The following is a 115,343-nucleotide window of genomic DNA, read 5'->3' as shown; positions in this document are numbered from 1 at the left end:
CCGCGATGCGTTAGCCGGCTTCAAGCGAACGTTCAAGGGCCACGTCACGGAGATCTATACCAAGCTCAACCAGCTGGACTTCTCCGTGGAGCTAGCGCGTATACGTTCCCTGGCTCCGGACGCGATCTATCAGCTCCATCCAGGTGGGGCCGGGATCAATTTCGCCAAGCAATATGGCAGTTCGGGCCTGAACAAGAGCGTCCCGATGTTGGTGCCCATCTTCTCCATGGACGAACGCATCCTCAGTGCCACCGGCAAAGTGGCCGAAGGCGTCAATATCGTCAGCGGCTGGAATCCGCAGTCGGACAATCCAGCCAACCAGGCGTTCGTCAAAGCCTTCAACGAGAAGTACAACCGCGCGCCGACGGTTTACGCCGCCCAAGCCTATGACACCGCCCGCTTGATCGGCTCCGCCCTCAAAGCGACGAATGGCAACCTGAAGGACCCCCAGGCCTTCCGGGCCGCCTTGTATGCAGCCCGGTTCGACTCCGTACGCGGCGAATTCCGATTCGGCAACAACCAGCACGCGGTGATCGACTGGCACCTGCTGCGCGTCGAAGCCGACGCCCAGGGCAAGCTGGTTGAGGTGCTGGTAAAGACCATCGCCAAAGCGCAAGTGGACAGCTACGCCGCCAAATGCGCCATGTGACCCTGCCCTAAGGCTCTGTACCTGTCGGGATCCGTCCCGGCAGGCGCTTCTATCAGGAATTTCGTCATGCTGCTCGAACAACTCCTCAATGGGCTGCAATACAGCGCCCTGCTCTTTCTGCTCGCCTCCGGCCTGACGCTGATCTTCGGCATCATGGGCGTGATCAATCTGGCCCATGGCGCGTTCTACATGGTCGGTGCCTTCTGCGCGGCCTATACGGCCATCGCCACGGGCTCCTTCTGGCTCGGCGGCCTCGCCGCCATCGCAGGTTCGGCACTGTATGGCCTGGTGATCGAAACCGGGATCATTCGTCGCCTCTACAACCGTGATCACCTCGACCAGGTGCTCGCGACACTGGCAGTTGTGTTCTTCACCAACGAGCTCATCACCTTACTGTTCGGCCGCAGCCCTCCGGCGATGCCGACACCAGACTGGTACAACACCTTCGTCGAGGTCTTTCCAGGCTTGATGTACCCGGTCAGCCGCCTGCTGTTCATCGCTGCCGGCCTGCTTGTGGCAATCGGCATGTGGTTGCTGATCAACCATACCCGCCTTGGGATGCTGATCCGCGCAGGTGCCGACGACCATGAAATGGTCAGCGCCCTGGGCGTCAATATCGCGCGCCTGTACACGCTGGTGTTTGTGTTCGGCTGCATGCTCTGTGGCCTGGCCGGTTTCATGGCGGCGCCCCTGTTGTCGGTCGAGATCGGCATGGGCGAGAAAGTCCTGATCACCACCTTTGTAGTCATTGTCGTCGGTGGCGTCGGCTCGGTGCGCGGCGCACTGGTGGGTGCCTTACTGATTGGCATGGTCGACAGCCAGAGCCGAGCTTATCTGCCCTTGTTGCTCGACCACTTGTTGCCGGCCGAAGTCAGCGGCGCGCTCAGTGCCGGGCTGATTTCGGCCAGCGCTTACATCGTCATGGCGCTGGTTCTGTTGGTGTGCCCGCGCGGCCTGCTGCCGGCACGAGCATGAAGGAGAGAAACATGTCCCGTCGAATCATTGTCGATCTGGCTTGCCTGGCGCTTTTCGCCTTACTGCCATTGCTGGCCGTGGTACTCAAGGAGCCTTTCCTGGTCAGCTTGTTCACACGCCTGGCGATCTATGGCCTGGCCGCCGCGAGCCTCGATCTACTGATCGGATATGGAGCAATGGTCAGTTTCGGCCACGCCGCGTTCTTCGGCCTGGGTGGCTATGTGGTCGGCATCATTGCCTTTCATACCTCGCAAGCGATGCCGCTGCTGGGTTGGGGCGGCAGTAACAGTGCGCTGCTGATCTGGCCGATGGCGCTATTTGTGTGCGCGCTGTTCGGCCTGGTGATGGGCTATCTATCGCTGCGCACCAGCGGTGTGCAGTTCATCATGATCACGCTGGCGTTCAGCCAGATGCTGTATTTCGTGCTCAGCTCGTTGTCAGTCTATGGGGGGGACGACGGCATCCTGATGATGGATCGCAACTCGTTGCCTGGCGTCGACTTGAACAACCCCCTGCATTTCTACTACCTGTGTCTGGGGCTGCTGGTGGCCTGGCTGCTGTTCTGTCGACGGCTGGTCGGCTCACGCTTCGGCTTTGTCCTGCGCAGCCTAAAGCAAAGCGAACGGCGCACCGTCAGCCTGGGCCTCAAACCACTGCGCTATCGCCTCACAGCCTTCGTCATAGCTGGTGTCGGGGCTGGCCTTGCCGGTGTGCTCTGGGCCAACTATGCCATGTTCGTCAGCCCTGACATGGGGTCCTGGCAAAAATCCGGCGAACTGATGGCGATGGTCATTTTAGGCGGCGTCGGCACGCTGCTAGGGCCGGTTCTTGGTGCTGCCGTCTACCTGGGGTTGGAGCAGGTGCTAAGCCTGTGGACCGAGCACTGGTTGCTGTTTTTCGGCCCCCTGCTCCTGGCGGTTGTCCTGTTCGGCAAGCGAGGGGTCTATGGGCTGTTACTCATCTCGCGCAAACCTGCTGCAAAGAAAACACCCATTGCTGCCGTTGAGGTGCACCCATGACCGCCCAACTGTTCATTCAAGGTCTGGAGAAGTCCTTCGGCGCCATTAAAGCTACCAATGGCGCGACACTTGAACTGGCAACTGGTGAGCTGCACGCCATCATCGGCCCCAATGGGGCAGGCAAGTCGACGCTGATCTCGCAGATCGCCGGGGAAATTCAACCGGACAAGGGACATATTTTCCTGGGTGGACGAGACATCACGCAGGTCCCGGCCCATGAACGCCCACATCTGGGGCTGGCACGCTCTTTTCAGGTCAGCCAGCTCTATCCCGACTTCACGCTGCTTGAGAATGTCGCCCTGGCCATTGCTGCGCGCGAAGGCAAAACCTTCGGCATGTGGCGCCCCCTGAGCCGCGACCAACGCTTGCTCGAACTTGCACGAAGTTACCTCGTACGCGCAGGTCTGAGCTCGCGAGCCGAGCACTGTGTGAGCGCGTTATCCCATGGCGAACGGCGGCAACTCGAAATTGCTCTGGCACTGGCCCAGGAAGCCAAAGTGCTGCTGCTCGATGAGCCCATGGCCGGTATGGGTGCCGAAGAGTCGGCCCGCATGACCACGCTGCTACACGAACTCAAGGGCCGTTACTCAATCCTGCTCGTGGAGCACGACATGGATGCCGTATTCGCCTTGGCCGATCGCATCACCGTGCTGGTGTACGGCCAAACCATCCTCACCGGCAGCGTCGATGAAATTCGTAACAACGCGCGCGTACGTGCCGCCTACTTAGGAGAAGAGCATGCTTGAAGTCAGTGGGTTGCAGGCCGGTTACGGCCTTAGTCAGGTGCTCTTCGACATGTACCTAAAGATCGAACAAGGTCAAGTGGTGTCGCTGATTGGCCGCAACGGCATGGGCAAGACCACCACGGTCAATTCAATCATGGGCCTACTTAAGCCCAGCGCCGGGAGCATTCGCATCCACGGCAAGGAGATGCGCGGCGCCAACCCATATCGCATCGCCCAGGCGGGCCTGGGCTTGGTTCCGGAAGGCCGTCGTGCCTTTGGCACGCTCAGTGTGCGCGAGAACCTGTTGGCCACTGCTAGCACTGGCAAGGCCGGCAAGTGGGACCTGGCGCGGATCTACGCGTTGTTCCCACGACTGGAAGAGCGCCAGAACCAACTCTCGAAAACCCTGTCAGGCGGCGAACAGCAAATGCTTGTGGTTGGCCGTGCGCTAATGACCAACCCGCAACTGCTCATTCTCGACGAGGCCACCGAGGGGCTCGCCCCCATCATCCGCGAAACCATCTGGCACTGCCTGGCCACGCTCAAGGCCGAAGGCGAAACCATTCTCGTCATCGACAAGAACCTCAGGGAAATGGCCCGGGTGGTCGATTGTCATCACATCATCGAGAAAGGCCGCCAAGTCTGGCAGGGCTCCCCCGAACAACTAGCCGCCGTGCCTGATCTTTCACAACGCTACTTAGGAGTCTGACCCCGTCCGCATCGTCAGGTTAGGCATGCATCCAGCAAGCGCCCAACTATTGATTGCGTTCGTTGCTGTGCCGCGTTCATCCCCGTCCGAAATTCTAAAAATGAGAAGACCCTGTGAAGAACATCCCTACAAACGCTCTCACTCTGACCATTGGCTACGGCATCCTCACGGCGTCCACCTCGGCCCTAGCTGCCGAGGGCTTCATCAATGGCTCCACCGCCACCCTGCAAGCGCGCAACTACTACTTCAACCGTGATTTCGCCGACATCGTGGGAGCGAACAAACAATCCAAGGCCGAGGAGTGGGGCCAGGGCTTTATCCTCAACTTCAAGTCTGGTTATACCCCTGGAACCGTGGGTTTTGGCGTGGACGCCATTGGGCTTCTTGGCCTCAAACTCGATAGCAGTCCGGACCGCACCAACAGCGGATTACTGCCGGTGCAGGCAGATGGCAGGGCACCCGACAATTACAGTCGCGCGGGCATCGCATTGAAAGCCAAGCTGTCTAACACCGAGCTGAAAATCGGCGAACTACAGCCTAATCTACCGGTCCTGACTTTCAGCGATATCCGCCTTCTGCCGCCGACGTACCAAGGTGTGAGCTTGGTTGCCAATGAAATCGATGGCCTGACGCTTCAGGCCGGGCAGTTGAACTCCATCAGTCAACGTAATGAATCTGGCGACGAAAAATTTCAAGCCGTTGTCGGCTCGGTACCCAAGCTCAAGGCCAGCGGCGATCATTTCAACTATGCCGGTGCCGATTATGCATTCAATAACAAGCGCACCAGCGTGGGTGTCTGGTATGCCCAGCTCGAAGACATCTATAACCAACGTTATTTCAGCTTCCAGCACAAGGAGCCTCTGGGTGACTGGACGCTGGGCTCCCTCATCGGTTACTACGACTCCAGAGCGGACGGCAAGCAACTCATCGGTGAAGTGGACAACCAGGCGTTACACACACGATTATCGGCCAAATTCGGTGGGCATACGTTCTCAATCGGTTACCAGGCGATGTTCGGCGATCAAGGTTTCACCAGGGTTTTTGCCAACTCCAGCCCGCTGAGCAATGAGTCTTACACCTACTTCTTCGACTCCGTCGACGAACGTTCCCGGCAGGCGCGCTACGACTACGACTTCGCCGCGCTCGGTGTGCCCGGCCTGACGACAATGGTTCGTTACACTAAAGGTGACAACGTGACGACCACCGGCAATTTCGAAGGTCGGGAGTGGGAGCGCGACCTGGATATTGGCTATGTCATCCAGAGCGGGCCGCTGAAAAACCTCGGCATGATCTCCCGCAACACTGCCGTACGCTCCAACTACCGCTCTGACGTCAACGAGCAACGCTTCATCCTCACCTACACCCTGGCCCTGTTCTAAGAGACTGCGCCGCGCCTTGCGAAACCCAAGGCGTGGCGCGTATTGGAGAATTCACATGAAGGACCCTACCTTGACAATTCCCTTGTTGTTGGCTTCGCTCGCAGCCATCGGGCTGCTTTTTTTAGGCAGCGATCTGCTCCACCAAACGCTAGCCAGTACCGTTCTGCTTTGTTGTGCTGGGGTGGTCATGCGCCTTTCGCGCAAACAACACCCCGAGCATGCGACTGTGCCACGCACGGTGCTGGAGGAGGTGCTCATTTCTCCTCCGGCGTCACCTGAACCGATCGTTGCACTGATTCCGATCGCCCCTCCCCCACCTGCCGTGGCCGTACCATTCGACCAGTTGCAGGCACTCCTGAGCGAACTGGCCAAAGCTATCGCGTTGAGCGAGGCAGATATGCAGGAGGCCAACACTCTCGCACGTCGTGCGGGGCAGAACCTAGTGCTGAGTACCGAGAGTATCGAGACGTCCACGACATCGATCAGCGAGCTGGCCGAGTACATGGTGCACATCAATGAAGTTTTCAACGATCTCAGCGACCAGTCGCTACGCATCGGGTCGATTGTCGGCAGCATTCAGGACATCGCTAAACAGACCAATCTACTGGCGCTCAATGCTGCCATCGAGGCGGCCAGGGCAGGCGAACAAGGCCGCGGCTTCGCCGTGGTGGCCGACGAAGTACGGCACCTTGCTCGACGCGCCAATGAGGCCAGCGAGCAGATCCGCCAAATCGTCGGCGGCCTGCAAAAGGCGGCCGTCGATGCCCGCTCCGGGCTAACGCAAGTGGAGGATTCGACCTGCATTGGCCGGGATAAATCGGCCATCGCCCTGCAGGCACTGTCCGAAATGCGCAATGTCGCGGGCGCCCGCCTGGCCATCGTAGAACGCATCATGGAGCGTCTGACCGACAAGCATCAGTTGACCGAGCTGATACGCAATCTGCTGCGTGAATGCTCCCATAACGCGGTGAGCATGAAGCCTGACAGCCGCTATTCTTCAGCACGTATTGCTACCGGAAAATTTAAAGACCTGGGTTAGAAAGCTCCGTTTTTTATCGATGCGATTAGCGCAATCGTGATTGTATTTCTACGTCGACCCAAGACCGAAACGGTTTCAGTAAAAAAATCAGAGTAAGGAGGCCAGATCTATTAGCGCGTTGTTAAACGCATAAGCGAACTGTGATTTCAACTGTGAATATCACCATGGGCTGTTCGTTGTACCACTTCTTCTATTACGTGGAGGCCTTGGTATGTGTGACGTTAATTGCTGCGAAATTGATGCCTGATTTGGGATGGCACTGGACTTGTTGAAGAAAATTTTTCGGGAGCTTCAGGGTACAGTCGCTGTGCACACTCGTAAATGCGTCGAGCAGGGTGACCGAGGACGAAACCTTCAATAATCAGGATACTGACTAAACTTGAGGGTAACTACTGTGCTTTTGTCACTGTTGCATGTGCCACGCACATATGAGGCAGTGGCTTTTTTATGCCTTGACCATAGCCATCTATTCGCCAAGGTCACCCGAGAGAATCGCAAATCGCATAGATGTGCAATGTGCAAGGGGGGCTTTGATCCCCTCAATTTTAATACGTAGAGTGCAGTAAATTAGGTTCTTAACCGATTACACAACCTCGCAAAGGCGGCTCTCTCTGACATGCAGCTTACGACCGATTTTGTTGAGCAAGTGGACTTTCAGCTCGCCTGAATTCCGGCGCAAGCACGTCACTGTACAACCAGCAAAACAAATCGCGGTCCAGGAAAATTGCCATGTCGTTTTTTTGGAAACGTCGAGTGATTGGGTACTTCAATATTCAAGGCTCAACCGGCAGAACCAACGATACGCCAAGTTCAAAATGGGCCTCTTCGCACAAGCGCCGCTCTGAGCGAATGCCGTAGCAACAGCCCAGGATCGATATGCCGATTATCCATTCAGGATCATTCGACGGACGCCCGATTGGACTGTAGAAATCGGAGAGGTGATGGCGCAGGTCACTCAGATCGAGATACTGATCAATACTGCGCAGAAGATGATTGGCTGGGATGTGATCTTCAAGGTTGAACGAGCAAATATTGGAGGTGGAGTATTGCAGTTGAAGCAGATATAAATCTGTTAGGAGTTACTGATCTAGCAACACACCGCTATTGGCCATAGACGCGTTCGCAAAAACCCGGATACTGAGAACGAAGATCAAGGCATAAAAAACCACTGCCTCATGTGTGCGTGGCACATGCGACAGTGGCAAAAGCACAGTACTTAGCCTAAATTTATTCAGCATACTGATTATTTAACGCTTCGCCCTTGGTCACCCTGCTCGACGCATTTACGAGTGTGCACCGCGACGGTACCCAGACGCTCGCGAAAAATTTTCTTCAACACGTCCAGTGCCATCCAGATACCCGTGCTTACGTAAATCAGGCATCAACATCGAAGCAATGAACGTCACACATACCAACGCAGCTACGTAATAGAAGAAGTAACTTTCAATCCCCATCGACTTAAGCATCAATGCCACGTACTCCGCGGTGCCGCCACACAATGCATTGCCAATCGCATAAGGCAGACCAACGCCCAACGCCCTGACCGAGGCTGGATAAAGATCCGCTTTAAGTACGCCAGTTACGGGGGTGTAGAAGGCCGCGATAAGGAGCCCTGACATGATAAGTGCAAAAGCCGCATAAGGGCTTGATACTGTCTTTAACGTGGTTAAGATCGGCACAACCAACACTGTTGCCAAACCACCAAATATCATCATGCTTCTTTTCACGCCAATACGGTCTGCCAGCATGCCGAAAAATGGCTGACAAATCATGAAGCACACCAAGGCAGACGTCATGATAAAACTTACTGTCCCCGCATCCATCCCCACCGACAGCACCAAGTATTTCTGCATATACGATGTGAACGTATAGTAGTACAGCGAACATCCCATGGTGATAGCCACAGTTAAAACAACCGCCCGCTTATGCTTTAACAATGCTCGAATAGAGCCGGCCTCCTTACTCTTCATTTCTTTTACTGAAGCCGTTTCGGTCATGGATCTACGTAAAAACACAACTACAATGGCGCTAATTGCTCCGATGAGAAATGGAATTCTCCAACCCCAGGCTTTCAACTCTTCCGGAAGCAATACGTGCTGAAGAACCGCAACCGTCAGCAGCGCAAGTAGCTGACCTGCAATAATTGTGGAATATTGGAAGGAACCGAAAAATGATCGGCGTCCGGCAGTCGACATTTCACTGATGTAAGTGGCACCTGTTCCGTACTCAGCGCCTACTGAAAGTCCCTGCATCAACCTGGCTACAACCAACAAAATGGGCGCCGCGACACCAATCGTCTCATAAGTGGGCATGATCGCGATCATCAAAGACCCACCGCACATCATGAAAATCGAAATGATCATTGATATTTTTCGACCGCGTGTATCCGCAATGTAACCAAATATCCAACCACCGAGGGGGCGCATGAAAAAGCCCACAGCAAAAATCCCCGCCGTTGCTAACAACTGGCTGCTTTGATCTCCCGCAGGAAAAAACAGCGAGGCAAAATAGATAGAGGTATAGGCATAAATGAAAAAGTCGTACCATTCAACCAAATTGCCCGAGCAAGCTCCGAGTATCGCTCGAACACGTGCTTTATTTGTAATGCGAGGACGCTTGACAGCACTGTTATCAGTATTGCTTATTATTATCATTTTAATCTCCACAAACGGATATAATCTGCTGACGCATTTATGCGCCCACCACCAACCTAATAACAGGACAATGCGGAGGCGAAAGCCTTTCGCACGGACTATCAACCTGACCATCTAATGAATTAAGTTAGTTGTGGGCAAGGACCATATCAATGTAAACGGCACCTCATTGACGTGGCTCATACAGCACTTTTTATTGCGGTTGAAAAATCAAAAACGTGCGCGCGCCTGCATCGACACTGCGCCGTCCGGCAAGCTGACCCATAACAGCAAGTCATCACCTTCATGCACGGCACTAAGAGATAGCTTCGCTCCCAGCATGGCGGGTTGAAGCCCACGATAATTAAAGTGTTTAACCGGCTTTCCGACGATACTTTCAGCATAACCAGCCAGCAGAGTCGCATTCAGCGGACCATGTATCACTTGACTCCCATAACCCTCAACGTCTCGGCAATAATCAGCATCGTAGTGAATGCGATGACCATTGAACGTCAGAGCTGAATAGCGGAACAAGGTGGTCGAGTCAGGCAAGAATTCACGGGAGTGAATGGCTTGCGGCATGGTGGTCAACGGCTTGCTTGAGCCGGGCTGAGTCGCTTCTTTGTAGACGATGTCGTGGTGCTCGGAGATGGCTACTTCCCCAGCGTGCAAGATCTCATGCAGCACAGTTACAAATACCAACTCGCCGCTGCGGCCTTGCTTGTGCTCGATCGAAACAATACTGGAACGTTTCTCGACGCTGCCATCCAGCGGCAATGCTTTCCTAAACTCCAGCTGTCCACCGGCCCACATGCGATTCGGCAGCGGCACGGGAGGCAAGAAGCCACCTCGCGCGGGGTGACCGTCACGCCCCAACTTTTCAGGCGGAAGCCCATCGAGAAAATACAGCCAGTGCCACAATGGCGGCAACGGATAATCCGAGACCAAATCGCCTTGTGGGATGCCCAGCGTTGCAGCCATCAAACGCGCATGGCGTGAAGACAGGACATCGTGGTCGACATGGGTCTTGCCGATCCATTGGCGAAGGTGTTGAAGATCAATAGTGCTCATGCAGGGACCTCCTCTTGTTTGTTCTGTGTTGCTGTCGTCTGGAATTCTTCGCGCAAGCGATCACTGTGTTCGCCCAGGAGCGGAGCTTTTTCGAATCGCTGTTCGTCCCAAGGAGCGCGTACCGGAGGAGCAATCATCTCGACTTCACCAGTCTCGACTGCCATAGGCCATTTACGAAGGCCTGGATGTTCTGCCATCTCGGCTACGGAACGCACCTGACCAAAAGCGGTATTGGCCTGACCCAGTTTGTGGATCGCCTGTTCGGCGCTCAGGGTGGAGAAGGACGCACTGATGAGCGCATCCAGCGCGTCTCGGTTACGGACGCGTTCTGTGTTGGAAGCAAAACGAGGATCAGTAGATGCGCCAGTACCTTCAAGGAACAGGTTAGAGAACTGCTGCCATTCGCGTTCGTTCTGAATACTGATCACGATGTCTCGCTGATCGCCAGTGGTATAAGCACCGTATGGAGCAATTGAAGGGTGGCGCAGCCCCTGGCGAGTCGGAGCTCCATTGCCATAAATTTCGTGCAGGTAGGGAATAGTCATCCAGTCCGCAGCACCATCGAACAACGAAACGGAAATCCCGGAGCCCTGCCCGGTTCGTTCTCGTAATTGCAGCGCCGAAAGCACGCCAATCGCAGCATTCAAACCTGCCCCGATATCGCATATCGACACGCCGATGCGGCCATAGCCCTCAGGTGAACCGCTGATGCCGGCCAGACCGCTTTCGCATTGGACCAACAGGTCATACGCCTTCAAACCACTGGCGGGCCCCTCAGTACCGTAACCACTGATGTCGCAAGTGATCAATTGTGGATTCATTGCCCGCAACTCTGCGCTGTCAAACCCTGCGCGAGTAAGGGCTCCGGGAGCCAGGTTTTGCACGAATACATCAGCGCTGGCGATGATCCGTTTCAATAGCATCGCGTCGTCGGCATTCTTGAAATCCAGTACCAGCGATTCCTTGCCTCGGTTGGTCCACAGGAAGTACGAAGAGTGACCTTTGGCGGCATCGTCATAGCCCCGCGCAAAATCCCCTTCTGCACGTTCGACCTTGATCACCCGCGCGCCCATCTCCGCCAAACGACAGGTACACAAAGGCGCCGCCAACGCCTGTTCGATGGAAACGACGGTAATGCCTTTTAAAGGTTTTGTAGTGGACATCAGGTTCTCCCATTGACGATTTGCATGCGCAAGTATGTGCATGGAACGGTCAAGGGAGCAGCGAGCTTTTACGAAGACAGCGTTTGTTAAATACAAACATATGGCGGAGTATAAGAAGTTAAATTAGACAAAACCCTCACGATTTTGCCGGAGACTAACGCAATGTTGTACGACTTGACCGACCTGAAGGTCTTTTTGGCCGTTGCGCAGGAAAGCAATCTGTCGCGGGGCGCCGAGCGGTGCAATCTAGCCCCCTCCTCTGTCAGTTTGCGCATAAAAGGGCTTGAAGCCAGCCTTGGTACACCCTTGCTCACGCGCCAGGCCAGGGGCGTGGGCCTGACCCCGGCGGGTCATGTGCTCGTCGAGCACGCAAGACGCTGCATGGCTCAGTTGGAGCAAATGACCACTGACCTGCAGCCGTTCGCCAACGGTTTGATCGGGCATGTGACCTTTTTTGCCAACAACAATGCCATCAGCTCATATTTACCGGATGACCTGGCGCGCTTTTTCTCCAAGTACCCCAATGTCCGTATCACACTTGAGGAGCGATTGAGCCATGACATTATTTCAGCCGTGTCCTCAGGCCGTGCCGACATCGGAGTCGTGGCCCTGGAGTCCGACCATCCGGATCTGGAGTTTCTACCCTACAGAGAGGACCAGTTAGTCTTGTTAGCACCGCTAAACGGGCGATTCGCCAACCTGCATTTGGTTAGTTTTTCCGAATGCCTGGGGCTCCCATTCATCAGCCTTCAATCGGGCGCGGCACTGCATACTTTTTTGATGAATCACGCCAGCGCCCTTGGGGGGCGATTAGATGTGCGCGTCCAGGTCTCCGGATTTCGGGCGATTGCCCGCCTGGTCTCATCGGGAGCGGGTATCGGCATCGCGCCACGCTCAGCGTTAGAGCCAGCAGACCTGGATCGCCTTCAAGTTATCGATCTTGTAGAGGGATGGGCCAAGCGTGATTTGCGAGTGTGCGTAAAACGCAATCCGCGTGAAAAGAACGCGTTGCGAGATAACCTGATAGAGATTCTTTGTCAGCCAGGAAATACTCGATAGTGCATGAAATCAGGTTTCCCGGTCCTTACATTTCAGCGGATTGGCCTGCGCGGGCCAGCACTCGGCGGGCTTGGCGAGCGACGGCCTCATCGACCATGACCCCGTTCACTTGCCCAACGCCCCGACAGTTTTCGATCAGAATGGCCCGAGCCTCATCGATTTCATCGGAGGTCGGTGAGAACACGAGATTGATAGCCGCCACCTGACTCGGGTGGATCGCTGCTTTACCGACAAACCCCATTTCGGCGGCCTGGAACGCCGCTCGCTCAAGCCCGGCCAAGTCGCGAATATCGAAAAAAGGAGAATCGATAGCGGCAATACCCACCGTCGCGCACGCGCTTACAAGCGATACACGGGCGAACGTGAGATTCGCTGCAAAGGGTCCACAGCCTAGATCCGCCGCCAGATCCGCCGCTCCGAACATGAGTGCGGCGAGCCGGGGCGTTGCATGAGCTATATCTGCCACCGCCTTGAGCCCGACCGCGCTTTCGATCAATCCGATCAAACGAGTGCTCAGGCCTTTTTCGCTGAGCAGACGGTCCACTATCTGCAAATGCGCAGCGGACTCCGTTTTGGGCAGAAGCAGAAATTCAGGCTGGGCCTGGCTTTCCAATAACTCAAGAACGTCACTAAGCCCGGCCGCGGTATCCAGCCCATTGATACGAATAATTGTAGGGAACGGCGTTTTTTCGGCGGCATTGAGTGTGGCGAACGCGGTTGCACGAGCAACTGTTTTGTCCTTGGGCGCTATGGCGTCCTCCAGATCAATGATCAAAAAATCGGCCCCGACCTCCTTGGCCTTGGAGAATCGTTCGGGATAGGTTGCTGGCGTAAAAAGTGCGCTGCGCATACGAAAGGTCATTTTGTATCCTTCGGTTCGTGAATGTATTGCCAGGGTTGCTGTGATCCTTGCCTTATTAACACCATAGCTAGACGAACTCCGATGGACTATTGTATGGCACTATCGATCTTCATATGTTTTACAAATATCTATGGAACTACGCCACATTCGCTACTTTCTGGCCGTCGCCCAAGAGCAAAACTTCACGCGCGCGGCTCAGAAAATCGGCATCGGACAACCTCCATTGAGCCTGCAGATTCGCGATTTGGAGCGTGAGGTGGGAACTCGGCTATTTCACCGAATTCCGCAAGGGGCTGAATTGACCGCCGCTGGGCAGGCGTTTCATGACTTGGTTCGAAACATACCGGCTCAAGTAGAGCGCGCAACGCATGCGGCTCAACGGGCGGCTCGGGGAGAGCTGGGGGCATTGCGTATAGGCTTCACGGCATCAGCTAGTTTCAATCCAGTAGTCGCGACGGCGATTCGCAATTTTCGGCGAGCCTTTCCTGATGTCGATTTGACCCTGGAAGAAAGCAATACCCTTCGATTAATGGCAGGCCTCAAAGAAGGTGATCTGGATGCGGTGTTTATTCGCCCAGGAATGGCTGAGTCTGGTCATTTGACGATGCGAGTTCTGTCCGAGGAACCTTTGCTCGCCGTGTTGCCCAAGGAACATGCAGCTGCAAGCCAGAAAAAGTTAAATTTGAAGGATTTGAGCAAAGACCCGTTCATTCTCTATCCTAGGGAAGTAGGACCTACCTTATTCGACATCATTATCGCCGCTTGCCGAGACTCGGGCTTCGAACCTATTTTGGGACAAAGCGCTCCGCAGCTGGCTTCGGTAGTGCATTTGGTCGCAGCGGAGCTGGGTGTTTCGCTTGTACCCGCCTCAATGCAGCAAGTGCAAGCCGCAGGGGTTGTTTTCAAAGAAATAGATGATATTTCGGCTATCGCCAGGCTTACGCTGGCTTGGCGACGTAGTGACAACTCGGCATTCCTTCAAAACTTTATAAACTGTGCCGTCGATCAATGACTCTAACGCCATGATGGTGCTGGTAGCGACACCGAACTGGAGCGCGATGTCTATGGGCGTGAAACCTACAAGGGGGCCGTGAATAGGGCCATCTCGCTAGGCCATCTAGTGAGCGGGACGCCTTGTTCGCCAGCGCAATCGCCGCGGGGTACCCCGTTCAGGGTTTGGATTCATTCAAAGCAGGATGTGTTTGCCGATCTGATCCTCAAAATACCCGGCTACATTCACAATCAAGAACGTGAATTGCATCTGGAGAATATCCGTTGCTCGCCCGTTTACGAAAGCATCTCCCTAGACGGAGACCACCCGCCCTTTTACAACCTGGTAATGTCTGCGACAACTGATCTCAACATGCGCGAGCTCGTCGCATGGATCAAAGGAATCGAGCACCTCCATGGTCGAAGGAGCGGGATGCAGCGGTTGATCACTCTCGATATTGATCTGCTCCTCTTTGACGGCCTGACTGGCGATATTGAAGGCATCCAGATGCCTGGAGCCGAAATTCTGACCCGCTCATTCGTGCTCTACCCTCTGCAACTACTTGCACCTAAGCTGCATCCGCCGGGGTGTGAAGTCTCCTTGGCAGAGCTATGGCTAAAGCTCAGACCTGGCCCAGAACTGATGCCTGTTCGCTACCCATTCGGCACTCCTCCCTTCCAGCTCGTCGGATCGACTCTTCCCGCTGGACACAGTAAATCAATACGGCTGCCTGCCAATCAGCTGGCCAGCTAAGCCTCTTACAAAGTAAATTTTAATGGAGTGCGGCATGGTTAGCTGCCGCATACACGCCCTACCCTACTTCGCCGACCCTACGATCTATTTCTCTCTCATCAGGCACGCTTCCGGGGCAATCCTTCTTGACTCAGGAAGACCGACATCGCAACGAGGTCGTTATGACCTCATGAGCGCTTGGCCTACAAAGCACCCTTAGCCGCTAGATGGCGAATCATATACCTCGTTCGCCGACCGATTACGATCCGCGCTGCGGCAGTTAGGGCCGGCAGAGCTGTCGTCAAATCTGCCTTTCGCTGGGGGCCTAAGGGCGCAGTCTCGTAGTAGAAGTACGCTCCGTTGTAACACCACCCCACCAGCTACACTCATTCGATACATTTCCACGCCGAGACTGCGACCATGGCGACCAAAACCGCAATCGTATTCGCTGGCGGCGGCAGCTTGGGTGCGGTCCAGGTGGGGATGTTGCGGGCCTTGGTCGAGGCCAATGTTCGATTCGACATGGTGGTTGGCGCTTCGGTAGGCGCAATCAACGGTGCCTACTTTGCCGCAAGGCCCGATTCCGATGGCGTCGAGGCGCTCGCCGGATTCTGGCGCGGGTTGAGTAAAACGGACATCTTTCCCCTCTCCTGGCTCGATACCTGTAGAGGACTACTCAAACGGCGTGGTTTTCTGTTACAGCCGGCGGCCTTGCACCGATTGCTGGGTCAGGCACTGCCCATTCATCGCATTGAGGATGCGGCGCTGCCCCTGCACATCGTCACCACCGACCTGCTCAGTGGCGCCGAGACGGTGCTGTCCAGTGGCGAACTTGAGCAGGCGTTACTGGCCAGCGCTGCCATCCCACTGGTGTTCCCCTGCGTACAAATCGCCGATCGGTTCCTGGTTGACGGCGGCGTGGCAAGTAATACACCTATTTCGACTGCCGTAGCCTTGGGAGCCACCAACGTCGTGGTCATCCCCACCGGGGTGAGTTGCGCCCTGACACAACCGCCCCGAGGCCTGGTCGCCTTGGCCTTGCACACCGTCAATCTGATGAGCATGCGCCAACTGGTGAGCGACATCGAACACTTCCGCACGCTCACCAGCCTGCACATCGTCCCGCCCTTGTGTCCTGTGGATGTCTCGGTGTTCAACTTCGACCAGACCGAGTCTTTGCTGCAGCGTGCCTATGAGCAGACCCTCCGGTGGCTGGAACATGGGGGGCTCGAACGCACCAAGGTACCGGGTGCCCTGACCATCCATTCACATGCTCATGAGCATTGAGAAAAAACATCGGGTGTCACTGGACGAGCAACTTCACCCGATGTAACGGTCGACGGTAATTAGCTACTTTGATGGCTCAACCCATTTCATTGATGCAGACCACTTTAGGCTGCGTCATGTCCTCATAGGCAAACCGGACACCTTCTCGCCCCAGACTTCCGTACTTGAAGCCACCGAAAGGCATGGCATCAAAACGATAATCGGAAGAGTCATTGATCATCACGCCACCGGCTTGAATTAGCCGCGCCAATTTCAAGGCCTTGGAAAGATCACGTGTGAAGAGTCCCGCATGTAAGCTGTACTCCGGAGCGTTGGCCAGAGCAACAGCATCATCCAACTGGTCAAAAGGCTCCAGGATGACAACCGGCGCGAAGACTTCCTGCTGCCAGATCCGACTGTTATGGCTTACACGCTCCAGCACGGTCGGTGCATAGCTGCCCACTTCGCGATGGTGCCCACACAGAAGAACGGCCCCCTCGGCCAGCGCTTCATTGACCAATTGTTCGGTACGACGGGCCGCCTGTTCCGTAATCATCGGGCCTACATCCGTTGCTCGCTGGTCAGGATCACCCACTACCAAGGCACGCGTTTGGCTGACAAAACGCTCACGGAAGTCCTCATAAATTGAACGATGTACAAGGATGCGTTGAGTGCCGATGCAATTCTGCCCTGCTGCCCAAAAGGCGCCAGACACGCAGGACTCCACGGTCGGTTCGATATCGCAATCTTCAAGCACGAGAACCGGGGCATTTCCTCCCAGATCCATCGCTAGCTTCTTCAACCCTGCACTACGAGCAATGGCCTCACCCGTGGCAAAACCGCCCGTAAAGGAAATCATCCGAACTTCACGAACCTCCACCAATGCTTTACCCAGATCGACGCCACCGGTCGCCGGGGTTACCACAGACGGAGGCAGACCCGCTTCCACCAGGCACTCAACCAGCTTGAGAGCAGACAACGGTGCGAGCTCTGAGGGCTTCAGGATCACAGCATTACCACCGGCGATGGCCGGGCCAAGTTTATGGGCAACCAGGTTCAGCGGATCGTTGTAGGGAGTGATCGCGACGATAAGCCCCAACGGTTCTCGAGTGAACCAGCCCTGGCGCGATTCGGAGCCTTCATATGCCTCAAATGGAATCACTTCCCCGGCGTTACGACGAGCCTCTTGCGCCGATAGCTTCAGCGTATTCACACAACGTTTTACTTCCTTCTCTGCTTGTCGCAGCGTCTTCCCCGCCTCTGCAACAATGAGTTTGGCAAACGCTTCAGCCTCAAGCTCTACACGCCGGGCCGCCTCCTCAAGGATGCGCGCACGCAGGTGACGAGGCATTGCTGCACTCTCACGCACGCCAATTCGCGCACGCTCCAGCAAGCCAGGAACGGCGGCGGCATCGAGGCAAGGGACGCTTCCCACCAGGCGACCATCGAATGGACTGAACACATCAATCTGTTTGGCATTAACAAGCTGGATACTGGCCATGCTGGATACGCTCATGACTATCTCCTTTATTTGCCGTGGGCGGTGTGGATGGCGACGATGTCCGACAGCAATGCGAAGGCTGTTTCGATGCGCCCTGCCCCAGGCCCGGACACTGTGACAGCTCCCAGCAGTTCGGTCTTGAATGACACTGCATTCGTAGCACCGCTGATTCCGGCAAGAGGATGTGAGTTCGACAGTAAGCGAGCTTCCACACTCGCTCGAACCGAGCCATCTGCTGCACGATCGGCTGAGCCAATCAGTTTCCAGCTCGCGCCATTGGCACTTGCCTGGGCAATATCTTGTGCGCTGATATTGCTGATACCCGAGCACGCTACATCGCTGACATTCAGTCGTGCGTTGAGCAGTTCGTTGGCCAGGATCACCACCTTGAGGCGTACGTCAAACCCTTCCACATCGGCGGTAGGATCTGCCTCGGCGTAGCCGAGTTGTTGCGCTTGTACGACGGCATCGTTGAACGCCAGGCCGTCTTTCATCCGGGTGAGCACGTAGTTGGAAGTGCCGTTCAGGATGCCTTCGAAGCCTTGCACGTTGGCACCCGCCAGGGCCTGCCGGGCCAGACGAATCACGGGGGTGCCACTCATCACCGCCCCCTCGTATTCGAAGGCGACCTGGTTGCGACGGGCCAACGCCTTGAGCTCGGCACCGTGCAGCGCAATAGGCCCCTTATTGGTGGTCACTACATGAATGCCGCTTTCCAAGGCCCAGCGGCAAAAGGTAGTGGCGGGCTCGCCATCCACCGGATTGGTGAAAGTGGCTTCAGCGATGATGTCTGCACCGGAATGCTTGATCACGGTTTCGTTGAAGGCCTCGGCATTGCCGCCGGGCAGTTGAGCGAATGCGCCCTTCTCAACCGGCAGCGCCACCAACTGCTTTGCATCCAGACCGTCTTTGGCAACGATTGAGCCGAGGAACAGATCGGTGACCCCGACAATTTTAATGGTGAAGCCAAGGGCCTCTTTCCACTCGGCATTACGATCGGCGACCAATTGGGCGAAGCCACGGTTCACGCCACCAAACCCTACCAAGGCAATTTTGTACTCAGTCATAAACGCTGTTCCTATATTGACGTTGTTCGATAGGAACATCCTAAGAGGCGGGCTTTGGCAGTTGAATATGGCAGAGTGCTGTATTAATTGAGCGTTTTGCCCAAGCACGAAGTTGTCAAAACACCGCAGAAAGGACGAACGATGTCACGGTGTTTTCCACCCCTGGCATGGCCGCGATTTCCTTCCACACGAGATGGACTCGTTCAGGTGTGGCGGCATTCACACGCAGCATTAAATCGAACTCACCACTGAGTACTTCACATTGCACGACTTCGGGAATGGAGCGCAGCGCAGCCAGTACTTCTTCGCCACGCATGCGGTCGTAGCGGTAGACAAAGATCACCGCGCTGATAAGCGACGTAGGCCGCCGCGACTCGCCGAGAAGTATCGTATAGCCCTGGATCGCACCGTCGCGCTCAAGACGCTCGATGCGCTGGCGCACCGCATTGCGTGACAAGTTGATCTTGGCACCCAGTTCGATATGGGCTATTCGCGCATTGGCGGTAAGTTCGGCCAGTATGCGTTCGTCCAACGGATCTAGAATGCGCTTCATGAAAGCCTCGACTGCACCAGGCGAAGAGCTTGGCACAGACCGTCCAGATCGCCCTTGGCCAGGTACGGTGGTTGCGCGCGCACCTCGACAGTGCTCGGAACGCTTGCTTGCCAGACGCCCAGTTCGGCCAACAGCGCCGCTGACTTGGCCGGCGCAATTTGCCCGAAGGTGACCATCGGCGCGCCCAGGCTGCGTCGATGAAGCCTGCCGGCCAGTACACCGACAGCGGTGTGAGGATCGATGGCCGAGCCTGTCTCTCGGAACAGTTCGACTACTTCATCGCGCACCTGGGATTCGTGTACGGCATAGGAATCGAAGAGTACTCGAGCACGTAGCCATTGCTGGTTACCGATGCTCATTTCTCCGCAACTTTCAAAATGCTCCATCAGTGTTTTTGTTGAGCAGCCATCGTGCTCGTAAATCTCCCAGATAAACCGCTCCAGGTTGGAAAACAACGAGAAGTCCATCGCCGGCGACACTGTTCGATTAGTCATCCGGGTGGAGTAGCGATTGCAATGAAAAAACTGGTGCAGGGCATCATTGCTGTTGGTGGAAATGATCACCTGATTGATCGGTAATCCCATTTTCTGGGCAATGTAACCAGCGTAGATTTCGGCCGAGCTGGCAGCTGGAACGCTAAAGCCAACGGGACGCGAGCCACCGCCCAGTTGCAAGGCTGCGTGGAAGTAAAAAACGATCTGGGCCAGGACGCCGATCCAATTGGTCGAGTTGAAACAGACCGGCAACACTCCATCCAACGGCCACTCACGCAAGAGTCGGGAGACCAGCGTCTGGCAATCATCGAAATTACCGTCAACCGGAAACAGCTGAACCCGCTGCGGGTCGGCTGCCTGCAAGGCACTGAGTTGCTCAGGTGCAAGCCCGTCGCGCGGATACAGTATCGCCATGCGGGCGGCCGGGCAGTTAGCAAAGGCTTCAAGCGCCGCGACGCCGGTATCACCGTTAGTTGCACCGACCACCAACGCTTCTTTACCGACCTCTTCCAGAAAATGCTCAACCAGGCGCGACTGCAATTGCGCGGCGAAATCCTTGGAAGAACCGGTCGGGCCATGAAACAGCTGGAGTATCCACTCGTTGTGCCCGATTTGCTCAAGCGGCGTAATAGCGCGGTGCTTGAATTGTTGATAGCTGTCACTGAGCAAGGCACGCAGGGTGCTTTCGTCTATGGAAGAGCCGACAAAAGGCGAAATCACTCGCCAAACCAACTCATCAAACGGCAGCCACGACCAGCCGGCAATCTGTTTCTCGGTAAAGACAGGCAAACTGGCTGGGACATAGAGACCACCATTTTCGGCGAGCCCCGACAGAACCACACTGCGAAAATCAGCACGCATGTCACCGCCGCGAGTGCTTACATAATCCATGGCAACTCCAAATCAGTTTTACAAAAGGCGATGGGCTTGCGCCACCAGCCAGGTAGAAAAATGTGCGGCATCAGGCGATAGCACTTCGTTCTGTTCGTGTACCAGATAAAAGGATTCGCTTGCCTCGATTCGGTAATTGAATGGCGCAACCAATTGCCCGTTCTTAAGCAAATCCTCGACCACGGAAGACCGTGCCAGCGCAACGCCCTGCCCCAATTCGGCCATGCGGATCGTGGAAATCAGCGTGTCAAACTGAAGGCCACGGGAGTAGTCGAAGTCGTCTGCTCCAACTCGCTTCAACCAGTAACCCCAACCTTCTTCGTACCCCAACACGTGAAGCAGTGAATGGTTCATCAAATCGCGAGGCTCATGTATGGGTGAACTGGCCATGAGCGTTGGGGAGCAAACAGGCTGAAGGATGTCCCAAGTCAATCGCTGAGCGTGCAAGCCCGACCACTCACCGCATCCCCAGCGAATCTCCAGGTCATCTTCGCCGTCCGGTTCTTTCACCCAAATATTGCTGATATATCGAATATCAATCTGGGGATACTCCCGACAAAAATCTGCGAGTCGGGGGGCCAACCAATAGTGAAGAAAGGAAAGGCTGCCACGCACCTTCAAATGTCTTCGATTGCGCTGGCCGAAAATCTCGTTTGTGCCGACTGCAAGGCGACTGATCGCGTCTTGTACGACAGGCAGGTACGACTGCCCTTCCTCGGTCAAGCCAAGCCCTCGAGGTAAGCGCTTGAACAGCGCCACACCGAGGTGACTTTCTAACTGACGGATCTGCTGACTCACGGCCCCTTGAGTCAAATGGAGTTCTTCCGCCGCGTGGGTAAAATTTAAACAACGCGCCGATACTTCGAATGCCCTCAACCAGTTCAAGGGTGGTAGTGACTTTTGACTCATCGGCGCAACCTCATCAGGGCTTTAACTATGCTCAATCATTGCCTGAGAAATTCACGCGGTGCCAGAGGAATGAACAGCTGCGGCTAAAGCCAACCGCTCTGCTCTCTTGTTTCGAGTGATCCAGTAAACGAAGTAACACCACGCGATAAAGGGAAGGCCGAAGTAAAGCGCCACTCGCTGCTCAGGATCAAAAGCGATACCCACACAGGCCAGCAAGCAACACAACAGTGCACCGATAGGCACCCATGGATAGCCGCGTACACGGAAATGCAGGTCTTCAACTCGTCCGCCATTAGCAACGTATTGACGACGGAACGCGATCTGGCTGGCAGCAATGCTCATCCACACGACCACGACCGCCAGACCGGAGATGGACACCAAGGCCAAGTAAACCGTATCAGGGGCAAACACACTGCTGAGCAGAGAAGCCACTGCACCCGCCATACTAAGAACGATGGCGTTCACCGGTGCACCCCGACTGGAGAGCCTGGCGTAGCGCTTAGGCATATGTCCTTGATCGCTCAATGTCCACAGCATTCGGGACGCTGCATACAGCCCCGAGTTAGCGGCGGAAATCAGTGCCGTGAGAATGACGAAGTTCATAATGTCGGCAGAGTATGGGATGCCAATCAGCTCAAACACCATCACGAACGGGCTTTCTACGAGCCCCGCTTGCTCTCGTGGCAGTAACGTCGCAAGGACGAAAATGGTCCCCACGAAGAACAGCGCCAAACGTACCACTGTCGTGCGGATTGCCTTGGGCACGCTAGTTTGTGGATCTTGCGCTTCACCTGCCGCAATCCCGATCAGCTCAGTTCCGGAAAATGCGAATGAAACAGCCAGGAGGGTCATTGCAATGGGTAAAAACCCAGTAGGAAAAAGCCCCTCACGTGTGAAGTTGGAAAGTCCCGCCCCCTGCAAACTCTGTACTTGAATAAGACCGAAAATTGCCGCTCCGCCAATCGCAATGAATGTGATAACGGTCAGCACCTTAATCAGCGAAAGCCAAAATTCAGTCTCCGCAAACCACCGAACAGAAACAACATTGCTTAAGAAAACGGCGATGGCAAACAGCGCACTCCAAATCCAGACTGGTGTGTCGGGAAACCACCGAACCATCAGTATGCCCGCGGCGGTAAATTCTGAACCGATGGCTACCGCCCAAGTGAGCCAGTAAAGCCAGGCCACTGTATAGCCTGTGCCTGGGCCCAGGTATCGCGTTGCATAACTACTGAAAGATCCGGTTTCTGGCATCTGTACAGCCAACTCACCGAGACAGACCATGACTAAATACACCATCACTGCCCCGATGATGTAAGCAATCACTGCACCGAGCGGCCCTGCCTGATTAACCGTGTAACCGGAGGTAAGGAATAACCCCGTACCGATCACACCGCCCAGTGCCAACATAACGATGTGGCGTGTTTGCATTTCCTTTTTGAAACGCGAGTTTGGGTCGGACTGATGATCTTCAATATGCGTGGACATAGTTTTATTCTCATGAAATGTTCGGACAAACGCCTTATAACTGGCTGTTGGGCAGTACAAATTTGTCGTCGCTGGATTTTATTATTTTCATTCTTCATGAAGGGCTTAAGATGAATCTCGAGCGTCCTGCCCGTATTCAGGTTTCTACCTCAATGAAACGTTGGGCACTATCAGCGTTAAAGCTCGTATCACCATGTTTACCTCGCACTAAAGCGAAAGCTTGTTTTAGGTCAGCCAATAAATCTGCTGAATCTTCAATACCTACGGATATTCGAACCAAACCTTCGGAGATTCCAAGTGCCTGACGTTCTTCCAAGGTATTTTCCACGTGACTGGTCGTCCGAGCCGGCCCATAGATGGTCTCGACAGCGCCCAAATTACCCGCCCGATGCGCATATCTGAGCAGCGGTAGCAAACGGGTCACTGCGTCCATACCTCCTTTCAGCACGAAGCTGACGATGGCGCCGAATCCGTTCATTTGCGAACGAGCGATGTCATGACCTGGATGTTGAGGCAACCCCGGATAGTTCACCGACTCAACCAGCGGTTCGGTACAGAGGTACTCGGCCAAAAGCATCGCGCTCGCCTGTTGCTGGCGAAGACGCAGAGCCAGAGTCTTGATGCCTCGGATGATTAGATACGCCGAAAAAGGATCCAGCGAGGCACCATTGATTTCGCGGTAATGGCGAACTTGAGACATCAAATGCTCGGCGCCGCAGACCACACCACCGAGGACATCACCATGACCGGACAGGAATTTGGTCGCGCTGTGCACAACCACATCAACGCCTAAAGCGAGAGGATTCTGATTCAGAGGCGTCGCGAATGTGTTGTCCGCAACAACCAAAGCGCCCACTCGCTTGGCCGCTGCCACAAGGCGCCGAATATCAACGATTTTCAGCGTTGGGTTCGTGGGTGTTTCCAGGTACAGGACGTTGCAGCCTTTAGCGATTTCCTGCTCAAGCGCCATAGTGTCGAGCGTATCGCAAAGGGTTACCTCCACACCCATGCGTGGAAGAAACTCCTCGAAAATCTTGTTCGTACCGCCGTAGCTGTCACGCGTAGATATCACACGCTGTCCATAGGACAGGAAGGTGTGTAGTACACCGCTGATTGCAGCCATTCCGGTACTGAAAGCTACAGCCGACTCTGCGTTTTCGAGCTCACAGAGTTTATTTTCCAAAACGCAGACAGTGGGATTGCTCATCCGGCTGTAAATGAAGCCTGGCTCTTTTCCCAATGCCACGTCATACCACTTATCGATATCGTCATAGCCATAGGCAGCACTGACCACGATGGGTGTCTGCGTGGAATTGTAGGGATGCTGAACCTGCTCTCCTCCCCATACGACTCGAGTCCCCATTCCAATGTCTGAAGCCTGGACGGCGCGTTTCTTATTTTCCATAAAGTTCTCTCGCATCAAGGGAAACACAGCCGTGTTCCAAGTGGGCTTGGGAGGACTATATGGAAAGCTCATGCTTGTGAAAAATCATGATATCCGGGAGTAAGGGGTACTTTTTTTAATGGCTGGGCCTACACGTGCTGCCATCTGCCATCAATCGAATAGCTTCCCTGACTGCCCGGCAGGCAGCATACAGAGCTGCTAGTGTTAATCCGCATGCCGTCAAAGTCCCTGCAGTCGGGTGGGTGTGAGCCGCCGTTTTGTTCGTGACCGAGTGCTACGCCTGCCGCTGCAGTTCGTTGGCAGTGGTGTAACCCAAATCTTCCTAATCCATCGAATGGCGCTTAATCCAGGAGAAAAATCATGGCGAAGGTACTGGTTCTCTATTACTCAATGTACGGTCACCTCGAAACGATGGCTGGCGCAGTGGCCGAAGGCGCACGATCCGTACCTGGCACCGACGTGACGCTCAAGCGTGTCGCTGAAACCATCCCGGCCGAACAGGCAGCAGCCATCGGCGTCAAACTTGACCAGAAGGCACCGGTGGCGACACCTGACGAGCTGGGCAATTACGATGCAATCATCTTTGGTACACCGACGCGCTTCGGCAATATGGCGGGACAGATGCGCACGTTTCTCGACCAGACCGGCGGACTGTGGATGAGCGGCGCGCTGGTCGGAAAAATCGGCAGTGTCTTTGCATCGACCGGCACCCAGCACGGTGGCCAGGAAACCACGATTACGTCGTTTCACAGCACACTCCTGCATCAAGGGATGGTCATCGTGGGTGTGCCTTACACCTGCGCAGGGCTGACCAACATGAGCGAGATCACCGGCGGTACGCCCTATGGCGCGACCACACTGGCAGGCGCTGACGGTAAACGGCAACCGTCACAGAATGAACTGGATATTGCGCGTTTCCAGGGTAAACACGTCGCTGAGCTTGCAATAAAGATCGCGGGTTAACGCAAGCACCTGAATGGGCGCGTGTTGCAGGACACGAGCTAGCCTGTGTAACGCCGGGGCGGATTTCACCACCGCGCCGCTGATAATCGCTGGTGGCTTGGCGATAAGAGAAAGCCTTCGCGTCGGGAGTCATTGAAGACGACGTAAGCGTTTTTGGATTCAGAGGAGCGACGTTCCAATGAGGTCGCTCCTCATTACCCATACCGCTCATACACCTCCAGCTCAAGCATCGCGCATACAACATTGCTGCAGCGCACCTGCGGGCTATCGATAGCATCTCGTAATACACCTCAATGATGAAAACCCGCCCCCACAGAGCCATCGCTCGCTACCGGAGCGGGCGTCAACAAACTGTTACTTTTTTGATACACCCCTCGAACCGCCGATCAGTTAGTCCGGTTTTTTGACACATCCCCGATATGCGGTCATAACTTTTGCACTCCGCTGGGTCAAAACACGGTGGTTGTCGATGGAATATTGGCATCTTCCGAGGTTTTGGCCGGATACGGAGATAAGCTCATGATTTTCAATGCACAAAATTTTGGCGCCAAAGGAGATGGCATCACTGACGACACAGCGGCGATACAAAGTGCAATTGATGCGGCGGCCGCCGCAGGCGGGGGGCAGGTGTATATGCCGACCGGAACTTACATCGTTTCGGGAGGTGTGGAACCTTCCGACGGTTGCCTGATGCTCAAGAGCAACGTCTATCTGTACGGCGACGGCATGGGCGCAACCACCATCAAGGTGGCTGACGGCTCCGACACCAAGATCACCGGAGTCATCCGCTCCGCCTATGGCGAGGAAACCCACGACTTCGGCGTCAGCAACCTCACCATCGACGGCAACCGTGACAACACTACGGGCAAAATCGACGGTTGGTTCAACGGCTACATTCCCGGGCAAGCAGGCTACGACTCCAACGTCACCCTCGACAGCGTCGAGATCAAGGATTGCTCCGGGTACGGTTTCGACCCCCACGAGCAAACCGTCAACATGGTCATCAAGAACAGCGTGTCCCACGGCAATGGCTTGGACGGTTTCGTAGCTGACTTCCTGAGCAACAGCACCTTCGAAAACAACGTCGCCTACGACAACGACCGACACGGTTTCAACGTCGTGACCAGCACCCACGACTTCACGCTCACCAATAACGTTGCCTACAGCAATGGCGGCAACGGCATCGTGGTGCAGCGCGGCAGCGAGAACATCCCCTCCCCCAGCAACATCACCATCACTGGTGGCCAGGTGTATGGCAACGGCGCCGAAGGGGTGCTGATCAAAATGTCCAGCGAGGTGACGGTCAGCGGCGTCGACATCCACGACAACACCAGCGCCGGGATCCGCATCTACGGCAGCAACCACGTCGAGATCATCGACAACACGCTCAACAGCAATTCCCTGGGCAACCCCGTACCGGAGATCATCATCCAGTCCTACAACGACACCCTGGGTGTGTCCGGCAAGTACTACAACGGCAGCGATAACATCATCCAGAGCAACATCATCACCGGCAGCAACCTGTCGACCTACGGCGTTGCGGAACGCAATGAAGACGGCACTGATCGCAACGCCATCATCGGCAACACCATCAGCCACACCAGCAACGGTGCGACGCTGGTCTATGGCGACGGCAGCTACGTCAGCGACACGGTACCGATGACCACCGTGCAAGGCACAGCTGGCAACGACACCCTGCTGGGCAGCGCCGGCAGCGAGATTTTCTATGGCGGTGCCGGCAACGACACCATCAATGGCGGGGCCGGTGACGACATTCTGGTGGGGGGTGCAGGCATCGACAAACTCACCGGTGGTACCGGTGCCGATACGTTCCGTTTCACCACTCAGTCCGACAGCTACCGCAACGCAACCGCAAGCTTCGATGACACCATCACCGACTTTGATGTCACCCAGGACAAAATCGACCTCGCCGGCCTCGGTTTCACCGGCCTGGGCAATGGCCATGGCAGTACCCTGCAAGTCAGCTACAGCGCCAGCACTAACCGCACCTACATCAAGGACTACGATGCCGACGCCAGCGGCAATCGCTTCGAATTGATACTCTCGGGCAACCTCGCCAGCACCTTGACCGCGAGCAATTTCATCTTCAATCGTGTGCTCACCGGCACCAACGGCAACGACTCGCTGCTGGGCAGTGATTCGGCCGACACCCTGCTCGGCCTGGCGGGTAACGACAGCCTCAATGGCGGCGCGGGCGACGACAGGCTCGACGGCGGTGCCGGTATGGACACCCTCACCGGTGGCGCCGGAGCGGACACCTTCGTGTTCTCCAATCGCCTGGACAGTTACCGCAACTACAACACCGGCGGTGCCAACCTTGGCGACCTGATCACCGATTTTGATATCACCGCCGACAAGATCGACCTCTCGGCCATGGGCTTCACCGGCCTGGGGGATGGCAAAAACAACACCGTGTACGTGGCGCTCAACAGTACCGGCACCAAGACTTACATCAAGTCCCTGACCGCCGACGCCGATGGCAACCGCTTCGAAGTGGCACTGAACGGTAACTACCTCGACAAGCTGACCAGCGCCAACTTCGTCTTCGCCACGTCGTCACCGACCAACCACGCGCCGGTTCTGGCCGCCCCGCTGCTGGATCAGAACGCCACCGAAAACGCCCCGTTCACCTACGTGGTGCCAGCCACCAGCTTCACCGATGCGGATAATGACAACCTCAGCTACACCGCCACCCTGGCCGATGGCAGCGCCCTGCCCGCGTGGCTGAGCTTCAATGCCACCAATCTGACCTTCACCGGCACGCCGACCAGCACCGCGTCCGGCAATTACGACGTGCTGGTCAAGGCCACAGACCCAGCCGGTGCATCGGCCAGCGATAGCTTCGCCTTGGGAGTGGCCAACACTGTCACCGGCACCAACAATGCCGAAACCCTCAACGGTACGGCGGGTGCAGACCTGATCCTCGGCCTCGGTGGCAACGACACGATCAAGGCCGGCACTGGCGCCGACATCGTCGACGGCGGCGGCGGACGCGACTCGCTGTATGGCGGCGACGGCGCCGACACCTTCCGCTATACCAACCTGCTCGACAGCTACCGCGACTACGACACGGGTGGTGTCACCGCCACCGACACGATTTATGACTTCACTGCGGGCGTCGACAAGATCGATGTGTCGGGCCTGGGCTTTGTTGGCCTTGGTGATGGCAGTAATGGCACGTTGTACGTGACCCTCAATGCGGCCGGCGACAAGACCTACATCAAGTCCGCCGAAGCGGATGCCGATGGCAATCGCTTTGAAATCGCCCTCAGTGGCAACTACCTCAACACCCTGACCGCCAGCGACTTCGTGTTCGGCACGCGCGCCCAACAGGACATCCTCTACCTGCCCACCCTCGGCCAATCCAATGCGCGCCTGCTGCGCATGACGGAGGACGACAATCAGTCCGGCACCTCGATGCTGGTCAACGACCTGGACCGCTACACCCCCTATGACGTGCGCAGTCAGTTCACCGATGCCGATGGCAACGGCATCGACATCGCGGTGGGCGGCAGCACGGTCACCGGCCTGTCGACGCTCAGCGCCGAAGAACTCAAATTGTGCTGGTGGCTGACCGACACCAACCAACCCGGGGCTGCGCTGTTGCGCGCCGTGACGCTGCTGAGCGACCAGCGCAGTGAACTGCAATCGATCAATAACGTCACCATGGGCATCATTTGGGGCCAGGGCGAGGAAGCCGCCCAGGAGATCGCCCGCGCCACGGACAAGGCAGCGGCAGCGGCGGCCTACAAGGCTGCGACCCTCAAGGTGTTTGATTACCTGCATGCCCAGCTCGGCAACTTCAACGTGTACATGATGGAAACCGGTCACTACGAGCAGGACGCGGCGCGTGCCCGTGGTTATTCGGAAGACAAGATTGCCGCCGTCGTCGAAGGGGTTGGTTATGTCCGCGCCGCCCAGGAAGCCATCGCCACCGAGCGCGCCGACGTCAAGCTGGCGGTGGACTACACCGATCTCCCCTTGCGCCACGAAGTCGATGCGCTGACGTATCCCGACGACGTCTGGCACCTGCACGAGGAATCGGCGGAAATCGTCGGCCAGCGCCTGGCCGATTACATCGCCAATGACCTTGGCTTCCAGGGCAACCCCAACGACAACAACAGCGTGCAGGACATTTTCGCCAACAACCGGACGATGATTTCCGGTACCGACCAGGCGGATACCCTGGTGGGCAGCTCGGGTAACGACACGCTGGATGGCGGCCTGGGCGCCGACACCATGACCGGTGGCGATGGTAACGACATTTATGTGGTCAACAACGTGCTCGACCGCGTGGTGGAAAGCAACACCTCGACCTCGCAGATCGATACGGTACAGGCCTCGGTCAGCTGGACCCTGGGCGCCAATCTCGAGAACCTGGTGCTCACCGGCGTGTCGAGCATCAACGGCACCGGCAATGAGCAGCACAACTTCATCACCGGCAATGCCGGCAATAATGTGCTCGATGGTGCCGCAGGGGCCGACAGCATGAGCGGCGGCGATGGCAGCGACACCTACTATGTCGACAACGCCGACGACGCCGTAATCGAGACCAACAGTGATGCGGCGTCCGGAGGGATCGACAGCGTACACAGCAGCCTGGCGGCCTATACCCTCGGCAACAACGTCGAGCGTCTGTATATCGATAGCCCTGGCGCCGCCAATGGCACGGGCAACGCGCTGGACAACACGCTGTTCGCCGGAGCCGGCAACAACGTGCTGGACGGGCGCGAAGGCAATGACACGGTGTCTTATGAACGCGCCGCGTCTGGCGTTACCGTCAGCCTCTCGACGTCAGTGCAACAAAATACCGTGGGCTCCGGGCTCGACACCGTGAAGCTCTTCGAAAACCTCACGGGAAGCGCCTACGCCGACACGCTGTCGGGCAACAGCGGCGCGAACGTTCTGAACGGTGGTGCGGGCAACGATACGTTGGTGGGCGGTTCGGGTGATGACCGGCTGATCGGCGGTGCCGGCACCGACAACCTTACCGGAGGCACTGGCGCGGATACCTACGTGTTTGATGCGCTGTCGGACATGGGCGCCGGCGCTTTACGGGATGTGATCAACGGTTTCAAGAGCACCGAGGGTGATCATCTGGACTTCACCGGCCTGGACGCCAACCCGCTGACCACCACTATCGACGCCTTCACTTTCATCGGCAGCAACGCCTTCGACTCTGCCGACGCCACCGGCCAACTGCGCTTTGCCGATGGCATTCTCTACGGCAGTGTCGATGCCGACGTCACCCCCGAGTTCGAAATCGCGCTGGTGGGCGTCCAGGAGTTGCACGTCAGCGACTTTACAGCCTGAGTTGCACTTTGCTCGCGACGGCGGCGGTACACTCAGAGGCATCTGAAACTTTGCTGGAAACACCTTGCAGGCGCCTCTGGGGGGCCATCACTAATGGCCCCCCAGACTTCTGCCGATACCGGCCTGGGCTATCGCCCGTCCACTTCTTGAATGCCCGATGAAAGGCACTGGTTTCCTGAAATCCGGTTAACTCGGCAATCTCGCCGATGCTCATTGGGCTTTTGCGCAACTGCTCGATGGCGACCGCACGACGTACTTCATCTTTGATCTCCTGATAGGAACAGCCTTCCCGCTCCAGCTTGCGGCGAAAAGTGCTTGGGCTCAGGTGTTGTTCCAAAGCAAAAGCCTGCAGGGTTGGCCACTGGCTGTAGTGAGTGTTGCGCAGCCGTTGGCGAACCTGTGCCCCCAGGCCATCGGCGTTGCGAAAGCGGATGACCAGCCATTGAGGTGCCGTGCGTAGAAACACTTTCAGTGAGGCCAGGTCCTGAACCACCGGCAGTTGCAGATAGCGGCTGGCAAATTCAATTTCGGTGCGCTCGGCCCCAAAGGTGAGGTTGCTGCCCCAGAGCAGACCGTCGTCGCTCAAAGGAACACGCACCTGTCGAAAATCCGCGCGGTCTATGGGGATGCGCCGCCCGCCCAGCCAGCACAGCAGACTGACAATCAGCACCAGAAATGTTTCTTCGCCGAAACGGCTGAAATTATCGTCCTGTGCGCAGGATTCAAGACTGATGACCGCTCGTTTGCCACGCACCGTCAGCGTGCCGCGAAAGTCGCGCAGGAACAGCGCGAAGTTGCTCAGGCACTGGCGCAAGGCTTTGTGCAGATCCGGCTCCTGGATCAACGCACGACAGATCAATGCGAAACTGCCGGGCGGCATTCCATGGGAATCGAGCCCGAAAAATTCGTCGCGCAGTTCACGGATTTGAATCAGCCACAGCGCGGCAAATGCCGTCGCTGGCACCCTTGCCGTGGGCTGCTGTATCAGCGCCGGGTCAATCCCCGACTCTTCAAGGACAGCCTGCAAGCGCTGCGGATTTTCCCCCAACCCATGGATCATAGCCTGCATGAAGTAGGCGGCCACCGAGTCCTTTTCCCGCATGTGAATGCTTCTCTCCCCTCATCCGCAATGGCAAAAAACACCAGCACCGTTGAACAGTTTCGGCATAGGACAACTGCCCCGCCAGCTCTAGACTCGCGGCCAATAATACGCCTTCGGCCGTTGCCACGGCCAAGGTATCGAGGGTTTGATCGGAAGGACGGTGACATGAATCTGCAAAACATTGGCGTGATCGGCGCAGGCACCATGGGCAATGGCATTGCACAGGTCTGCGCCCTGGCCGGCTTCAACGTGACCTTGCTCGACATCTGCGAGAACGCCCTTCAAAAAGCTGTCGCGACCGTCGATAAAAACCTCGATCGGCAGATCGCCAAGGGCACACTGACGCAGGCGCAAAAACTCGCTGCCCTCGACCGGATTCGCACCCATACCGATTACAGCAGTCTGCTGGACATGCAACTGGTGATCGAAGCCGCCACCGAAAACCTCGATCTGAAACTGCGCGTGCTGCAACAAATCGCCGCGCAGGTCAGTGCCGAGTGCGTGATCGCCTCCAACACATCGTCGCTGTCCATTACTCAACTGGCTGCCAGCGTGAGCCGGCCCGAGCGCTTCATCGGTCTGCATTTTTTCAACCCGGTGCCGGTGATGGGCCTGATCGAAGTGATTCGCGGCCTGCAAACCAGCGATGCCACCCACGACCTGGCGCTGGACATGGCAAAAACCCTCGGCAAGACCGCAATCACCGCGGGCAACCGTCCGGGTTTTGTGGTCAACCGGATTCTGGTGCCGATGATCAATGAAGCGATCCTGGTGCTTCAGGAAGGTCTGGCCAGCGCTGAAGATATCGACGCCGGTATGCGCCTGGGCTGCAATCAACCCATCGGCCCGCTGGCCCTGGCCGACCTGATCGGCCTGGACACCGTGCTGGCCATTCTTCAAGCCTTCTACGAAGGCTTCAACGACAGCAAATACCGCCCCGCTCCGCTACTCAAGGAAATGGTCGCCGCCGGCTACCTGGGGCGCAAAACGGGGCGCGGCTTCCATGCCTATGCCTGAGCGTTGCCCGCGCTTCGCCGAGTACCGGGACAAGGTGCTGGAGCTGTTCGCCAGCAAGGGTTTCGGACAGGTCGGCATGCGTGAGCTGGCGACCTGCCTGGGGCTCACTCCGGGCTCGTTGTATCACCATTACCCCAGCAAACAGCATTTGTTGCTCGACCTGATCGAGGAGTTCTACGAAGAGCTTCTGGCAACCCTGGGGCGCATCGAGCAACAGGCCCCGGCCAAACGGGACAAACCGGGTGCCCTGATTCAGGCGCACTTGAACTTGCATCACGAGATGCCTTGGCACTTTCGTTTGGTGGAGCGGGACACGGGCTGCCTGAATGAAGAGCAGCAACAACGGGTCCGACAGCTTCGTGAGCAGTACGAACGCCGATTGTTTTTGATGTTTAGTCCGTCTGCCAAACTCGTTGAGCCTGGCGCGTTGGCAGGAGTCATTGCCAATTTGCTCAACAGTGCACCCAGTTGGCTAGCGCATCACTCCATGAAGGACCAGGAGCGTGATGAACTGCTGCACAACCTTCTGGGTGGTGCCATAGATCGCTTGTTGGGAACAGGGCGCGATAAACGCAGTCCATAGTGCATGCCACCGCCAGGCGGTATGGCAAGTTCTGAGCACTGACTTACACTGCGATACACCCATGCGAACGAATGACTGTTCAATGCATCGACAAGTCCCACGGCGATCCGGGCGTCACGTAATGATTTGGCTGAAGCCAACATGAAAACGGTCACGGCCCTGTTCAACGGTCTACTCACTGCCAGCGTGTGCGCGGTGGCGAGCACCTGTGCAAATGCTGCGCCCCCTTCGCCGACCTTCAAGACCAGCTTCGACTGTGCCGAGGCAAAGGCGTCCGTCGAAAAGCTGATTTGTCGCGATCCGCAGCTGGCGCAGATGGACATCGAACTGACGCGCCTTTATCGCCTGGCGCTCACGGATGAACATTCGGTGCCGGGTCCGGACAAAGTCATGATCGACCAGCAGTTCTGGATCGACGCCCGCAATCAGTGTGCCTCCGAACCTGCGCCCAAGGCGTGCACGATCCGCAGTTATGCCGAGCGCGCGCACCAGCTGCGCCAAGGCTCGGCCATTGTGAGAACCAAGGATCCGGACAGGCTCACCGAAGGCCCTTTGGCCTTTCGTTGTACAGGGCTCAACCCGCTGGTTGCCGCCACCTTCTTTAGCACGCAGCCGGGTGTCGTGTACCTGAAATGGGCGAACAGCTCGATCATCCTGAACCATGAGCCGAGTGATTCGGGAACCCGATACACAGGCAAGGATTCCCAGGGGAATTACAGTTTCTGGCAAGACGGCGACGTGGTGTTTTTCCAGAAACCAGGCTCAGGGCCAATGAGTTGCAAGGCCGAGCCGCTCGGTTGATGTCTCTGGCGCAAGTACCGGCGCCCAGCTCCCAGCCCCAAAACCTGCACGCAAAAAAAAGCCCCGAAGCCAACTAAGGCACGGGGCAAAGAATTGGTTGGTTGCGGCCAACCAAAGGAGCATTTTTCAAAGCGGTTACGGGTTACAGGCATTCCTGCGCGGCACGTTCGAAACTCGAAGGCATGAAGTTCGACACCAGCAAGTGGCGCTCATACAAAAACACCTTGCCGCCGCTCGGGGCTTTGTAGGCTTCCAGAACATTGTCCGCGGCGACTTTGCTCGGCACCACGATCCGGTAGCTGCGCTGGGTTTGCGAAACCGTCGGGTTCAGAGCGCTACCCCGTAACTTCGGCACCACGCAATCGGCGTATTCGGCAGGCGTTTTTTTCGTCTGCAAGGTCAGCGTCGGATCGTTCGGCGCGGAGGCGCAACCGGCCAGCAGCAAAGTGGCCAAAGCCATCACAGGAACAAATAAAGGGCGCATCGGCGAAGTCCTGAAATAAAAAGTCTGTTTCGTTGAGCAACGGTGCGGCGTCACGGCCGCTGTCGTTGCGATAATGGTTTGGGTGTTTAGCCAGCGGTCACCAGGGCCTTGAGCGAGTCATCGAACTGCTTCAAGGCGCTGAGTTGCAGGTCCCGTTGCTGGTCGATCTGGGCGGCAATCTCAGCCGCGGCTTTACTGTGTACCCAGACCGAAGGCATCTGTTTCTCGACCGCGCCTTCGGCCTTGCCGATGTATTGCAGGTTGGCGTCGTAGAACCGCGCGGCGAAACGCGCCTCGACCTGACTGTTGTGTTGGGTCAGCAGACGGTTATGGGTATCGAGCATCACCACCACATCCGGATGGGCCTGCACCAGCGCATCGAGACTGTCGTAGACGGTCACCGACAGGAACCGCTGCTGCAACGAGCTCATCAGCCAGTCGATCGCCAGTTCCGGGTCGGAGCTGTTGACGAACGCGTCACGAATCCGCGCATCCAGCGCATCACGCGCGCCGTTCACCGCCACATCGTGGTAACGCTCAAGGTATTGCAGGTTGTCCAGGGTGTTTTCGCTGTAGAGCACACCGACGGTTTGCGAATACTGCAACCCGGTGCTGCTGCCGGCGATGGGCAGAAAATGGCACGACTGGGCGTCGTCTGCACGGGCTGTTGCAGCAGTTGCAATCCCGCCCATCAACAGGGCGACAACGGCCAGTCGGGTCAATGTCTTCATCGCGCAAATTCCTTGAGCTGCGTATTCGATGGAGGCGATTTTCCGCCTTTAGCCGACCAGACAGAACTTGCGTTTCTTGATTGTCACTATTACTTGAACCGATAGTTGCGCCGCGTGCCGATGATTCGCTCTTTACTCCAAGTGCCTCCTTGATCACGCGACACTCAGCTGATTTCTCCCCTGCGACTTTGCCGCATAAAGTGCGCGGTCTGCACGACCGATCAGTGCCTTTTCATCAGGGTCGCTGCCGTCGGCGACATAAGTGGCCACCCCCAGGCTGACGGTCACGATACCTAACGGGCTCGACAAATGCGCAAGTTGTTCGGCCGCAATACCCGACAGGATCGCCTCGGCAACCTTGCGCGCTCCTGATTCGTCCGTATTGGGCATCACCACGGCGATTTCTTCCCCGCCATAACGAGCCGCCATGTCACCCGGGCGACGTACACAGTGCTTGATCGCCTGACCGATGATCCGCAGACATTCGTCTCCAGCGAGATGGCCGTAGTGATCGTTGTAGCGTTTGAAAAAGTCCACATCGATCAGGATCAGTGACAACGGGCTTGCAAGTCGCTTGGCACGTTTGAATTCGACATCCAGAAACTGATCGAAATGCCGGCGGTTGGCGAGGCCGGTGAGTTTGTCCTCGCTGGCGAGAACTTCCAGCGTCTGGTTAAGCTCGATCAGTGCGGTTTGGGTGGCGAGCAATTTTTCCTCCGCCCGAATACGCCGGCTGATGTGGGAAATCAGCCGGCGCCCCAGTGCGACCAGGAGCCCCAACAACAGCAGCACCACAGCGACAGATTGCTTTGTCTGACTGAGCCACGCTTGCATTGCCTCGGCCTGCCCCACCGCGACCGTCGTGACGACAGGATATTGATCGTTTCTCTTGAACGCGTAGAGGCGATGGATGCCATCTACTTTTGACGCAAAGTCCACGGTGCCTGATGAGGTGTTGCGCAAGTATTCGGAGAATATGGGGGCGTGAGACAGGTCACGGCCGATGTCTTCCACTTGAAAGGGATACCTCACCAGCAGGCGCCCTTCGGATGAGGTCAGGCTGATCGCGCCGAATTGCCCCACGTGGATGCTTCGATAAAGTTTGAGGAAATGTTCAAGGCTGATGGTCGCAGCGATCACCCCGGCAAAACTTCCATCAGGGTGATCGATGCGTCGGCTGACGGAAATCACCCAGGTGCAAGTGACACGGCTGAGAATCGCCGGGCCGATATAGATACCGCGATCCGCGACGTCTCGGTGATGCTTGAAGAACGCCCGATCTGCGTTGTTGCTATTGGATGAGATCAGCATGTTGGTCGAAAATAGCCAGTCCCCTTGGGCGTCATATAGCACCACATTATTTAATTGCGGGAGCGCATCCATCTGCTGGGCAACCAACCTGCTCAGCCGTTCAAGTTGCTCCGGGCCGGTGCCGTCTTTCTCGATCCTTTCTGTCAGACCCAGCAACAGCACTTCACTTTGCTTGAAGGTGCCCTCGGTGTAAGTGTTGAGCGCCTGAGTCAGGTTCAATGTGTCGGTATTGATGTCGCTCAACGTGTTCTGTCGGGCCGTCCATGTCTGCCAGGCCGTCAGCAGCACCACGGAGACACACACCAGAAAGATCAGAAAAGTGGCAAGTCGAAGATCGCGTTTCAAGGAAGTACCGGGCTGTTGAGTACACTGGCGTCAAAGGCTGCGCATTATAGAAGGCTTTTAGCCATCACTGCTGATGCATATGGATAGGTCAGCCCTGTGCCGGGAATGCCTCCACCCTCAGTTTCTCCATCACCAGTTCAATGAAGGCCGATACCGCCAACGGCAGATGCTGCCGGCTCGGGTAAAGCACGTGCAGACCAAAGCCCGCGCGCTGGAAGTGTGGCAACACACGTACAAGTCGGCCCGCCTGAAGATCGAGCATGGCGAGCGTCGGCGGCAGCAGTGCAATGCCCAGGCCGGCCACCGTAGCCTTGCGCAGTGCCTGGGCCGTGTTACCGGAAAAACGGCTGGCGATTTGCACCTCTTCCTCCACGCCCTCTGGTCCGGTCAGATGCCAGGTGGTGAAGCCGCTGGGATGGGCGAAACTCACGCAGTCATGGTTCACCAGATCCTGCAGCGTACCGGGCATACCGCGAGCAGCGATGTAAGCCGGACTCGCCACCAAGCCCTCGCTGCCTGCACTGAAGAGCTGGCGCCCGACGTAACCTGAGTCTTGCAGCGGACCGCCGCGAAACGCGATGTCGATACGCTCGGCAATCAAGTCGGCGCGGGCATCACTGAGTACGAAATCAAGCCGCACCCGCGGATGCGCGGCAAGAAAGTCAGCCACCCATTCCATTGGGAAGAAGTCGAAGAAATCCGCCGTCGCGGCAATGCGCACCAGGCCGCTGGGTTCCTGGCTGCCCGTCATCAACTCGTGCCCCGCCTCGATCAGCCCGTCCACGGCGCCCACGCAGCGCTCGTGAAAAGCCTGCCCGGCATGGGTCAGCGTCAACTTGCGCGTGGAGCGTTGCAGCAGTCGTGTGTCGAGTTGTGCCTCGAGCTGCTGGACACGCCGGCTGACGGTGTTGGGCGGCATGCCCAGTCGCCGCGCCGCTTCGGCAAAGCTGCCGCTGCGGACCACTTGGACAAACAAGGCAATGTCATTCAAGTCGAGCATAAAGCGATAATTCCAGCAAAAAATGGACGGGCGCAATCCAATTGTGCCATCTAATCAATCAATCCGGGCACGCTTATCCTTCTTGCATCGCGGCAGTTAGCCCTCTAACTGCGTAAACCACAGGCAAGGACATCGTTTCCCATGACTCAAACTTCATCCCTCTCCCCTATTCAAAACCGCATCCTTTGGGGTGTTCGCATCTTTCTGGCCTTGGCGTTCGCTGCGGCCGGCATCGCCAAGCTGGCCAGCGCTCCGCAGATGGTTCAGGTGTTCGATGCCGTCGGCCTTGGGCAATGGTTCCGCTACCTCACCGGTGCCATTGAAGTGGCTGGCGCTGTGTTGCTGCTCATCCCGGTCACGAGCTTTTTCGCCGGGCTGCTGCTGACGGCGACCATGACCGGCGCAGTGGTCACGCATCTGTTCGTGATTGGCGGCAATCCCGCCCCTGCCCTGGTGCTGCTGGCGATGTCTGCCTTCGTGGCCTGGCGGCAGAAGCCCGCGGCCTTGCTCGGTGCAGCGCGCTGATCCATCCCAAGGCGATCGGCTCAAGACTTGAGGAAAACCTATGAACAGCATCATCGCAACACTAACGCGCGCCATCGTTCACCGCACATCCGGCAGCTCTCACGGGCCGATCACACGACTCATGAGCCCTGGCGACCTGGGCCAGTTGTTGAAGCCTTTTGTGTTTCTTGATCTCTTCGGCTTCAAGCCCCAAGGCGGGCAGAAAGGTTTCGGCATGCACCCGCATTCAGGGATCGCAACACTGACCTACATGATTGAGGGCAGCGTGGAGTACGAAGACACCACGGGCAAGACGGGCGTGCTGCCCACCGAAGGTGTGGAGTGGATGCGCGCCGGTAATGGCGTGTGGCACGACGCTAAACCAGTCGGCGACAGCTCAATATCGGGCTTCCAGCTCTGGGTCGCCCTGCCCGCTTCGCACGAAAACACACCGGCGGAAAGCCTCTACCTGGCGCCCTCGCAGATCCCGCAAGCAGGCCCGGCACGTGTGCTGCTCGGACGCTATGGCGCAGCGCAAAGTGCGATTGCGGCACCTTCGGACATGAACTACCTCGTCGTGCGCTTGAAAGACGGAGAACGCTGGCGCTACACACCTCCCACCGGCCACAACGTGGCGTGGCTGGCGGTCAATGCCGGTCGGCTGGACGTTGGTGGCCCGGTCAATACTGGCGAGTTGGCGGTGTTCGAGGAGTCAGACCAACCCATCGATTTCGTGGCGCACGGCGACACGTCTTTCGTGCTGGGCTCGGCGGTGAAGCACCCACATGATTTGGTGATGGGTCGTTATTCAGTACACACCAGCCGAGCGGCACTGGCGCAGGGCGAAGCTGAAATTCAGCGTATTGGCGCGCGTCTGTTTCATGAGGGACGGCTGGCCTAGCACTCGCTAATGCCATATCTGCATCACTTGGTAAAAACCTGATATGTTGTACGATGACAGATGAGTTGGCGTAATTCATCTGTCATCCTCGCATCTATAACAACAAGGAATTACCCATGAAAAAAATGAAACTGATTATCGGTTTTTTATGCCTGTTCAGTGGCTACGTGGCGGCCTCCCCCGCATCGAGCGAGAAGGATGTTGCCGCTGCGGTAGACCATCTGACTCAAGCGATGCTGACCAAAAACGTCCCACAACTGAATGCGCTCACCGCTGAAAACCTAACCTACGGGCATTCCAGCGGGAAAATCCAGGACAAGAAAGAATTCATCGCCGACATCGAAACCGGAAAAAGCGCTTTCAAGACGCTGGAGATGCAGAATCAGAAAATCACCGTTTCGGGTGATGTGGCGTTGGTCCGCCATCATTTTTCGGCGCAAGCCATCAAGGGCACCGAGATTGTTCCCACGGAAATCGAGAACTTTCAGATCTGGCAAAAGCAGCAAGGAAAATGGTTACTGGTAGGACGACAAGCGTTCCGGCTCTGACCTGGCGAGGGGTGTCAGGCAGTTGCAATGCTGGATGTGCCGGTCTCTTCGCGAGCAAGCCCGCTCCCACACTGGATTTTCTGTGAGCACAGTATTTGTGCACGCCAGCGATCACATGTGGGAGCGAGCCTGCTCGCGATGGCGTCCGTCGCTACCACTAAACAGCAGCCTTGAACCCCTCCTCCCGCTGCAACGCCCGAGCCTGGATCACATCCAGCACGGCACAGCCTTCACGCGTCAGCAGATGCACCGCCCGGGTGACGCGGGTCAGGTCGCAGTCGGAAATACCTTTGAGGTTGAGACTGGACAAGGTGTCCATCAGATCGCGAACCACGGTGAAGCGATGCATGGCGCAGGCGGCCAGGTCGCTGAGTTCTTTATGGGTATTGATGAAGAGCACCGGGGATTCGGCGTCGTAGGTGTCGATGGGGAGGTAACGCGGCATGACTTGGTCGGACATTGAGGTAGCTCCTGATTAATTGAGTTCTCCTGGGTTATCGACCGGCCAAGATCGTCGCGAATTTTGCCGCGAGCCGGAACTATAAGGGGCGTACTGGAGCGTAGCAACGAGAGACTCTGTCAGAAATTTCCGGAAAATTTGTGCGCCACGTTCCTACGCTTTGCCCGGGAGCGAATGCGGTATGTCAGGCAGACCGCGTCAGTCGGATACACGACTGCTTCGCAGCCGAACGCAGCCTTCGGCAGCTGCTACAGATCGCGCTGGGAGCCAGGTAATCAGCCGTCAATCATCCTCATGCAACTTGATCCCACGCTTATGCAGCAGATACGGCACCAGCAACACCAACAACGTCAACGCCAGCACCGACGCCGCAATCGGTTGCGTCACGAATATCATCCAATCGCCCTGGCTGATGGACAAGGCGTTGCGCAGCTGTTTTTCCGCCATCGGCCCCAGCAGCATGCCGACGATCACCGGGGCGACGGGAAAATCGAAACGCCGCATCAACACCCCCGCCCAGCCGATGCCCAGCATCAGGAACAAGTCGAAGGATGAGTGGCGCATGCCGTACACGCCGATGGTGGCGAACACCAGGATCCCGGCGTTCAGGTACGGCCGAGGGATTTGCAAGAGTTTGACCCACAGCCCCACCAGCGGCAGGTTCAGCACCAGCAGGATGACGTTGCCGATGTACAAGGAGGCCACGAGGGTCCAGACCAACTCGCCCGAGGTCTGGAACAGCAGCGGCCCCGGTTGCAGGTTGTAGTTCTGGAACGCCGCCAACAGAATCGCCGCCGTGGCGGAGGTCGGTATGCCCAGGGTCAGCAGCGGCACCAGTGAGCCGGTGGCGCTCGCGTTGTTCGCCGCCTCGGGACCTGCGACGCCTTCGATGGCGCCTACGCCCTTGCTGGCGGCGAATTCTTTCGGGTACTTGCTGAGTTTGCGTTCAGTGGAATAGGACAGGAACGTCGGGATTTCCGCGCCACCGGCCGGAATCGATCCGAAGGGAAAACCGATCAAGGTGCCCCGTAGCCACGCCGGGACCGAGCGTTTCCAGTCGGCGCGAGTCATCCACAACGAGGTCAGGCGGTGTCGGCCGGCCGTTTCTTCCTTTTGGTAAAGCACGCCGTACAAGGCCTCACCGACGGCAAACAACCCCACCGCGACCAGCACCACTTCGATGCCATCGACCAGTTCGGGAACTCCCAAGGTGTAGCGGGCAATGCCTGACGTCGAGTCGAGGCCGATCAATCCGATGGTCAGCCCGATGCCCAATGAAGCAAAGCCGCGCAGCATCGACGCGCCGAGCACTGCCGACACGGTGGTGAAGGCCAGCACCAGAATCGCGAAATACTCCGCCGGCCCGAATTTCAGCGCCAGCGTGGCCACGAGGGGCGCTAACAACGTCAGCAAGATAGTCGCAATGGTGCCGGCCACGAATGAACCGATGGCGGCCGTCGCCAGTGCCGGGCCTGCCCGACCGTTGCGGGCCATGAGGTTGCCTTCCAGGGCCGTGACCATCGAGGACGATTCCCCTGGGGTGTTGAGCAGGATCGAGGTGGTGGAGCCGCCGAACTGAGCACCGTAATAGATGCCGGCGAACATGATCAGCGCCCCGGTCGGATCGACCTTGGCGGTAATCGGCAGCAGCAAGGCAACGGTCAGCGCCGGGCCGATTCCCGGCAAAACACCAATCGCGGTACCCAGCAGGCAGCCGATAAAACCCCACATCAGATTGATCGGCGTCAGCGCGCCAGCGAAGCCGACGGCCAGATTCGAGAGAATATCCACCTTGTCGACCTCCTGCGGCCTGGATCAGATCCAGGCGTTGATCAAGGGCGGAAGGGAAACCCCTAGCCCGGCGGTGAAAAGCCAGTAGATCGGTAGCGTCAGGGCAATGCCGATGGCCAGGTCCCGCACCGGGCTGCGACTGCCGAAGCCCCGGGCCGAACAGACAAACAACAAGGCAGCGGCCAATACGAAACCGATGTAGGAGATGAGCAACGCGACACCCACCAGCCCTGCCGTGACCCAGGTCGCCCCGGACTTGCCGCCGGGCTCTGCCGTGGAGGTTTCATGATCATCGGCAAGGTTGCGAAAACCGCCGGTAAGCGCCTGATAGCACATCAGCAGGCCGACGGCGCCCAGAAATGCCGCAACGGCATAGGGGTAGACGTAGGCCGGCATGATGACGAACCCCATCTCGGCGGGAAACCGCGAGGCGCCGACCGCCAATACCGCACTGATGACGACAATACTGACGCCAATCGCCAGTTGGGCAGGCTTTACGCTCCAGCGCCCGGCCATCTCAAAGCAGCCCGACCTTGACCAGCATCGCGCGCAGGCGTCCGTGCTCCTCGTCGACGAATTTGCCGAAATCATCTCCGGTCAGAATGCTGGGTGACCACGCATTGGTTTTCACGTTTTCTTGCCAGACGGTGCTTTTGGTGGCGGTCAACACCGCTTCCGTCAGCTCTTTGCGCTGTTCAGGCGTGAGGCCCGCTGCGCCGTAAACACCCCGCCAGTTGCCGATCGTCACGTCGTAGCCAGACTCTTTGAGGGTCGGTGCATCGATGCCGTCAACACGGTTGGGCGCGCCGATGGCGAGCAAGCGGAACTGCTTGGACTGCACGTATTTGGCCAGCTCGGCGTAGCCCCCGGTGATCACCGTGATATGGCCGCCCAGCACCGCGGCGACGACTTCGCCGCCACCGGCGAAGGCGACGTAATTCACTTTGTTGACGGGCACATCCATTTTGCTCGCCAGTTCGGCGATACCGATGTGGTCGATCGACCCCTTGGAGCCACCGCCCCATTTGATGTTGGATGGGTTGGCCTTGAAGTCTTTGAGCAAGTCTTCCAGGGTTTTGTAGGGAGAGTCGTCGCGTACGGCGATTACGTTGTATTCGGTAAACAACCGGGCGATCGGCGTCACGTCCTTCAAGGTGATTTGCGGTTTGTTCTGCTCGATGGACGCCACCATGATCGCACCGACCACGATCAGCGCATTCGGGTCGCCCTTGGTGCCGTTGGCAAATTGTGCCAAGCCGAGGGTGCCACCGGCGCCCCCCTTGTTCTCGAAGGTGACGGCTTTGGCCGTTTTGGCCTCGACCATGGCTTTACCCAACACCCGTGCGGTCTGGTCATAACCACCACCGACCGAGCCCGGGGCCATGAACTTGACGGTGTCCAGCGCAAACACAGGGGATGCGAGCGCGGCGGCGGTAATGAAAGCGGCGAGGTTGCTGCTGAATCGACGGGCCAGTGCAAACATGAGACGTCTCCGGATAACCGTTCTTGTTGTTGTCGATCAGGGAATAGTCCCTGCTCGGTGAGCATGCGTCTGCAAATAAGCGTAGGTCATAGTTGTGTTTATTGACGGCCTTTACACGGTCTGCCGACCACCTTTGTGCTAATGCGCCTTGAATCAAAAACAGCACATCGACTCAATATCTGCGTCGAAATCTGCGCAACCATGGGCCTTGTGAACCAATCCACAATCCACTTGCAAGGACATCATCATGGCCATCGCAAAAGCAGCACCTGGCAAAACCCTGCTGAACCCGACCGACCACACCCTGATCATGATCGATCACCAATCGCAAATGTCCTTTGCGACCAAGTCGATCGATGCCGTCACCCTGCGCAATAACGCCGCACTGGTGGCCAAGGCAGCCCGGGGCTTCAAGGTGTCGACCATCCTCACCACCGTCGCCGAGAAGAGCTTCTCCGGCCCGATCTTCGACGAAATCAAATCGGTGTTCCCGGAACACAAAGTGATCGACCGTACCAGCATGAACACCTGGGAAGACGAGCGCATTGCCGTTGAAGTCAACGCCATCGGCAAACAGAAAATCGTCCTGGCCGGTCTGTGGACCTCCGTGTGCATCGTTGGCCCGGCACTGTCGGCCCTGGACCAAGGCTTCGAGGTTTACTTCATCGCCGATGCCTGTGGCGATGTCTCCATCGAAGCCCATGAAATGGCCGTGCAACGCATGATCCAGCTCGGTGCCCGCCCAATGACATCGCTGCAATACCTGCTTGAACTGCAGCGCGACTGGGCACGTAGCGAGACGTACGACGAGACGGTGAAAACCTCCATCGCCAACGGTGGTGCCTATGGTCTGGGCCTGATCTACGCCAAGACCATGTTCCACGCCTCTGAAGGCCATTGAGAATAAATAGCGACTCTTCGGAGTCGCTGTTTCAGGCGGGAGATTAATGATGTTTTCTTTACCAACCCTCCCGCGCATTTCCGGGCGGAAGGACGTACCCAGGGCGTCCTTCTGGCTCTTCGTATTTTTTGCCGGAACAGCCCTGGCGGATGAGGCACCGGATTCCGCGCAAGGATTTCTCGAAGGCGGGAAGCTTGAAGTGCTCAGTCGAAATTTCTTCCTCAACAGCGACTACCGCTCACCCCAGCCTTCGGGCAAGAACTACAAACAAGAGTGGGCTCAAGGCTTTATCGGCTCATTTGAATCTGGATTCACCCCCGGCACGCTAGGTTTCGGCGTCGACAGCCACGCTTTTATGGGGCTGAAGCTCGACGGCGGCAAAGGGCATTCGGGAACCGGGTTACTGCCGCTGGACAGTGACGGTCGCAGCGAAGACAACTATTCCAGTGCCGGTGGAGCACTGAAAATCAGGGCCTCCCGAACCACCCTGGCCTTCGGTGAAATGACCGTGGAAACCCCGGTGTTCGACACTGCCGACAAACGCCTGCAACCGGAATACGCCACAGGCTTTCTGTTGAACAGCAACGAAATCGACGACATGAAACTGGTGGCGGGTCATTTCACGGCGTTCAAGAATCAGGACAACACAACAAGCAAGGGCAACTTTTACGGCTACGGCGCCAACACCGAAGCCGGTGGCATCACGTTTCTGGGCACCGACCTGTTCACGCACAGTCCTGTCGGCGGCGCCTTATACGCCTCCGAGCTGAGCGACACCTGGCACCAGTATTACGCCAACCTGCACCTGAAACAGTCCGCCGTGTTCCTCGACGCCAACCTGTACCGCACGCAGGACACCGGCAAGGCGCTGGCCGGCGCCATCGACAACACCGCCTACAGCCTGTCGGGCAAATACACCCTTGATGCCCATGCCTTCACCCTGGCCTGGCAACGCATCAATGGCGACACACCGTTCGACTTCGTCGGTGGCGACTCCATTTACCTGGCCAACTCGATCAAGTACGCCGACTTCAACGGCGCCCATGAACGCTCCTGGCAGGCACGCTACGACCTCGACCTCGGCGCTTATGGCATCCCCGGCCTGAGTTTCATGACGCGTTATGTCAGGGGCAGCGACATCGACGGCACCCGTGCGCCCAAGGGTGGGGCCTACAACCCGTTCGACCCGACCATCGGCGAGTACGTACCCCAACAGGGCGATGGCGGGCGGCATTGGGAGCGCGACATCGACCTGCGCTACATCGTGCAGTCAGGCGCCGCCAAGGGGTTGTCAATGCAACTGTCCCATGTGTCTCATCGGGCCAACACCGCTCAGGCGGGCGATGACATCGACAGGGTTTACGTCGTCATCCAGTACCCACTGACCTTCGGGCATCTGTGATTCAACCTCACCGTGGAAATGGCGGAAGGCAGCCGGAGTCGAACCTGCCCGGGAACGGATGCCGTCCCCAACCGGGTTTGAAGCCCGGCCGCGCCACCGGGCGCGATTGCCTTCCTTGAACTCAGCCTGCCGCTTGTTGGGCCAGTGCATTGTCGAGCCGCAGGTGGCGCCGGTCGCCAAAGCGGCGGGTCAGGCCGATGCGGTCGAAGTATTCAAGAATCTGAATACTGCGCTTGCGCCCCAGGCCCACCGCATCGCGAAATGCGGCGACCTGAATCACCGGGTTATCGCTGGCCAGTTGCACCAGCATAGCCGCCAATCGGCGCAGCAGCGTGTCGGTGTAAAACAGGTCGCGAACGATTTGATGCAGCAGTCCCAACCGCGCCATCTTGCGCAGCAGCAGGCGCACGGCAGCTTCGTCATGGCCGGTGGCTTTAGCCAGATCACGCACCCACGGCGGATCGAAACCCGCCTGTTCGAACAGCGGCTGTAGCTGTTGCCACAGGCTTTCGTCGTCCTCGCTCAAACGCACTTGATGATCGGGCAAATGCAGCCACGGGCCGCTGGCCACGATGGCTCCGCTGGCCAGTAATTCGTCGAGCAGACTGATGAAAGTCGAGCGATCCAGTACCGTGCCGGCGAAGCGACGCAGGCGATCCCGGTCCGGTCCCATCTGGTCCGGTTCGAGTTGATGAAAACGTGCGAGGTGTTCCAGCAGCGGCGCTTTCAAGGCTTCCCAACGCACTGCGCTGAACAGCAATGGCCCCTGCCGTGTATCGATCATGCACACGTCATCGGGCAATTCCCAGGTCTGGCGCGGACGATTGAACTGGCGCTCCAGACGCTGCGGATCGAGCCCGTTGTCGCTGTTGGCCAACAGCGCCGGCAGTGCTTCTTCCAGGCGGTTGGTGGTGGCCAGCGCTTGCAGTTGTGCCAATCGTTCGAGGCTACGGCGCTGTCGGGCCGGGGCGAACGGGTCGAGCACCCGCCCACCACCGAGGGTGCGTTGGGCGCTTTGGTCGCGCAGGATCAAGCGGTCGCCCTTCACCGCCAGTACCGGCGCATTGACCAGCAGTTGCGCGAACATCTGCTCCCCCGGGGCCAGGCTCGCGCCCTCCAGCAAGGCCACTCGCCCCGTGATGTCCTGGGTGCCGAGATGCACATGCACCGGTTGAAAGTGTTCGAAGCTTCGCGCTTCGCTGGCTAACACCGTCATCTCGATATCCAGGCGCTGAGTGGGCGCATGCAGCCATTCGGCCAACAGCCAATGGCCACGATGAATCTGCTCCAGGGCCAAACGCTCGGCACTCAGGTTCAGCGCGACTCGCTGCCCGGCCATTGCGTTGTCAGCCGCCTGGTTCTGTGCATGCAGGCCACGCACCCGCACTGGTTTACCCAGCGGGCTCAACACCAGCGTATCGCCCACCGCCACCTGGCCGGACAACGCCGTACCGGTCACCACGATACCGGCACCAGCCACGCTGAAGGCCCGATCAATCGCCAAACGAAAACCGCCGCTGGCGCTGCGTTGAACAACCTCATGCTGCGCATCCAGCAAAGCCTGACGCAGAGTCTCGATACCCTCGCCAGTGACACTCGACAGCGGGATTTGCGGCGCGCCGGCATACGGTCCGGGCGCCAGTAATATTTCGATCTGCTCACGAACAGCCCGCACCCGAGCCGGGTCAACCCGGTCACACTTGCTGATTGCAATCAGCGCCCGAGGAATGCCCAGCAACTCGACAATCGCCAAATGTTCGCGAGTCTGGGGCATGACGCCGTCATCGGCCGCTACCACCAGCAACACCAGATCAATCCCTTGAGCGCCGGCCAACATGTTGTGGGTGAAGCGCTCATGGCCGGGCACGTCGATAAAACCGGTCAGGGCGGCGCCCGGTTCCAGCGCCGCATAGATATAGCCCAGGTCGATGGTCATGCCACGTTCGCGTTCTTCGCGGCGACGATCACCGGCCTGCCCGGTCAGTGCCTGGAGCAAGGAAGTCTTGCCGTGATCGATATGCCCCGCCGTGCCGACAATCACCCGTCCCGGCCCTCCTCCTGCAGTTGATCGAATTGCGCCAGCTGATTGAGCTGCGCCAGCCAGGCTGCTTCGTCGTCGAGTTGGCGCACGTCGAGCCACAAGGCGTCATCGTCGATACGCCCGAGCACGGGAATCGGTAACCGCCGGAACGCCGCCTCCAGCCCCAGCAAGCGTCGCCCCCGCAGCCGTTTTGAAACGTTGGGGCGCAGGCATAACGCCGCGCTTGGCAACCGGGCCACGGGTTGGCTGCCACTGCCGATCATGCCCAGTGCCGGCACCGGGCTGACGCTCCAGCCATCGCCCAACACCTGCGCCAATGACGGTTGCAAGCGTTCGGCCTGGGCGAGGATGTCGGCTTGGGGCCGGGTCAGCAAGCGCAGGCTCGGCAGGCGTTCGGCCAGACGATCGGGATCGCGGTACAGCGCCAACACCGCTTCGAGAGCGGCCAGGGTCAGTTTGTCGACCCGCAGTGCCCGCTTGAGCGGGTTCTTTTTGATCTTCGCGATCAACTCTTTGCGACCGACAATCAGCCCGGCCTGGGGGCCGCCAAGCAGTTTGTCGCCGCTGAAGGTGACGATATCCGCGCCGTCGAGCAGTGCCTGGCGCACCGTCGGTTCGGCGGGCAGGCCCCAGCGGGTCAGGTCCAGCAGGCTGCCGCTGCCGAGGTCTTCGAGCAAGGGCAGTCCGTGGCGGTGAGCCAGTTGCGCCAACTCCGCCGTCGGCACCTTTGCCGTGAAGCCTTCAATGCTGTAATTGCTGGCGTGTACCCGCATCAGCAGACCACTGCGCGGACCGATGGCCGCCTCGTAGTCCCGGGCATGGGTGCGGTTGGTGGTGCCCACTTCGTGCAGTTTGACCCCGGCTCGGGCCATGATGTCGGGTATGCGAAACGCGCCGCCGATTTCGATCAGCTCACCACGGGAAATAATGCCTTCCTTGTGTGCGCCCAGGCTGTTGAGGGCCAGCAACACCGCTGCGGCGTTGTTGTTGACCACGGTGACCGCTTCGGCGCCGGTCAGTTCGCGGATCAAGCCCTCGATCAAGTCGTCCCGGTCGCCGCGCTTGCCGCTACGCAGGTCGAACTCCAGATTGAGCGGATAACGGGCGGCCAGTTGCACGGCTTCAATGGCTTCCTCCGGCAACAATGCCCGCCCGAGGTTGGTATGCAGCACCGTACCGGTGAGGTTGAACACCCGCCGGACCTGGCTGCGATGCTGAATCGCCAGACGCTCGCCCGCCCTGCCCGCCAATACATCGGGGGCAATTTCAATGGCAGCCAGTTCACCGTTGTGCACCGGCTCGCGCAAGTCATCGAGCAATTGCCGCAGGCCGGCCAGCAGCGCATCGCGCCCGTAACGCTCGGCCAGCGGTTGGCAGGCGGGATGGCGCAGCAAGCTGTCGATGGAAGGCAGCCGCAAGGCGTGGCTGGCAGACGTTGCGCGCATCAGAGGCTCCCGGAAGCGATTGACCGTCGCGTCTGAGTGTAGCCCCTGAGCTGACAGGTATTAACTCAGTCGCCTCCGGGCGCGAGCATCAGGTTCGGCGCGGGCCGCTGGTAGCCTTCCTGCTCCAGACGCATGTCCAGCATCAGGCTGGACAGGTCCGCCGACAGGGCTTCGGCTTCGGCGTCGTTTTCCAGGTAGATCAGTTTCAGGTAGCTGTTGCAGCCGGGGCAGACCTCCGCCCGCAGCGGTGCCTGATTGGCGGCGTGCCGATCATCCTCGAAGCTGACGTATTCAAGCCCCTTGCTCTGTTCGCAATACACGCATTTGACCCGCACCACATGCCATTCGCAGGCGCACAGCGAGCACACCAGATAACGCAAACCGTTGTATTTGCCGCGATGACGAATCACCCCGGCCATCGCCGGCGAACCGCAGGCCGGGCATTGGCTGAGGCTGTCGCCATGCTGGCGCTGCAGATGGAGTTCAAGGTTGGGCGTGCGGAGCAGCCAATGGCTCCAGGCCGCTTGCAGCGCGGCACCGAGAAACGGCACCAGCGCTGCCGGTAGCAGGGAATACTGGCCGCTGACCAGGGCAATCGCCCAGGCTTTGCGTTGCCCGGCGTTGGCATTGCGCAAGGTCGCCAACGCGGTGCCAATCGCCGGTTGAGGCGGTGCCTGATAACGCTGCAGCAAGGCGTCGAGATACGGCAACCAAACGTCTTCACGCGCCAGGCTGTCGGCGGCGAACGGTGGCAAGCCGTGTTGCTGGCACAGCCGCAGGCGTTCGGGATCGGGGGAGGCCGTCACAGGCGGGTCGTCCATCAGCTGCTGCTGGACATGACACAACCCCGCGATCAACCGCAGGTAGTCCGCCATGGGATGGCCGTCCGCCAAACGTTCCAGGCGCAACGCGCGCAAGGTGAACAGGTTGTTCGGTGGCAGGTACAGAAACGGCGGTGAACTCGCCGCCGCTTCTATCTGCCCAGGCTCGAGGATCGTGGCCAAGGGGTTATCCTTTTTTGCTGATCGGTCGCTCAGGGGTTTCGTCACCGGTCACTTCCCGGTACCAGAGCTCATGGTGTTTTCTCGCCCAGGCGCGGCTGACCCGGCCACGCACCATGGCGTGGACCGAACCGCGAATCCAGATACCCGCATAGACGTGGACGATGATGCTCAGCACCAGGATGAACCCCGCCAACGCATGCAGCAGCATCGCCCAGCGAATGCTGGTAATGCCGAAGTACGCGCTGAACCAGGCACGCCAGATCACCAGCCCGCTGAACAGCAGCACCAGCATGCAGCTCAGCAATACCCAGAACAGCAGCTTCTGCCCCGGATTGTATTTGCCGATCGGCGGCACGCCCTCCTCCTCGTTACGGATCACATGCCCGACACGCCTGAGCCACAGCCGGTCGTTGGTGATGAAGTAGTTCGCCCGCCAGAAACTGCACACCAGGCCGAGGAACAGCACAAACATCGTCACGCCCAGGTACGGATGCAGAATGCGCGTCCACGAACCACCGCCAAACAGGTTGCTGAGCCAGAACAGCCCCGGATGGAACAAGGCCAGCCCCGACAGCGCCGCCATGAGAAACAGAATTGCCACCAGCCAGTGATTGGTGCGCTGGTTGACGGTATAGCGCAGGATCGGTTTGTCGTTCATGGCCTGTCCTCCCCGCCCGGTTTGCTCGGATCGAAGGTGTGCACCGACGGATCGAATTCATGCACGGCGGGGTCGACGGTGGTCGGATGTTCGTCCTCCTCGACCAGTTGTGGGCCGACGCGCACGTAGTGGAAGAACCCGGCCAGCACCGCCGCGCCCATGGCCAATAGCGCCAGGGGTTTGCTCAGGCCTTTCCACAGGTCCACCAGCGGACTGATCGCCGGGTGATCCGGCAAACCGGCATACAACCTGGGCGTGTCGGCATGGTGCAGCACATACATGACGTGGGTGCCGCCGACGCCCTCGGGGTCGTACAAACCGGCGTTGTCGAAGCCACGGCTCTTGAGGTCGACGATGCGTTCGGCGGCGTGTTCCTTCATGTCTTCCTTGGTGCCGAACACGATGGCCCCGGTCGGGCAGGTTTTCACACAGGCCGGCTCCAGCCCCACCGCCACCCGGTCCGAACACAGCGTGCATTTGTAGGCCTTGTGGTCCTTTTGCGAGATGCGCGGGATGTTGAACGGGCAACCGGTGATGCAATAACCGCAGCCGATGCAGTGGTCCTGATCGAAGTCGACGATACCGTTGGCGTGCTTGATGATCGCGCCGGGGCTCGGGCATGCCGCCAGGCAACCGGGTTCGGCGCAGTGCATGCAGCCGTCCTTGCGGATCAGCCATTCGAGGTTGCCGGCGTCGGTTTCATGCTCGGTGAAGCGCATCAGGGTCCAGGTGTCTGCGCTGAGGTCGTGGGGGTTGTCGTAGGTGCCGAGGTTGTGACCGACGTCGTCGCGTAGCTCGTTCCATTCCGAGCAGGCGACCTGGCAAGCCTTGCAGCCGATGCACTTGGTGGTGTCGATCAGCTTGGCCACTTCCTCCTGGGTGCGCACCGAGGGCGGCACGGTGGTGGTGGCCGAACGGGCGATGATGTCTTGGCTGGCCATTTAGACTTTCTCCACGTTGACCAGGAATGACTTGGATTCCGGGGTCTGAGTGTTGCCATCGCCGAGGAACGGCACCAGGGTGTTGGTCAGGTAACCGTGGCGGGTGGCGCCGGTGAAACCCCAGTGCAACGGGATACCGATCTGGTGCACCACCTGATTGTTGACCTGCAGCGGACGAATCCGCTTGGTCACCACTGCCACCGCTTCGATATGCCCGCGCTTGCAACTGACCCGAACCCGGTCGCCGGCGGCAATCCCCTTCTCCTTGGCCAGCGCCTCGCCGATCTCGACGAACTGCTCGGGCTGGGTCACGGCGTTGATCGGGCAATGCTTGGTCCAGAAGTGGAAGTGTTCGGTCAGCCGGTAGCTGGTCGCCGCGTAAGGGAAGTCCTTGGCCTGGCCCAGGGTGTCCCAGACCGAATCGAAGATCCGCCCGGCCGGGTTGCTGGTCGCCTGCTTGTTGGTGGGGTGCATCGGGTTGATGCCGATGGGCGTCTCGAACGGTTCATAGTGTTCGGGGAATGGCCCTTCGTTCATCTTGTCGAGGGCGAAGAACCGCGCCACGCCTTCGGGGTTCATGATGAACGGGTTCATCCCGGCTTCCGGCGGCACATCGACCTTGTAGTCGGGCACGTCGGTGCCGGTCCAGACCTTGCCGTTCCACCACACCAGCCGTTTTTTCGCATCCCACGGTTTGCCCTGAGGGTCGCACGAGGCGCGGTTGTAGAGAATCCGTCGGTTCGCCGGCCAGGCCCAGGCCCAGCCCAGGTTCTGCTTCATGCCGAAAGGATCGCTGTTGTCACGCCGGGCCATGTTGTTGCCCTGCTCGGTCCAGCTGCCGCAGAAGATCCAGCACCCGGACGCCGTGCTGCCATCGTCCTTGAGCTGGCCGAAGCTGGACAGTTGCTGACCGGCCTTGACCACCGCACCCGAGGCATCGGTGACATCGGCAATGGCGTAGCCGTTGAATTCCCGGGCCAGTTCTTCCGGCGTCGGGTCCTCCGGCACTTTGTAGGGCCAGTCGAGCTTGAGGATCGGCTCGGCCCAGGCGCCGCCGTTGGCCTGGTAGCGCTGGCGCAGGCGCATGAACAGCTCGGCCATGATTTTCACGTCGGTGCGCGCCTGCCCAGGGCCATCGGCGCCCTTCCAGTGCCATTGCAGCCAGCGACCGCTGTTGACCAGCGAGCCGTTTTCTTCGGCGAAACAGGTGGTGGGCAGGCGGATGACTTCGGTCTGGATGTCGGCCGTCTGTACATCGTTGTAAGGCCCGACGTTGCGCCAGAACTCCGAGGTCTCGGTGGCCAGTGGGTCCATCACCACCAGCCACTTGAGTTTGGCCAGCGCCTTCATCACCCGGTTCTTGTCCGGCAAGGCGGCGATGGGGTTGAAGCCCTGGCACATATAGCCATTGACCTGGCCCTTGCCCATCATGTCGAACATTTTCAGGATGTCGTAGCCGGGAATGTCCAGCTTCGGCAGCCAGTCGTAGCCCCAGTGATTCTCGGCGGTGGCATTGGCGCCGTACCAGGCCTTCATCAGGCTGACGTGGAACTTGCCGTAGTTCTGCCAGTAGGACATCTGCCCGGGACGCAGCGGCTTGAGGGCGCGCTTGGCGATGTAGGCGTTGTAGTCCTGTTCGGCTTCGGCCGGCAGGGTCAGGTAACCGGGCAGCAGGTTAGACAGCAAGCCGAGGTCGGTCAGGCCCTGGATGTTGGAGTGCCCGCGCAACGCGTTGACGCCTCCGCCCGGCATGCCGATGTTGCCCAGCAGCAGTTGCACCATGGCCGCGCTGCGGATCATCTGCGAGCCGATCGAATGCTGGGTCCAGCCCAGGGCATAGAGAATCGTCATGGTCTTGCCCGGTTGCGCACACGTGGCGATCTCTTCCCAGATTTTCTTCATCGCGTCCACGGGCATGCCGCAGACCTGACTGGCCAGCTCCAGGGTGTAGCGGCTGTAATGCTGCTTCATCAATTGATAGACGCAGTGTGGGTCCTGCAAGGTCGGATCGACTTTGGCAAAGCCGTCCTCGCCAATCTCATAGCCCCAGCCGGACTTGTCGGTGTAGCTGCGCTTGCTCGCATCGTAACCGCTGAACAAGCCGTCCTCGAAACCGTAGCCGGCCTTGACGATGAACGACACGTCCGTATAGGCCCGCACGTACTCGTGCTGGATCTTGTCTTCGGTCAACAGGTAATTGATCAGCCCGCCCATGAAGGCGATGTCGGTGCCGGTGCGGATCGGTGCGTAATAGTCAGCCACCGAGGCCGTACGGGTGAAACGCGGGTCGACCACAATCAGCCGCGCCTTGTTGTGGGCTTTGGCTTCGGTCACCCATTTGAAACCGCAAGGGTGCGCTTCTGCGGCGTTGCCGCCCATCACCAGAACCAGATTCGCGTTGGCGATATCGGTCCAGTGGTTGGTCATGGCTCCACGGCCATACGTCGGGGCAAGACTTGCCACCGTCGGGCCATGTCAGACACGTGCCTGGTTATCGAACCCCAGCATGCCCAGACTGCGAATGACCTTGTGGGTGATGTAACCCGCCTCGTTGGACGAGGCCGACGCTGCGAGGAAACCGGTGGTCAGCCAGCGGTTCACCGTTTGCCCCTGGGCGTTCTTCTCGATGAAATTGGCGTCGCGGTCGGCCTTCATCAGGTCGGCGATGCGATCCAGCGCTTCATCCCAGGAGATGCGCGTCCACTCCTTGGTGCCGGGCTTGCGCACCTGCGGGTATTGCAAGCGGCTGGGGCTGTGAATGAAATCGAGCAGGCCTGCGCCTTTGGGGCAGAGGGTGCCGCGATTGACCGGGTGGTCGGCATCGCCTTCGATGTGGATGATGCTCTGGGCGACATTCTTCGCGTTATCGCCCTGGCTATACATGATCAAGCCGCAACCGACCGAGCAATACGGGCAGGTGTTGCGGGTTTCATGGGTATGGGCGAGCTTGAAATGACGCACTTGTTCGGCGAAGGCTGGCGTCGGGGCCATGCCCAGCGCGCCGAGGGTGGATCCTGCAAGGCCGAGACCAGCGACCTTGAAGAACTGACGACGGTTGAGGTCCATCGTGCACTCCTGATCAGGTGGAATGTGGGAGCGGGCTGGCTCGCGAAAGCGGTATGTCAGGCGACATCAATGTTGACTGTTCCGCCGTCTTCGCGAGCAAGCCCGCTCCCACAGGGATTTTGCATAACTGACTGGCATTGTGCGTTGGCCGGTTTTTACGGTGACGGTAACGGAACTACCGCCAATTAGAACTTTAGACAATGTTGTAGTACACCGTCTGAAAACCGACCGTCGGCGGCTTACCGGTCATGCCGTGCTGCGCAACTCGCCAGCAGCAAAGGTTGGCGCTTATCATGAGCGCCGGATTAACCCCTCTGCCTTTTATGAGACTGAGCATGACTTTCGATTTTGATCAGGTGTTCGACCGCCATGGCACCGGCAGTACCAAGTGGAGCCGTTACCCGGCCGACGTATTGCCGATGTGGGTCGCTGACATGGACTTCGCCGCGCCGCCCGCGATCATTCAGGCCCTGCAAAAACGCCTGGAACACCCGATGCTCGGTTACAGCGTGGCCCAGGATGAATTGCGTGACGCCATCGTCGCCGACCTGTGGAGCAAGTACGCCTGGCGTGTGCAACCCCAGGAACTGGTGTTCCTGCCGGGTATCGAGTCGGGGTTCAACATGGCCCTGCATGCGCTGGTTCAGCCGCAGCAGAACGTGGTCGTGCAGACGCCCAACTACCCGCCACTGCGCCATGCGCCGGCCCATTGGCAGTTGAACAAAATCGAACTGGATTTCAACACGCTGGCCGATGGTACGTATGCCACGCCACTCGATGCCTTGCGCCAGGCACTGCAAGGCGGCGGAGCGTTGCTGCTGAGCAATCCGCATAACCCGCTGGGCAAGGTTTTCCCCCGGGAAGAATTGCAAGCGGTCGCCGATATCTGCCTGGAGCAGGACGCCTGGATCATCTCCGACGAGATCCACGCCGAGCTGTGCTTCGACGGGCGCGTGCACATTCCCACTGCCTCGCTCAGCCCGCAGATCGCCAAGCGCACCATCACCCTGATGTCGGCGAGCAAGGCCTACAACATCGCCGGCCTGAAGACGGCGTTCATGATCATTCAGGACGCCGCGCTACTCCATCGCGTCAACCACGCCCGCTGCGGCATGGTCGACAGCGTCAACCCGCTGGGCCTGGAAGCCACTCGCGTGGCTTACAGCGAAGGCCGCCCATGGCTGACCGAACTCATGGCCTACCTGCAAAGCAATCGGGATTATCTGGTGGAAGCGGTTCGCACGCGGTTGCCGGGCGTAACCATGAACGTGCCCCAGGGCACTTACCTGGCGTGGCTCGATTGCACGGCGCTGGAACTGGACAACCCGCAGCAGTTCTTCCTCGAACAGGCCAGGGTCGGGCTGAGCGCCGGGCTGGACTTCGGCGATAACACCGGGCAATTCGTGCGCCTGAACTTCGGCTGCCCACGGGCGTTGCTGGAAGAAGGGATCGCGCGGATGGAGCGCAGCTTGCGTCACCGCTGACTCTTCCACGAACTCAAGAACAACACGGATCAAATGTGGGAGCGGGCTTGCTCGCGAAGGCGGAGTGTCAGGCGACATCCCTTTTGACTGTAAGGCCGTCTTCGCGAGCAAGCCCGCTCCCACAAGGGATTTGTGTGCTTTTGCCGATTGCGGAACTCCAACCGAACTCAAGACAACGGACCGGGGTCAACCCTCGTAGCGCCGGGGCCGATCTGGACACCCCTGATTGTCTCGACCATGCCCGAGGACGAGGTGCAAAACTTCGGTGCGAACACCCCGCTCGGCCGTCCGGGTCAGCCCGTGGAAGTGGCGCCGATCTATGTGCTGCTGGCCTCGGATGAGGCCAGTTACATCACCGGGCAACGGTATGGCGTCACGGGCGGCAAACCGATGCTCTGACTTGTTAGTCATCGGATTTTGGGGCATCACCGATACCCTGCGGTCTCGTCATGGCTTCGGTCAACCTGCACTGAACAGCTACGCCGATTCATGCAGGCTGCACGACGACGGCCACCCGCGGTCAACCGTAACCGACTGTTTTCAATGAGTTTATCTTTAGTACAAAAACAGGCACGGGAAATGCTCCAACCATAGGAGCGACTGACGGGGAGAACACCGTTTTGCGCTTGACCCGTGACTAAACAAGAGGTTCGACCATGAACGCCATTGACCTGTTGAAAGCCGACCATGAACGTGTAAAAGACATCCTGAGCCAGTTGAGTGAATCCACCGAGCGTGGTGTAAAAAAACGCACCGAATTGCTGGCCAAGCTGGAAATGGAGATCTCGATCCACACACGTCTGGAAGAAGAAGTCTTGTACCCGGCCTATAAAAAGGCCGGGGGCAAAGAGCAGGACGTGATGTATTACGAAGCCAAGGAAGAACATCGCACTGTCGATTCGCTGGTGCTTCCCGACCTGAAAACCACCGATCCCTCTACCCCGCAATTCGCCGGCCGAGTGAAAGTGGTCAAGGAGTTGCTGGAACATCACATCGAAGAAGAGGAAAAGGAAATGTTTCCTCAGGCCAAAAAGCTGCTGAGCAAAACGACGCTTGAGGAGTTGGGCGCAGAGATGGAAAGCCTTAAAGCTCGGTATAAAAAAGAGTATGGACTAGCGGCTTAATACAAACGCGGTCTGTAGCAGCTGTCGAGCTTGCGAGGCTGCGTTCGGCTGCGAAGCAGTCGTCAAACCAGAACTTGCGGTACATCAGACACACCGCGTTAGCGCGGATTAACGACTGCTGTGCAGCCGAACGCAGCCTCGCAAGCTCGACAGCTGCTACAAGTGAACGCAGGTTTTACCGCTGTGACGAACAAGGACTTTTTGGACCCGAGTGCCTCTGTCATTCACTTCATGACCAGAGCAATGACTTCCACCAGGTTGAGTTGGGTAAAAGGCTTGGACAGGCGCGGAAGTCTGGCCGCGAAGCCTTCCAGCCGCTCGGCGTAACCGGTGGCGAGGATGATCGGCAGCTGTGGCTTCAAGGCCCGGATCGCCTGTGCCAGTTGTGCGCCACTCATTCTGGGCATGACCATGTCCGTAATCACCAGGTCAATGTCATATCCGTTGTCGAACAACTCCAGTGCCTGGGCACCGGACGCGGCACTGATCACCCGATGGCCAAGGTCCTCAAGCAACAAACTGGTACTGGTCAACACCAGGCTGTCATCGTCAACGACCAACACACACAAACTGGGCACCCGCGACGCAGAGGCCTGCTCGGTAGCGGGTTCGGTGGTCGAGCCTGCGACTGCGACGGGTAACCAGAGTTCGGCAGTGGTGCCGGCATCCTTCTGGCTTTTCAGGATGAAGCGCCCGCCCAGTTGTTCGATAAACCCGTGAACCATCGACAACCCCAGGCCTGTTCCTTTACCGACGCCTTTAGTGGTGAAGAACGGGTCCATGGCCAACGCCAGGGTAGCGTCATCCATACCCTCCCCCGTGTCCGTGACACTCAGGCAGACGTAACGACCGGCCGCAAGGGATAACTTCGTCTGATCGCAGACCTCCTCCATCCGGGCACTGATGAGAAGTTTTCCACCGTCGGGCATTGCATCGCGGGCGTTGGTCGCCAGGTTCAGTACCGCCAGTTCAAGCTGATTGACGTCGGCCATGACAAGTTCGAGTTCGGGTGCAAAGCAGGCTTCTATGCTTACAGAAGGCCCTAGAGAACTGCGCAACAACCCGGTAATCCCTTGTATCAACGTCGATATCTCGACCGGTTCGGTCTTGAGTTCCTGACGCCTGGCAAACGCCAGCATGCGCTGGGTCAGGGAAACGCCGCGCAAGGCACCCTGGGTCGCGTTGTCGAGCAGGCGGGTAATTCTCGGATCGTCCGCTGCACGTTTGCGCACGATTTCCAGATTGCCGAGGATAACGGTCAGCAGATTATTGAAATCGTGGGCAATGCCCCCGGTGAGTTGGCCGATGGCCTGCATTTTCTGCGCCTGAAACAACGCTTCGCGGGTTTGTTCAAGCGCCTGCTGGGCTTGTGTCACCTCGGTGATGTCCCGGGTGATCTTGGCAAATCCCAGCAATGTACCGGTGTCGCCCCAGATCGGATCGACCACGACATGCGCGAAAAAGCGCGTACCGTCTTTGCGAACGCGCCAGGCCTTGTTTTCGAATCGGCCCTCGCGAGTCGCAATGTCCAGCGTCCGCTGCGGTTCGCCGGCTTCACGGTCTTCAGGCGTGTAGAAAATCGAAAAATGTTGACCGATGACTTCTTCTGGCCGGTAACCCTTGATGCGCTGCGCCCCCGGATTCCAGTTGGTCAGGCGTCCATCGGGGGCGAGCATGTAGATGGCATAGTCCGTAACGCTTTGAACCAGCAGCCGGAACTGCTGCTCGCTTTGCTTGAGGATTTCCTCGGCCATCTTGCGATCGGTCAAATCCCGGGTGATCTTGGCAAAACCCAGCAACTTGCCCGACGGATCGAAAATGGGATCGATCACGACGTGGGACCAGAAATGCGTGCCGTCCTTGCGAACCCGCCAGCCTTCGCCTTCGAAACGCCCTTCGTTAATGGCGGTATCAAGGGCGCGCTGAGGCAAGCCGGCCTGGCGGTCTTCCGGGGTATAAAAACGCGAGAAGTGCTGGCCGAGAATCTCCGCTTCTTCATACCCTTTGAATCGCTTGGCGCCAGCGTTCCAGCTGGTAATGATGCCATCGGGGTCAATCATGTAGATCGCGTAGTCGACCACCGCATCTATCAGCAGCCGAAAGCGCATCTCTTCAATGGCATTCTTGGTCCGGTCATCGCTCATTGAACCCTGCCCTTATTGTTGTTCTTCTTGAATATGCGACAAACCAAACGGGTGGAAGGTCCAAAAAAAACCAATACGTTGGTGTGTCGCAGTGACGGGACGAATTACCGATGCACGTATTTGACGATATAGGCGTACAGCTCGTTGTAGACGAAGTTCGGGACATAGCGGGCATGAGTCCGGGACTTATGCAACGCCACATGACACTCTTTGACCATTTCGTCCCGGTCGGTCATCGCGAAGACATGCTTGTCGATGATGTCGGAATAGACGCCGTGGGAAAAATGCGTGTTGAGTGTCGTCGAGTCGATCGCTCCGTCGGCAGCCTTGGTGTAGGTGCTCTGAGCGCGCAAGACACGGTCTTTCAAACCACCAAACCCACGTTCGTACAAGATGATTTGCGAGCCGCTGATCGCCTTTGCGGCTGTCTCGAAGGCCGGGATGATCGCTTGTGCGTATCTCATGCTGGCCTCCAGCTTTGATGCCGGGAGAAATCTTTCCATTTCCTGATCTTCCAGGCTTTTCAGTGCTCTTTTGATGCTCGATACATGAGCGAACTCCTGATTGCAGGCGACGATGTGAGTTTCGAACTGGTAGCCGGCAACCGTTGCTATCGGTGGGAAAGCCGCGAAATCGATGCTGTCGAATGCACACTCCATGATGATGTTGTATTTGTTTTTAAACGCCTCGGTGAAGATCTTCGTGCTGACATCCCGCACAAAAGCCTCCGTATTTTCATAAGCGTGCAGGACACCGAGCTTGATCATTTCTGCGTATTGAGGGTGTTTTTTTCGGTATTCGGGCAAGTACAGACGGACATAGTTGGCATAGCGCTTGGAGGGCAAAAGGCTTTTTTCCAGCAAATAGGTCTTACCCGAGCCCTGTACCCCCGCGACAATCAGCATTTTGGGGAGTGTTTCGGCGGTGATGCCACTGAATAATGTGGTGGTGATTTCAGTGAACGCTGCGGTGACTTGTTCCGGGGTGTAAGCGTAATTCGGTGCTACTGACATACCTTGATTTCCTTATCAAAGATTCGCTTGAAAGTGATTGCCTGCCCTTTGAATAAAGCGGTGATTCGTTGTTTGTTCAAATGAGCGTGTCTTTCAAGATATGTCGCTGTTTTACAAGGTAAAAACTCCTACAAACCAGAAGGCAAATGCGTCAGCTCAACGGACCACCAACTCGGCAGCAATTGCTTGACCTTGCTCTCTGCGAACCGGTCATCAATCAGCATTACCACTCCTTGATCCTGCCGCGTACGGATCACCCGTCCTGCCGCCTGCACCACTTTCTGCACGCCTGGGAACAGGTAGGTGTAGTCATAACCAGCACCGAAAATCGCCGCCATGCGCTGTTTCAGCTGTTCGTTGACCGGATTGAGTTGTGCCAGCCCCAGGGTGGCAATGAAGGCGCCAATCAGGCGTGCGCCAGGCAAATCGATGCCTTCGCCGAATGCACCACCCAACACCGCAAAACCGATGCCCTGGCTGTCGGCGGTGAATTGATCGAGGAAATCCTGACGCTGCGCTTCCCCCATGCCCCGGGACTGCGACCACAGCGTGATGTGCGGATAGCGCTCGGCCAGCAACTGCGCCACTTGTTGCAAATAGTCGAAGCTGCTGAAAAACGCCAGGTAGTTGCCCGGACGCTGGCTGAACTGTTTGGCCATCAGCTCGACGATGGGCGCAAGGGAGGCCTGACGATGAACGAACCGCGTGGAGATCTGGCTGACGATATGCACTTGCAGCTGATCGGCGTGAAATGGCGATTCCACGTCGATCCACACCGTGTTCTCGGGTGTTCCCAGTAAATCGGCGTAGTAATGCCGGGGGCTCAGGGTCGCGGAAAACAGCACCGTACTGCGTGCCGCGGTCAGGCGTGGGCGGATGAAACCGGCGGGCACCACATTGCGCAGGCACAGCTGCGACAGGTTGCGCTTGCGCTCGAGGTCGCGTTTGCTGATATCGAACAGAAAGTGCTCATCGAACAGTTCAGCCACGCGACCGAATTGCAGCATGTCGAAGTAAAAGTTCTGCAAGCCGCTGTCCAGGCCCTGGGGGTGATCATTCAGGTAATCGCCGATGCTCACGCAGCATAAGGACAATGCCTGAAGCAGTTTTTCCGGGGCTTTGTCATAGGCCTGATACGGGGCGAATTGCTGATCATGCAGGGCATTCCATTCACGATTGACCCGCTGCAAGGATCTCTTCAACGGCTCAGGCGCGGTTTTTCGCACGCCGTTCAAGGTCGCCTGGTCGAGGCTGGCGCTGTACATCTGGCGACCGCGCTCCACCAGGTTGTGGGCCTCGTCCACCAGCACCGCGACGTTCCAGTTATTGGCCTGGGCCAACCCGAACAGCAACGCGCTGAAATCAAAATAGTAGTTGTAATCGGCGACCACCACGTCCGCCCAGCGGGCCATTTCCTGGCTCAGGTAGTAGGGGCAGACCTCATGCTGCAGGGCCACCTCACGCAAGGCACTCTGGTTCAGCAGGCTCAATTGGCTGGCGGCCTGACGCGCGGCCGGCAGGCGATCATAAAAACCCTGGGCCAACGGGCAGGACTCGCCATGACAGGCCTTGTCCGGGTGCTCGCAGGCCTTGTCCCGGGCGATCATCTCGAGGATTCGCAACGGCTGCGCATCGGCGCTGTCGAGGATGACCTGAGCCGCGTCCAGCGCCAGTTTGCGCCCCGGGGTTTTCGCCGTGAGAAAAAACACCTTGTCCAGTTGCTGTGGCGCCAGGGCCTTGAGCATCGGGAACAGCGTGCCAATGGTCTTGCCGATACCGGTCGGTGCCTGGGCCATCAGGCAGCGGCCGGTGCTGACCGCCTTGAACACCGATTCGGCCAGATGCCGTTGGCCGGGACGAAAACCGGCATGGGGGAAGGTCAGTTGCTCTGCCGCCAGATTGCGCCCCTCGCGATGGGCCATTTCCTGCTCGGCCCAGTGCAGGAATACCCCGCAGTGGTGCTCGAAGAACAGTTGCAAGTCGGCGGCGCTGAAGGTCTCGATCAGACAGGTTTCCTTTTCGCTGACGATGTCGAAGTACACCAGCGCCAGGTTGATCTGCGCCAGATCCAGTTTCCGGCACATCAACCAGCCATAGACTTTCGCCTGCGCCCAGTGCAGCTGCCGGTGGTTGGCCGGTTGCTTGCTCAGGTCGCCCCGGTAGGTTTTGACTTCTTCGAGGCAGTTTTGCGCCGGATCGTAGCCGTCCGCCCGACCTTTCACGGTCAAGGTTCGATACTGGCCCTCGAGCGCGACCTCATTCTGGTAACCCTCGCTGCGTCGTGACGCCACGGTGCGATGGCCGACGATACCTTCCAGAGCGGTCGGCGATGGGGTGAAACGCAGGTCGAGGTCGCCGACCTTGGCGGTGAATTCACACAGCGCCCGCACCGCGATGCTGTAGCTCAAGCGCCCTGCTCCGCCCATTGCACGTAACAGACGGCAATGGGCATCTGGTGCTCGTGACAGAACTCCAGCCAGCGCACCTGATTGTCTTGCAGACGATCGCCGGGGCCTTTGACTTCGATCATGCGGTAGGTTTTGTGTTGCGGCCAGAACTGGATCAAGTCCGGCATGCCGGCGCGGTTGGCCTTGATGTCGAGCAGCAGTCGATTGAACCAGTGCTTGAGGTGTTCGGCGGGCAGACAGTCGAGCGCCTGCTCCAACAGTTCCTCGCTCAGCGCGCCCCAGAATACGAACGGCGACTGCACGCCCCACTTGGCGTTGTAACGCTCGCGGATGGTCTGGGCGTAACGCCCGTCATCGAGTTCGGCGAGGCAGGCCTGGAACAGATCTACGCGCCGGGCATGAAAGTCTTCGTTGTGCAGGTCCACCGGCCCACGCTGGAACGGGTGAAAAAACGCCCCCGGCAACGGGGCGAAGATCGCCGGCCAGCACAGCAGCCCGAACAGCGAATTGATCAGGCTGTTCTCGACGTAATGCACCGGCGCCGATTCGTCCGCCAGGTGCGCCTGAACGTAATACTCCACCGACAACGCCGGATCGTGCCTGGGCAGTTGCAGGTCCAGGCGCTGCATGGCCCGGGGGGCTGGCCGCTTGATCGGCGGCCCGCCCAGTTTGCGTCGCAGCCTGGGCAGCACACGCAATAAATGCTGATGCTCGCTGGCGCTTTCCGGAGCTTGCTCGGCGTGGGTTGCCAGCTCCATCGCCAGTTGAAATTCACCACAGCGCTCCAGCACGCGAATCAGCCGCAGTCGCGCGCCGGGATAGGCGCAATCGCGGTAGAGGCTCAGGGCGACGGAAAAATCCGCCATGCGCTCGCAATGCTGAGCGATGAGGAACAACAGCTTGCCCCGACGTCTTTGCAGCCATGGATTGGCGAATTCCAGCCCATTGATCTGCTCGACAACCGTCGCCACGTCTTCACCAGCCTCGAAACGCTGCTGACAGCTGTGCAGGAACAGGCAGGCGTCGACGTCCTCACGACTGCGCAAGCCTCGGGATTCGGCGCAGAACTCGACTTTTTCGTAGGTGTAGATGCCGAGGTCGGCCAGCACGAATTCCGACCAGTCCTGGTAAAGATTGCCGAAGAACATCAGGCGCAGGCGATCGCACAGGCCCATGACGGTCAGGCTGAACAACCGGTCATCCAGTGCCGGGCACCACTGGGTAAAACTCTGCGCCTCGGGAAACTGCTCGCTCAGGGCCGGCAGCCAATCGCTCTTTTTGCCTTTGGGCTGATCGATGGCGCCGCCAAAACACTGGAGAATCTCGGCCTTGAGCAGCACCTCGAACAAATCCTCGATGTGCAACGGCAACTGCTCGTCGATCCAACCCGATGCCAACAGCGGCACCGCGGCGCTGGCGATGTCACCGATTTCGACGTAACTCAGTTTGCCGGCCCTGAAATGCACGCCCTTGCGCATCACCAGTCTGACCAGTAAAGCCTGGGACTCGCGGGGCAGTCGGTTGAAGTCGCGGATGAAGTCCTGCTCTTCGATGCTCAGTACATCGGCATAACGATGCTCAAGCCAATCAAGCACTTGCATGAAGTTGTTCAAGTAATAGAACGGGTCGTCGAGAGGATTTACAATCACGGGCAATCGGGCCATGGCAAACGAATACTGGTTATGCGTACAGATACCAGCTATGCCCCACCCGGTGCAAACGGAAAAGGATAAGTGGCGACGCTATCGGGCAATTTTCGGCAGACCATCGAACTTTCTGCCATTGCATCGCACCTAACCGCGTTAGAGGCACAGTGAGGATTGATCTCGAACGAGGCGTTCGCGCTGTTTTTATTGAGTGATGGAGGTGTGTATGAATATCAAGACTCTGGGTTTGCCCCTGGCGGTAGCGGCCCTTCTGGCCCTGGCCGGCTGCTCGACGCCAACGGTCGTGACCCTGCAGAACGGCACCCAGTATTTGACCAAGGACATGCCGAAAACCAAGAGCAAGGACGGCTTCTTCGAGTTCGAAGATATTTCCGGGGCCAAGGTGAAAGTCCGGGCCGATGACGTGACCACGATTCGCAAGGAAGACTGATCCCCTAATGGAAAACGCAGAACCTGTGGGAGCGGGCTTGCTCGCGAAAGCGGTGTGTCAGGCGACATAAATATTGACTGTACCGCCGTCTTCGCGAGCAAGCCCGCTCCCACAGGATTTGGGCTTTAAAGCGCCTGCGCAATCGCCTGGCCGACCTCCTGGGTCGAAGCCTGCCCGCCCAGATCCGGGGTAATCGGTCCCTCGGCAATCACCCGTTCGATCGCCTGCAGAATCCCGTCATGGGCGGCGCGATAACGCTCATCGCCGTTGCCCAGAAAATCCAGCATCAGCGCGCCGGACCAGATCATCGCGATCGGGTTGGCGATGTTGCGCCCATAGATGTCCGGGGCCGAGCCGTGCACCGGTTCGAACAACGACGGAAAACGCCGCTCGGGATCGAGGTTGGCTGATGGCGCGATGCCGATGGTGCCGGCGCAGGCAGGTCCCAGGTCGGACAGGATGTCGCCGAACAGGTTCGACGCCACCACCACATCGAACCGGTCCGGTTGCAGCACAAACCGTGCGCACAAAATATCGATGTGTTGCTTGTCCCAGGTGATGTCCGGGTACTGCGCGGCCATCAACGCCGTGCGCTCGTCCCAGTACGGCATGCTGATGGAAATCCCGTTGGACTTGGTCGCCGCCGTCAGGCGTTTGCGCGGTCGGGTCTGGGCCAGATCGAAGGCGAACTTGAGAATCCGGTCCACGCCGCGTCGGGTGAATACCGATTCTTGCAGCACGAATTCATGCTCGGTGCCTTCGAACATCTTGCCGCCGACCGAGGAATACTCGCCCTCGGTGTTCTCGCGGATCACCACGAAATCGATGTCCCCCGGTTTGCGCCCGGCCAGCGGACACGGTACGCCGGGAAACAGGCGCACCGGGCGAATGTTCACGTATTGGTCGAAGTCGCGGCGAAACTTCAGCAGCGAGCCCCACAAGGAAATGTGGTCCGGCACTTTGTCTGGCCAGCCGACGGCGCCGAAGTAGATGGCATCGAAACCCTTGAGCTGCTCGAACCAGTCGTCGGGCATCATTTGCCCGTGTTCCAGGTAGTAATCGCAGTGAGCCCAGTCGAGCACTTCGATGCTCAACGCCAGTTGCCACTTCTTCGCGGCCTGCTCCAGCACCCGCAACCCTTCCGGCAGGACTTCCTTGCCGATGCCATCGCCGGCAATCGCGGCGATTCTGAATGTCTTGCTCATCAATCGTGCCCCCGTGTCCGTTAATTACAGCCCGCCGATGTGGAAAGCTTTGACTTCAAGGTATTCATCCAGCCCGTACTTGCTGCCTTCACGGCCCAGCCCCGACTGCTTGATACCGCCGAACGGCGCGACTTCCATGGAAATGAGCCCGGTGTTGAGGCCGACCATGCCGAACTCCAGCGCCTCGCCGAACCGCCAGGAACGGCGCAAATCCTGAGTGAAATAGTAGGCGCCCAGGCCGTAAGGCGTGGCATTGGCCAAGGCCAGCGCTTCGGCCTCAGAGGTAAACCGCATCAACGGCGCCACCGGGCCGAAGGTTTCTTCGTTGGCCAGCAGCATGCCGGCGTGGGTGTCGCCAAGGACGGTCGGCTGAACGAACTGGTTGTCGCCTTCGGGAATGCCGCCGCAGAGCAAACGCGCGCCCTGGCTCAGGGCATCGTCGATGTGCCGGGCGACCTTGCTCACCGCCGCCGGGTTGATCAGCGGGCCGATGGTCACGTCGGCGTCCAGGCCATTGCCGACCTTGAGTTTGCCCACCTCCTCCACCAGTCGCTGGGCGAAGCGTTCGTAGATGCCATCCTGCACCAGAATGCGGTTGGCGCAGACGCAGGTCTGCCCGGCGTTGCGGAATTTGCTGAGCATGATCCCGGTTACCGCCTGCTCCAGATCGGCGTCGTCGAACACAATGAACGGCGCGTTGCCGCCCAGTTCCAGGCTCAAGCGCTTGATGTGCTCAGCGCTCTGACGCATCAGCAGCCGACCGACCGCGGTGGAGCCGGTGAAGGAGATCTTGCGCACCGTCGGGTTGCCGGTCAGTTCTTCGCCGATGCCGGCGGGCATACCGATCAGCACATTGAACACCCCGGCCGGAATGCCGACCCGCTCGGCCAGTACAGCCAGGGCCAGGGCCGACAGCGGGGTCAGGTCCGAGGGTTTGACGATGATCGGGCACCCGGCAGCCAAGGCCGGCGCGCACTTGCGAGTGATCATCGCGTTGGGGAAATTCCACGGAGTGATCGCGGCACACACGCCGACCGGTTGCTTGAGGGTCAACAGGCGGCGGTCGCCGCTGGGGGCCGGCATGGTTTCGCCGTAGACCCGGCGGGCCTCTTCGGCGAACCACTTGACGAACCCGGCACCGTAGCGGATTTCACCCTTGGCTTCGTTCAGAGGTTTGCCCTGCTCGCAGGTCATGATCAAGGCGAGGTCGTCGAGATTGTCGATCATCGCCTGATACCAGCGCTCCAGCAGCGCCGCACGCTCCGCCGCCGGGCGCGCACGCCACGCCGGCCAGGCCCGTTCGGCGGCCTCGATGGCGCGCCGGGTTTCCGCGCCCTGCATGGCCGGCACCCGGGCGAGTAGCTGGCCGGTGGCCGGGTCGATGACGTCCAGGGTCGCGGCGTTATCAGCGCCGATCCACTGCCCGTCCACATAAGCGAGTTCTGCCAGAAGGCTGGGGTCTTTCAAACGATTCTTGAGCATGGTCGAGTCCTGATCCGAGACATTTGCAGTCTAGGGAGATGCCGCGGATGAGGATGCTGAAAGCGTTTGATGGGCAGCGTTGGATGCTGAAATTCGCGGTGGGACGGCAGGCTCTACCGAGTCTCAGGGCACACACAAAACCCTGTGGGAGCGGGCTTGCTCGCGAAGGCGTCCGTCCAGTCGATATTGATGTTGCCTGACATGACGCCTTCGCGAGCAAGCCCGCTCCCACATTTGATCTCCATTTGCCCACAAGACCTGATTACAGCTTCAGGGAACCAAGCAAACCCTCCAGAAACCGCTCCCCCGCCTGCATCTGGCTGATCTCGATGAACTCGTCCGGCTTGTGCGCCTGTTCGATCGAGCCCGGGCCGCAGACCACCACCGGTACGTCCAGACGCTGCTTGAACAACCCGCCCTCGGTGCCGAACGAGACTTTGGCGGTGCCGGTGTCCGGGGCGGCGAAGTTTTTCAGCAAGCGCACCGCTTCAACGCTCGGGTGGGTATCGAGGCCCGGATAGACGTTGAGGGTTTCGATCTCGATGGCTGCCACGCTGGACAGCTTTTTCGCCTCGCGCACGATCACTTCGGCACGCTCGCGCATCTGCTCCAGGAACTGATCCAGATCGTCCGCCGGCAAGTTACGTACCTCGAAATCCAGGGTGCACAGGTTCGGCACGATGTTCAGCGCCTTGCCGCCGACAATCTGCCCGACGTGCACGGTGCTGTAAGGCACGTCGTAATCGGCATCCTGTGCGCCCTGCTCTTGCAGTTGCTGCTGGCTCTGACGCAGAGCCGCGATGAAATCGCAGGCCACGTGAATTGCATTGACCGAACGCGGCGCCAACGAGGAATGCGCTTCCAGGCCACGGCAGTAAGTGCGGTAAGACCCCTTGCCCTTGTGCCCCAGCACGAACTGCATGTTGGTCGGCTCACCAATCAGGCACAAAAACGGCCGCACTGGCGCCAGGTGCAGCACGTCGAGTAAACGTCGTACACCGACGCAGCCGGTTTCTTCGTCATGGGACAAGGCGATTTGCAGCGGTCGGCTCAACGAATGGTCGGCGGCATCGAGCATGGCGTCGATGGCCAACGCGATAAACCCCTTCATGTCGCAACTGCCACGGCCGTAAATCCGCCCGTCCTGAATCGTTGCCTGAAACGCCGGCAAGGTCCAGGCCTGCCCCGCCGCCGGCACCACGTCGGTGTGGCCGGACAACAGAATGCCCGGTAACTCCTTGGGACCGGTGCTGGCGAACAGGTTGGCTTTTTTGCCCGTTTCGTCCTTGACGATCAACGACTCGATGCCCTTGGTCAGCAGCAGGTCGCGCACGTACTCGATCAGGGCCATGTTCGACTCCGAAGACACGGTGTCGAAGGCCATCAAGCGCTTGAGAATGTCCAGCACGCGGGGTTTCATGAGGCCCTGCTCCTTTGCTCGGTTGTCCGTTGTTCGGCTGAAGGGGCGAACCGGCGGATGGAGAACGGTTCAATCGACGTGCGGGTGCTGCCGGTGCTGATCAATTCGGCCATCACATCGCCGACGCCAGGACCGAGCTGGAAGCCGTGGCCGCAGAAGCCGAACGCGTAGTACAAGCCGTCAACGTTGCCGCTGGGGCCCATCACCGGCAGGGAATCGGGCAAGTAGCCTTCGATGCCGCTCCACACGCGGATGATGTTCAGGTTGCCGACGCCCGGCAGCAGGCGACGCATCTGGTCCATCTGATTGAGAATGCTGCGTGGCTCGACATAGGCGCGGCGGTTGAGCATGTCCGGTTTGCTGCGGTAGCCGCCACCGATGATGATGTTGCCGCGCGGGATCTGGCGGAAGTAGATCACCTCCTCGGGGATTTTGGTGTACACGCCGATCACCGTCGGCAAGGCGTACGGCACCGGTTCGGTCACGGCCATTTGTGGGCCGTTGGTATCCAGAGGCACCGGCTCGCCGAACTGCGCCGAGAGTTTCTGGCCCCAGGCGCCGGCGGTGATCAGCAAGCGCTCGGCGCTGAACTGGCGGCCGTCGGTGGTGCTGACCGTGAACTCGCCTCCGACTTTCTGCACTTCAGCGACTTCAGTCTGTTCCTCGATTCGCGCCCCGAGACGGCGTGCCGCCCGGGCAAATGCCGGCGCGGCCAGGCGCGGGTTGGCGTGGCCATCGTGGGGCGCATAGGAACCGCCCTTCACGTCCGGTCCGAGGAATGGAAAGCGCTGGTGCAGCTCGGCGCCACGATAGATCTTCAAATCCAGCTGCGCCGCCTCGGGCGCCGCCGCATAGGCTTCCAGTTCAGGGATTTCATCCTCGCGATAACACACGCGCATGTGCCCGCTGGCGATGAATTCGAGGTCGTCGTCGATCAGCTCTGGCAAGCGTTTCCACAGCGCCCAGGAACGGTTGGCCAATTCCAGTTGACCGAGGAATCGCCCCTGCCGCCGGACGTTGCCGAAATTGACGCCGCTGGCGTACTGACCAATCTGGTCGCGCTCCAGCAGAATCACCGACTGCCCGCGCTGACGCAGGAAAAACGCCGCCGCCGAGCCCATCAGGCCGCCGCCGACAATCACTACATCGGCTTTGTGTAGCGTCATGGCGACACCTCCTCGGTGAGCATCGAAAGGGGTTTGACCGGTGCCTGTCCACGCTGCCGGCCGACCTGTTGCACACTGACGCCTGCCGCCGCCGCGATCACTTCGGCCCCGGCCTGGGAGCAATAACGCCCCTGGCAGCGGCCCATGCCGACCCGGCTGAAAGCCTTGGCCCGATTGACTTCACAGGCACCCTTCTCACTGACGGTGCGGCGCAACTCGCCGGCGCTGATCATCTCGCAGCGGCAGACGATGGCTGAGTCCGGCAAGGCTTTGGCTTGCGCCGCCGGCCAGGGAAATGCCTGGGCCAGGCCGAGGCGAAACTCATCCATCACCGCCAGCGCGTGGCGTTGTTCGTCGCGCAAACCGGCGTTCACCGGTTGCTGCAGATCCTCCAGCAACGCCATCGCCACCAGGCGCCCGGCGTGCTCGGCAGCGTCGGCGCCGCGAATCTTCGAGCCGTCCCCGGCGGCATACACACCGTTGACCGAGGTGCGGCCCTCTTCATCGACGGCCAGCCACCACTGGCTGGAGGCCTCATCGAAGCGCATGCGACAACCGGCCAGATCGGCCAGTTGGGTTTCCGGGCGCAAGTGATAACCCAGGGCCACGGCGTCGCAATCGACCGTCAGGGTTTCGCCTTTCGCCGTGCTGATCCGTACACCACTGACCCCACTGGCGGCGTCACCCAGCACTTGCAGAGGGTTGATCCCCAAGTGCACCGGGATTTTTGCCCGGTACAACTGCGCCAATAGTTTCAATCCGGTGAACAGCACGCCAGGCCGAGCCAGCAATTTCGGCAAGGCGCCCATGCGTTTGATCAACGGCGAAGTGTCGAGCACCGCCGCCACATTGGCGCCTGCTTTGACGTATTGGCTGGCGACCAGATACAGCAACGGCCCGCTGCCCATGAACACCACGCGGTGGCCGATGGACACCGCCTGGGACTTGAGCGCGATTTGCGCCCCGCCGAGGCTGTAAGTGCCCGCCAACTGCCAGCCTTCGATCGGCATCAAGCGGTCGGTGGCGCCGGTGCAGAGGATCAGCGCATCGTAATCCACCGTCGAGTGCTTGCCCTGGCTGACGCAGCACAATTGCCCCGGCGTCAGGTTCCACACCAGCGTGTCGGGGCGGTAGTCGATTTGCCCGCGCAATCGGTCGAAACTCTGGTGCAGATTCTTGGCCTTGGCCGCTTCGGTGCCATACAGGGTGGCGTAGTCCCGGGTAAAACCTTCGGGTTGGCGCCGGTAGATCTGCCCGCCATCCCGGCGATTCTCGTCGATCAAAATCGGTTTCAAGCCAGCCGCCAGCAGCGTTTCGGCACAGCGAATGCCGGCCGGCCCGGCGCCGACGATAACCACTCGTTGAGCGCTCAGCCGTGCAGTGGCCATATTGCCTCCGGTTGTGTGGTGACGATGTCCAGCCCTTCGCGGACTTCATTGGAACAGGCGCGCAGGCGCTCGCCGCTACGGGTCCAGACCCAGCAATCCTGGCAAGCGCCCATCAGGCAGAAACCGGCGCGGCGGCCCGAGTCGAATTCCGATTGGCGCAGCGCCGAGCCCTGGGTCAGCAACGCGACCATTAATGTGTCGCCCTGCAACGCCTCAATGGGCGAACCGTCCACCGTCAGCTTGACGGTCGGCCGGCCCTGCTCGGCCAGCCTCACAAAACGCCCTTTCATGCATAAGCTCCCAGGCTCATGGTGGATAAACCCTGCTGTGTTTTCAGCAACTCGGCACTGTCGTGATGACAAAGAATTTCGCTACCGCCGTCGATGATCCGCCGGTTCGGCGCGGTGCGATTGCACAGGCCGTCGACCCGCACCGGGCAGCGACTGAGAAAGGTGCACAGCTCTGGCACATTGGCCTTGGCGCCAATCGGCGGCAGCGTGCCGCAGGTGGTGCCGCAGTTTTCCAGCCAGCCCTGACGCAGTTCCGGCACCGAATGGATCAACAGGTCGGTGTAGGGATGGAACGGTGCCTGGGCAAACGCCTGCCGGCTGCCGGCCTGAACCTTGTGACCGCTGTACATCACCACGATGTCGTCGCACAGCGCGCGCACGGTGGAGATGTCATGGCTGATGAACAGATATGACACGCCCAGTTGCTGACGCAGGTCGCGCAGCAGTTCGAGAATCGCCGCGCCGACCACGGTGTCCAGCGCCGAGGTCACCTCATCGCAGAGGATCAGGTCCGGTTTGGCCGCCAGGGCACGGGCCAGATTGACCCGCTGTTTTTGCCCGCCGGATAGCTCATTCGGACGGCGTTCGGCCATGGCGCGCGGCAAGCGCACCAGGTCCAGCAGTTCGCCGATACGCTCGCGCAGCGCGGCGCCCTTGAGGCCGAAGTACATTTTCAGCGGACGGCTCAAAATAGTGCTGACACTGTGCATCGGGTTGAGCGCAGTGTCGGCATTCTGGAACACCATCTGAATCCGGCGGAACTGCTCATCGGTGCGCTCGGACAGGCTACCGCCCAGTGGCTGGCCATCGAAGGTCAGGCCGCCCAAGGCCGGCGTCAGCAACCCGGCCACCACCCGCGCCAGGGTCGACTTGCCGGAGCCCGACTCGCCGATCACGCCAATGGCCTGGCCCCGGCGCACGGTCAGGTCGATATCTTCCAGCACGCGAATCGACGGCATGCCTTGCAGGTTCTTGTTGCCGTAACCGGCGGTCAGCCCCTGGATGGTCAGCAGCGGTGTTTCTTCAGCGATGCCGCAAGGTGGGCGGATCGTCGTGTCCGGGCGGGCCGCCAGCAGCAGGCTGCGGGTGTATTCGTGGGCCGGGGCCTTGAGCAGCGGCGCGGTGGCGCTCTGCTCGAAAATCTGTCCGCCGTTGAGCACGACGATCTGATCGGCCATCTGCGCGACCACAGCCAGGTCGTGGGACACGTAGACCGCCGTCGCGCCACGCTCGCGGACCACCCGCTTGAAAGCGCGCAGCACGTCGATCTGCGTCGTCACGTCGAGGGCGGTGGTCGGCTCGTCGAGCACCACCAGCAGCGGATCGCTGATCAGCGCCATGGCCGCCATTACCCGTTGCAACTGCCCGCCGGATACTTGGTGCGGGTAACGCTGGCCAATGTGATCGGGATCCGGCAAGGCCAGATCGCGGAACAGTTCGATGGCTTTGGCTTCCAGCACGGCCCGGCTACCCAGGCCGTGAATCAATGCGCCCTCCACCACTTGATCGATCAGTTTTTTCGCCGGGTTGAACGCAGCGGCAGCGCTCTGGGCAATGTACGACACCCGATTGCCGCGCAGGCCTTGCAGTTCGCTTTCGCTCAACGCCAGCATGTCGTGTTCGCCGACTTGCACCACGCCGGACGCCAATCGACAACCGCGTCGGGCATAGCCGAGCAACGCCAGCGCTATGGTGGTCTTGCCGGAGCCGGACTCACCGATCAACGCCAGCACTTCACCTTTGGCCAGGGAGAAGCTCACGCCTTTGACGATCTCCACTTCGCCACGCTCGCCGCAAGCGACCACGCGCAGGTCTTCGACTCGAATCAAATCACTCATTTCAATGACCTCCCGTACGTCGACTACGCCGTGACGACAGTCGGTCGATGAACAGATTCACGCCGATGGTCAGGGTGCCGATGGCCAGCGCCGGAATCACGATGGCTGGCGCGCCCTGATTGAGGCCGCCGATGTTCTCGCGCACCAGCGAACCGAGGTCGGCGTCCGGTGGCTGCACGCCGAGGCCAAGGAAGCTCATGCCACTGAGCAGCAGCACGATGAAGCCGAAGCGCAGCCCCAGATCGGTCAGCACCGGGTTGAGCATGTTCGGCAGAATTTCCACGCAGGCGATGTACAACCGGCGCTCGCCACGGGTGCGGGCCACTTGCACGTATTCCAGCGCTTCGATGTTCACCGCCATGCTGCGGGCGATGCGGAACGCGCCTGGGGTGAAGCTCAGCACAGCGGTGCAGATCAGCAACAGCACCGAAGAACCGAACGCCGAGACCATGATCAACGCCAGCATCTTGCTCGGGATGGAGATAAAGGCATCCATCAAACGGCTGATCACTTCGTCCAGCCATTTCGGTGAAACCACCGACAACAGTGCACAACCAGTGCCCAATGTGCTGGCCAGCACCGCTGAAATCAGCGCCAGGCCCACGGTGAACCGCGCGCCGACAAGGATCCGGCTGAGCATGTCGCGGCCCAGGTAATCGGTGCCCAACGGGTAAGCCGCGCTAAGGCTGTCGAACACGTTATCGGAGACCACTTCACCCACCGGGTGCGGCGCCAGCCACGGACCGAAGATCGCCACCAGCAGCCAGATCACACACATCGCCGCCCCGACCAGGCCGAGCCATGACGGCCCATGGGCGACCTTGCCCAATGCCAGCTCCGGTCCGGCAGGCGCCGATTTCGCCATGAGATCGTTCATTGGTTTCTCAGCCTCGGATTGGAAAGAATCGCGCACAGGTCGGCAATCAGCACCAACCCCAGGTACGCCGTACAAAACAACATGGTGCAGGCCTGAACCAGCGCCATGTCTCGGTTGGTCACGGCATCGACCATCAGGCTGGCGATGCCGGGGTAGTTGAAGATCGTCTCGACGATCACCACCCCGCCCAGCAGATACGACAGGCTCAGGGCGATGGCATTGGCGATCGGCCCGATGGCGTTGGGCAAGGCATGGCGCAAGACAATCCGCACCGGGCTCACGCCCTTGAGCCGGGCCATTTCCACATAGGCGCTGTCGAGTTGATCGATCACCGCCGCCCGGGTCATGCGCGCCATTTGCGCGACAATCACGCAGCACAGGGTCATCACCGGCAAGGCGTAGGTGCGCATGAATTGCCAAGGTGAGGTGATGTCGCTGGCATAGGACAACGCCGACAGCCAGCCCAGGTTCACCGCAAAGATCAGCACCGCCAGGGTCGCCACCAGAAACTCCGGCACGGCAACCAGGGCCAGGGTGATAAAGCTGAGGAAGCTGTCGATGCGCCCGCCCCGGCCCATGGCCGAGCCGATGCCGATGATCAGCGCCACCGGCACCGACACCAGCGCCGTGACGGCCGCCAGCATCAATGTATTGGGCACCCGACCGGCCATCAGCTCGCTGACCGGCAAGGCATTTGACACCGATTGCCCCATGTCGCCGCTCAGCAGATTGATCAACCAATGCAGGTAACGCACCACACCGGGTTGATCCAGCCCCAGTTTCAGACGCAAGGCCGCCACCTGTTCCGGCGTAGCGAATTGCCCGAGCGCCTGTTGCGCCGCGTCCCCCGGCAGTACCGCCGTGATCGCAAACACGACCATGGACACGATCAACAAGGTCACGATCGCCGCGCCCAGGCGCCGGCCGATCAACCACAGTGTGTTGCTATTCATCGCCCTACCCTCATGCAATAGCCCCGCTTACGCCCGTGTGCGGCCGATCAGGCATCGAGCCAGACCTGTTCGGCGAACATGTAGCCCATGAAACCGCCGAGGGGGTTGCTGCCGTAGCCCTTGATGCGCTGGTCGACGCCGTCGATGTTGCTGATAAACACCGGCACACCGATGCCACTGTGTTCATGCACCAGGGCCTGCATGTCGGCGTACATCTTGCTGCGCTTGGCGTCGTCGGTTTCACCACGGGCGAGCATCAGCAGTTGGTCGAACTGATCGTTCTTCCAGCCCGACTCGTTCCATGGCGCGCTGGACTGGAAGAACTGCGAGAACATCACGTCGGCGTTCGGCCGAGGGTTGATGTTGCCGAAGCTCAGCGGGTGCTTCATCCAGTGGTTGGACCAGTAGCCATCGCTGGGCAGGCGGTTGACGTCGAGCTTGAGCCCGGCCTGTTTCGCCGATTGCTGCAACAGCACGGCGATGTCCACCGAACCGGTCGCGGCAGGCGATGCCACCAGCGGCATGCTGATGCTTTCCATGCCGGCCTTCTTCAGCAGGAATTTGGCTTTTTCCGGGTCGTAGGCCCGCTGTGGCAGGTCGGCGTTGTAGTAGCGCGAGCCAGGGGAAATCGGATGGTCGTTACCGACCACGGCAAAGCCACGGAACACCGCGGATTTCACTTGTTCACGGTCCAGCAAATACTTCATCGCCTGGGTGAATTCGGCGCTTTTACCCGGCATCTGGTCCTGACGGATGATCAGGTCGGTGTAGTTGCCCGACGGCGCATCGACGACCCGGTGTTTGGCGCTGGCCTTGATCCGCGTGGTCGAGCGTGGGTTGACCTCGTTGATCATGTGCACGTCGCCCGACAGCAGCGCGTTGACCCGTGACGGCTCGTCGCCAATGGCGATGAATTCGATCTCGTCGAGGTACGGCAGGCCCGGTTTCCAGTAGCCGGTGTTGCGCGCGGCAATCGAGCGCACTCCCGGTTTGAATTCCTTGACCGTGAACGGCCCGGTGCCGATGCCCTGGTTGAAGTCGGTGGTGCCTTCGGGAACGATCAACAAGTGCGACACGGCGAGGATCGACGGCAGCTCAGCGTTCGGCGCGCTCAGGCGGATCTGCACTTCGTGGGTGCCGGTGGCCTTGATCTCTTCGAACTGCGCCATCAGCGGCATGACCTTGGAACCGGTCAGCGGGTCTTTGTGGCGCGACAGCGAGAACACCACGTCGGCGGCGCTCAGGGTCTTGCCGTTGTGGAAGGTCACGTCCTTGCGCAGGGTGATGATCCACAGCGTCGCGTCGGTGTTGTCGATGCGCTCGGCCAGTTCCAGTTGCGGCACCAGGTGGCTGTCGAAACGGGTCAGGCCGTTGTAGAACATGAAGTGACGCACGTAGTCGGTAGACAACGCGCCCTTGGCCGGGTCCAGGGTGTCGGCGGTGGAGCTGGACATGCCGGCGACGCGAATCCGCCCGCCCGGCTTGCCTTTGCCCGGGGTTGCCGCTTCTTCGGCGAACAGCTTGCCGGCAGCGCCGAACAGGCTACCGGCACCCGCTGCGGCAACACCCGCCACGCCGAGCATCTGCAAGGCGTGGCGGCGCGACATGCCACGATTGAGGCCTTCGAATACCCGCAGGCTTTCTTCACCGGAAATCAGTTGGGAGTCGATCTTGTTGTCAGTCATATCAGTTGTACCTGTCGAAAATCAGAAGATTCGAGTGCCCCGGATGTCCGGAGCGTCCTGGAAACGCAAACGACGGTGACGCCACAACATCAACTCAATGCAAATAGTCCTGGAGGCGGTAGTAAGCGCCTACGAACGGCAAGAACCACGGCTTGCCGAAATGCCCGGGAATCGCCGGCCAGTCGAGTTCGCGCCAGGGATTGGCCTCGACTTTGCCGGCCATCACCTCGGCCATCACCTGGCCCATGTGCACCGACATCTGCACCCCATGGCCGCTGTAGCCCATGGAGTGATAAACCCCGCCATGCTGGCCGGCGCGAGGCAATCGATCGGAGGTCATGTCCACCAGCCCGCCCCAGCAGTAATCGATTTTCACCTTGGCCAACTGCGGGAACATCTGCACCATCGCCGCTTGCAGCACCTTGCCGCTCTTGGCATCGGACACGCTGTCGGACATGGCAAACCGCGCACGGCCGCCGAACAGCAAGCGGTTGTCCGGGGTCAGGCGAAAGTAGTTACCGATCATGCGGCTGGTGACATAGGCACGCCGACCGGGCAGCAGTTGATCGATCAGCCACTGCGGCAGCACCTCAGTAGCGATCACGAAACTGCCGACCGGCACGATCCGCCGCCGATACCAGCCCAGACCGCCGTGCTGACAGGCGCCGGTCGCCAGCAATACTTGCCCGGCGTGCAGCGAACCCTTGGCGGTGTTGACTCGATAACCGCCGGCCTGGGCTTTCCAGTCCGTCACCGGCGTGCCTTGATGGATCAACGCACCGTGACGTGCGGCGGCCTCGGCCAGACCGACGCCGAAGCGTCCGACGTGCATCTGCACGCCGTTGCGCTGCAGCAAGCCGCCATGGAACTGCGCCGAATTCACTTCGGCGCGGGTCTGTTCGGCGTTCAGCAACTCGACCTCGGCATCGACTTCCTTGCGAATCAATTCGCAAGTGCGCGCCAGGCCTTCGTAGTGCAGCGGTTTGGCCGCCAGTTTGAGCTTGCCGTTGCGCTTGAGGTCGCAGGCAATCTGCTCCTGCTCCACCAGGGACACAACGCTCTGTACCGCGCTTTCATAGGCCTGGTAATAGGCCCGCGCCTTGTCGGCACCGAGGCTGGCACTCAGCCCGGCATAGTCCTGGGCAACGCCGGTGTTGCATTGGCCGCCGTTGCGCCCGGAGGCCTCGCCGACCACTCTCCCGGCTTCCAGCACCACCACACTGGCGCCCTTCAAGGCCAGCGCGCGAGCCGCCGCCAGGCCGGTGAAACCGCCACCGACGATGGCCACGTCGACCTGCCCGGGCAATGCGCCGAGCTGAGCACCGGAAAAGGCCGGTGCGGTGTCGAGCCAGTAGGATTCACTGCCCATGTCTAACCCCTTATTGCGTGAAGAGCGCCGTTACCGTTCAACTCAGAGACCGACCAGCGCCGCCAGTCCACCGATGTCGGTGATCTGCTGGTAGCCGTAGAACGCATTGCCCGGAACCTCGTGACCGCGGGCGACGAAGGCCTTGTTCTTGATCTTCATGTCGTGGGCCGGCATCAGGTCGTAACGGAAACTGGAAGACACATGCAAGATGTCTTCCGGGCCGCAGTTGAGGTTGTCGAGCATGTACTCGAACGCGGCCAGGCGCGGCTTGTAGGCCTGGGCCTGTTCGGCGGTGAAGACTTTGTGAAACGGTGCGCCGAGCTTGTCGACGTTGGACATGATCTGGCTGTTGCTGGCGTTGGAGAAAATCACCAGGGGGATCTTGTCGGCGATTTTCGACAGACCGGCCGGCACGTCCGGATGCGGGCCCCAGGTCGGCACGGCGTCGTAATACAGCTGGCCTTCGCCACGGTATTCGACACCCCAACGCTTGCAGACCCGCGCCAGGGAGGTCTTGAGGATTTCGTCATACGGCATCCAGTCACCCATGACCTGGTCCAGGCGATAGGCCGAGAAGTCCTTGACGAACTGATCCATCTGCTCGGGCGCCACGCGGTCGGCGAACAGTTCGCGAGTCATCGTGCCCATGTGGAAATTGGTCAGCGTACCGTAGCAGTCGAACGTAATGAATTTGGGGCGTAGAAAGCTCATTGAGTGCGGTCCTGAAGTTCGTTGAGGTCATGGCGCGACAGGTATTCGCTGCGTTTCGGGAGCGGCGATGCAACGCTGCAGCACACCGTCATTACAACACCGTGAAATCAGCAGATGGCGTTAAAAGCGACCTCTGCTTGATACAAACCACCGTTTTAGCCTGCCCCCTCAGCAGACTTTGCGGCTCGCTCCAGCCTTGGGCAAACCCCGTATTTATGCGCTCTTATGGACCTTCATGGCTATGCGAGGCTGACGAACGCCCCCATTCACGGCAGAACCTGCGCCGGGCTGAACGAAAACGGGCGCTTCCCTGAGGAAGCGCCCGTTTGGGTGCGGTTTGAACCTTCTCTTGATGACTACCCGGTGTAGCAGCTGCCGAGCCTGCGAGGCTGCGTTCGGCGGCGAAGCCGTCGTGAAATCAGCTATTGCGGTGTGTCATGAAAACCTTGCAAATCGGGTTTACGACGGCTTCGCCGCCGAACGCCGCCTCGCGCTGCTCGGCAGCTGCTACGGGGGCCGTGTTATTGGACGATATCGATCAGCACGCTCTTGAAGCGCAAGTTGGCTTCGAAGGCTTCGCGGCCCAGGTCCTTGCCGATGCCGGAGCGTTTGTAGCCGCCGGTCGGCAGGATGTAGTCGTTGCTGCGTCCATAGCGGTTGACCCACACCGTGCCCGCCTCCAGCCGCCGGACCAGGCGCAGGGCGCGGTTGATGTCGGCGGTGTGCACGCCCGCCGCCAGGCCGTAGGTGGCGTGCGCGGCCAGGTTTAGCGCTTGCTCTTCGTCATCGAACGCCTGCACCGTCAGCACCGGGCCGAAGATTTCTTCACAGATCGCCGGGTTCTGATTGTCCAGGCCGGCCAGCAAGGTCGGCTGGTAATAGGCACCGCCCAGCCCTTCAAACAAACCACCGCCAGTCAGCACTTCGGCCCCGGCCTGGCGCGAACGCTGGACGATGCCGTCGATACGGCTGGCCTGCAACCGGGAAATAATCGGCGACAGCGTGCTCTCGGACGACCAGGTCGGGCCTGGACGCAATTCCTCGAAATACGCCTGCAAGTGTGCAACGAACGGCTCCATGATCGAGCGCTCGATCAATAACCGCGAACCAGACACGCACACCTGCCCGGCATTGCCGGTGATGGCCAACGCCACGGTGCGTGCGGTTTTCGCGATGTCCGGCACGTCAGCGAACACCATTTGCGGGCTCTTGCCGCCCAGCTCCAGGGTTACCGGTTTCGGCCCCACCAATGCACAAGTGGACATGATGCTCGAGCCCGTCGCCGTGGACCCGGTAAAGGTTACCTTGCCCACCCGTGGATGACGGCACAAGGCATCGCCGGTAATCCGCCCATCGCCCTGAACCACGTTGAAAATCCCGGCAGGAATGCCCGCCTGCACCGCCAGTTCAGCAAAGCGCAGGCTGGAAAACGGCGTCAGCTCCGACGGTTTGAGCACCACGGCATTGCCGGCAGCCAGCGCCGGCGCGACTTTCCAAGAAGCCATGCTCAAGGGGAAATTCCACGGCGCGATGGCGGCGATCACGCCGTAGGGTTCGGCGATCTGCATGCCCAGGCGATCGGTCTGGGTCGCCGCGACTTGGCCGCCGTGCTTGTCCGCCAGCTCGGCAAAGAAGCGAATGCCCTCGGCGACATAAGGAATGTCCCAGGCGATCACATCTTTATGCGGACGGGTCGAACCCACCGCCTCCAGCGGCGCCAGCACAGCGGCATCGGCTTCGATCAGATCGGCCCAGCGGCGCATGACCCGCGCTCGCTCCCGGGGCGGACGGCTGGCCCAATCGCTGCGGTTAAACGCCTGCCAGGCATCGTTGACCGCCTCATCCACCAGGTCGGCATCGGCGATCGGCAACTGGGCATAGGCCTGGCCGTCCGAAGGGCGAACCACCTCCAGTCCCGGCCGGGCATCGCGGTATTTGCCGGCAATAAAGTGAGCGCTGCGCACAGCGATAAGGCGAGGATCGAAGCTATCCATGGAGCACTCCAGAAAGGGACGGCGAGGCGTGAACTCGGGCTTCCATCGTAGAAAAAAAGCCCAAGCATTTGCTGCCGACCTTATGGGGCAATTAAGTAGTAAGTGTGGTCTGCAGGCCTTTGATGTGAGGAATCTGCCGAATCTTTCCACCCCCCTTGTCAGGCTTTCACGCAGATGGGATACAGGCATCCTCGCGCCGGAAAACCGGTTGATTGCGCACACTGTAAACGGAGACTCGCCATGTCCGCCTCGCACCCTTCCGCCTATACCTATCGGCCGATGACCGCCGCCGATTTGCCTTCGGCCCATGCCTTGTCTGTTGAGTTGAAGTGGCCTCATCGCCTGGAAGACTGGGCGATGCTGCAGCGGGTCAGCGAAGGTTTCGTGGTGCTCGATGGCCAGCGTTTGATCGGCACCGCATTCGCCTGCCGGCAAGGCGACTTCGCCACCATCGGCCTGGTGATTGTCAGTGATGACTATCAGGGCCAGGGCATCGGCCGTCGATTGATGGAGCACGCACTGGAGGCCTGCCAGTCGCGCACGCCGATGCTCAATGCGACCCTCGCCGGTGCGCCGCTTTACGCCAGCCAGGGGTTTGTCGAATTCGGGCGGATTCAGCAGCATCAAGGCCAGGCCCAGGCGCCCGCGCTTGAACCACTGGCGGACGGTGAAGAATGCCGCCCGTTGCAGGCGACGGACCGGGTTCGGCAACTGGAGCTGGCCAACGCCGGCAGCGGGCTGGACCGGCAAGCGGTGCTCACGGATCTGTTCGCGGCGGTCGAGCATTCGGTGGGCATCGAGCGCGACGGTCAGTTGCGGGCCTTCGCCCTGCTGCGCCCGTTCGGTCGCGGTCGTTGCCTCGGCCCGGTCATTGCCGAAACCCTGGAACAGGCGAAACACCTGATCGCCGTGTTGCTGGCCCAGGTGCCGGACGCCTTCGTGCGGATCGACATTCCGGCCGACAGTGGTTTGAGCGAGTGGCTGGAGCTGGCCGGTCTCAAACAGGTCGACACCGTGGCGCAAATGGCACGGGGCACACCGCCGCAAGCGGTCAACGGCGTCCGCCAATTTGCCCTCGTCACCCAAGCCATCGGCTGACCCTGGCGCGCGATGAAGCGAGCGCCATCCAACACCTTCTACCCCCCATTTGCAGGGAGCGTCACCCGTATGTCTCAACCTACCGTTCTGCTGTTGGCGCGCGCCGACGGCAGCCGTGTTTCTACGTCTTTCAAGGCAGCGCCCTTGAGTTCCATCGATCCGTTCATGGACGGTCGTCAGATCGCCTACATCGGGTCCGACAGCATCTCGGCGGGCCTCGTTCACACGAGCCAAACCCTCAATATCGATGACTTCCCGCACACCGAAGTGATCGTGATCCATGCCGGGCACGTCGTACTGCAATCCGGGGAACAGGTTCTGGAACTGGGCATCGGTGCCAGCGCCGTGATCGGTCGCGGAACGGCGCTCAGGTTTCAGGCACAACCCAATACGTGCTGGGCCTTCTGCGCCGTCACCAGCCCCAGTGCCGAACAGAAACCGGGGCTGACAGCGCTCGACCCGCTGGCGATGCTGTCCCCTTCGGCGGCACCGGAACCGCAGATACTGATCGGGCCTACGCCCCAGTGCCGTTCGCGCAATGCCTTCGAAGATGACGCCACTGATCTGCGTGTCGGCGTCTGGGATTCGACGCCGTACACCCGCCATGGCCGAGCGCACAAACTCAACGAGCTGATGCACCTGCTCGAAGGCAGCGTGACTTTGCAGGCGCCGGATGGAACCAGCGTAACCGTCAACCCCGGCGACACCGTGTTCGTGCCGCAAGGCGCACCGTGCGCCTGGAGCAGTGCGCGGTATGTGCGCAAGGTGTATGCCGTCAAATAGCGCTGACCGATTTGAACTGTGGGAGCGGGCTTGCTCGCGAAAGCGGTGTGTCAGGCGACATCAATATTGACTGTACCGCTGTCTTCGCGAGCAAGCCCGCTCCCACAGGTATTGGTGCTGAACTCAGTAAATGTGTCTACGCGCCGCCCGATGGGAGGGGAAGAGCGGCTCAGAGGTATTTGAGAATCGCAATGTCGCGACGGCGCTGTTTGAGATTGGCGAACCAGCGCGTCGGGAAGAACAGCAGCACCCCGAGAATCACGCTCCACAGCCAGACCATGGGCAGGTTGTCGAAGCCGTAATAGGTTCCCTGATTGGCGCCCCAGATGGCGACGGCCACCAGGTACATGGCCTTCAGCACATACAGGTGCAGCAAATAGAAGAACATCGGCGCACCGCCGTAGACCGCCAGGGTCGCGGTGGACCAGCGATCCTGAGCCTTCTCGAACAACGCCAAAAGAATCAGCCCCAGGCCGAGGGTCGGCATCAGGAACATCAGTGACGGCGGGTACTTCTTCGCGCTCATGAAACTCATGAAAGTGCGCAGCGAATCACCGGTCTGCACCCAGGGTTTCTCGCCGTAAACGTTCAGATAGCGGATGAACACAAACGCCGCCAGCAGGCCGAATCCGACTTTGAGCAAGCGGGAAATCCGCTCGGCCGGTTCCATGTCCTTGCCGAACCATGGCCCGATGGCCCAGCCCAGCAGAATCACGCCGATCCACGGCAACACCGGATACGTGGTGCGAGCCCGGGTGAACTCGGTGATGTCGATGAATACCCGCTGATGCAGGATCGACCACGGCACGAAGACCGGCGACTCCGGCCCCACGGTCACGCCATCGAGCAGGTTGTGCCCGGCGACAATGGCCACCCCGAGTACGATCAGCCAGCCGCGCTTGAAGTGCAGCAACCCAGCGAGCACGATCATGCAGATGCCGATGCACCAGATCACTTGCAGCCACAGCGTCTTGGGCGGGAACTCGGCGTTCCAGGCAAAGCACACGAACGTCAGTTCCAGAAACACCAGGAACAGCCCGCGCTTGAGCAGGAACACCGAGGTTTCATTGGCCGTGTGTTTCTGGCTGTAGAGCCAGGCCGACAACCCGGTGAGGAAGATGAACACCGGGGCGCACAGGGTGCTCAGCAGGCGGGTGAAGAACAGGTCCGGGGTCACGCTCAGCGCATCGATCGGGTCGCTGACCTGGCGGTGCAGCAGAAAGGTTTCCCGCACATGGTCGATCAGCATCAGCAGCATGACGAAGCCGCGCAGGGCATCGATGGCGAGCATCCGGGTGTTGGTTTTGGCAACGCTGGTGGCAAGCGCAGGGGAAACACTTCCCGCCTGCCCTGCCACGCTTGTGGATAGGGTCATATCAGTCACTCATGTCTTGGTCTGTGGACTACCGCTGGCTCAGCCCTGTTTCTTCAGCCTGGCAACTTCCGATGCCGGCAGCCGCGACGGCGCCCGCGGCAAGGGTACCTGACCTTCCTTTCGATACGAAGTGCATGAGGAACCTGTGGGAGCGGGCTTGCTCGCGAAGAGGACGGCACATTCAATATCGATGTCGCCTGACACACCGCTTTCGCGAGCAAGCCCGCTCCCACAGGGAATTGCGGCATCAGCCCGTCGCGTGCCTCTTTCGAAGGCGCGGCAGGCTGCAAGGGAACGGGGGGAACGCGGAGTCAGTTTCAGTGACGGAGTAATTTGCGCAGCGGCACGCCATCCTTGAGCACGGGTGACTTGATGACGATGTAGCTGAAGTATTTGGAGATGCCGATGTTCTTGTCCAACAGGCTTTCGATCACTTCCTGATAATGCTGGATGCTGCGGGTCATGAAGCGCACCAGGTAATCGTAGCCGCCGCTGATCAGGTGGCATTCGAGCACTTCATCGACCAGACGGATATTGGACTCGAACTTGGCGAAGTCTTCGCGCTTGTGGTCGCTCAAGGTGATCTCGGTGAACACCGTGACCGAGTCGGTGATCTTGGCCAGGTTCAAGTGAGCCTTGTAGCTGGAAATATACCCGGCCGACTCCAGCCGCTTGACCCGTTGCAGGCAGGGGCTGGCCGACAGGCCCACGGCATCGGCCAGGCTGACGTTGGTCATGCGCCCGTCCTTTTGCAGCTCGACCAAAATGCTGATGTCGATCCGGTCCAGTTTGACTAAACCTTCCATTGCGTACCTCTTGACTGCCGTTTGTAGGACAATCTTCTAGCAAAATCAGCGCCGTAAAGACAGCTGATGCTGAGCCACCAGATCCGCCATGCTGTTGATGCAGTAGTCCGCCGCACACGGCGTCGGGTGTCTGCCCCGGCCGCGACAGATCAGGCAGACCGCACCCGGCCCCGGTTGCCGGGCACCAGGCCGGGTCACCTGAAGGATGCTATGGGCATCGAGTTCATTGGCCGCCAGCCAATCGTGATCCCGCAGTGGGTCGCTGGCCAGGGAAATAAAATCGTCGGGCATGATCCCCAGGCGTTCGCACAGCAGGCCGCGATCCTCGGCGTCACGGTCGCCATGCACCAGCAGGCGATAGAACTTGCGCAAATACAGCATGGCGCCGGGTGCATCCTCGAACAACGACCAGCCGACGACGGACCGGGCGAAGCTCATGCCCTCCTCCCAGCTGGCTTTCAACTCCCAGCGCTCGGCTAGTTGACGGTGTGCGAAACACAGCAAACCACTGAAGCCCAACTCGCCGAAACGCGGGTACAGCGCCCGCACCACCTCGCTGAATTCGGCCAGCACCTGAGCCTTGTCCGGGTGACCGCCACGGCTGTCGAGCAGCGGCTGCAACGCCGCCCAGACTCCGGAATCACGATCCACCAGCACCTCATCGCAATCGATCAGCAACGCTCGATAATCAGTCAGCCCCATGGTGTGTAAAGCCTCCGATGATGCATTCCATCAATCCATGCTCCATAAATGCTCACGGGCGATGCCGTGTGGCAGCGCCCGTGAGCTGGCGTGAGCTCAGTTCAAGACTCGTGCCAGTGCCGCGTCGAGAATCTGCAACGCTTCATCGACCTGTGCTTCGGTGGTCACCAGCGGTGCGAGGAAGCGCAGCACGTTGCGTTGCACGCCGCATTTGATCACCAGCAAGCCACCGGCCCGGGCCTCGTCGATCAGCCGTTGGTTGAGGTCGGCATCCGGGGTACGCGCCTCGTCATCCTTGATCAGCTCGATCGCCAGCATGAAGCCGCTGCCGCGCACGTCGCCGATCCGTGGGTAACGGGCCTGCAAGCGCAACAAGCCCTGACGCAGGCGTTCGCCCAAGGCATCGCCACGGGCCAGCAACTGCTCTTGTTCGTAGGCCTCGATCACCGCCAGCGCCGCCGCGCACGACAGCGCGTTACCGCCGTAAGTACCGCCGAGGCCGCCGGGCAATGGCGCGTCCATGATCTCGGCTTTGCCGACCACACCGGACAGCGGCAAACCGCCAGCCAGACTCTTGGCCACGGTGACCAGGTCCGGCTGAATGCCGGCATGCTGAAAACCGAACCATTTGCCGGTGCGACCGAAACCGGTCTGGATTTCATCGAGGATCAGCACGATGCCGTGTTTTTCCGTCAGGGCGCGCAGGGCCTGAAGAAACTCCGCCGGTGCCGCGAGGAAACCGCCATCGCCCTGCACCGGTTCGATGATGATTGCCGCGACCCGCTCGGGCGCCACTTGGGTGGCCAGCAATTCGTCCAGCGCCTTGAGCGCCATGTCGCTGGTGACGCCGCGATAGGCATTCGGATACGGGGTGTGGAACACCTCCGGCGCGAACGGCCCGAAGTTCTGTTTATACGGCTGGCTCATGCCGGTCAGCGTGGTGCCGAGCAAGGTCCGGCCATGGAACCCGCCACGAAAGGCGATCACCGCTGAGCGGTTGGTGTGGGCGCGGGCGATCTTCACCGCGTTTTCCACCGCTTCGGCGCCGGAGGTGAAGAACGCCGCTTTATACGCCTCCTGCCCGCCGATCATTTCGCACAGGCGCTGGGCCAGGTCGAGATAGGGCTTGTAAGCCACCACCTGGAAGCAGGCGTGGGAGACTTTCTGCAACTGCGCCTGCACCGCCGCGACCACCTTCGGGTGATTGTGGCCGATATTCAACACGCCAATGCCGCCGACAAAGTCCAGGTAGCGCTTGCCATCCACGTCCCACAATTCTGAACCCTGGGCCCGATCGATCACCAACGGATGCGCGGTAACCAGGCCTCGTGGCACGAATTGATCGCGCTGACGGAGCAAATGAGGGGTTTCGTCGACTTTGCTGTTCATGGCATTTCCCATCGTGAGTCCGGCAACCGGGAAGTGGTTGCGATGGTGTTCAGGTTAAGGCTTGCGCGAAACGAACTACGCCGAACTTGCCCCCTGAGAAATTCGGATCGACTGTTTTCACCCCGCCAAACGGCAGATTCCTTCAGCCCGCCGAATCTGCCGGTGCAGGGCTGATACAGCGTTACTCAACCCGTTGAACCCGCTGCTTTCGACAGATCCTGCGCCAGCGTTGCGCGATGATGGGCAGCCCCTTCACCTTTCAGGAAATGCCCATGGCCCTGCTGTATAAAGCTGACCCTGTGCGCGGCCAACAGTGGCAAGCGCTGTTTGCCGAGCACGCCCCGGATATCGAATGGCGCGCCTGGCCGGACATCGGCGACCCGAAGGACATTCAATACCTGGCCGCGTGGCAGGCACCTGACGATCTCGAAGCGCTGCTGCCGAATCTGCAAGTGCTGTTTGCCCTGTCCGCCGGCGTCGATCAACTCGACCTCGCACGCCTGCCGGCGAGCTTGCCGGTGGTGCGTCTGCTGGATCCGGGCATCACCCGTGGCATGTGCGAATACGCGACTTTTGCCGTACTCAGCCTGCACCGCGACATGCTGCGCTACCGCCAGCAACAAATGGCCCGCTGCTGGCAGGCGCATTTGCTGCAACCGGCGGCCAGGCGTCGGGTCGGGGTGATGGGGCTCGGCGCTCAGGCGCAACAGATTCTGGCGACCTTGCAACCGCTGGGCTTTGCCTTGTCCGGCTGGGCGCGCAGTGCCCATCACATTGCGGGGGTCGATTGCTATGCCGGTAACCAACAGCTGCCGGCGTTCCTCGGCCAGTGCGACATTCTGTTGTGCGTGTTGCCATTGACCGAACAGACCCAGGGCATTCTTGATCGCAGTCTGTTTGCGCAACTGCCCCAAGGCGCGGCGCTGATCAACATGGGCCGTGGCGCACATTTGATAGAAAAGGATCTGTTGGAGGCCCTGGGCAGCGGGCACTTGAGCGGCGCAGTCCTTGATGTACTGCAACAGGAACCGGCACCGGCGGATCATCCGTTCTGGCACCACCCGCAGATTCTGCTGACGCCGCACATCGCCGCGATGACTCAGCCGGAAAGCGCGTTCGGGGTGTTGCTGGAGAACATCCGCCGGCATCAACGGGGTGAGCCGATGCTCGGCGAGATCGATCGCGTGCAGGGTTATTGAACGCCCATGCCGTAACGGGCGCTCGATGTTTAGTGGGTGCCCGGAATGCTGTTATCGCAGGAAATGTATTGCCCACCGCGCCGGATCAGCTGTTCCTGCATCCGCTGGCAGCGCTCCTGTTCCTGCTGCATCGAACGGTCAATGCTGATGTTGCCGGTCTTCTCCGGTTGTTTGCCATCGCCCAGGCGCAACGTCACCCAGGGCTGTTCCGGCTGGAGCTGGAAGCGGCTTTTTTCTTCGATGGGCTTGGCGGTTTCGGTTGCTGCCGGTTCCGGCAGTTGATCGGAGGTGACCCCGTAACGGGTCAGAATCGAGCTCTGAGGCAGTTCTGCGGCGGCGGTTGCCGATAACAAGGCCAACGCCAGACCGAAGCTGTACCTCTTGCTGTTACTCACGTTGCAAAATCTCCTGTACTCAATGGCGGCATGCAGCACCGGCGTCATAGGGATAACGCGTGGATGGGCTGATGCTTTAGGGCCAGTTCCTGTTGAGGCAGGTATTGGAGTCCGGGAATGAACGGTGAGTCACGTAGGCAGGCAGGTTTACCGCGTTATCGTTCTTCGCGAGCAGGCCCGCTCCCACATTCGATCTTCAGTGAACACCCAATATGGGTACACCCGCGATCAAAATGTGGGAGCGGGCTTGCTCGCGAAGAGGCCCTTACCGGCGCCGCATCACCCTCAGGCGATCACAATCGCGCTACCGGACAAACTGTCCAGCCCGACACCCACCAAAGTCACCGAATCACTGCCAAACGTCAGCAGCGTATCCTGCCCCACCGCCGTGGCATGGGCGCGGAAGTCGTCGTTTGGCGCAACGCCCTGCACCCCGAGGAATACCAGTTTGTCGTTGGCCTGATAGCCCACCACCCGGTCCTGGCCGAACGCGCCGCTGAACAGGAAGGTATCGACCCCACCACCCGACTCTATCAGGTCATTGCCCGCCCCGCCGACAAACACGTCATTGCCGCTGCTGCCGATCAAGTGGTCGTTGCCGTCCAGGCCAAACAACCAGTCGCCCGTTGCGTGTGCCGTGAGGGCGTCGGCGCCGCTGGTGCCCTTCACGCTTGAGGCATACTGGGTCAGGTTGCTGCCGACGGTGAGGCCATTGGCGGTGACGCTGTGGGTCACGTCGTCCTTGAACACCCCCCAGAGAAACCCCGGCTCCTTGGTGACGATGCTGCCGATGTCGCGGGTGATGCTGATGCCGCCATTGGCGTCGCGCACGTACAGGTTGCCGGCGCCGTCATTGGCGAAGACGAAGTTCTTCACCGACTGTTGCAGGTCCAGCACGTTGCTGCCCTTGCCGCCCAACAGGATGTTGTAGCCACCACTGTCGCGGAAGGTGTCGTTACCGTCGCGGCCTTCGATGTAGTCGTTGCCCTTGCCGCCCTGGATCAGGTCATTGCCGTCGCTGCCGATGATGAAGGTGCTGCCTTTGTGGGTTTCGGCGTTGCGGTTCAAGTCCTGGACCCAAGTGTTGGCTCGCGCCGGGTCCGAGAGGTTGGCGACGATGATCGTCGAGTCCTTGCTGGTCAGGTCGTAGAACTTGGACTCCAGCACCCGGGTCATGCCGTCGCCGTATCCGGTGGGCAAGTGCGAGATCCAGGTGGGAATGTTGAGAATCGAATACGGCAGCACATTCCACGCCGTTGAAGCGTAATGGTCGTTGAAGCTGACGATGTTATCGGTCGCCGAATCCTTGGGAGCGTCATGCACGCCTACCGTGGCCAGGTTGGCCGACGAGCCATCGAGGGCGCGGAACACCGGGTCGTTTTCATAACCGATGTTCAGCACTTTATCGCTGCTGCTTTGGGTCGGCGAGGCGTAGGCGATGTAGTTGGAATCCTGATAGAACCCGGACCATTTTTCGCTACTCAAGTCCGCCAGGCTGTTGACCGCCAACCCGCCGAGGCTGTGACCGCTGACCAATACATCGCTGCCTGACAGCCCGTTGGCCCGGGCAAACGCCGCGACTTTGCCGAGCAAATTGCCGAAGGCTTCGCCCGCATAGTTTTTCGCGTAATCCTTGGGGCCGATCGCCGCCAGCAAATCGTTGATCACATCACCGATGGAATCGCCGATCTGGATTTCCCGTGGGCCGCTGGTGCCGCGAAAAGCGATGCCGATTTCCGTGAGGTGGCCCTGGGCGTCGTACTTGCCGAGGATCTCCACTTGGGCGCTGGTGTAGCCGGCCTTCTCGCCGAAGAAGGTTCCGCGGGCATCGGTCTTGCCGTCATAGCCCAGTTGCGCGGCGGTGATTGGTGTCCAGCCGGCCTTTTGCACGGCTTCGAGTGCGGCCTTTTCCGAATCGGGGTTCCAGGGAATGCCGGGGATCACGCCCTGGGAGTCGGTGCCGCCGATCAGCGCGGTCACCAGGGTGGCCGGCAAGCCCAGGCCGAAGCCGTTTTGCTGGTAACCGGTGGCGAAACCGTTGTCGAGGTTGTGATAGGAATACAGCGTGATCGCCATGGCATCGCTGAACAACGCCTTGGAGTCTGCTGCGCCGAAGTTCTTGTAGTCATACACACCCATGGTATTGCCTCTCTTTGTTGGATTTATCAGAGACAGCTACAGCCGGGACGCCCCGCTATGGGGCGCCCCAGTGTCTTTAGTGCAATGCTTTCATTCGGTTTTTTCAGGCAAATACAAATCCCGAAGCCGACAGGTTATCCAGTCCCACCCCCACCAGCGTCACGGCGTAATCGCCAATCTTCAGCACCGTGTCGTTGCCGGCCTGGGTCGCGTGCTGGGTGTAGTCATAGCCCTGCCCCGCGCCCTGGACGCCCATGAACACCAGTTTGTCGCTGCCCTGGTAGCCATTGATCGCGTCGAAACCGAAGGCGCCGCTGAACAGAAAGGTGTTGCCGCCACCCGAGGCATGCATCACGTCATTGCCCGCGCCACCGACGAAGGTCACGTGGCTTTTATCGCTGCGCAGCAGGTCGTCGCCGGCATTGCCGAACAGCCAGTCACCGTCGACGCTGGCCACCAGCGTGTTGCCGTAGGCGTCGCCGTTGAGCGAGTGGTTGTAGTGGGTCAGTTCCGTGCCATTGAGCAAGCCATTGGCGGTGACGTTGTAGGTCACCTCCTTGCTGCCCCACCACGAGCCCGATTCCTTGCTCACCAGCGCGCCGATGTCGCGGGTCATGCTGATGCCGCCGTAGGCGTCGCGCACATACAGGGTGCCGTCGCCGTCATTGGCAAAGCTGAAGTTCTGCAACGGCTTCTGCACCTCGAAGGTGTTGCTGCCCTTGCCGCCCAGCAGCAGGTTATAGCCGCCGTCATCGCGGAACCGGTCGTTACCGTCTCGACCTTCGATGAAGTCATTGCCGGCGCCGCCCTTGAGCCAGTCATTGCTGTCGGTACCGATGATGAACGTGCTACCGGTGTGGGGCTCGCCGCTGCGGCCCAGGTCCTCGACCCAGGTGCTGCCTCGGGACGACTCCGACAGGTTGGACACGATAAGCGTCGAGTCCTTGTCGGTGAGGTCGTAGAAGCGCGAGTCGATCACCCGGTTCAAGCCGTCGGCATAGCCCAACGAGCCATGGGCCGACCAGTTCAGCGGGTTGAGGATGCTGAACGGCACCAGGTTCTGCGCGGTGGACGCGTACTGGTCATTGAAGTTGACGATGTTGTTGGTCGCCGAATCCTGATGACCGTCGTGCTTGCCCAGCGAGCCACTGCTGAAGGTGGTGCCGTCGAGCACGCGGAACACCGGGTCGTTCTCGTAACCGATGTTCAGCACGTTATTGCCGGTGGCGCTTTGGGTCGGTGAGGCGAAGGCAATGTAGTTGGCGTCCTTGAAGAATCCGCCCCAGTTATTGCCGCTCAGTTCCGCCAGGCTGTTGACCCCCAACCCGCCGAGGCTATGCCCGCTGACCAGCACGTCCTTGGCGCTCAGGCCGTGGGCGATGGCAAACGCGGCGACGTTTTTGAGCAAGGTGTCGAAGGCGTTTTTCGCGTAGTTGCTCGCGTAGTCCACCGGGCCGACTGCGGCCAGCAGGTTGTTTTTCATGTCGCCAAAGGTGTCGCTGTAGCCCAGGCCGCCGGTGCCACGGAAGGCGATACCGAGACCGATCAGCTTCCCTGCCCCGTCGTATTTGCCGAGGATTTCGGCTTCGGCGCTGGTGAAGCCATCCTTCTCGCCATAGAAAGTGCCTTGAGGCCCGACCTTGCCCTGATAGCCCAAGGCTGTGGCGCCAATCGGCGCCCAACCTGTCGCTGGCAGTGGTTGGCCGGTGGGCGTGTATGCGTAGAGCGTCAACGCGATCGCGTCGGAGTACAACGCCTTGCCGGCCTCACTGCCGGCATTTTTGTAATCAAACAGTCCCATGTTGTGGCTTCCTTTGGGTCAAATCAGAACTGCCAGTCCAGGGTCAGGCCCACACCGTGGTCTTTTTCCCGGGAGCCGAGCAGCCCGTTGTAATCCAGGTTCAAACGGGTATCGCGGCCCAGCGCCAGTCCGGCACGAACCCCGACCACTGCCGCATCGCGGTCCATCGACACGCTTTGCACGCTGAACGCGGTGTTGCCGTTGACGAAGGCCAGATGGTCTTCGGAACGGGTGTTGCTCAGGTTGTGCTGCCAGCCGAGCGTGCCGGACAGTTCCAGTTGTTTCTGGTCGGACAGCGCAATGGCTTTGCTCGCCCGCAGGCCGAGGGTCGAGAGCACCGCATCGCGGTTGTTTTCGCCGCCCTTGAGTGCGGCGGCATCACCTTTTTCGCTGAAGCTGTCGCTGTTCAAATGCACGTAGGCCAGGTTGGCGAACGGCTCCAGTGCCAGCGGTTGCAGGTCCAGGCGATAGGCCGCTTCGGTGAACAGTTGTGCGGTGGTCGCATCGCGCTTGGATTTCTGCTTGCCACTGACGTCACCGAATTGCAGGTCGCGTTTGACGTCGATGCGATGCCAGCTGTAAGCACCGCCGACGCTCAGGCGCAGCGCGTCGATTTCATGGCCCAGGTAGGCGCCCAAGTGGTAGCTGTCGACCGAGGCTGAAGAGTGTGTGCCATCGCCCATGCTCAACGAGCTGTCGCTATAACCAGTGACGAAACCCAGACGCGTATGTTCAGTGATCAAGCCATCGACACCGGCCAGCAGCCCGCCAATGGAGCTGTTGGAACTGGCGTTGTCATGCCCGCCATCGCTCTTGCCCCAGGCGCCGAGCACTTTGAGCCAGGCGTTGCTGCGGTCATCGGTCGGTGCCGCGGCGTCGAACAGATCGTGCTCGCGCAGACGTTCACCGACGGCATCGCGCAAGTAGCGGCTGTCGTTGATCAGCAGCGTGCCGATTGCCGGATGAATTTCACCGGAGAGTTGCTGGAACGCTTGTTGCGCGTCAGCGGCGGTCGGTGACAGCAGCAGGGTTTCGTAGAGCGGATTGCCTGCGCCCAGTTGCTCGGCGGCAGCGGCCACGGCCCGTTGGTTCGGGGTCTGGCCGGCGCTGGTGAAGGATGTTGCGTTACGCACCACGGCCAGTTGAATACCGCCGGCCGAATAGTCGAGGGTGCCGCCAAGGAACAGGTAGTCCGGCACCACCGCACCGAAGCGCCCTTCGATTCCACCGGCCGCTTGCAGGATGTTGTACTGAGTGCCGAGCAGGGTTTTCGCCTCGCCGGTGGTCAACAGCGTCGGGATGTTTTCCAGCGACAGGCTGACCGTTGCGCCGTCAATGATCGCCTTGCCGCCGGCGATGATCTGGTCGCTGCTGGTGGGCGACAGTTCTACGGCGTAGGTCGAACCAGGTTCGAAGGTCACGTCGCCCGCCACCTGCAAGGTGCCAATGGAGTTGCCGGGGGCCACGGTGCCGCCGCTTTTCGCGGTCAGCGCCGCGATACTGCCGTTACCGCCGAGAATGCCGCTGTCATTGACAGTGACCGCCGACAGCAGCGAACCGTTGATCGCCAATCGGCCCTGATTGACCAGGGTCGGGCCGGTGTAGGTGTTGGCGCCGGTCAGCACCAGCGTGCCGATGCCCTGCTTGGTCAGGCCGCCATGGCCGGAAATGTCGTTGCGCCAGAAGTCGAGCCCGCAGTGCACGTCATTGCACACACGCTCGGTGGGTTTGCCGGCGTCGATGATCGCGCCGATGCCCGGCAAGTCTGCGACAAACTGGCTGGAGCCGTAGGCGCCGTTGATGCGGAACTCCTCGGGAATGTCCTGCTCGGTGACGAACATCGCCGGGCCATCGATGCCTTTGCGCAGGTTGATCATGCCCCAGCCGTACAGCGCGTCGACGCCGGGTGCGCCGAGGTCGGTGGCGGTGGTGCGCAGTACGCTGGCAACTTGCGCGCCGGTCATGTACGGGAAGCGTTCCATCAACACCGCCACCGAGCCGGCAACGTGTGGCGCCGCCATCGAGGTGCCGTTGTAGTTGGCGTAGCCGGTGGTCAGGTCAGCGGCATTGGTGCCGCTGATGATCGAGCTGTAGATCCGGCTGCCCGGTGCCGACACGCAGAAACTCGCGGTGTAGCCGCAGCGCGACGAGAAGGTGCTGATGGTGTAGAGGTCGGGGCTGTTGATGTCCGGGTTCTTCTGCAACGCGGCGACGGTCATCCAGTTCGGCGCGATCTGGGGGACGAAGTAACCGAGGCCGGCGATGGCGTCCGGGTTGTTGAGGTTGTAGTCGTTGCCGGCGGCGAAGATCGTGACGATGCCGCTGCGGGCCGCCGCGATGGCGCCGTCGTAGGCACCGCCGGGTTTGGTCCCGAGCAAGGTCTGGATCTCGTTGAACTGCAGTTGCGCGTCCTGCACGGTGAAGTGCGGGTAGGCCGGGTCCCGGCCGCCGAGGTCGAAGCGGTCGGTGATGCCGATGCCCCAACTGTTGTTGATGATCCGCGCGCCGCTGGCGATCAGGGCGTCCCAACCGGCCTTGTACACCGCGCCGTCGTTGCCACGGATGATGCCGTCTTCCGGGCCGGGGTCGCCGTTGTCGGCGCTGATGATCTGCGCGCCAAAGGCGACGCCGTGCATCGGCCCGCCATCGCGACTGCCGGCGGCGATTCCGCCAACGTGGGTACCGTGGGCGCCGAGTTTGCCGTTGGAACCTACAGAGGGCGAACCGTCATAGAGAAAGGCGTCCCCGGCTTTGACCGGAATGTACGGGTCGGTGTATTCGCGGATGCCGCTGGTGACCAGCGTGACCACTTTATCGGCCCCGGAAAACTCCGGGTGCAAGGCGTAGACCGGCTGGTCGAAGATCCCCAGTTTTACGCCTTTGCCGGTGTAACCGGCCGCGTAGGCGTCCTGAGCGTTGATCGCCCCCAGACCCCAGTCGGCGCTGAACTCCGCGCTGCGCCAACTGTTCGGGTCACCGACCCTGCCACTTTCCACGTAGGGCGCCGCGTGTGCGGTGCCCAGGGTTGCCCATGCGCAGAGCAAGGCAAGTTTGTTGTACTTGTTATTCATCAAACTACCGTCCTTAGTTGTGTTGCCAAAATCCTTGTGGCCAGGGGGTCCAATTCCTCTGAGTCAAGGCGCGGAACCTGTGGGAGCGGCTTGCCCGCGAAGAGGGAGTGTCAGTCGGCATTGATGTCGCCTGACACACCGCTTTCGCGAGCAAGCCCGCTCCCACAGGGATTGCACCAAGCCCCCTCGCCCGGGTTAAAACTGCCAATTGAGACTCAGCCCGACGCCATGGCTCTTCTCACGGCTGGCCAGTTGGCCGGTGTAATCGAGGTTCAACCGAATGTCCCGGCTCAAGACCAGGCTGGCATGGGCGCCCACCAGCGCCGCGTCGCGAACCAGGGGCGAGCTCTCCACCGCGAACGGTGCGCCACCACTGGCAAACGCCAGGTGTTCTTCGGAATCGGTGTTGCTCAGGTTGTGCTGCCAACCGAGGCTGCCGCTCAGGTCCAGCTGTTGCTGGCCGGATAACGCCAGGGTTTTCAGCGCGCGTACGCCCAGCGTGCCGAGCACCACGTCACGCCGGTCGCCGCTGCTTTTGAGCGCGGCGGCGTCACCTTTCTCGGTGAAACCCTCGGTGTCGAGGTGCACGTAAGCCAGATTGGCGAACGGCTCCAAAGCCAGGGGTTGCAGGTTCAGCCGATACGCCGCTTCGCCGAACACCTGGGTGGTCCCGGCATCGACCTTGGCTTTCTGCTTGGCGCTGACGTCGCCGTATTGCAGGTCACGTTTGACGTCGGCCCGATGCCAGCTGTAGGCACCGCCGGCACTCAAGCGCCAGGCGCCCATTTCGTGGCCGGCATAGGCGCCCAGGTGATAGCTGTCGACCTGCGCCGATGAATGCGTTCCAGAGCCCATGTTGACCGAGCTGTCGCTATAACCGGCGACCAGGCCGATACGGGTTTGCTCATCCACCGCGCCATCGACACCCGCGAGCAAACCGCCAATCGAGGTGGTGTAGCCCGCCGTGTCATGACGTTCATCGGTCTTGCCCCAGGCGCCCAATGCCTTGATCCAGCCATTGCCATGGGAACCGTTGGCTTCATTCAGACGCTCGCCCACCGCATCGCGCAGGTAGCGACTGTCATTGATCAACACCGAGCCCAGCGCCGGGTAGATTTCCCCCGACAATTGCCGGAACGCCTGTTGCGCCGAGCTCGCGGTCGGCGACAGCAGCAGGCTTTCGTACACCGCATTGCCCGCGCCAAGCCCTTCCACGGCAGTTGCGACGGCACGCTGATTGGGGGTTTGCCCGACGCTGGCGAAGGTCGTGGCATTGCGTTCAACGCTCAGCTGAATGCCGGTCGCGGCGTAATCGAGACTGCCGCCGATGAACACATAGTTGGGCAGCACCGCGCCGAACTGGCCTTGGATGCCACCCGCCGCTTGCAGGATGTTGTACTGATGCCCCAGCAGGCTTTGCACTTGTTGGGTACTGAGCAAGGTCGGGCTGTTTTCCAGGGACAGGCTGACGGTTGCGCCACTGACCGTGGCCGTGCCGCCGGCAATAATCTGGTCGCTGCTGCCAGGCGAGAGTTCGACGGCATAGGTCGACCCCGGCGCAAGCGTCACATCGCCACTGACTTGCAACGTACCAATGGAATTACCGGGGGCCACGGTGCCGCCGGCATTGGCAGTCAAGGCAGCGATTCGTCCGTTACCGCCGAGGGTGCCGCTGGCATTGACGGTGACCGCCGATGTCAGCGAACCGTTCACCGCCAGCAGCCCGCCGTTGACCGTGGTCGGGCCGCGATAAGTGTTGTTGCCAGTGAGCATCAACCGTCCGGCGCCGGACTTGATCAGGCTGCCTTCGTAGACTCGGCTGGCGGCGGCGGAATCCCTCGCCATACCCACCGCATAGTCAGTCTGATCCTGCTGACTGGCACCGGCCGCAAGACCATTCTCCCAACCTTTGTCCTTCAAGGTCTGTTGCCAGGCGCTGTGCTCGGCGGCATCTTCGGCCTGACGCTGGATCAGCGCCTTGTCCGAAATGTCGTTGCTCCAGACATCGCTCTGCCCTGCCCCCAGATGGGCGTCGAACGCGCCGAGCAATTGCCCCGGTCCGCGCATTGCCCGCTCAAGGTTGGCCACGCCCCAGCCGAGGTTTGTACTCGGAGCCTCGGTGATCGAACCGTCGAGCCGGGTTGCGGTGGTCAGCAGCACCTCCAGCGCTTGCTGATTGTTCATATACGGATAGCGCTCCATCACCAGCGCCAGTGCCCCGGTGGCATGCGGCGCGGCCATGGAGGTCCCGGATTTGATCGCGTAGCCGCCACCGGGGATGGTGCTGTCGATCTTCGCGCCCGGCGTGGTGATGCACCAATACTTGGCGATGCCGCACTGGTTGTATTTCTGCTGGTTGCTTTGATCCAGCCCCGATACCGCCAGCCAGTGGCCTTCCAGGTCCGGCTGAAAATACGGCAGGGCCGAGCGGACGCTGGCATTCGGGTAACCGCTGTTGCCGGCGCTGAACACGTTGATCACGCCACGGCGTGAAACATCGGCGGCGGCATCGAGCCAGGTGCCTTTGTTCCAGTGCTGGGCGTAGGCGGCGTGCAGGTCGTCGAGGGTCCGGTAGCTGACGTCCGGCGGCTGGCTGCCCCAGCTGTTGTTGATCGCCCGTACGCCGGCATCCGCCAAGGCGTTGTAGGCCGCTCTGAAGTAGCGCGGGTCGGGGGTGGGACCGAACAGGAAACTGTCGTTCTTGTTGGTGTTGCCGACGTAGATTTGCGCGTTGAACGCCACACCGTGCGTGCCGCTGCCATCCCGGGAAGCGCCCATGGTGCCGGTGACGTGGGTGCCGTGGGAGTCATTGTTGGTGTTGAGCGTGCCGTCGACGTTGAACGCCGAGCCATCGACATAGCTGCCGCTGGCCGTCACTGCGTGATAGCGGTCGGCGGCGAATTCGGGATGGCTGGAATCGAAACCGGAATCCAGCGCGCCGATTTTCACGCCTTTGCCGGTGATGCCGGCGGCATAGGCTTGATCTGCCTGCATCCGCCCCAGGCCCCAATCGCGCTGGAACTCCGCCGAACGCCAACTGGCCGGGTCACCGAGGGTGCCGGTTTCCAGGTACTGCGCCTGGGCCGAACCCGGCGCTGATGAAATCACGAGCAATAGCGCGCCGACCGACATCGGCTTGATCTGTACGTCCATGTGCATGACATCTCGCTTTCTTGGCGTTTTTAGAGTTGTAGGCCCCGGTTCAGGGGGTGATATTGCGTCGTTTACTCAGGTCCTCTGTGGCGAGGGGGCTTGCCCCCGTTCGGCTGCGTAGCAGTCGTGAGTCCGACAGCTGCGGCATATCTGTTGAATCACCGGTTCCGGTTTTGGGACGACTTCGCCGTCCAACGGGGGCAAGCCCCCTCGCCACAGGGTTACGGTTTTTTCATTGCCGGGCCCTGGCCGAACGCCTCATCCACCTTGGCCAGATCCTGTTCGTTCAAGGTGCCGGCGTAGTAGTGCAATTTGGTCCAGGCCATCAGATAGTCGTAGCGTGCCTGCGCCAGATCCCGGCGGGTGGTAAATAGTTGTTGTTCGGCATTCAATGCGTCGAGGTTGACCCGTTCGCCGCCCAGAATGCTTTGTTTGGTCGAGACCACCAGTGCTTCAGCCGACGTCAGTGCTTTCTGATAAGCCCGCAACTTGTTGACCCCCGACAGGCAGGCGCTGAACTGGCGGCGCAGCTGGATCAAGGTTTCCCGGGTCTTGCCGTCCAGTTCGTACTCGGCCTGTTCCATGGTGCGGCTGGCCTGCCGGGTCGAGGCCGAAACCCCGCCACCGGCATACAGCGGCACGTTGACTTCGATGCCGATGGTGTTGGTGTCGTAGCGCTGGTTGTAGGTGTTGCCGCTTTCCGATTCGTTCTGACGCATCGAGGCATAGGCGCTGACTTTCGGCAGGTGCCCGGCGCGGTTGCGTTCGACCTCATAGCGCGCCACTTCCACCGCCTGCCGCTGGGAGGCCAGGTTCGGGTTGTTGGCCACTGCCATCTCATGCCAGGTGTCGTAGTTGGCCGGTTGCAGGGTGAAGGTCTGGAAGTTCTGATCCAGCGGCGTCAAGTCGCCGATATCGATAGCCGGCACGCCAATCAGGGCGCCCAACTCGCGCAGGGCCGCATCCTGTTCGTCACGCGCTTCGATTTCTTCGGCGGTCGCCAGTTCGTAACGGGACTCGGCTTCGAGGATATCGGTACGCGTGCCTTCCCCTTGGCGGAACATCTGCTCGTTCTGTTGAAACTGCTCCTCGAAGGCTTTTTTCTTCGCGCGCGCGATGTCGATCTGGTCCTGGGCGAACAACGCCTTGGTGTAATTCTCCAGCACGCGAACCAGCAGTTCCTGGCTCTTGCCCCGGAAGTTTTCATCGGCGAACAGCGATTGCGCCACGCCTTTGCGGTACGCCGCGTAAGCCTCGTAGTCGAGCAATGGCTGTTGCAGGGTCAAGGTCGAGCCGTAGCTGCTGTAGTTGCGATCTTCACTCTGGCTGTTACCGCGGTCATTCAGTTGTGTGACCTTGGACGAGTTACGCCCCTTGTTGTAGTTGTAACCCAGCCGCGGCAATAGCCCGGCGCGGCCGATGGCGCGGTTTTCAAGGCCGGCATCGCGCTCTTTGATGGCACCGAGGAACACTGGATCATTACGTAACGCTTGCTCATAGATGTCGAACGGCCCCATGGCCATCGCACTGTTGCACGTCAGCAACGCCAGGGTCGCTGCGAGCAGGGAAAGCTTATTCATACAACCGAACATCCTTATTCCTCGGTCAACGCGGAGCCTGCCCGGTCGAGCAGCGGTTTGAACAAATAGTTGAGGAGTGAACGTTCACCGGTGCGCACGAACATTTCCGCCGGCATGCCGGGCTTGATCACCAGGCCGTTGAGTTTTTCCATGGCCTGATCGCTGACGCTGCTGCGCAGCACGTAATACGGCGCACCGGTTTTCTCATCGACCATCTGGTCGGCGGAGATCAGGCTGACTTCGCCCGGCACTCGCGGGGTACGGCTCTGGTTGAACGCGGTGAACAGAATGTCCACCGGCAAGTGCGTGCCGACTTTGTCGATCAGATTGATCGGCAAGTGCCCTTCCACTTCAAGGCTGGTGCCTTGCGGAACGATTTCCAGCAGCGACTCACCCTGACGCACCACCGCGCCTACGGTGTGAACCCCGAGGTTGACCGCGATGCCGTCGGCGGTGGCGATGATTTCGCTGTGTTGCAGGTCGAAGCCGGCGGAAGTCAGTTGCTCTTCCAGGGTCACGCTTTTGAGCTGCGCGTCGGCCAGTTGGCTGCGCACTTCCTTCTGGTATTCCTCGCTGTGCTGTTGCAGCTTCAGCCGGGATTCGAGGATGCCTTGCTCCACCCGGCCGCTTTCGCCGGCGTTCTCTGCCAGTTGTTGCTGTACTTGCGACAGCTGACGCTGGTATTCCATCAAGCGGTTGCGCGGGATGTAGCCGTTGTCCGCCAAAGGCTGAAGATTGCTCAATTGTTGTTGCAGGGAACTGGCCTGGGCGGTCAGGTCGGTGCGCGCGCGGCGCATGCCGGCCAGTTGCGCGCCGGCGCCTTCGATGTTCGCGCGCAACGCGGCTTGTTCACGAGAAAACGCTTCGCGGCGGCTGCTGAACAATTGCCGTTGGCCTTCAAGCACCAGCGCCAGGCGCGGGTCGGGATCGTTGCTCAGTTCAGCGGGGAAATTCACCTGCTTGAGGTTGTCCCGTTCACTCTGCCAGCGCGCCAGGCTGGCCCACGCCATGCGGTATTGCGCCTGCAGCGATTGCACGTCGGCCGCGACCTGGGTCTGGTCGAGGCGGAACAGCGGCTGGCCCTGTTTCACCACTTGACCTTCGCGCACCAGAATCTGGCTGACCACGCCGTTGCTCATCGATTGCACGGCTTTGCGCTTGCCCGAGACCACCACGGTGCCTTGCACCGGAATGCCTTGATCGAGCGGCGCGAGGCTCGCCCAGGTGAAGAAGCTGCCGGCGCCGACGATCGCCAGAATCCAGCCCATGCGGGCGAAGAAACGGGCGTCGCGCTCGGGGCGTTCGGCAATGTAATCGTGTTCCATCGTCGCTTCGCTAGCGTTGTTCATGCGTGTGCTGCTCATACACCGGAATTCCTGGTCGTGGGCTGATACTGCCGGCTCATGCTGAGCCCGCCCGGTGCCTGTGCGGCTTTTTCACGTTGCTGCTCCTGAGCGCCGGACAGCGCCTTGAGCACTTCCTGGCTTGGGCCGAAGGCCTGCAAGCGACCTTCGTTGAGCACCAGCAGTTTGTCGGCCTGGGCCAGGGCCGAAGAGCGATGGGTAACCAGAATCACGCTGGTGCCCCGGGCCTTCATGTGTGCGATGGCGCCGGCCAGTGCCGCTTCACCGACGGTGTCGAGGTTGGAGTTCGGTTCATCCAGCACCACCAGGCTCGGGTGGCCGTACAACGCGCGAGCCAGGGCTACCCTTTGTTTCTGACCGCCGGACAAACCGCTGCCGTCTTCACCGAGCACGGTGTCGTAGCCCTGGGGCATGCGCAGGATCAATTCATGGACGCCAGCCTGCTGCGCGGCCTCGACGACCTTTTGCGGATCCGCCTCACGGAATCGGGCGATGTTTTCCGCGATGCTGCCGCTGAACAATTCGATGTCCTGGGGCAGATAACCGATGTACGGGCCGAGGTCGTCGCGGTTCCAGCGATGAATGTCCGCGCCATCGAGGCGCACCGTGCCGCCCAGCGTCGGCCAGACGCCGACCAGCACCCGGGCCAGGGTCGATTTACCGGAGCCGGAAGCCCCGAGCACGCCCAGCACTTCGCCGGCGCCGAGGTTGAAATTGACCATGTGCAAGGTCGCTGCCCGCTGCCCCGGCGGGCCGGCGCTGACTTGCTCGAACGTGATCTGGCCTTTCGGTGCCGGCAGCGCCATGGCCTCGTCACTCGGAGGAAAGGCTTGCAGCAAGGCGTCGAGGCGGCGGTAAGCGAGTTTGGCGCCGCTCCACTGTTTCCACACAGCGATCAACTGATCGATGGGGCTCAGCACCCGGCCCATCAAAATGGAACCGGCGATCATCATCCCGGCGGTCATGTCGCCCTTGATCACCAGCAAGGCGCCCAATCCCAGGACCAGGGATTGCAGGCACAGGCGCAGGGTTTTGCTCAGGGAGCTGATGACCGCGCCGGTATCGCTGGCCTGATTCTGCAGGCCGAGAAAACGCGAGTGCACCCCAAACCAGCGCTTGCGCAAGGCGCCGAGCATGCCCATGGCCTGAATGGTTTCGGCGTTATGCAGGTGACTGGTGGCCAGTTGGCTGGACTTCTGGGAAAACCCCGCGGCTTCGCCCAAAGGTTTTTTGGTCATGGCCTCGTTGAGGCAGGCCAGCCCGATCAGCAGCACCGCACCGGCGGTGGCCAATACGCCGAGCCAGACATTGAACAGAAAGATCACGAACAGATAGACCGGAAACCACGGCGCATCGAAGAAGGCAAACAGCGCCGGGCCGGTGACGAACTGGCGAATATGGGTCAAATCGCCCAGGGATTGCCCGGCGTTGCCCTCGCCCTTGAACAGGTTGCGCTCAAAAGCGGCCTGATACACCCGCAGGTTGAAACGGCGCTCCAGTTGGCTGCCGATGCGGATGACGATGAAACTGCGCACGGTCTCCAGCAGCCCGATGAAGGCGAAGAATCCGACCACCATCAGCGACAACATCGCCAGTGTGGTTTCGTTTTGCGACGACAGCACCCGGTCATAAACCTGGAGCATATAAATCGACGGGACCAACATCAGCACGTTGATCAATGCGGTAAAACAGCCGACGCTGATCAAGATGCTCTTATAGTCGCCCAGTGCCTTGAATAACGGTGCGGTGGGCGGGCTCTTCGCCATCTTCATTGGTTTTTCCTGAGGTGTCATTCCTCGCCATACCTGGCGAAGTTCCGATTAACTGTCCGCGCACGGGTCGAGACATTCTTTTGCGGTTAGTGCTTACAGACTGATAACAACTCTTTATGGACTTTAAAGAGTTCCGGTTATTGATGTGTTGCTTATAACTGCAATAACGGTCTTTATATTCAGCACCTGCCATCGGCCCGACTTTTCTCGCTTATTTCGCTGCGCGCGTGAGCGTAATAATCAGCCCTGACTTCAACGTACTTTTATAAAGCCCCTCCTGCTGGCGGCTGAAAAACACAATTTTTGAGCCTTCTTCACCGGTCACCGCAATGCCGTCCGGTTCCGGGAACCAGCCAATCGCCGGCGTGTTCAACCAGGCGCTGAGGCAGGCAGCACCTTCGCCCAAGGTCTGGTTCAATTTAAGGTCAATCGTGCAGACATTCGATGGCTTGTCCTGGAGCACCTGGGACTCGGGCGAGTCTTGCGCGGTATTTAAAATGGCTTGCCATTCGCCGGCGAGCTCCGACGGGTCGGCTAGTTTCAGACTGCTTGCCATGGCTAATTCTCCAAGAAACATCATTAGCGTCGCTAACAGCCACGCGGTTGTTTTGCAGGTAAAAGCGTTCTGGGTCATCGGGCGTTTTACTCTGGATCGGGGCAGAGAGCGACGCCTAAAGCGCCGCCCTCCTTTATGCCTTGAATCAGGCCACGATGTCCGAGAACGCCGCCTGGCCAACGGTGCTGACCAGGAAATCAGCCACGCCGTGCCCGGAGAAGTCCACCGACAACAGGCTGTTGCCGCCCGAAGTAGTCAACACTGCATCGCCTGCCGCACCGGTGAACGAGTTCACGAAATGCAGGCCCGCACCTTTGGTGATGCCGGTCAGGTCGATCTTGTCCAGGCCGCTGACAAAATCGAGGATCTGGTCGACCGCGCCTGGCCTGGAATCGCTGCTGGCCGCGAACACAAAGGTGTCCGAACCCGAGCCGCCCCAGAGTTTGTCCGCACCGCCCGCGCCGAAGAGGATGTCGTTGCCGGCACCGCCCTTCAGTTCGTTGGACACGCTGTTGCCGATCAGCAAATCGCTACCCGAACCGCCAATCGCGTTCTCGACGGTGACACCTTTAGCGATGGACACGTTGCCCACCAGGCCGCCAACGTCGGAGAACGAAGCCTCATTGAGGTTGATCTTCTGGTTTTGGGTAAAACCGGAGAAGTCCAGGGTGTCCTTGCCGCCCGCATCCCACACCGAGAACACGACTTTGTCCGACGACGAAGACGCGCTCAGGAAATCGCGACCGGCGTTGGAGTTGAAGCCGTAGGTGGTATCACCGGTACGGGTGGTGGTGTTGGCGCCGTAGAGCTTCTGGATGGCGGCGATATCGTCCATCAGCGGGCCGGAGGAATAGGCTTCCACACCGCCCTTGCTGAAGTTCTGGTCGGTATTGCTTTCACTCCAGTAGCTCATGACGCTGTAGCCGCGGGTGTCTTCCCCGTAAGTCGCGTCATTGTAAGTCGGTGCGCCTTCACCGGCGTTGTAATCGCCAGGGTGCGCCAGGCCCAGGGTGTGACCGATTTCGTGGGTCAGGGTCTGACGGCCGTAGTTGTTCAGGTCCGGCGTCTTGTTCGGCGTGTAGCTGCTGTTGGTCAGGTACCACGAAGTACCGTCATAACCGGCGCCCGTGCCAGGCAGATAGGCGAATGCCGCTGCGCCATCCTGACCACCGCTGTAGTTGCCGAAGGTCATGTGACCGTCACCGCCGGAGGACTTCTCGGTGAAGGTGACATTGGCCACGTCGGCCCAGGATTGCATGGCAAGCACGGCCTGGGCTTTCTGTTGCGTATTGAACTGGCTGAACCCGGTAATGCCGTGCTTGTTCATGGTGCTCGACGACGCCGAGGTCAGGAACGTGTAGGTGAGTTCGATTTTGCCGCTGCCGTCCTTGTCCTGGTAGGCAGCGCCGTCACGCAGCAGCTGGGTGGCGGCCTCGTCGACGGAGAAGGAGGGTTTGCCATTGACCGTGAGATTGCCGCCCCGATCATACTGATGGCTGAAACTATCGATCTGGTTGTAGGCAGAACTGGCGGCAGCCAATGGTGCAAAGGCCTGTTCGGCAAGATCAATAGCGTTGTCTTTTACTTTCGACATAAACACACTTCCTTGTTTAGCAATGGAACAGTTTTTGTCCGATACGACAATCTCTGGCGAGATCGTCCTATCACTCGCCCAATGAAGGCGTATGAAAACTGACACAATTCGAAATCAAACGTCTACATTTTTTTTGACGTCAAATTGAACTGTTTCACAGAACTCCCGCAAACATTGCTTGCGCTGTCGAAAGATTGTTTTTAGTGCAGGGCTTCAGCCGGATTGTCCGACAATTTCGTATTTAAATATTAAATATTGGTAAGTTGTTTTTTGTTGATTGGTTCTCTTTTTTTGGACTTCTTAGTATCAGTGCCAGTGTATTGATATCAACTAAATTAAACGTCCAGTTAGTTGTCGCAGTGGACGACGACAGAGCTCCGACGACCCGTTAATCCCGGCACCGCCCTCAGACCATGCTCGTGATTGCGGCCTGCTAGACTGATTACGCTCTGGCTTGCCAGGCCACCGCATCCGAACGGCCAAAGTCCCTGTCTCCTGATCTGGAGGTATCCCATGAGCAACAGTACCGAACTCACTACTTTTACCGGCTGGGCCGCAACATCGGCAGGCGCGCCGCTGGAGCGCTATAGCTACGACCCCGGTCCATTGGGCGCCGAGGAGGTGGAAGTCGCCGTGGAGTATTGCGGCGTCTGCCACTCCGACCAGTCGATGATCGATAACGAATGGGGTCTGAGCCACTACCCGTTTATCCCTGGCCACGAAGTAGTCGGCAGTATCGTGCGAGTGGGCGCACAGGTACGCGGTCTCGAAGTGGGGCAACGGGTGGGCATCGGTTGGTACAAGGGCAGTTGCATGCATTGCTCCTCGTGTATCGAAGGCTCCCACCAGCTATGCAACACAGTCCAACCCACCATCGTCGGCAGCAACGGCGGCTTCGCCGATCGCCTGCGTTCGCACTGGGCCTGGGCGCTTGCGATACCGGACGGACTTGACCCGGCCATGGCCGGACCGCTGTTCTGCGCAGGCTCGACGGTGTTCAACCCGCTCGTGGAATTCGACGTCAAGCCCACTGACCGGGTCGGTGTCGTGGGAATCGGCGGCCTCGGTCATCTGGCACTACGCTTCCTCAACGCATGGGGTTGCGAAGTCACGGCCTTTACCTCGTCGCTGAGCAAGCAGGACGAAGCCAGGCGCCTGGGGGCACACAACGTGCTCGCCTCTACCGACAGCAACGCGCTGAAATCCATTGCCGGCACCCTGGATTTTCTCCTCGTCACCGCCAACGCCGACCTCGACTGGCCGGCCATGCTCGGCACGCTGCGCGGCAAGGGTCGCCTGCACTTTGTCGGTGTCGTGCCTGGCGCTATTCCAGTGCACGTATTCAACCTGCTGCCCCAACAAAAGAGTGTGTCCGCCTCGCCGGTTGGCTCGCCCAGTAACACAGCAACCATGCTGGAGTTCTGCGCCCGGCATCAGATCTTGCCGCAGGTCGAGCACTTTCCCATGAGCCGGATCAACGACGCCATCGATCACCTACGCAGTGGCAAGGCGCGCTACCGCGTCGTGCTGGACGCCAGCAAATGACAGACTGGCGCGTCGGGCAATACCGCACGCGCCTTTTTGCCATCGCTACGTAAGGCGATCCTGGAAGCAAGCGATGTTGACCTGGTCACTTCTGGGTGCCCCAGTTGCCCCCGGACACCTGTTCGTTTCCAAAAGAGGTACCAACCCTATGAAGGACACGACTGCTGCGCAGCCGAACGCAGCCTTCGGCAGCTGCTACGGGTCCGCGCACGCCACGGCTTTTGTAGCAGCTGGCGCAGCCTGCGTTCGGCTGCGCAGCAGTCGTAAATCATCACAGCCAACACGCATCCCACAGCGGATAATCATGAACACGTATCACCAGTCCCGCCCGAACAGGATTGGCAACGACATATCGGGCAAGACCTTTCACGTCCTCCTCTTTCCGAACCGCTCGATCATGATAGCCCTTCTGCCACAAACGTCCGCTTCGCCCTAGCGCCTGATTAACGGCCAGACTGCTTCGGGATTTGATTCGGCACATCAGCTCGGCCAGTGTTTTATCCCGAAGTTCTACCAAACAGTGCATATGATCTGGCATCACCACCCACGTCAAAAACTCTGCCCAATGCTCCTCCTGAGCCTGATGTAATTGTTGGGCAACCAGCCTACCTAAGCGCCAATCGGTAAAAATTGGCTGCCGATCGTGAACCACAGCTGTTAACAAGTAGATGCGTCCAGGCTCCGAGTACCGCCCAATGCGTAGATGACCAGCTTTCGAACAGACAGGCATTCCATTGCCTCCTACTTACTGAAAGAGGCATGGAATCTAACCCATTGCAGTCAACCCAACCGTCGCCATTGGCTACAAAAGATGACCGATCAGCTACCGGTCCTGATCTTGTTCCACACCCGCGTCCGCACCCGGTCAATGCTCAACGGCATCGCCTCAAGGGCAAACAATTTGCCCATCATCTCCGCGCTCGGATACACCTTGATGTCGCTCTTGATCGCCGGATCGATCAGGCGGTCGGCCTGTTCGTTGCCGTTGGCATAGTGCACGTAGTTGCTAATGCCAGCCATGACGTCGGGACGCAGCAAATAGTTCATGAACGCGTAACCGGCTTTCTCGTCCGGGGCGTCGGCGGGCATGGCGACCATGTCGAACCAGATGGCCGCGCCTTCCTTGGGAATCGAATAGCCGATGTCCACACCATTCCCGGCTTCCTTGGCGCGGTTTTCCGCCTGGAGAATGTCGCCAGAGAAGCCGACAGCCACGCAGATATCGCCGTTGGCCAGGTCGCTGGTGTATTTGGACGAGTGGAAATAACTGACATAGGGCCGGACTTTCATCAGCAGCGCTTCGGCCTTTTTATAGTCCTCGGGATTCTTGCTGTGATGCGGCAGCCCCAGGTAATTCAACGCCGCCGGCAGCAGTTCGGGACCGTTGTCGAGGATCGCCACGCCGCACTTTTGCAGCTTTGCCATGTTCTCGGGCTTGAAGATCAGGTCCCAAGAATCCACCGGCGCGTTGTCGCCCAGCACAGCCTTGACCTTGGCCACGTTGTAGCCGATGCCGGTGCTGCCCCACAAATACGGGAAGCCATGCTCGTTGCCCGGGTCGTTGGCCTGCAACGTTTTGAGCAGCACCGGGTTGAGTTTTTTCCAGTTCGGCAACTGACTCTTGTCGAGTTTCTTCAAGGCCCCGCCCTCAATCTGTCGGGCCATGAAATGGTTGGACGGGAATACCACGTCATACCCGGATGTGCCGGTCATCAACTTGCCATCAAGGGTTTCGTTGCTGTCGAAGACGTCGTAACTGAAGGCGATACCGGTTTCTTTCTGGAAGTTTTTTGTGGTGTCCGGGGCGATGTAGTCCGACCAGTTGTAGATTTTCACAGTCTCGGCGGCCTGACTGAGGGTCGCGACGAGCGCAAGTGAAGCAAGCGTCAGTGTCTTTCGGATCATGGGTCGATTCCTGTATGGGTTGTTTTCTTTTTATTGGAGAACTGGCAGGCAATCAGAGATCAAAAAAATCAAAACGTAAGTCTTGCGCACGGTTTCCTGGATGCCCCGGATGCCGAGACTGTTGGCTGGCAACATCAGTGCATCACCGTTCAATGCATGAAACCTTCCATGAACCCCGCGATACGGCCGGCCAGTTTGCGACGCCAGGGTGCGGTGGATGGGTTGGCCAGAGTCTGGTCTTCGTGAACGAAGCTGCGGATGATTGCGTTGTAGCCCAGCCAGCGGCAGGGCTCCGGCTCCCAGGCCTTGAGTGCGTCGAGGCCGCCCTGAGCAATCACCCACGGCTGGCGCACCAGTTCGGTATCGCGCTGAAGAATCAGATCGGCCAGCGTCCGCCCGCCGAGGTTGCTGGCACCCACGCCCTCCCCGCCATAACCGCCCGACAAGGCGATGCCGCTGGCCTGATCGCAGAGCATGTGCGGCTTGAAGCGCCGGGACATCCCCAGGTTGCCGCCCCAGGCGTGGGTGATTCGCACGCTCTTGAGCTGCGGGAAGAGTTCACCGAACAGATAGCGTCGCAACGCCACTTCGCTCGCGCTCAGGTCGAAGTCATGGCGCAACTTGCCAGCGAACTGATAGCCGCCACGGGCGCCGAACACCAGACGGTTGTCGGCCGTGCGCTGGCCATAGGTGACCTGGCGACTGCTTTCGCTGAACGCCTGACCATGACTGAGGCCGATGTCGTCCCAGGTCGCTGCGGACAGCGGTTCGGTCGCCACCAGTAAACTCTGCACGGGCAATTGATAGCGCCCCAGCGGCGGCAAAGTGACCGCGTAACCTTCTACCGCCGGCACGATCCAGCGGCTGCGAACCTGCGCGCGGGCGGTACGCAAACTGCCCGATTGCCACTGGGTGACCGGGCTGTTTTCGTAGATGTTGACCCCCATGCGCTCCACCGTCCGGGCCAGGCCTCGCACCAACTTTGCCGGGTGAATGGTCGCCACGTGCGGTGCATAGATACCGCCATAAGGTTTGGCGATTCTGATCTGTTGCGCCAATTGCTCGGGGCTGAGCCAGCGGTAATCGGCCTCCGTCAGCCCTTGGCGATAGAGCACGTCCAGATAATCGCGCAGGCTGGCTTCCTGCTCCGGGTAACGCGCCGCACAGTAAAGCGCCCCACCCTTGCGGTAATCGCAGTCAATGCCTTCTCGTTCGAGGACGATCTCTACTTCATCAGGGATGCTGTGCAACAAATCGAAAGAGGCGCGACGTTGTTCCGCCGGTAGTCCGGCGAGCAAGCGGTCTTCACCCAGCAGATTGCCCATCAACCAGCCGCCGTTACGACCCGACGCACCAAACCCCGCGGTTTGCGCTTCGACGATGGCGATGTTCAGCCCCGGCGCCAGGCGCTTGAGGTAGTACGCGGTCCAGAGCCCGGTGTACCCGGCGCCGATAATGGCCACGTCGACGTCCAGATCCTGTTCCAGCGCCGGGCGCGCCAGCAACGGCTCGTCGAGTTGATCCATCCACAAACTGATCGTGCGCCACGCCGCCATGCAAGACTCCACCACTCAACACTTCGATGGCGTCGATCCTAGTGCGTGGGCTCAGGGGCCGTCTTGCGCGCGTGCACGCAAAGAAATTTGTTTGGCGTAAGCCTTGGGCGACAGGCCGGTGTGCTGGCGAAAACAGCTGTAAAACGCCGACAGCGAATTGAAGCCCGCGGCAAAGGCCAGCTCATCGATGCGCAGCGGCGGCGTGGCGCTGTCCAGTGCCACCAGCAAATGCTGCAACCGTGCCCGATTGACGTACCGGTAGAAGCTTTGCCCAAGTACCTGGTTCAGCAGATAGGAAATCTGATTGCGGCTGTACCCGCACTCTTTCGCCACCCGTTGCAGATCGAGTTCGGGATCCAGGTACGGCTGCTGTCCCTGGAAATACTGTTGCAAGTCCTCGGCCATGAAACTCAGCTGCCGCGGTGACAGCCCGAGCCGGCTGACCGCCGGGCGCAGGTTGCGGGTTGCTTTGTCGCAGGTTTGTTCGTGTACGAGGGTCGCGTATTCATTGACCCGCCAGATCAGCCCGTCACGCACGGTAATCGCCTCGCTGGTGCGAAACGATGCCAGCCCTTCACCACCGCGAAGAGTGATGCGGTATTGAATGAACGCCGTGTCGCCGTCCAGTCGAATACGGTCCGAGTGCTCCAGGGCTTCATCCGGATCCCGGGGCATGCTGTCGCGCACGTACTCGCGCAACGCGTCCAGCCCCATCACACGGTTCTGGAAAAAGTCGTTGTACTGAATGTCCGGGTGATAAAGCGCCATCACACCGTCCAGATCCCGGTGCTTCCAGCGCAGATGGTAACGCATGACTGCCTCACCCGTGGCCTGGGTTTGCAACGGACCATCATCATCGGCGTGCATAGAGGACTCGACGAGAAAAAAACGAGCTTGCCGAAGTTCTGTCCGGGCTTCAATGGTCAATGGCATGGCCAGGAAATGCTGGCCTTTGGCCGAAAAGCCGGCGTCTCGTGACCTGCGTCAAAAAAAACCGAACCAATCGCTAAACGGACTGAAAAAATCCACATGATTTTCACATCCGGGTGCTACTTTTAAAGACAGTCACCGGTTGAGCCATTGAAGGCTCTTCCCTCCTAACATGAGCTAAAGGAAGCGCTCGATGAAGAAGGTGGGCAACACATGAATCAAGGCACATTCAGTAAGGTCACTTTTCCAAATGCCTGCCAGCTGATGCGCTGGCATTTTCATCCCATGGGTTTCGAGGCGACCATGGATGCACCGGGCAGCATGGTTGCCCGCCTGTTCGATCGCGCCAGTGGCGAAACCATGATCGCCATTGCCGGCATTCCTTGCGCAACGGTCATGAATGCGGCCGATGTAGAACGGATAATCGAAGCCGTGGAAGATGAACTGGAGGCGTTCATTCCACCAGTGGCGCTCAGGAGTTATGCCTGACCGATAGCGCTCCATAATACCTGTGGGAGCGGGCTTGCCCGCGAAGGCGGTGTATCAGGCAACATTTATGTCGCTGACACGCCCTCTTCGCGAGCAAGCCCGCTCCCACATGCGCTTAACTGATAGACATCAGGGCCTGGGCCAGATCGGCGCGCAGGTCTTCAACATCCTCCACCCCCACAGACAAACGCACCAGCGCATCGCTGATGCCGAGCTGCGCGCGGGTTTCTGCGGGGATGGTGGCGTGGGTCATGATCGCCGGGTGCTCGATCAGGCTTTCCACCCCGCCCAGGCTCTCGGCCAGGGCGAAGATCCGCACACTCTCCAGGAAACGTCTGGCACCCGCCAGGTCGCTGTTCAGCTCGAGGGAAATCATCCCGCCGAATCCGCGCATCTGCCGCCGCGCCAGTTCGTGCTGCGGGTGCGATGCCAGGCCCGGATAATAAACCCGCGCCACCTGCGGCTGACGCTCCAGCCATTGCGCCAGCTCCAGCGCGTTGCTGCAATGGCGCTCCATGCGCAATGCCAAAGTCTTCACGCCACGCAGGGTGAGAAAAGCGTCGAACGGTCCGGCGATCGCCCCTACCGCGTTCTGCAGAAACCCCAGGCGCTCGGCCAGGTCGGCATTCTGCCCGACCACCGCGATGCCGCCGATCACGTCGGAGTGGCCGTTCAGGTACTTGGTGGTCGAGTGCAACACGATGTCGAAGCCCAGCTCCAGCGGCCGCTGGATCCACGGGCTGGCGAAGGTGTTGTCCGCCACGCAGATGATGCCTCGCTCGCGACAGATCCGTGCGACGGCGGTGAGATCGGTGAGGCTTAGCAAAGGATTGCTCGGCGTCTCGACCCAAACCATGCGCGTGTCGTCCTGTAGCGCCGCTTCGAAGGTCGCCAGATCAGTCATATCGACAAAGCTGAAGCGATGCCCGGCGCTGCGCCGGCGTACCCGTTCAAACAGTCGGAAGGTTCCGCCGTACAGATCATTGCCAGAAACGATGTGCGCGCCAGCGTCGAGCAGTTCGAGCACCGTGGCGATCGCCGCCAGCCCGGACGCGAAAGCGAACGCCTGGGTGCCCCCCTCAAGGTCCGCCACGCAACGCTCCAGGGCAAAGCGCGTCGGGTTGTGCGAGCGCCCGTAATCGAAGCCCTTGTGCACACCGGGGCTCTGCTGTGCATAGGTGGAGTTGGCGTAAATCGGCGGCATCAGCGCCCCGGTGGTCGGGTCCGGCGTTTGCCCGGCATGGATCACACGGGTGGCAAAGCCCCGTGGCGCGGCAGTTTCATCGTGCTGACTCATGCCAGGGATCTCCGCAAGTGATTGAGCATGTCGACGCGAGTGATCAGGCCGTGGAAACCCGAGGTGTCGGCGATGATCGCCACCAGCCCACGGTCGAGCACCGCCTCCAGTTCAGCAAGACTGGCGCCGGGAGGCAGGGTTTCGAGCTTGTCGGTCATGGCGCTGGTGACGGTCATGCGAAAGTGCGTAGCGTCTTCGTGCACGCCAAGCAGAATGTCGGACTCGTCGATCACCCCGACCAGCCGCTGTCCATCCACCAGCACCGGCAGTTGCGATACATCCGCCAGACGCATGCGCTGGAACGCCGTGAGCAAGGTGTCGTCCGGCCCCACGCTGACTACCCGGCCATCCTCGAAACGCCGGGCGATCAGGTCACGCAAATCGCCGTAGCGCTTGCGCGCCAGCAAGCCCTGGTCGTTCATCCACTGGTCGTTATAGATCTTCGACAGGTAACGGGTGCCGGTGTCGCAGACGAAACTGACCACCCGCTTCGGCTGGGTTTGTTCGCGGCAGTAACGCAGCGCCGCCGCCAGCAAGGTGCCAGTCGAAGAGCCGCCGAGAATGCCTTCGGCGCGCAGCAGTTGGCGGGCATGATCGAAGCTTTCCTCGTCGCTGATCGAATAGGCCTTGCGCACGCTGGAAAGGTCGGCAATCGACGGAATGAAGTCTTCGCCAATGCCCTCCACCGCCCAGGAACCAGGCGTACCGAGGGTGCCGCTGCGGCTGTATTCGGCCATCACCGAGCCGACCGGATCGGCCAGTACCATTTCCAGATTCGGTTGTACGCGCTGAAAGAAACG

General features: G+C 59.7%; 92 protein-coding genes, 1 tRNA gene and 2 pseudogenes (2 of these 95 only partly in view). 30 read left to right on the top strand and 65 right to left on the bottom strand.

From position 1 onward, the window contains the following. The 7 genes from PSH64_RS13700 to PSH64_RS13670 form a co-directional block, all read left to right on the top strand. A protein-coding gene (locus tag PSH64_RS13700) for an ABC transporter substrate-binding protein (RefSeq protein WP_305480971.1) crosses the window boundary here: on the top strand, window positions 1-649 show its 3' portion. Its footprint begins 515 nt before the window's first position; only the last 649 of its 1,164 coding nucleotides appear in the window; the start codon falls outside the window, past its left edge; its stop codon occupies window positions 647-649. 66 nt (window positions 650-715) lie between these two features. Next, window positions 716-1,624 carry a branched-chain amino acid ABC transporter permease gene (locus tag PSH64_RS13695; RefSeq protein ID WP_305480970.1) on the top strand — a complete coding sequence of 303 codons (909 nt, stop codon included), beginning with the start codon at window positions 716-718 and terminating at the stop codon, window positions 1,622-1,624. A gap of 11 nt (window positions 1,625-1,635) precedes the next feature. Beyond that, window positions 1,636-2,643, top strand: a complete 1,008-nt coding sequence (locus PSH64_RS13690) for a branched-chain amino acid ABC transporter permease (RefSeq protein ID WP_305480969.1) — start codon at window positions 1,636-1,638, stop codon at window positions 2,641-2,643. Next, window positions 2,640-3,389 carry an ABC transporter ATP-binding protein gene (locus PSH64_RS13685; protein WP_305480968.1) on the top strand — a complete coding sequence of 250 codons (750 nt, stop codon included), beginning with the start codon at window positions 2,640-2,642 and terminating at the stop codon, window positions 3,387-3,389. Before PSH64_RS13690 ends, PSH64_RS13685 begins: the two co-directional genes overlap by 4 nt. Next, window positions 3,382-4,077 carry an ABC transporter ATP-binding protein gene (locus PSH64_RS13680; RefSeq protein ID WP_305480966.1) on the top strand — a complete coding sequence of 232 codons (696 nt, stop codon included), beginning with the start codon at window positions 3,382-3,384 and terminating at the stop codon, window positions 4,075-4,077. Before PSH64_RS13685 ends, PSH64_RS13680 begins: the two co-directional genes overlap by 8 nt. 113 nt (window positions 4,078-4,190) lie before the next feature. Next, window positions 4,191-5,456, top strand: a complete 1,266-nt coding sequence (locus tag PSH64_RS13675) for an OprD family porin (protein ID WP_305480965.1) — start codon at window positions 4,191-4,193, stop codon at window positions 5,454-5,456. Between the two features lie 55 nt (window positions 5,457-5,511). Next, the gene (locus PSH64_RS13670) at window positions 5,512-6,495 is read left to right on the top strand and encodes a methyl-accepting chemotaxis protein (RefSeq protein ID WP_305480964.1); all 984 of its coding nucleotides are present in this window, start codon (window positions 5,512-5,514) and stop codon (window positions 6,493-6,495) included. Between the two features lie 720 nt (window positions 6,496-7,215). Here the strand turns inward: PSH64_RS13670 and PSH64_RS13665 are convergent. From PSH64_RS13665 to PSH64_RS13650, 4 genes and pseudogenes are all read right to left on the bottom strand, one after another. After that, window positions 7,216-7,556: pseudogene (locus tag PSH64_RS13665) on the bottom strand (transposase); the annotation flags it as partial. A 222-nt stretch (window positions 7,557-7,778) separates the two neighbouring features. Further along, window positions 7,779-9,149 (bottom strand): MFS family transporter, encoded by a 1,371-nt coding sequence (locus PSH64_RS13660; RefSeq protein ID WP_305480963.1) that lies wholly within the window; start codon window positions 9,147-9,149, stop codon window positions 7,779-7,781. Window positions 9,150-9,359: 210 nt separating this feature from the next. Next, window positions 9,360-10,199 (bottom strand): MaoC family dehydratase N-terminal domain-containing protein, encoded by an 840-nt coding sequence (locus tag PSH64_RS13655; protein ID WP_305480962.1) that lies wholly within the window; start codon window positions 10,197-10,199, stop codon window positions 9,360-9,362. Beyond that, window positions 10,196-11,362, bottom strand: a complete 1,167-nt coding sequence (locus PSH64_RS13650) for a CaiB/BaiF CoA-transferase family protein (protein ID WP_305480961.1) — start codon at window positions 11,360-11,362, stop codon at window positions 10,196-10,198. Before PSH64_RS13650 ends, PSH64_RS13655 begins: the two co-directional genes overlap by 4 nt. A 162-nt stretch (window positions 11,363-11,524) precedes the next feature. On the opposite strand from PSH64_RS13650, the gene PSH64_RS13645 reads away from it, so the two are divergent. Continuing rightward, window positions 11,525-12,421, top strand: a complete 897-nt coding sequence (locus PSH64_RS13645; RefSeq protein ID WP_305480960.1) for a LysR family transcriptional regulator — start codon at window positions 11,525-11,527, stop codon at window positions 12,419-12,421. Between the two features lie 25 nt (window positions 12,422-12,446). Here the strand turns inward: PSH64_RS13645 and ripC are convergent, their stop codons facing one another. Further along, window positions 12,447-13,283 carry an itaconate degradation C-C-lyase RipC gene (ripC, locus tag PSH64_RS13640; RefSeq protein WP_305480959.1) on the bottom strand — a complete coding sequence of 279 codons (837 nt, stop codon included), beginning with the start codon at window positions 13,281-13,283 and terminating at the stop codon, window positions 12,447-12,449. A 130-nt stretch (window positions 13,284-13,413) separates the two neighbouring features. On the opposite strand from ripC, the gene PSH64_RS13635 reads away from it, so the two are divergent. The 3 genes from PSH64_RS13635 (at window position 13,414) to PSH64_RS13625 (ending at window position 16,293) form a co-directional block, all read left to right on the top strand. Beyond that, window positions 13,414-14,295: a LysR family transcriptional regulator gene (locus PSH64_RS13635; RefSeq protein ID WP_305480958.1), complete on the top strand. Its 882-nt coding sequence runs from the start codon at window positions 13,414-13,416 to the stop codon at window positions 14,293-14,295. 186 nt (window positions 14,296-14,481) lie between these two features. Continuing rightward, window positions 14,482-15,027: a 2-amino-4-hydroxy-6-hydroxymethyldihydropteridine diphosphokinase gene (gene folK, locus PSH64_RS13630; protein ID WP_305480957.1), complete on the top strand. Its 546-nt coding sequence runs from the start codon at window positions 14,482-14,484 to the stop codon at window positions 15,025-15,027. A gap of 399 nt (window positions 15,028-15,426) precedes the next feature. Beyond that, window positions 15,427-16,293 (top strand): patatin-like phospholipase family protein, encoded by an 867-nt coding sequence (locus PSH64_RS13625; protein WP_305480956.1) that lies wholly within the window; start codon window positions 15,427-15,429, stop codon window positions 16,291-16,293. 76 nt (window positions 16,294-16,369) lie between these two features. Here PSH64_RS13625 and PSH64_RS13620 read toward each other — a convergent pair whose 3' ends face one another. The 7 genes from PSH64_RS13620 to PSH64_RS13590 form a co-directional block, all read right to left on the bottom strand. Beyond that, window positions 16,370-17,788 (bottom strand): aldehyde dehydrogenase family protein, encoded by a 1,419-nt coding sequence (locus tag PSH64_RS13620; protein WP_305480954.1) that lies wholly within the window; start codon window positions 17,786-17,788, stop codon window positions 16,370-16,372. A gap of 11 nt (window positions 17,789-17,799) precedes the next feature. Then, window positions 17,800-18,840 (bottom strand): homoserine dehydrogenase, encoded by a 1,041-nt coding sequence (locus tag PSH64_RS13615; RefSeq protein ID WP_305480953.1) that lies wholly within the window; start codon window positions 18,838-18,840, stop codon window positions 17,800-17,802. 115 nt (window positions 18,841-18,955) lie between these two features. Further along, entirely contained in the window at window positions 18,956-19,393 is a 438-nt protein-coding gene (locus tag PSH64_RS13610; protein WP_105341604.1) for an Lrp/AsnC family transcriptional regulator, read from the bottom strand. Further along, entirely contained in the window at window positions 19,390-20,778 is a 1,389-nt protein-coding gene (gene thrC, locus PSH64_RS13605; protein ID WP_305480952.1) for a threonine synthase, read from the bottom strand. Before thrC ends, PSH64_RS13610 begins: the two co-directional genes overlap by 4 nt. An 18-nt stretch (window positions 20,779-20,796) precedes the next feature. Next, window positions 20,797-21,687: a LysR substrate-binding domain-containing protein gene (locus tag PSH64_RS13600; protein WP_305480951.1), complete on the bottom strand. Its 891-nt coding sequence runs from the start codon at window positions 21,685-21,687 to the stop codon at window positions 20,797-20,799. Between the two features lie 51 nt (window positions 21,688-21,738). Further along, window positions 21,739-23,175: an amino acid permease gene (locus PSH64_RS13595; RefSeq protein WP_019578958.1), complete on the bottom strand. Its 1,437-nt coding sequence runs from the start codon at window positions 23,173-23,175 to the stop codon at window positions 21,739-21,741. A gap of 136 nt (window positions 23,176-23,311) precedes the next feature. Continuing rightward, entirely contained in the window at window positions 23,312-24,580 is a 1,269-nt protein-coding gene (locus PSH64_RS13590) for a cystathionine gamma-synthase family protein (RefSeq protein WP_305480950.1), read from the bottom strand. A 360-nt stretch (window positions 24,581-24,940) separates the two neighbouring features. Here PSH64_RS13590 and wrbA point away from each other — a divergent pair, with 360 nt between their 5' ends. Together wrbA and PSH64_RS13580 are read left to right on the top strand one after the other, a co-directional pair. Further along, complete coding sequence (wrbA, locus tag PSH64_RS13585; protein WP_008010452.1) at window positions 24,941-25,543, top strand: NAD(P)H:quinone oxidoreductase; 603 nt, start codon at window positions 24,941-24,943, stop codon at window positions 25,541-25,543. Window positions 25,544-26,062: 519 nt separating this feature from the next. Further along, entirely contained in the window at window positions 26,063-30,877 is a 4,815-nt protein-coding gene (locus PSH64_RS13580) for a glycosyl hydrolase family 28-related protein (RefSeq protein WP_305480949.1), read from the top strand. Here PSH64_RS13580 and PSH64_RS13575 read toward each other — a convergent pair. Continuing rightward, window positions 30,867-31,979: an AraC family transcriptional regulator gene (locus PSH64_RS13575; protein ID WP_305480948.1), complete on the bottom strand. Its 1,113-nt coding sequence runs from the start codon at window positions 31,977-31,979 to the stop codon at window positions 30,867-30,869. The two genes, PSH64_RS13580 and PSH64_RS13575, sit on opposite strands and share 11 nt — an antisense overlap. A 165-nt stretch (window positions 31,980-32,144) precedes the next feature. On the opposite strand from PSH64_RS13575, the gene PSH64_RS13570 reads away from it, so the two are divergent. The 3 genes from PSH64_RS13570 to PSH64_RS13560 all read left to right on the top strand — a co-directional run bounded on the left by PSH64_RS13570 (window position 32,145) and on the right by PSH64_RS13560 (window position 34,380). Next, window positions 32,145-32,996, top strand: coding sequence for a 3-hydroxybutyryl-CoA dehydrogenase (locus PSH64_RS13570; RefSeq protein WP_305480946.1), 852 nt, complete (start codon window positions 32,145-32,147; stop codon window positions 32,994-32,996). Continuing rightward, window positions 32,983-33,579 carry a TetR/AcrR family transcriptional regulator gene (locus PSH64_RS13565; RefSeq protein ID WP_105341619.1) on the top strand — a complete coding sequence of 199 codons (597 nt, stop codon included), beginning with the start codon at window positions 32,983-32,985 and terminating at the stop codon, window positions 33,577-33,579. Before PSH64_RS13570 ends, PSH64_RS13565 begins: the two co-directional genes overlap by 14 nt. 141 nt (window positions 33,580-33,720) lie before the next feature. Beyond that, window positions 33,721-34,380 carry an MliC family protein gene (locus PSH64_RS13560; RefSeq protein WP_305481149.1) on the top strand — a complete coding sequence of 220 codons (660 nt, stop codon included), beginning with the start codon at window positions 33,721-33,723 and terminating at the stop codon, window positions 34,378-34,380. A gap of 142 nt (window positions 34,381-34,522) precedes the next feature. Here the strand turns inward: PSH64_RS13560 and PSH64_RS13555 are convergent, their stop codons facing one another. The 4 genes from PSH64_RS13555 to PSH64_RS13540 all read right to left on the bottom strand — a co-directional run bounded on the left by PSH64_RS13555 (window position 34,523) and on the right by PSH64_RS13540 (window position 38,251). Next, a complete protein-coding gene (locus tag PSH64_RS13555; RefSeq protein ID WP_305480945.1) occupies window positions 34,523-34,864 on the bottom strand; it encodes a hypothetical protein in 342 nt (113 codons plus the stop codon). A gap of 86 nt (window positions 34,865-34,950) precedes the next feature. Beyond that, window positions 34,951-35,595, bottom strand: a complete 645-nt coding sequence (locus PSH64_RS13550; protein ID WP_105341626.1) for an ATPase — start codon at window positions 35,593-35,595, stop codon at window positions 34,951-34,953. A gap of 153 nt (window positions 35,596-35,748) precedes the next feature. After that, window positions 35,749-37,251 (bottom strand): sensor domain-containing diguanylate cyclase, encoded by a 1,503-nt coding sequence (locus PSH64_RS13545; protein ID WP_244914208.1) that lies wholly within the window; start codon window positions 37,249-37,251, stop codon window positions 35,749-35,751. An 88-nt stretch (window positions 37,252-37,339) separates the two neighbouring features. Next, window positions 37,340-38,251 (bottom strand): LysR family transcriptional regulator, encoded by a 912-nt coding sequence (locus tag PSH64_RS13540; protein ID WP_105341632.1) that lies wholly within the window; start codon window positions 38,249-38,251, stop codon window positions 37,340-37,342. Between the two features lie 141 nt (window positions 38,252-38,392). On the opposite strand from PSH64_RS13540, the gene PSH64_RS13535 reads away from it, so the two are divergent. The 3 genes from PSH64_RS13535 (at window position 38,393) to PSH64_RS13525 (ending at window position 40,204) form a co-directional block, all read left to right on the top strand. After that, a complete protein-coding gene (locus PSH64_RS13535; RefSeq protein WP_019578966.1) occupies window positions 38,393-38,776 on the top strand; it encodes a DoxX family protein in 384 nt (127 codons plus the stop codon). 40 nt (window positions 38,777-38,816) lie between these two features. Further along, window positions 38,817-39,656, top strand: a complete 840-nt coding sequence (locus PSH64_RS13530) for a pirin family protein (protein ID WP_305480944.1) — start codon at window positions 38,817-38,819, stop codon at window positions 39,654-39,656. Window positions 39,657-39,772: 116 nt separating this feature from the next. Further along, the gene (locus tag PSH64_RS13525) at window positions 39,773-40,204 is read left to right on the top strand and encodes a nuclear transport factor 2 family protein (RefSeq protein WP_305480943.1); all 432 of its coding nucleotides are present in this window, start codon (window positions 39,773-39,775) and stop codon (window positions 40,202-40,204) included. Window positions 40,205-40,361: 157 nt separating this feature from the next. Here PSH64_RS13525 and PSH64_RS13520 read toward each other — a convergent pair whose 3' ends face one another. From PSH64_RS13520 to PSH64_RS13505, 4 genes are all read right to left on the bottom strand, one after another. Continuing rightward, entirely contained in the window at window positions 40,362-40,664 is a 303-nt protein-coding gene (locus PSH64_RS13520) for a hypothetical protein (protein ID WP_019578969.1), read from the bottom strand. Between the two features lie 282 nt (window positions 40,665-40,946). Continuing rightward, on the bottom strand, window positions 40,947-42,455 hold the full coding sequence (locus PSH64_RS13515; protein ID WP_305480942.1) for a tripartite tricarboxylate transporter permease: 1,509 nt from the start codon (window positions 42,453-42,455) through the stop codon (window positions 40,947-40,949). Window positions 42,456-42,479: 24 nt separating this feature from the next. Beyond that, complete coding sequence (locus tag PSH64_RS13510; protein WP_105341638.1) at window positions 42,480-42,971, bottom strand: tripartite tricarboxylate transporter TctB family protein; 492 nt, start codon at window positions 42,969-42,971, stop codon at window positions 42,480-42,482. Window position 42,972: 1 nt separating this feature from the next. Continuing rightward, window positions 42,973-43,938, bottom strand: coding sequence for a tripartite tricarboxylate transporter substrate binding protein (locus tag PSH64_RS13505; protein WP_105341641.1), 966 nt, complete (start codon window positions 43,936-43,938; stop codon window positions 42,973-42,975). A 247-nt stretch (window positions 43,939-44,185) separates the two neighbouring features. Here PSH64_RS13505 and PSH64_RS13500 point away from each other — a divergent pair, with 247 nt between their 5' ends. Continuing rightward, window positions 44,186-44,839 carry a hydrolase gene (locus tag PSH64_RS13500; RefSeq protein WP_105341643.1) on the top strand — a complete coding sequence of 218 codons (654 nt, stop codon included), beginning with the start codon at window positions 44,186-44,188 and terminating at the stop codon, window positions 44,837-44,839. 49 nt (window positions 44,840-44,888) lie between these two features. Then, entirely contained in the window at window positions 44,889-46,241 is a 1,353-nt protein-coding gene (locus PSH64_RS13495) for an OprD family porin (protein WP_305480941.1), read from the top strand. A gap of 19 nt (window positions 46,242-46,260) precedes the next feature. On the opposite strand, the gene PSH64_RS13490 is transcribed toward PSH64_RS13495, so the two are convergent. The 7 genes from PSH64_RS13490 to fdnG all read right to left on the bottom strand — a co-directional run bounded on the left by PSH64_RS13490 (window position 46,261) and on the right by fdnG (window position 55,396). Beyond that, window positions 46,261-46,356 (bottom strand) — tRNA-Sec (locus PSH64_RS13490). A gap of 6 nt (window positions 46,357-46,362) precedes the next feature. Then, a complete protein-coding gene (selB, locus tag PSH64_RS13485; protein WP_305480940.1) occupies window positions 46,363-48,282 on the bottom strand; it encodes a selenocysteine-specific translation elongation factor in 1,920 nt (639 codons plus the stop codon). Beyond that, the gene (gene selA / locus PSH64_RS13480) at window positions 48,279-49,727 is read right to left on the bottom strand and encodes an L-seryl-tRNA(Sec) selenium transferase (protein ID WP_105341648.1); all 1,449 of its coding nucleotides are present in this window, start codon (window positions 49,725-49,727) and stop codon (window positions 48,279-48,281) included. The genes selB and selA overlap by 4 nt, the downstream gene beginning before the upstream one ends. A gap of 65 nt (window positions 49,728-49,792) precedes the next feature. Further along, window positions 49,793-50,731, bottom strand: a complete 939-nt coding sequence (fdhE, locus tag PSH64_RS13475) for a formate dehydrogenase accessory protein FdhE (protein WP_305480939.1) — start codon at window positions 50,729-50,731, stop codon at window positions 49,793-49,795. Window positions 50,732-50,735: 4 nt separating this feature from the next. Continuing rightward, entirely contained in the window at window positions 50,736-51,389 is a 654-nt protein-coding gene (locus tag PSH64_RS13470; protein ID WP_305480938.1) for a formate dehydrogenase subunit gamma, read from the bottom strand. Continuing rightward, entirely contained in the window at window positions 51,386-52,330 is a 945-nt protein-coding gene (gene fdxH, locus PSH64_RS13465) for a formate dehydrogenase subunit beta (protein ID WP_105341656.1), read from the bottom strand. The genes PSH64_RS13470 and fdxH overlap by 4 nt, the downstream gene beginning before the upstream one ends. Then, window positions 52,331-55,396 carry a formate dehydrogenase-N subunit alpha gene (fdnG, locus tag PSH64_RS13460; protein ID WP_305480937.1) on the bottom strand — a complete coding sequence of 1,022 codons (3,066 nt, stop codon included), beginning with the start codon at window positions 55,394-55,396 and terminating at the stop codon, window positions 52,331-52,333. 335 nt (window positions 55,397-55,731) lie between these two features. On the opposite strand from fdnG, the gene PSH64_RS13455 reads away from it, so the two are divergent. The 3 genes and pseudogenes from PSH64_RS13455 (at window position 55,732) to PSH64_RS13445 (ending at window position 58,004) form a co-directional block, all read left to right on the top strand. Then, window positions 55,732-56,880, top strand: coding sequence for a MalY/PatB family protein (locus PSH64_RS13455; RefSeq protein ID WP_305480936.1), 1,149 nt, complete (start codon window positions 55,732-55,734; stop codon window positions 56,878-56,880). Between the two features lie 195 nt (window positions 56,881-57,075). After that, window positions 57,076-57,279 (top strand): annotated as a pseudogene (locus PSH64_RS13450) (SDR family oxidoreductase); the annotation flags it as partial. Window positions 57,280-57,536: 257 nt separating this feature from the next. Next, window positions 57,537-58,004 (top strand): hemerythrin domain-containing protein, encoded by a 468-nt coding sequence (locus PSH64_RS13445; RefSeq protein ID WP_105341669.1) that lies wholly within the window; start codon window positions 57,537-57,539, stop codon window positions 58,002-58,004. Between the two features lie 224 nt (window positions 58,005-58,228). Here PSH64_RS13445 and PSH64_RS13440 read toward each other — a convergent pair whose 3' ends face one another. The 4 genes from PSH64_RS13440 to PSH64_RS13425 form a co-directional block, all read right to left on the bottom strand. Continuing rightward, window positions 58,229-60,148 (bottom strand): PAS domain-containing sensor histidine kinase, encoded by a 1,920-nt coding sequence (locus PSH64_RS13440; protein ID WP_305480935.1) that lies wholly within the window; start codon window positions 60,146-60,148, stop codon window positions 58,229-58,231. Between the two features lie 104 nt (window positions 60,149-60,252). Then, window positions 60,253-61,161: a zeta toxin family protein gene (locus PSH64_RS13435; protein ID WP_305480934.1), complete on the bottom strand. Its 909-nt coding sequence runs from the start codon at window positions 61,159-61,161 to the stop codon at window positions 60,253-60,255. A 128-nt stretch (window positions 61,162-61,289) separates the two neighbouring features. Next, window positions 61,290-63,569, bottom strand: coding sequence for an ATP-dependent DNA helicase (locus tag PSH64_RS13430; RefSeq protein WP_305480933.1), 2,280 nt, complete (start codon window positions 63,567-63,569; stop codon window positions 61,290-61,292). Continuing rightward, window positions 63,566-65,233: a VRR-NUC domain-containing protein gene (locus PSH64_RS13425; RefSeq protein WP_305480932.1), complete on the bottom strand. Its 1,668-nt coding sequence runs from the start codon at window positions 65,231-65,233 to the stop codon at window positions 63,566-63,568. The genes PSH64_RS13430 and PSH64_RS13425 overlap by 4 nt, the downstream gene beginning before the upstream one ends. 208 nt (window positions 65,234-65,441) lie before the next feature. Between PSH64_RS13425 and PSH64_RS13420 the strand changes: the two genes are divergently transcribed. Further along, window positions 65,442-65,666, top strand: a complete 225-nt coding sequence (locus PSH64_RS13420; protein ID WP_105341679.1) for a YgdI/YgdR family lipoprotein — start codon at window positions 65,442-65,444, stop codon at window positions 65,664-65,666. Window positions 65,667-65,791: 125 nt separating this feature from the next. Here PSH64_RS13420 and PSH64_RS13415 read toward each other — a convergent pair whose 3' ends face one another. The 13 genes from PSH64_RS13415 to PSH64_RS13355 form a co-directional block, all read right to left on the bottom strand. Then, window positions 65,792-66,871 (bottom strand): tartrate dehydrogenase, encoded by a 1,080-nt coding sequence (locus PSH64_RS13415; RefSeq protein WP_305480931.1) that lies wholly within the window; start codon window positions 66,869-66,871, stop codon window positions 65,792-65,794. A gap of 24 nt (window positions 66,872-66,895) precedes the next feature. After that, a complete protein-coding gene (locus PSH64_RS13410; protein ID WP_305480930.1) occupies window positions 66,896-68,353 on the bottom strand; it encodes an NAD-dependent succinate-semialdehyde dehydrogenase in 1,458 nt (485 codons plus the stop codon). 262 nt (window positions 68,354-68,615) lie between these two features. Beyond that, the gene (gene argE / locus PSH64_RS13405) at window positions 68,616-69,773 is read right to left on the bottom strand and encodes an acetylornithine deacetylase (protein ID WP_305480929.1); all 1,158 of its coding nucleotides are present in this window, start codon (window positions 69,771-69,773) and stop codon (window positions 68,616-68,618) included. After that, the gene (locus tag PSH64_RS13400; protein ID WP_305480928.1) at window positions 69,770-70,939 is read right to left on the bottom strand and encodes an FAD-binding oxidoreductase; all 1,170 of its coding nucleotides are present in this window, start codon (window positions 70,937-70,939) and stop codon (window positions 69,770-69,772) included. The genes argE and PSH64_RS13400 overlap by 4 nt, the downstream gene beginning before the upstream one ends. After that, window positions 70,936-72,327, bottom strand: coding sequence for an NAD(P)/FAD-dependent oxidoreductase (locus PSH64_RS13395; RefSeq protein ID WP_204123544.1), 1,392 nt, complete (start codon window positions 72,325-72,327; stop codon window positions 70,936-70,938). The genes PSH64_RS13400 and PSH64_RS13395 overlap by 4 nt, the downstream gene beginning before the upstream one ends. Beyond that, window positions 72,309-72,617, bottom strand: a complete 309-nt coding sequence (locus tag PSH64_RS13390; RefSeq protein WP_018925981.1) for a (2Fe-2S)-binding protein — start codon at window positions 72,615-72,617, stop codon at window positions 72,309-72,311. The genes PSH64_RS13395 and PSH64_RS13390 overlap by 19 nt, the downstream gene beginning before the upstream one ends. Further along, on the bottom strand, window positions 72,614-74,455 hold the full coding sequence (locus tag PSH64_RS13385; protein ID WP_064617983.1) for an ABC transporter ATP-binding protein: 1,842 nt from the start codon (window positions 74,453-74,455) through the stop codon (window positions 72,614-72,616). Before PSH64_RS13385 ends, PSH64_RS13390 begins: the two co-directional genes overlap by 4 nt. Before the next feature lies 1 nt (window position 74,456). Then, window positions 74,457-75,332 carry an ABC transporter permease gene (locus PSH64_RS13380; protein ID WP_018925983.1) on the bottom strand — a complete coding sequence of 292 codons (876 nt, stop codon included), beginning with the start codon at window positions 75,330-75,332 and terminating at the stop codon, window positions 74,457-74,459. Continuing rightward, window positions 75,329-76,285 (bottom strand): ABC transporter permease, encoded by a 957-nt coding sequence (locus PSH64_RS13375; RefSeq protein ID WP_305480926.1) that lies wholly within the window; start codon window positions 76,283-76,285, stop codon window positions 75,329-75,331. Before PSH64_RS13375 ends, PSH64_RS13380 begins: the two co-directional genes overlap by 4 nt. Before the next feature lie 47 nt (window positions 76,286-76,332). Next, window positions 76,333-77,970, bottom strand: coding sequence for an ABC transporter substrate-binding protein (locus tag PSH64_RS13370; RefSeq protein WP_305480925.1), 1,638 nt, complete (start codon window positions 77,968-77,970; stop codon window positions 76,333-76,335). Window positions 77,971-78,064: 94 nt separating this feature from the next. After that, window positions 78,065-79,339 carry an FAD-binding oxidoreductase gene (locus PSH64_RS13365; protein WP_305480924.1) on the bottom strand — a complete coding sequence of 425 codons (1,275 nt, stop codon included), beginning with the start codon at window positions 79,337-79,339 and terminating at the stop codon, window positions 78,065-78,067. Window positions 79,340-79,381: 42 nt separating this feature from the next. Beyond that, window positions 79,382-80,050, bottom strand: a complete 669-nt coding sequence (locus PSH64_RS13360) for a haloacid dehalogenase type II (RefSeq protein WP_018925987.1) — start codon at window positions 80,048-80,050, stop codon at window positions 79,382-79,384. A gap of 521 nt (window positions 80,051-80,571) precedes the next feature. Then, window positions 80,572-82,044, bottom strand: a complete 1,473-nt coding sequence (locus PSH64_RS13355; protein ID WP_305480923.1) for an aldehyde dehydrogenase — start codon at window positions 82,042-82,044, stop codon at window positions 80,572-80,574. Between the two features lie 240 nt (window positions 82,045-82,284). Between PSH64_RS13355 and PSH64_RS13350 the strand changes: the two genes are divergently transcribed. After that, entirely contained in the window at window positions 82,285-83,142 is an 858-nt protein-coding gene (locus PSH64_RS13350; protein ID WP_305480922.1) for a GNAT family N-acetyltransferase, read from the top strand. A gap of 69 nt (window positions 83,143-83,211) precedes the next feature. Next, window positions 83,212-83,925: a cupin domain-containing protein gene (locus PSH64_RS13345; protein WP_305480921.1), complete on the top strand. Its 714-nt coding sequence runs from the start codon at window positions 83,212-83,214 to the stop codon at window positions 83,923-83,925. Window positions 83,926-84,094: 169 nt separating this feature from the next. Here PSH64_RS13345 and PSH64_RS13340 read toward each other — a convergent pair whose 3' ends face one another. The 4 genes from PSH64_RS13340 to gabT form a co-directional block, all read right to left on the bottom strand. Then, the gene (locus PSH64_RS13340; protein ID WP_305480919.1) at window positions 84,095-85,300 is read right to left on the bottom strand and encodes a DUF1624 domain-containing protein; all 1,206 of its coding nucleotides are present in this window, start codon (window positions 85,298-85,300) and stop codon (window positions 84,095-84,097) included. Between the two features lie 317 nt (window positions 85,301-85,617). Further along, window positions 85,618-86,106, bottom strand: a complete 489-nt coding sequence (locus PSH64_RS13335; protein ID WP_008055821.1) for an Lrp/AsnC family transcriptional regulator — start codon at window positions 86,104-86,106, stop codon at window positions 85,618-85,620. Between the two features lie 45 nt (window positions 86,107-86,151). Continuing rightward, the gene (locus PSH64_RS13330) at window positions 86,152-86,808 is read right to left on the bottom strand and encodes a 2-haloalkanoic acid dehalogenase (RefSeq protein WP_305480918.1); all 657 of its coding nucleotides are present in this window, start codon (window positions 86,806-86,808) and stop codon (window positions 86,152-86,154) included. Window positions 86,809-86,904: 96 nt separating this feature from the next. After that, a complete protein-coding gene (gene gabT / locus PSH64_RS13325) occupies window positions 86,905-88,197 on the bottom strand; it encodes a 4-aminobutyrate--2-oxoglutarate transaminase (RefSeq protein WP_305480917.1) in 1,293 nt (430 codons plus the stop codon). Window positions 88,198-88,469: 272 nt separating this feature from the next. Here gabT and PSH64_RS13320 point away from each other — a divergent pair, with 272 nt between their 5' ends. Beyond that, window positions 88,470-89,396, top strand: coding sequence for a glyoxylate/hydroxypyruvate reductase A (locus PSH64_RS13320; protein WP_305480915.1), 927 nt, complete (start codon window positions 88,470-88,472; stop codon window positions 89,394-89,396). 29 nt (window positions 89,397-89,425) lie between these two features. Here the strand turns inward: PSH64_RS13320 and PSH64_RS13315 are convergent, their stop codons facing one another. The 10 genes from PSH64_RS13315 to PSH64_RS13270 form a co-directional block, all read right to left on the bottom strand. Then, complete coding sequence (locus PSH64_RS13315; RefSeq protein ID WP_305480914.1) at window positions 89,426-89,791, bottom strand: hypothetical protein; 366 nt, start codon at window positions 89,789-89,791, stop codon at window positions 89,426-89,428. 285 nt (window positions 89,792-90,076) lie between these two features. Continuing rightward, complete coding sequence (locus PSH64_RS13310) at window positions 90,077-91,930, bottom strand: polyurethanase (RefSeq protein ID WP_305480913.1); 1,854 nt, start codon at window positions 91,928-91,930, stop codon at window positions 90,077-90,079. A gap of 103 nt (window positions 91,931-92,033) precedes the next feature. Further along, window positions 92,034-93,731: a polyurethanase gene (locus PSH64_RS13305; RefSeq protein WP_305480912.1), complete on the bottom strand. Its 1,698-nt coding sequence runs from the start codon at window positions 93,729-93,731 to the stop codon at window positions 92,034-92,036. Between the two features lie 23 nt (window positions 93,732-93,754). Beyond that, window positions 93,755-96,802 (bottom strand): autotransporter serine protease, encoded by a 3,048-nt coding sequence (locus PSH64_RS13300; protein ID WP_305480910.1) that lies wholly within the window; start codon window positions 96,800-96,802, stop codon window positions 93,755-93,757. A 195-nt stretch (window positions 96,803-96,997) separates the two neighbouring features. After that, window positions 96,998-99,955: an autotransporter serine protease gene (locus PSH64_RS13295; RefSeq protein ID WP_305481147.1), complete on the bottom strand. Its 2,958-nt coding sequence runs from the start codon at window positions 99,953-99,955 to the stop codon at window positions 96,998-97,000. A gap of 221 nt (window positions 99,956-100,176) precedes the next feature. Next, entirely contained in the window at window positions 100,177-101,547 is a 1,371-nt protein-coding gene (locus PSH64_RS13290; protein ID WP_305480909.1) for a TolC family outer membrane protein, read from the bottom strand. A gap of 2 nt (window positions 101,548-101,549) precedes the next feature. After that, on the bottom strand, window positions 101,550-102,899 hold the full coding sequence (locus PSH64_RS13285; RefSeq protein ID WP_105341733.1) for an HlyD family type I secretion periplasmic adaptor subunit: 1,350 nt from the start codon (window positions 102,897-102,899) through the stop codon (window positions 101,550-101,552). Continuing rightward, window positions 102,896-104,671, bottom strand: a complete 1,776-nt coding sequence (locus PSH64_RS13280; RefSeq protein ID WP_305480908.1) for a type I secretion system permease/ATPase — start codon at window positions 104,669-104,671, stop codon at window positions 102,896-102,898. Before PSH64_RS13280 ends, PSH64_RS13285 begins: the two co-directional genes overlap by 4 nt. A gap of 211 nt (window positions 104,672-104,882) precedes the next feature. After that, window positions 104,883-105,305 carry an AprI/Inh family metalloprotease inhibitor gene (locus PSH64_RS13275; protein WP_305480907.1) on the bottom strand — a complete coding sequence of 141 codons (423 nt, stop codon included), beginning with the start codon at window positions 105,303-105,305 and terminating at the stop codon, window positions 104,883-104,885. A 67-nt stretch (window positions 105,306-105,372) separates the two neighbouring features. Continuing rightward, the gene (locus tag PSH64_RS13270; protein ID WP_105341740.1) at window positions 105,373-106,821 is read right to left on the bottom strand and encodes a serralysin family metalloprotease; all 1,449 of its coding nucleotides are present in this window, start codon (window positions 106,819-106,821) and stop codon (window positions 105,373-105,375) included. Between the two features lie 513 nt (window positions 106,822-107,334). On the opposite strand from PSH64_RS13270, the gene PSH64_RS13265 reads away from it, so the two are divergent. After that, on the top strand, window positions 107,335-108,366 hold the full coding sequence (locus PSH64_RS13265; protein ID WP_105341742.1) for an NAD(P)-dependent alcohol dehydrogenase: 1,032 nt from the start codon (window positions 107,335-107,337) through the stop codon (window positions 108,364-108,366). A gap of 271 nt (window positions 108,367-108,637) precedes the next feature. Here the strand turns inward: PSH64_RS13265 and PSH64_RS13260 are convergent, their stop codons facing one another. From PSH64_RS13260 to PSH64_RS13245, 4 genes are all read right to left on the bottom strand, one after another. Next, a complete protein-coding gene (locus PSH64_RS13260; RefSeq protein ID WP_105341744.1) occupies window positions 108,638-109,096 on the bottom strand; it encodes a transposase in 459 nt (152 codons plus the stop codon). A gap of 89 nt (window positions 109,097-109,185) precedes the next feature. Then, window positions 109,186-110,271, bottom strand: a complete 1,086-nt coding sequence (locus tag PSH64_RS13255; protein ID WP_305480906.1) for a polyamine ABC transporter substrate-binding protein — start codon at window positions 110,269-110,271, stop codon at window positions 109,186-109,188. Window positions 110,272-110,420: 149 nt separating this feature from the next. Then, on the bottom strand, window positions 110,421-111,827 hold the full coding sequence (locus PSH64_RS13250; RefSeq protein ID WP_305480905.1) for an FAD-binding oxidoreductase: 1,407 nt from the start codon (window positions 111,825-111,827) through the stop codon (window positions 110,421-110,423). A 51-nt stretch (window positions 111,828-111,878) separates the two neighbouring features. Beyond that, window positions 111,879-112,694: an AraC family transcriptional regulator gene (locus PSH64_RS13245; RefSeq protein WP_305480904.1), complete on the bottom strand. Its 816-nt coding sequence runs from the start codon at window positions 112,692-112,694 to the stop codon at window positions 111,879-111,881. Window positions 112,695-112,970: 276 nt separating this feature from the next. Here PSH64_RS13245 and PSH64_RS13240 point away from each other — a divergent pair, with 276 nt between their 5' ends. Beyond that, window positions 112,971-113,246, top strand: a complete 276-nt coding sequence (locus tag PSH64_RS13240) for a DUF1652 domain-containing protein (protein WP_105341753.1) — start codon at window positions 112,971-112,973, stop codon at window positions 113,244-113,246. A 115-nt stretch (window positions 113,247-113,361) separates the two neighbouring features. Here the strand turns inward: PSH64_RS13240 and PSH64_RS13235 are convergent, their stop codons facing one another. After that, entirely contained in the window at window positions 113,362-114,543 is a 1,182-nt protein-coding gene (locus PSH64_RS13235; protein ID WP_305480903.1) for a cystathionine gamma-synthase, read from the bottom strand. After that, window positions 114,540-115,343, bottom strand: the 3' portion of a protein-coding gene (locus PSH64_RS13230) for a cystathionine beta-synthase (protein WP_105341757.1). The gene runs 573 nt beyond the window's last position; only the last 804 of its 1,377 coding nucleotides appear in the window; the start codon falls outside the window, past its right edge — the gene reads right to left on this strand; it ends in the stop codon at window positions 114,540-114,542. The genes PSH64_RS13235 and PSH64_RS13230 overlap by 4 nt, the downstream gene beginning before the upstream one ends.

The organism is Pseudomonas sp. FP1742, from assembly GCF_030687145.1.
GTDB classification, from domain to species: domain Bacteria; phylum Pseudomonadota; class Gammaproteobacteria; order Pseudomonadales; family Pseudomonadaceae; genus Aquipseudomonas; species Aquipseudomonas frederiksbergensis_D.
The sequence above is the reverse complement of the archived record's forward strand: the minus strand, read 5'-3'. Positions and strand labels throughout refer to the sequence as shown.

What these genes read in the sequence shown, in the direction of transcription:
- PSH64_RS13565 (WP_105341619.1), top strand. Translation starts at nt 32,983, where the DNA reads ATGCCTATGCCTGAGCGTTGCCCGCGCTTCGCCGAGTACCGGGACAAG.
- PSH64_RS13435 (WP_305480934.1), bottom strand. Translation starts at nt 61,161, where the DNA reads ATGTCAGTAGCACCGAATTACGCTTACACCCCGGAACAAGTCACCGCA.
- PSH64_RS13350 (WP_305480922.1), top strand. Translation starts at nt 82,285, where the DNA reads ATGTCCGCCTCGCACCCTTCCGCCTATACCTATCGGCCGATGACCGCC.
- PSH64_RS13535 (WP_019578966.1), top strand. Translation starts at nt 38,393, where the DNA reads ATGACTCAAACTTCATCCCTCTCCCCTATTCAAAACCGCATCCTTTGG.
- PSH64_RS13410 (WP_305480930.1), bottom strand. Translation starts at nt 68,353, where the DNA reads ATGCTCAAGAATCGTTTGAAAGACCCCAGCCTTCTGGCAGAACTCGCT.
- PSH64_RS13625 (WP_305480956.1), top strand. Translation starts at nt 15,427, where the DNA reads ATGGCGACCAAAACCGCAATCGTATTCGCTGGCGGCGGCAGCTTGGGT.
- PSH64_RS13510 (WP_105341638.1), bottom strand. Translation starts at nt 42,971, where the DNA reads ATGGCCGGGCGCTGGAGCGTAAAGCCTGCCCAACTGGCGATTGGCGTC.
- PSH64_RS13660 (WP_305480963.1), bottom strand. Translation starts at nt 9,149, where the DNA reads ATGATAATAATAAGCAATACTGATAACAGTGCTGTCAAGCGTCCTCGC.
- PSH64_RS13395 (WP_204123544.1), bottom strand. Translation starts at nt 72,327, where the DNA reads ATGGCCACTGCACGGCTGAGCGCTCAACGAGTGGTTATCGTCGGCGCC.
- PSH64_RS13550 (WP_105341626.1), bottom strand. Translation starts at nt 35,595, where the DNA reads ATGAAGACATTGACCCGACTGGCCGTTGTCGCCCTGTTGATGGGCGGG.
- PSH64_RS13445 (WP_105341669.1), top strand. Translation starts at nt 57,537, where the DNA reads ATGAACGCCATTGACCTGTTGAAAGCCGACCATGAACGTGTAAAAGAC.
- PSH64_RS13380 (WP_018925983.1), bottom strand. Translation starts at nt 75,332, where the DNA reads ATGAACGATCTCATGGCGAAATCGGCGCCTGCCGGACCGGAGCTGGCA.
- PSH64_RS13530 (WP_305480944.1), top strand. Translation starts at nt 38,817, where the DNA reads ATGAACAGCATCATCGCAACACTAACGCGCGCCATCGTTCACCGCACA.
- fdxH (WP_105341656.1), bottom strand. Translation starts at nt 52,330, where the DNA reads ATGGCCAGCCAAGACATCATCGCCCGTTCGGCCACCACCACCGTGCCG.
- PSH64_RS13420 (WP_105341679.1), top strand. Translation starts at nt 65,442, where the DNA reads ATGAATATCAAGACTCTGGGTTTGCCCCTGGCGGTAGCGGCCCTTCTG.
- PSH64_RS13495 (WP_305480941.1), top strand. Translation starts at nt 44,889, where the DNA reads ATGTTTTCTTTACCAACCCTCCCGCGCATTTCCGGGCGGAAGGACGTA.
- PSH64_RS13245 (WP_305480904.1), bottom strand. Translation starts at nt 112,694, where the DNA reads ATGCACGCCGATGATGATGGTCCGTTGCAAACCCAGGCCACGGGTGAG.
- PSH64_RS13265 (WP_105341742.1), top strand. Translation starts at nt 107,335, where the DNA reads ATGAGCAACAGTACCGAACTCACTACTTTTACCGGCTGGGCCGCAACA.
- PSH64_RS13285 (WP_105341733.1), bottom strand. Translation starts at nt 102,899, where the DNA reads ATGAGCAGCACACGCATGAACAACGCTAGCGAAGCGACGATGGAACAC.
- PSH64_RS13655 (WP_305480962.1), bottom strand. Translation starts at nt 10,199, where the DNA reads ATGAGCACTATTGATCTTCAACACCTTCGCCAATGGATCGGCAAGACC.
- PSH64_RS13335 (WP_008055821.1), bottom strand. Translation starts at nt 86,106, where the DNA reads ATGGAAGGTTTAGTCAAACTGGACCGGATCGACATCAGCATTTTGGTC.
- wrbA (WP_008010452.1), top strand. Translation starts at nt 24,941, where the DNA reads ATGGCGAAGGTACTGGTTCTCTATTACTCAATGTACGGTCACCTCGAA.
- PSH64_RS13500 (WP_105341643.1), top strand. Translation starts at nt 44,186, where the DNA reads ATGGCCATCGCAAAAGCAGCACCTGGCAAAACCCTGCTGAACCCGACC.
- PSH64_RS13345 (WP_305480921.1), top strand. Translation starts at nt 83,212, where the DNA reads ATGTCTCAACCTACCGTTCTGCTGTTGGCGCGCGCCGACGGCAGCCGT.
- PSH64_RS13330 (WP_305480918.1), bottom strand. Translation starts at nt 86,808, where the DNA reads ATGGGGCTGACTGATTATCGAGCGTTGCTGATCGATTGCGATGAGGTG.
- argE (WP_305480929.1), bottom strand. Translation starts at nt 69,773, where the DNA reads ATGAAACCCCGCGTGCTGGACATTCTCAAGCGCTTGATGGCCTTCGAC.
- PSH64_RS13415 (WP_305480931.1), bottom strand. Translation starts at nt 66,871, where the DNA reads ATGAGCAAGACATTCAGAATCGCCGCGATTGCCGGCGATGGCATCGGC.
- PSH64_RS13385 (WP_064617983.1), bottom strand. Translation starts at nt 74,455, where the DNA reads ATGAGTGATTTGATTCGAGTCGAAGACCTGCGCGTGGTCGCTTGCGGC.
- PSH64_RS13570 (WP_305480946.1), top strand. Translation starts at nt 32,145, where the DNA reads ATGAATCTGCAAAACATTGGCGTGATCGGCGCAGGCACCATGGGCAAT.
- gabT (WP_305480917.1), bottom strand. Translation starts at nt 88,197, where the DNA reads ATGAACAGCAAAGTCGACGAAACCCCTCATTTGCTCCGTCAGCGCGAT.
- PSH64_RS13440 (WP_305480935.1), bottom strand. Translation starts at nt 60,148, where the DNA reads ATGAGCGATGACCGGACCAAGAATGCCATTGAAGAGATGCGCTTTCGG.
- PSH64_RS13425 (WP_305480932.1), bottom strand. Translation starts at nt 65,233, where the DNA reads ATGGCCCGATTGCCCGTGATTGTAAATCCTCTCGACGACCCGTTCTAT.
- PSH64_RS13590 (WP_305480950.1), bottom strand. Translation starts at nt 24,580, where the DNA reads ATGGAAAATAAGAAACGCGCCGTCCAGGCTTCAGACATTGGAATGGGG.
- PSH64_RS13685 (WP_305480968.1), top strand. Translation starts at nt 2,640, where the DNA reads ATGACCGCCCAACTGTTCATTCAAGGTCTGGAGAAGTCCTTCGGCGCC.
- PSH64_RS13695 (WP_305480970.1), top strand. Translation starts at nt 716, where the DNA reads ATGCTGCTCGAACAACTCCTCAATGGGCTGCAATACAGCGCCCTGCTC.
- PSH64_RS13575 (WP_305480948.1), bottom strand. Translation starts at nt 31,979, where the DNA reads ATGCGGGAAAAGGACTCGGTGGCCGCCTACTTCATGCAGGCTATGATC.
- PSH64_RS13375 (WP_305480926.1), bottom strand. Translation starts at nt 76,285, where the DNA reads ATGAATAGCAACACACTGTGGTTGATCGGCCGGCGCCTGGGCGCGGCG.
- PSH64_RS13310 (WP_305480913.1), bottom strand. Translation starts at nt 91,930, where the DNA reads ATGGGTGTGTATGACTACAAGAACTTCGGCGCAGCAGACTCCAAGGCG.
- PSH64_RS13340 (WP_305480919.1), bottom strand. Translation starts at nt 85,300, where the DNA reads ATGACCCTATCCACAAGCGTGGCAGGGCAGGCGGGAAGTGTTTCCCCT.
- PSH64_RS13300 (WP_305480910.1), bottom strand. Translation starts at nt 96,802, where the DNA reads ATGAATAACAAGTACAACAAACTTGCCTTGCTCTGCGCATGGGCAACC.
- PSH64_RS13400 (WP_305480928.1), bottom strand. Translation starts at nt 70,939, where the DNA reads ATGACGCTACACAAAGCCGATGTAGTGATTGTCGGCGGCGGCCTGATG.
- ripC (WP_305480959.1), bottom strand. Translation starts at nt 13,283, where the DNA reads ATGACCTTTCGTATGCGCAGCGCACTTTTTACGCCAGCAACCTATCCC.
- PSH64_RS13260 (WP_105341744.1), bottom strand. Translation starts at nt 109,096, where the DNA reads ATGCCTGTCTGTTCGAAAGCTGGTCATCTACGCATTGGGCGGTACTCG.
- PSH64_RS13470 (WP_305480938.1), bottom strand. Translation starts at nt 51,389, where the DNA reads ATGAACGACAAACCGATCCTGCGCTATACCGTCAACCAGCGCACCAAT.
- PSH64_RS13290 (WP_305480909.1), bottom strand. Translation starts at nt 101,547, where the DNA reads ATGTTCGGTTGTATGAATAAGCTTTCCCTGCTCGCAGCGACCCTGGCG.
- PSH64_RS13240 (WP_105341753.1), top strand. Translation starts at nt 112,971, where the DNA reads ATGAATCAAGGCACATTCAGTAAGGTCACTTTTCCAAATGCCTGCCAG.
- PSH64_RS13645 (WP_305480960.1), top strand. Translation starts at nt 11,525, where the DNA reads ATGTTGTACGACTTGACCGACCTGAAGGTCTTTTTGGCCGTTGCGCAG.
- PSH64_RS13370 (WP_305480925.1), bottom strand. Translation starts at nt 77,970, where the DNA reads ATGACTGACAACAAGATCGACTCCCAACTGATTTCCGGTGAAGAAAGC.
- PSH64_RS13305 (WP_305480912.1), bottom strand. Translation starts at nt 93,731, where the DNA reads ATGGGACTGTTTGATTACAAAAATGCCGGCAGTGAGGCCGGCAAGGCG.
- PSH64_RS13455 (WP_305480936.1), top strand. Translation starts at nt 55,732, where the DNA reads ATGACTTTCGATTTTGATCAGGTGTTCGACCGCCATGGCACCGGCAGT.
- PSH64_RS13555 (WP_305480945.1), bottom strand. Translation starts at nt 34,864, where the DNA reads ATGCGCCCTTTATTTGTTCCTGTGATGGCTTTGGCCACTTTGCTGCTG.
- PSH64_RS13320 (WP_305480915.1), top strand. Translation starts at nt 88,470, where the DNA reads ATGGCCCTGCTGTATAAAGCTGACCCTGTGCGCGGCCAACAGTGGCAA.
- PSH64_RS13250 (WP_305480905.1), bottom strand. Translation starts at nt 111,827, where the DNA reads ATGGCGGCGTGGCGCACGATCAGTTTGTGGATGGATCAACTCGACGAG.
- PSH64_RS13525 (WP_305480943.1), top strand. Translation starts at nt 39,773, where the DNA reads ATGAAAAAAATGAAACTGATTATCGGTTTTTTATGCCTGTTCAGTGGC.
- PSH64_RS13690 (WP_305480969.1), top strand. Translation starts at nt 1,636, where the DNA reads ATGTCCCGTCGAATCATTGTCGATCTGGCTTGCCTGGCGCTTTTCGCC.
- PSH64_RS13295 (WP_305481147.1), bottom strand. Translation starts at nt 99,955, where the DNA reads ATGGACGTACAGATCAAGCCGATGTCGGTCGGCGCGCTATTGCTCGTG.
- PSH64_RS13635 (WP_305480958.1), top strand. Translation starts at nt 13,414, where the DNA reads ATGGAACTACGCCACATTCGCTACTTTCTGGCCGTCGCCCAAGAGCAA.
- PSH64_RS13680 (WP_305480966.1), top strand. Translation starts at nt 3,382, where the DNA reads ATGCTTGAAGTCAGTGGGTTGCAGGCCGGTTACGGCCTTAGTCAGGTG.
- PSH64_RS13580 (WP_305480949.1), top strand. Translation starts at nt 26,063, where the DNA reads ATGATTTTCAATGCACAAAATTTTGGCGCCAAAGGAGATGGCATCACT.
- PSH64_RS13390 (WP_018925981.1), bottom strand. Translation starts at nt 72,617, where the DNA reads ATGAAAGGGCGTTTTGTGAGGCTGGCCGAGCAGGGCCGGCCGACCGTC.
- PSH64_RS13670 (WP_305480964.1), top strand. Translation starts at nt 5,512, where the DNA reads ATGAAGGACCCTACCTTGACAATTCCCTTGTTGTTGGCTTCGCTCGCA.
- PSH64_RS13275 (WP_305480907.1), bottom strand. Translation starts at nt 105,305, where the DNA reads ATGACCCAGAACGCTTTTACCTGCAAAACAACCGCGTGGCTGTTAGCG.
- PSH64_RS13255 (WP_305480906.1), bottom strand. Translation starts at nt 110,271, where the DNA reads ATGATCCGAAAGACACTGACGCTTGCTTCACTTGCGCTCGTCGCGACC.
- PSH64_RS13235 (WP_305480903.1), bottom strand. Translation starts at nt 114,543, where the DNA reads ATGAGTCAGCACGATGAAACTGCCGCGCCACGGGGCTTTGCCACCCGT.
- PSH64_RS13505 (WP_105341641.1), bottom strand. Translation starts at nt 43,938, where the DNA reads ATGTTTGCACTGGCCCGTCGATTCAGCAGCAACCTCGCCGCTTTCATT.
- PSH64_RS13620 (WP_305480954.1), bottom strand. Translation starts at nt 17,788, where the DNA reads ATGAGCGTATCCAGCATGGCCAGTATCCAGCTTGTTAATGCCAAACAG.
- thrC (WP_305480952.1), bottom strand. Translation starts at nt 20,778, where the DNA reads ATGGATTATGTAAGCACTCGCGGCGGTGACATGCGTGCTGATTTTCGC.
- PSH64_RS13520 (WP_019578969.1), bottom strand. Translation starts at nt 40,664, where the DNA reads ATGTCCGACCAAGTCATGCCGCGTTACCTCCCCATCGACACCTACGAC.
- PSH64_RS13540 (WP_105341632.1), bottom strand. Translation starts at nt 38,251, where the DNA reads ATGCTCGACTTGAATGACATTGCCTTGTTTGTCCAAGTGGTCCGCAGC.
- PSH64_RS13355 (WP_305480923.1), bottom strand. Translation starts at nt 82,044, where the DNA reads ATGGATAGCTTCGATCCTCGCCTTATCGCTGTGCGCAGCGCTCACTTT.
- PSH64_RS13615 (WP_305480953.1), bottom strand. Translation starts at nt 18,840, where the DNA reads ATGACTGAGTACAAAATTGCCTTGGTAGGGTTTGGTGGCGTGAACCGT.
- PSH64_RS13360 (WP_018925987.1), bottom strand. Translation starts at nt 80,050, where the DNA reads ATGAGCTTTCTACGCCCCAAATTCATTACGTTCGACTGCTACGGTACG.
- PSH64_RS13280 (WP_305480908.1), bottom strand. Translation starts at nt 104,671, where the DNA reads ATGAAGATGGCGAAGAGCCCGCCCACCGCACCGTTATTCAAGGCACTG.
- selA (WP_105341648.1), bottom strand. Translation starts at nt 49,727, where the DNA reads ATGCGCGCAACGTCTGCCAGCCACGCCTTGCGGCTGCCTTCCATCGAC.
- PSH64_RS13595 (WP_019578958.1), bottom strand. Translation starts at nt 23,175, where the DNA reads ATGTCCACGCATATTGAAGATCATCAGTCCGACCCAAACTCGCGTTTC.
- PSH64_RS13650 (WP_305480961.1), bottom strand. Translation starts at nt 11,362, where the DNA reads ATGTCCACTACAAAACCTTTAAAAGGCATTACCGTCGTTTCCATCGAA.
- PSH64_RS13560 (WP_305481149.1), top strand. Translation starts at nt 33,721, where the DNA reads ATGAAAACGGTCACGGCCCTGTTCAACGGTCTACTCACTGCCAGCGTG.
- PSH64_RS13600 (WP_305480951.1), bottom strand. Translation starts at nt 21,687, where the DNA reads ATGAGTCAAAAGTCACTACCACCCTTGAACTGGTTGAGGGCATTCGAA.
- PSH64_RS13610 (WP_105341604.1), bottom strand. Translation starts at nt 19,393, where the DNA reads ATGAAGCGCATTCTAGATCCGTTGGACGAACGCATACTGGCCGAACTT.
- PSH64_RS13365 (WP_305480924.1), bottom strand. Translation starts at nt 79,339, where the DNA reads ATGGGCAGTGAATCCTACTGGCTCGACACCGCACCGGCCTTTTCCGGT.
- PSH64_RS13270 (WP_105341740.1), bottom strand. Translation starts at nt 106,821, where the DNA reads ATGTCGAAAGTAAAAGACAACGCTATTGATCTTGCCGAACAGGCCTTT.